The following is a 112,297-nucleotide window of genomic DNA, read 5'->3' as shown; positions in this document are numbered from 1 at the left end:
GCCCGTCACGGAGGCGCTCGACGAGCTGCGCAAGACCGCGGGCACCCACTTCGACCCCGTCATGGTCGCGGCCTTCATCCGCGTGCTCGACCGGGAGCCGTGGCAGCCGCCGCGCAAGGTCGAGGCGCCGCCGCCCGACGAGACCCCGATCAAGGACCACGACGACCCGACCATGCCCATCGAGGTCGTGACCGGGCAATGATCACCACGGAGCGCCCGAGGCGCGCAGAACGCTCTCTCAACACGGTCTTCCGCCGGCTCGACTCCGGCCAGCTGCTGCTCATCTGCGCGGCGGGGCTGGTCGCGATCGCGGGCGTCGCCCACACCGCGGCCGTCGGGCTCGACCGCACGGAGATCGCGGTCGGGTTCGGGGCGCTGATCGCGGTCGGCGAGCTGGCCAGGCTCACCATGCCGGGCAACCGGGAGGTCGCGCCCATCGGCGCCGCCGCCGCGCTGGGCTACACGCTGCTGCTCGACCTCAGCCAAAACCCGCTGCGCCACTCCGCCCTGCAGGTCGTCGCCGTGATCGCGGTCGGCATGGCGGCCGGCGCGCTCCCACACCTGGCGGTCGGCCGCCCGCCGCGGCTGGACGCGATGGCGCGGCGGCTGCTCACCGGCGCGTTGCTGGCCTTCGCGTTCCGGCCGCTGGCCGACCCGCTCTACCTGCTGACCAAGCCGCCGACCAGCACCTGGTGGCCGGCGCTCGCGGTGATGGTCACGCTCATCGCGATCACCCTCATGATCGACGTGCTGATCGCCGCGCTGCTGCGGGCCGAGCGGCTGCGCACCTCGTTCCGGGTGGCCGTGCGCGACGAGGTCAACATGGCCTTCCCACTGGGTGCCGCCGTGGCCTCGTCGGGCGTGCTGCTCGCGCTGGCCACGCACAGCATGGACCTGGTGGCACTGCTGGTGTTCGCGGCGCCGCTGCTGGTCACGCAGGTGGCCTTCCGGAAGTACGCCGGGATCCGCGCCACCTACCTGCAGACCGTACGCGCGCTGTCGCGGGTCACGGAGGTCGGCGGCTACGTCGAGCCCGGGCATTCGCGCCGGGTGAGCCGCCTGGCCGTGGCGATCGGCAGGGAGCTGGGCATGTCCGAGCCCGAGCTGCTCGAGCTGGAGTACGCCTCGCTGATGCACGACATCGGCCAGCTCTCGCTGCGCGACCCGATCCCCGGCGGCGCCACCGTCCTCACCGAGCCCGACCAGGCGCGGCGCATCGCCGAGCTGGGGGCCGAGGTGATCAGGCAGACCGGCGTGCTCGACCGGGTCGCCGACGTGGTGCGGCGCCAGTGCGATCCGATCACCGACGACCCGCCCCTGTCGAGCCGCATCATCAAGGTCGCCAACGCCTATGACGACCTGGTGGGGCCCTCGACCGACCGCGACCGCGCGGGGGCCGCGCTGGAGCGCATCCGGCTGGCTTCTGGCAGCGCGTACGATCCCCATGCGATCGAGGCGCTCACCCGGGTGATCGACCGCGGGCGCGTCTAGCCCGTACGAATTGTGGGGTTCCTACAGATCATGATCGCCGGATCGGTGGTTTAGAGGGAAAGGAGCCGCGGCGGTCGCGGCTTTAGTGTGGTCGGCGTGTTAACTGAGACGCTCGGACCCGTTCTGGTCGCCAATCGAGGGGAGATCGCGCGGCGGGTCATCCGCACGGTCCAGCGGCTGGGGCTGCGCGCCATCGCCGTTCACTCGGAGGCCGACGGCGACCTGCCGTTCGTGCGCGAGGCCGACGAAGCCGTGCTGATCGGCCCGGCCGACCCCGCGCAGAGCTACCTCGACGCCGGCAAGGTGCTGGAGGCGGCCCGCGCGACCGGTGCCAAGGCGATTCACCCCGGTTACGGGTTCCTCGCGGAGAACGCCGCGTTCGCCAGGGCCGTGATCGACGCCGGGCTGGTGTGGATCGGCCCCGCGCCCGAGGCCATCGACAGGATGGGCGACAAGATCAACGCCAGGAACCTCATGGAGAAGGCCGGCGTGCCGGTCGCCGCGGGCACCCGCGAGCCGGTCACCGACCTGTCGCTGGCGCTCAAGGCCGCCGACGCCATCGGCTACCCGGTCATGGTCAAGACGGCGGGCGGCGGCGGTGGCATCGGCATGAGCGTGGCCCACGACGACGAGGGCCTGGCCAAGGCGTTCGAGCAGGCGGCCAGGGCGGCCGCCAGGTTCTCGGGCGACGCGCTCGACGGGCCGGCCGTGCTGCTCGAGCGCTACATCGAGCGGGCCCGCCACGTCGAGGTGCAGATCCTCGGCCTGCCCGACGGCCGGGTCGTGGCGCTGGGCGAGCGCGACTGCTCCGTACAGCGCCGCCACCAGAAGGTCGTCGAGGAGTCGCCGTCCCCCGGCATCACCCCCGAACTGCGCGAGCGCATGCTGGCCGCGGCCGTGCGTGCCGGCGAGGCCGTCGGCTACCTCGGTGCGGGCACCGTCGAGTGCCTGGTCGACGCCGACGAGCAGGACTTCGTGTTCCTGGAGATGAACACCCGGCTGCAGGTGGAGCACCCGGTCACGGAGCTGGTCACCGGGCTCGACCTGGTCGAGCTGCAACTGCGGGTCGCGGCCGGCGAGAGCCCCGAGGTGCGGCCCGCGACCACCGGGCACGCGATCGAGTTCAGGGTCTACGCGGAGGACCCCCAGCGGTTCTTCCCCGGACCCGGCACGATCACCGCATGGGTGGAGCCGGACGGAGAGGGCGTACGCGTCGACTCCGGTTACGCGGCGGGCAACACGGTCACCCCGTTCTACGACCCGCTGATGGCCAAGCTCTGCGTCCACGGCGAGACGCGCGCCGACGCGCTGGAGAAGGCGCGCAAGGCGGTGGACGCGTTCGTCGTCGAAGGGCCCAAGAACAATCTGCCGTTCTGTGCGGAGCTGCTGGACAACGCGGAGTTTGTTACTGGTGTCTATGACACTGGTCTGGTTGGGCGGATGCGGGCCTAAGGTGAGTACATTGATTCCAGAGGGGAGTTCCGGTGGCTGAGGTACGCGCTGAGATGGTGGCGAACGTCTGGAAGGTCGTCGTCAAGGAGGGCGACACCGTCTCCGACGGCGACACGCTGGTCATCCTCGAGTCCATGAAGATGGAGATCCCGGTGCTCGCCGAGGACGAGGGCGTGGTGGCGCAGCTCAAGGTGGCCGAGGGCGACGTGATCCAGGAAGGCGACCTGATCGCCGTCATCGAGTAGCGCTGTGTTCATGGCCTCCACTCCGTGGAGGCGGGCTCGGTCGCTGGAGAGCCGCCGCCTTCCTTCGTCGCTCTGGTCGCTTCGCTCCTGCCGCTCCTCAGTCCAGGCGGCGGTGCGACCGAGCCAAGAACTTGGCGCGGTCGACGACGATGCGTTCGATGGTGCCGCGGCCCACGACGGCGTGTTTGTCGTGGGCCTCGAAGGCGAAGACCAGCCGCCGCCCGTCGACCTCGGTGAGCTCGACGCCGATCTGCACGTGCGTGCCGAGCGGGCTGGCGGCCAGGTGTTCGAGCTCGACTCTGGTGCCGACCGACGTCTCGCCCGGCGCGAGGTGCTTCTCCACGGCCTGTACGGTCGCCGCCTCGGCCAGCGCGAGCAGCCGCGGCGTGGCGAGCACCGGCACGTCCCCGCTGCCGAACTTCTTCGCGGTGTCCGACATCTCGACCATGATGAGCAACTGGGCGCGGAGACCCGGAGCGAGCGTCATGGGGTCAGCCTAAGGCGGGCCGCGCCCGGCGGCGGCGGTCGCACCTGTCTAATGGGTCAGCCGACTTCCCGGAAACGCGGACAAGTGCGGGCATAAGGCCCCAGGATAGGGTGTGTACGGCTTAAGACATTTGAGTGGCATGTGAGACAGGTGAGTCGTACACTCTCTGAGTTCCGTGACCACTGTGTGACCTGTCCGCGATGAAAGTTCGCTTTGTTGGAGAGCCGCGGGGTGCAAGAGGTTACAGGTGTAGGGGGGTAACGGGGGAGTCATGGTGGCCCAAGGAACGACGCTGGCGGGGCGGTATCGGCTGGACACCCGCATCGGCGCCGGCGGCATGGGCGAAGTGTGGCGCGGAGAGGACATCGTCCTGGCCCGCACCGTCGCCGTCAAGGTGCTGCTTCCCGGCCGTACGCAGGACCCCGGGTTCGTCGCTCGCTTTCAGGGGGAAGCGCGCGCGATGGCCACGATCAACCACGCCGGCGTCGTCGACGTGTACGACTACGGCGTCAGCGGCGACACCGTCTACCTGGTGATGAAGTTCGTCGACGGCGAGCCGCTCGACCGGCTGCTGGCCAGGCTGGGCAGGATCCCGCCGCAGGCGGCCATGGAGCTGATCGCGCAGGCCGCGTCGGCGCTGCAGGCCGTGCATGATCGGGGGATCGTGCACCGGGACGTCAAGCCGGGCAACCTGCTCGTGCAGCGCGACGGCACGCTGGTGCTGACCGACTTCGGCATCGCCCGCTCCGACCTGGCCAACCGGCTGACCGACGCCGGCATGGTGCTCGGCACGGCCGCCTACTGCGCCCCCGAGCAGGCCGAGGGCGCCCCTGTCACGCCCGCGGTCGACATTTACGCGCTCGGCGTGGTCGCGTACGAGTGCCTGGTGGGGCAGCGGCCGTTCGACGGCGACAGTGCGGTCACGATCGCGCTCAAGCACATCCGCGAGGCCCCGCCGCCGCTGCCCTCCGACATCCCCCAGGCCGTGCGCACGCTGGTCGAGGTCGCGCTGTCCAAGGACCCGGCCAGGCGCTTCCCGACCGCCAGGGCCATGAGCGAGGCGGCCAAGGCCATCGCGAGCGGGCAGACGCCCGCCCCGGCTCCCGAACAGCCGGTGTTGACCACCGGGGCCACCATGGCGCCGCCGGTGGACGCGTACCAGACGGGTGCCCATCAGGCGTGTCCCGCCGAAGAGACGACGACGATGGCCGACCGGCGCCCGGGCGGCCGCCGTGCGGCCAAGGCGCCGCGCAGGACCGGGCTCATCGCGGGCATCGCCGTCGCGGTGGTGCTCGGCGCCGGTGCCACCGCGGTCGCGCTGACGGGCATGACCACCGGCGACCCCACGCCGACGGCCACCGCCTCGTCGGCAGGGTCGGAGAGCACCCCCAAGCCCTCCAAGAGCAAGTCCCCGAAGCCCCCCGTGGAGGAGCCGACTCCGGACCCCGAGCCGACGACCGGAAGGCCGCGGCCCACGGACACCGAGCAGATCAGGCCGCCGACGAGGACGCCGACGAAGACGCCCTCCAGCACGCCGAGCGTCACCAAGACGCCGACCAAGACCCCCACGAGCACCCCGACGCCGACCGTCAAGAAGGCACGCGTGCCCAAGGTGGTCGGGCTGCCGTTCCTGAAGGCGCAGGAGATGGTCGAGGCGGCGGGCTTCGAGGAGATCATCCCCGACGACCGGACCTCCACCTCCAACGGCATGCGCTGTGGCAAGGTCAGCCAGACCGCGCCGGGCGGGGGGACGGTGCAGGACGTGACCAAGCCGGTCACGCTGGTCATCGTCGACGGCGTCTGCCCGGAGGACGCCACCGGCAGCCCCTCGCCCAGCGCCACGCCCAAGCCGTAGGTCTCACACCCCCGTGGTGTTGCGGGGGTAGGCGATCTGCGGGTCGGTGGCGATGTTCACGAGGTACGGGATGCCGGAGTCGAATGCCCTGCGCAGCGCCGGCCCGATCTCCGACGGCTTGGTGACCAGCTCGCCGCCTCCGCCCAGCGCGGTCACGACCTGGTCGTAGCGGCACTGCGGCTGGAGCTCGGCGGCCACGTCGTAGCCGTACAGGAGCTGCATGGGGTGCTTCTCCAGGCCCCAGATGCCGTTGTTGCCGCAGATCATGACGACGGGCAGCTTGTGGCGGACGAGGGTGTCGACGTCCATGAGCGAGAACCCGGCGGCGCCGTCGCCCAGCAGCAGCACCACCTGGGAGGACGGCCTGGCCAGGCGGGCGGCTACCGAGTAGCCCAGGCCGGTGCCGAGGCAGCCGTACGGGCCGGGGTCGAGCCAGTTGCCCGGCTGCTTCGGCTCGACGTACTTGCCCGCGTAGGAGACGAAGTCGCCGCCGTCGCCGATCACCACGGCGTCGTCGGCCAGGACCTTGCCCAGCTCGCCGTACACGCGCATGGGGTGGATCGGGTCGGAGTCGGAGGCCAGCAGCTCGGCGTCGCCCGCGACGGCCGCGGCGGCAGTGTCGGCCAGCCTCGACACCCAGGAGGCGTACGCGTCGGGTTTGACCCCGGCGTCGCCGCAGGCGGTGCCGAGGCTCCAGAGCACCACGGACAGGTCGCCCGCGGCGGACGCGGCCGGCTGCATGTGGGTGGCCAGCTGGGACGGCGCGTCGGCGATGTGCACGACGCGGGCCAGCGCGTCCTGGCTGCCGAACCAGCCGTACCCCAGGCGGAAGTCGAGCGGCGTGCCGATCACGATGACCAGGTCGGCCTGCTTGAACGCCAGGCTGCGGGCCCGCGTGACCAGCAGCTCGTGGCCCGAGGGCAGGATGCCGCGGCCCTGGCCGTTGGGGATGACCGGCAGCCGCCACGTCTCGGCGAAGTCGCGGGCGGCCTCCTCGGCCCGGTCCATCCACACGTCGGACCCGTAGACCAGCACGGGCCGCTCGGCCTCGGCCAGCAGCCGCGCGATGGCGGCCAGGTCGTCGGGGTCGGGCTCGAGCGGCGACGGCGTCTGCGTCCGCACCTCGTGCGCGCGGGAGGGGGAGAACAGGTGGTCCATGTAGAAGTCGAGGAAGACCGGGCCGCGATGGGGCGCGACCGCGGTACGGAAGGCCATCTCGACGTCCTGGCCGATGGACTCGGCGTCGGCCGCGGTGAACGACAGCTTGGTGATCGGCTTGAGCAGCGGCGGGTGGTCCAGCTCCTGGAGGGCGCCGCTGCCCCAGCGCGACTGGGGCGCCCTGCCGCCCATGACGACGACGGGGGAGCCGTTGAAGTGGGCGGTCGCGACGCCGCTGACGCCGTTGGTGATGCCGGGGCCCGCGGTCAGCACGGCCAGGCCCGGTTTTCTGGTCAGCCGGGCGGTCGCCTCGGCGGCGAAGACCGCGCTCTGCTCGTGGCGTACGTCGAGGATGCGCATGTCCTCGTGTACGGCGCCGTCGTAGAGGGGGAAGACGTGCCCTCCGGACAGCGTGAACATGGTCTCGACGCCGTAGGCCTTGGAAACGGCGACAGCGGCGTCACCGGCGTGCTTCGCAGACTCCATGCCGGGAACTTACCAACCAGTCACCAGAGTAAACAGATCTTAAGGATCTTCAGTCGCAGCAGACGGACACCCTGCCCTTCGGCGCCCTCACGACGATCTTCCGTGGTGACGAGGGGTCCTGATCAACGTCGATCTTGGTCTCGCCTCCCTCCGCCGTCACCTGGTAGACCGTCCTCGGGAGGTCCAGGCTGACGTTGCCCGCCGTCCGCACCACCGCGTTGACGGTCGTGGGGGCGCTGGCGAACGACAGGTCGACGTCCCCCGAGCCGATCTCCACGTCGGCCGCCTCGACGTCGAGATCCCTGGCATGGATGTTGCCCGTCCCGCTCCTGGCCCAGATGGTGCCGGAGAGGTTGTTGACCAGGAGGTCGCCGGCGACGGTGGACAGGCGCACCTTGCCGAACAGATCGTTCACGCTGAGCCGGCCGTTGCCCGTGCCGGCCTCGACGTCGGTCTCCGGCGGCACGTAGATCACGTAGTCGGCCCAGCAGACGGGACCGTTCGGCTGTTCCTCACCGGGGCAGACGGCGTCGAGCTGCAGGGTGCTGGAACGGACGTCCCAGTCCTCGGTGATGGTCGGCCGTTGCCTCGACCAGCGCAGGGACCTCGCGATGAGCAGCTCGCCCGCCTTGCCGGGCAGGACGGTCAGGTCGACCTGGGTGCCCTTGCCCGTCCTGATGCGTATGTTCTTGTGCTCGAAGGCGATGGACCTCTGCGTGTTCTCCTCCGGCAGCCTGGCTCGCGCGACCCCGCGCCAGAGCCCCACGGTGGAGAACAGCAGCGCGATCGCGGTCGCCACCGCGCCCGCCGCCAGCCAGGCGGCTCTCACGGCAGGCTCCTGATCTTGAGGAACTGCAGGACGGCGAGCACGCGCCGGTGGTCGCCTTCGGCCGGCGACAGGTCGAGCTTGGTGAAGATGTTGCCGATGTGCTTGCCGACCGCCCCCTCGCTGAGCACCAGGGCCTGGCCGATGCCGGCGTTGGAACGGCCCTCCGCCATCAGCTTGAGCACCTCGTGCTCCCTGGGCGTGAGCCGTTCGAGCGGGTCGCTGTTGCCGCGCAGCAGGAGCTGGGCCACGACCTCCGGGTCGAGCGCGGTGCCGCCGGCGGCCACCCTGCGCAGCGCGTCGATGAACTCCGCCACGTCCGCCACCCGGTCCTTGAGCAGGTAGCCGACCCCGCCCGTCGCGGCCGAGGCCAGGAGCTGGGCGGCGTAGCGCTCCTCGACGTACTGCGAGAGCACCAGGACGGCCAGGCCCGGCTGCTGGCGGCGCAGCACGAGCGCGGCGCGCAGGCCCTCGTCGGTGTGCGTGGGCGGCATCCTGACGTCCGTGATGACCAGCTCGGGCTTGTGCTCCGCGGCCGCCCGCAGCAGCCCCTCGGCCTCGTCGACCGCCGCCACCACCTCCATGCCGGAGGCGTCCAGGAGCCTGATCAGCCCTTCGCGCAGCAGTACGGAATCCTCCGCGAGCACTACTCGCACGGCAGGTCCACCTCGATCGTCGTAGGGCCGCCCAGCGGGCTGGACAGCCGGAGCGACCCGTCCACCGAGTCGATCCGCTGGGCCAGGCCACGCAGCCCCGTGCCGCCGTCAAGCCGGGCTCCGCCGCAGCCGTCGTCGTACACGAGCACATACAGGCGCTCGCGCTCGCGCCGCACGCTCACCTCGGCCCTGGTGGCCGCCGCGTGCTTGGCGATGTTGGTCAGTGCTTCGGACACGATGAAGAACGCCACCGCCTCGATGGTCGGAGTGGCACGCCGCTCGATGTCGACGCGGAGTTTCACGGGGAACGGCGCGCGGGCGGCCACGCCGGACAGCGCCGCGTCCAGGCCCTGGTCGTTCAGTACGGCCGGATGCAGGCCCCGTACGAAGTCGCGCAGCTCCTTGAGCGCCTGCTTGGCCTCCTCGTGCGCCTGCGCGATGGCCTCGCGCGCCGGTTCGGGCAGGTCGGTCAGGGTGGCCCTGGCCAGGCCGAGGTTCATGGCGAGGGAGACGAGCCGCTGCTGGGCGCCGTCGTGCAGGTCACGCTCGATCCTGCGGCGCTCGGCGTCGGCCGCGTCGATCACCCCGGCCCGGCTCTCCGTCAGCGTCTCGATCCGCTGGCCGAGCTCCGAACGGCTGGGCCCGAGCAGCGTACGCGCCACTGACAGGTCCAGCGCCGCCATGCCGCGCGCCAGCAGCGGCGCGAGCACCAGGAGCACGAGCCCGATCACCATGTAGATCGCCACGACCTTGCCGTCCCTGAGGTCGAACTCCTCGAACTCCATCGGCGGAGGCTGCAACCTCTGCGGCAGGAACGACAGCAGCCCCACGATCGCCCCTCCCCACGCCACCGCCACCAGGAACGCGCCCGCGAACCCCACGAACGGCGACAGCAGGTGGTAGCCGATCTGCCGCCACGTGGCCGGGCTGCGCCAGCTGCTCGGGGAGCGCACGGGCGGGATGTGCGCGCCCAGGAACGCCTCGAACCTGGACCGCTGCACCCTCGTGAACAGCGGCACTCTCCGCATCAGCAGGGGCGGCCACACGGCCAGGACGAGCGTCAGCCCGCCGAGCAGCACGGCGACCGGGAGACCGATCATCACGTGGGCCGTGTCGAGCCACGCCCGCACCGACCACGGACGGGGGACTTTCATGGCTCAACGGTATTGAGCAGCGGGTGAGACGCGAAATAGCCCTGGTGTGCTGATGAATGGTGGGGTTTTCCCCACCCTCAAAGCGCCGCCTTGAACCCGGCCGGATCGAAAGAGCCCCCCAACATCACACCCAGCCCTCTCCGTGCCACCTCGGCGAACTCCTCCCCGCCCATCCTCCCGGCCCCTTCGGGCAGCACCCCGGCCAGCGGTCGCGCGGCCAGCATCTCCAGGTCGCACACGCAACTCCGCTCGACGATCCCGGGCTCGTCGGGCCAGCTCCCGATGACGATCCCCGTCGGCTCGAGCCCCCGATTCGCCATCGCCTCCAGGGTGAGCGCGGTGTGGTTCACCGCCCCCCGCCCGGGCCGGACCACGACGAGCACCTGCGCGCTCAGGGACCGGGCAAGGTCCCCGATGGTCCCGCCGTCCTCGTCGAACCTCTCGAGCAGCCCCCCGGTCCCCTCCACGATCACCAGGCGGCTGCTCTCGGCCAGCTCCCGCACAAGCTGAGCGACCTCGGCCAGCGACACGGTCGGCACTCCGGCGAACCGGGCGGCAGCGGCGGGGGAGAGCGGCTCGGCGAACCGGCCAACCTCGAAGGTATTGGTGACGCCGGACAACCGGATCACATGGTCCAAGTCCCCGACCTCACCGGGCGCCATGCCGGTCTGAGCGGGTTTGACCACGGAGACGGAAGACCCGCGCCGCAACGCCAGCACCGCCAGCGCTGCGACCACCACGGTCTTGCCGACCGCCGCGTCCGTTCCTGTGACGACGAGAACGCTCACGTGACCAGCCTAGACGGGGTGCCCACTCAACCCAGGTTCTCATCGAGCCTCGCCGCGCAGGATCTGCTCGAAGGTGTGCCTGGCGACTGCGGTCAAGGTCCACGCGGTTTCGTGGACGGTCTGCTTTTCGCGATCGGTACGGCGGACGAACCCCTGGCCAGCGGCACTACACAGCTCGTATGTCGTCCCGCGGCATTCGCGGGTGTGCGACACCACGCGGATACGCGGTGCCCGGGGGGCCGGTTCGTACCAGGTCAATTCGAGGTGGCCCGGCAAGGGCGGGGCGACGTGCGGACCGTGGAAGTCGGGGATCTCGCGCGCCATGTCACCAGGTCCTTCCTTCGAAGACTTCGACGAGGTTCTTGAGCGCGAAGTCGACGCGGGACATGACGAGTTCGTGGATGTGATCCCCTCCTGGGGGCAGCCGGTATCCGTGCCTCTCGAGTACGGCCTGGATCTCTGCTGTCAGGCGAGGATCGAATCGCAGGTCTGTGGTTGTGTCAGCCATGGGCGAGACCTCCATTGTCCGATCAAGGACCTGTACGGGCGTGGCCCCGCTGATGTGGGCCCGACTCCGAGGACTGAGAGATGAAGGACATGGTAGCTCGGCTAGGCCGTGGCTGGCCATGGCCGGGCCTGCCTATCTCGGGATAATCCTGGCCGCCTAGCCTTCCAGTCGTGAGAATCGATCCGGACGGGCTGCGAGCGCCCTACCTCCAGCTCGCGGACGAGCTCCGCGCCCGTATCGAGGCGGGCGAGATCCCACCTGGCCGCAAGGTGCCGTCTCAGACGGAGTTGGAAGAGAAATCCGGCCTGTCCCGGAACACCGTGAAGAAGGCGCTCGACGTACTCAAGAACGAGGGCCTTTTGATCACCGCGCCTGGACGCGGGCTGTTCGTCGCTGACCGGCGCGACACCGAACCGGACTGACGCTGAGGACGCGCGGCCGTCAGGGAGTTAGGTCTCTGGTCGGCCCAAACCCAGTAGCTATGTCAGCGCTTGAGGCATTTACCTGCATTGCCCGTTGTGTTTAACTCCCGCCCTGTAACCCACACCCTCTGGGAGGAGACCCATGGGGGAGTTCGTTGGGATCGACCCCGGTAGAGCTGATCAGCTGATCCAGCAGATGGAGGCCAGCAAGAGAGTCCTAGGCAGCACGCGACCCGGACTTGAGGCGGCCATCGCCGAGGCGGGGGAGGCGTGGACCGGCTGGCAAGGGGCAACCGCCATGCACAGGTCCTGGGCGTTCTTCGACGAGAGCCAGCGAGACCTCAAATGGCGGATCGACACGATCCGGCGCATGGTTCCGAGTGGGGCAAAAGGTCTGGTGACCGCGTTCTTCGTCTTCGCCAATGAGCCCGAGGCCGCCCAGCGGGGAAAGGGCGATGCCGCGGCCATTGCCGAGGTACTCAAGCGGCACAACGTCGAGAACACAGTGGAGAGTTGGCGCAAGGTGGCCGACGCGCTGGCGGCCACCGGAGACAAGGTCGACGATCCCGCCTATGCCGCCGCTCTGCTGGAAGCTCTCGGTCCGGACGGGTTCCGGGCGGTGTTCATGCACTGGATGAAGGACAAGGGACCGGCTGCCATGCAGAAGGGCGTGCCGCCTGGCACCCTTGAGCAGGCCCAGGGAAGCCTCGGTCAGCTCGCCCGGGCCTACAGCAGTGCGGAAGGCGCCGGGCGGTTGGGTGAGGAATGGCGCGGGAAGCTGGTGGAAACGACTGAGCCCAGCGTTCTTGCCTCGCTGGTTGCGCTGGCCATGCAGTCTGACACGTTCCTCAACCAGGTGGCCACGCAGCTCCTGGGCCGCCCTCTTGGCGCCGAGTCCTCGGCGGGCCAGAAATGGAACTTGAACGCGCTGGTCGAAGCCTACGACGCCAACCCACAGGCGCTGCAAAGGCTGCTCGCTGAGAACAAGCAGGTGTCGGACTGGCTGCTGCACCCGGGGCGATTTCGTACTACCGGAATCTCCGGCTTCGAAGAGCGGCTTGCAGGCGTGCTGGACAAGGCTCTGAAACCAGGTGTCGGCGTCACCGACCTGCGCGACCGAGCGTGGCTCAACCTCATCAACAGTCTCGGCGCAGAGAACACTCCCTGGATCGGCGGGCAATGGGGAACCTTCAAGGACTCGCCGGTCGGCCGATCGCTGGCCGAGAATGTCAGCCCTTATCTCGACCAACTCGCCCGCGGCCAGGCCAAGCTCTCCTCACCGGATCTTGTCGCGCTGCATCCGGCTCCGCCCTGGGACAAGCTCGATCCAGGGGTGGCCTCTCGGTTTATGGGGGCGTTGATGCAGGACAAGGCTGCGGCGAGCACCCTGATGAAGGGGTCGCACGACTACACGGTTGGCTTGGACATTGGGCGTTTCCGGCCGTTCGGGGACGAGAGCACGCAGGCCGAGTACACCTCGCGGACCGCTTTGGCGGGCGGGTTGGCGAACCTGGTTGTGAGTGGGTCCACACATGCGGAGTGGAGCGACGACGAGTACGCGGAGTGGCTCGCGGACACCATGACGCTGCCCATCGACTGGCTTTCCAACAAGTACTGGTCGATCAACGATCCAACGACGGCAACGGCTCGGGACAAGGGTCTGGACGACACCAAGAACGTGTTCAAGGACATGATCACGGGTTACTTCGACGAAAAGACCCCCGAGAATGCGAGAAAAGTCGCCGACCAGGTCGCGACGCAGCAAGCTCGATTGGTATTCGAATCGCTAGAGCAGCATGGACAAAAGCCGCTGAGCATCTACCAGCAAGATGAGGTGCGAATGGCGTTTCGAGGCAGGCTCTATAACGCGCTAATCGACGCGCTAGAAAAGCGAGGCGGATGAGATGACAATACCGACGCAAGGCGAACTATTTCGGAAGGCTGCCGACAAGGAAATCCTTGCCGCCACCTTCACCCGCTACGCCGAGGACCTGGACGAGGTTTTCCGTGGAAATCTCGGGAATCCGCGGCACGTCGAGATGTTCTGGAATGGGCCTGCTGCGGATCGTTTCACAACTCAAGCCACGCAGCTGGTACGCGAGATCGGCCAACTTCGAGAGTCATGCGCGACAACGGCCGACCGCCTGCACAAACAGGCCGAACTGTTGCGTAGGGAAGCGGCTCAACTACCCAGTTGAACGCAGGATTTGGCTCCAGGGTCAGCCGCCGCGCTCGTAGCAACTCGTCTTTCCGACGATCATGATGTTGGGCTTCTGTCCGTTGCGTACGATCACCGAGAATATAAGTCCCGTCCGCGGGTTCTGTGACAACGTCACCCCCAGATTCTCGTCGCGAAGGTCCAATTCGTCGACGGTCTTGTAATAGCCCAAGCTCTCCAGCTTGCCCAGCATCAGGCCGGCAGAGTTACTCGGCGACTTCACGTCCAGTGGGGAATTGAAATCACCCTGTGCCCGGAAGAATCGCTGTACCTGACCCTGCAGGCATCCCACTTCGCTGTCTTTGTCTGCCCGGTCGGTCACGGTCACCGTTCCCATGGCAGCCAATTCGCGTGACGCCACCAATTTGTCGCCGTCGGTAATGAGCTGCTTCGTTGCCTCGTCCAGAGAAGGTTTCTCCCCTTCGGCTGAGCAGGCCGACATGACCGCGAGGCACGTAAGCAACGCAGCAACGGATACCGAACGGCCACGAAGTCGCACGCCCCGGACCATACCCAATCCTCGCCGTGTCGTATATGCGTTATACCGATTGCGGTTCAGTGCGTCAGACGGACGAGACTTGAGGCATTGGACACGAGTCGCTCCTCCCGGTCCGGCTGCAACAGCTGCCCGGCCATACGACCACGTGGACCCAACTGTCCACAGGCCGCTCCGCCCAGCCACCGGAACAACTCCGCCGACACGGCCGGGAGGTTCTACGGCCTGCGGAGGCGGGTGACGAACTTGTACCGGTCGCCGCGGTAGAGGGATTGGGCCCACTCGACGGGGTTGCCGTCGGCGTCGAAGGCGTGGCGGGTGAGGAGGAGCATGGGGAGTCCGACGTCGACGCCGAGGGCCTTGGCGTCGTACGGGGTGGCCAGGACGGTCTCGATGATCTCCTCGGCGTCCGTGAGCCGGACGTTGTAGGCGTTGTGCAGCGTTTCGTACAGGGACGCGTGCACCTCGAGTTCCCGCCGCAGCCGGGGGAAGCGGCGCGCGGACAGGTGGGTGGTGTCGATGGAGACCGGCTCGCCGTTGGCCAGCCGGAGGCGGTGGATGCGCAGCACGCGGCCGCCCGGGTTGATGGCCAGGCGCCTGGCCAGGGCCTCGTCGGCGGTGATGTAGCCGATCTCGAGTATTTTGGTGTCCGGCTCCAGGCCCGCCGTGCGCAGGTCGCCGATGTACGAGGTGAGCTGCAGCACCTGCGCCACCTTCGGCTGGGCCACGAAGGTGCCCTTGCCCTGGATGCGCAGCAGCCGGCCCTCCACCACGAGCTCGGTCAGCGCCTGCCGGACGGTGGTGCGGGAGGTCTCGAACCGTACGGCGAGCGTGCGCTCGGGCGGCAGCGCCGTCCCCGCGGGCAGGGTCTTCGTGAGCTCGAGCAGGCTGCGTTTGACGTCGTAGTACTTCGGTACGCGGGGGCTGTCGTCTGTCACGCTCTCACCTTCACTTCTGCCACGGCGGTGAAGGCGTGTCTGATCACCGCGAGATCATCGGAACTCACATCTGCCCGAGCGGTCAACCGCGGGCTGTGGCGGCCGACCGGCACCGGGCGGGCACGGTTGCCGGCGCGCACGGATCCGGGCAGCTCAGGCTGATTGTGAAGGATATCCACAGCGGCGTGCGCGATCGCAACCGAGGCCGGTCCTTGATCCGTGTCGCGGCGGAAGCACCTGCCCGTGTCGATCACCTCCGACTCGTCCCGTCTGCGGTTCGAGCAGCTCTCATGGTGTGACGGTTCTCACAATATGAGATTCCCGATATGTCGAGTTGGGTGCACGATGCCGTATCTGCCGTCACTGTGCGAATGAGCGGGTGTGCGGCCGTGCCGTGCGGAGTCCTGCCCGCGTATCCGGGCGCGCATTCAACCAGGGAGCCGGTTTGGTTGTTGCGGGGGAAAGCACGCATGATGCACCTGTGCCGACTCTCAGCGACCTCGTAGCCCGCCACACCGCCCTCGACGAGGCGGATCTCGACTGGCTGCACTCGCTGGTCTCCGACTGGCAGCTGCTGGCCGACCTGTCGTTCGCCGATCTCATCCTGTGGGCGCCGCTGCTGGGGGAGAGCGGCTGGATCGCGATCGCGCAGATGCGCCCGACCACCGGCCCCACGGTCTACCACGACGACATCGTCGGCAGCGTCGCCGCCAAGGGCGAGCGCCACCTCATCGACACCGCCTGGAACGAGCGGCGCATCTGCCGCGAGGGCGATCCCGACTGGTCGACGGGCGTCCCGGTGCGCGAGGAGACCATCCCCGTGCGGCGGACGGTCGAGGGCGGCGAGGGCCGGTTCCTGGCGGTGATCCAGCGCTCCACGAACCTCTCCTCCGCCCGCACCCCGTCGCGCCTGGAGCTGACCTACCTCCAGAGCGCCTCCGACCTGGCGCAGATGGTGGCCGAGGGCCGCTTCCCGTTCTCGGGCGAGGAGCCGATCCTGGTGCGCTCGCCGCGCGTCGGCGACGGCCTGCTGCGGCTCGACCGGGCCGGGCGCGTCACGTACGCCTCGCCGAACGCCCTGTCGGCCTACCGGCGGCTCGGCCTGCACGCCGACCTGGTCGGGGCCGAGCTGGGCCGGGTCACCGCGACGCTCTGCTACTCCGACGAGCCCATCAACGAAGATCTCATGATCGTGGCCAGCGGGCGCGCGGCCAAGGAGACCGAGGTCGAGTCCGGCGGCACGATCGTGCAGCTCAGGGCCATCCCGCTGATCGTCGGCGGCGGCCGCATCGGCGCGCTCGTGCTCATCAGGGACGTGACCGAGCTGCGGCGCCGCGAGCGCGAGCTGATGACCAAGGACGCCACGATCCGCGAGATCCACCACCGGGTGAAGAACAACCTGCAGACCGTGGCCGCGCTGCTGCGCCTGCAGGCCAGGCGGCTGCAGGTGCCCGAGGGCAGGGAGGCGCTTGAGGAGGCGGTGCGCCGGGTCGGGTCGATCGCGATCGTGCACGAGACCCTGTCTCACGCGCCGGAGGAGTTCGTGGACTTCGACGAGATCGCCGACCGCGTGTTCGCGATGGCGGGGGAGGTGTCGGCCGCGGAGGTGGCCGTCACGCCGCGGCGCGTCGGGGGCTTCGGCGTGCTGCCTTCGCTCATCGCCACGCCGCTGGCCATGGCGCTGACCGAGCTGTTGCAGAACGCGATGCAGCACGGGCGGCCCAAGCGGCTCGAAGTGGTGGTCGAGCCCACGCTCGATCGGCTGAACGTCACGGTGTGGGACGACGGCCGCGGGCTTCCGGCCGGCTTCGACCTCGACAGCTCCACCAGCCTGGGGCTGCAGATCGTCCGCACGCTGGTCGAGGGTGAGCTTTCCGGCAGGCTCTCGATCGAGCCGCGGCTCGAAGGGGGCACGGAGGTCACGCTGTCGATCCCGCTCCCGGCGGCCTGATCCCGGTTCGTACGCGTCCGTCGGGGTTCGACGGGAGTACGGGGGCTCGGCGCGTCGGGTGCGGGCATGTCGAACGGCGGCGGTGCGTCGGCCGGGGTGACGGCTTGGGCGGTGGCGCGTCCGGCGGGTGGCACGGCGGCCGGGCGGCGACGCATCGGGGCGGGGAGGTGCGGCGGCGCGCGAGCCGATCGGGGCTCGGGCGTCGCGGGGTCAGATGGTGGTGGAGATCAGATGACGGTGGCGGGTCAGGCGGTGAGGCGGGCGCGGTGGCGAGCGGTGCGGCGCTTGAGAGCGCGGCGCTCGTCCTCGCTGAGGCCGCCCCAGACGCCGGCGTCCTGCCCGGACTCCAGCGCCCACTTCAGGCAGGCTTCGACGGCCGAGCAGGAACGGCAGACCTGCTTGGCTTCTTCGATCTGCATGAGTGCCGGGCCGGTGTTGCCGATCGGGAAGAACAGCTCGGGGTCCACGTCACGGCAGGCAGCTCGGTGGCGCCAGTCCATGCGTCCACTCCTTAGTAGATGGAGCCTCTGGTCGGCTCCGTGCGGCTACTACTTTGTGAAGAGTTTCACTAACTCGCGCGAACAATTACCCGGACCTGTGTGGACCGGGATTGCCCGCTGACACTCGGAGAACCTTGGGGTTGTTAAAGGTCCTACGTTCCGACGTCAGTCTTGAGACTGTCAGCCACGCTGAGTGCACGCAAGAGGGTTGACGGGAAGTTTTGGGTGTTATGGCTGTCGGATGCGTCACACAATGACCGAATGTAACCATCTAGACCAAAACTTGTAACGCGTTCGGTGTAGACCGGAATGTCACGGTTTCGTATTCGCCCAGGTAGTCCCCGTCCAGCTGGAAGGCCACGGGGCGGTTCGCGGTGAGCGTGAACTCGGCCTCGTCGTGCAGCTGTACGAGGTTCCGGCCGCCCGGAAGGGCGTCACTCTCCGTGAGAATCTGTCGGATCAATGGCACGAGTGACATCGGTCCCATCCGGCGCAGCCCGAGAAGGTCGAGCCCGGTCTCGAAGCTCGCCCACGGGGTCGGGTGGACGGGCCTGCTGCCGACGTACGTCCATGGAGAGGTGTTGGAGATGATCGCCATGAACAGCCCGCGGGCCGTCGGTATCCCCGGACCTGTCAGGGTCATCGCTGGATGCCGCTTGTCCGTGGCCAGATAGTGCCGTAGAGCGGTGTTCACGTACCGTGTAGGCGTGGCCTTGCGGCCGCTGCCTCTGAGGCCTTCTACGGCCCGTACAACCTCTGCGTCGTATCCCATGCCCGAGCAGAAGGTGAAGTAGCGGCTCTGGCCTTCCCATAGGGCCTGCCCCAAACCCACGGTCCTGCGCCGGCCCTCCCTGAGCGCCTCAAGCACCGCCCCCGTGGACTCCACCGGGTCGTTCGGCAGCCCCAGCGCGCGGGCGAACACGTTCGCGCTGCCCCCGGGGATGACGACGAGCGCGGGCCGGCCCTCGCTGCCGGGCGGGACGTGGTCGCCGTTCACCGGGTTGAGCAGGCCGTTCACGGTCTCGTTGATCGTCCCGTCGCCGCCGAGCACCGCCACGACGTCGTACCCCTTGGACCGCGCGGTGGCGGCCAGCGCCGCGGCGTGCCCGCGGTAGCGGGTCTCCTCCACCGACAGCTCCACGGCCGCGCCGAGCGCGCGGATCAGCACGTCACGCGTACGGGCGTTCGTGGTGGTGGCCTTGGGGTTCACCAAGAGCATGGCGCGCATATCGCCAGCGTATCCGCTGGACTTGTGGGCGATATCGGCCGAACGTCCTATTTCTCGGACCGGGTGACCCGAGGGGTAGGGTACGGGCGTGAATCGTCGTCCGGTCACCCTCGTCATCGCCGCCGCCGTCGTCGCCCTGGAAGGCCTGGTGGCGCTCGGGCTCGGCATCTACGTGGCCGTGGAGACCCTGGTCAGCACCCCGGACAACCTGACCACCGCCGTCGCCGAGTCGGCGTTCGGCGTGCTGGTCGGAGCGGGGCTGCTCTGGGTGGCGTGGGGCGGGCTGTTCAAGATGGAGCGGTGGGGGCGGTCGCCCGGCGTCCTGACGCAGATCTTCATGGTGCCGATCTCCGTCACGCTCATCCAGTCAGGCCAGCCCCAGCTCGGGATCCCGCTGATCGTGATCGCGGTGGCGGGGTTGGCGACGCTGCTGGCGCCGCCCACCACGCACGCCCTCTACGGAGACGGCTAGTCTTCGGCGGTCAGACCCTCGCGCAGCTGCGCGAGGGTGCGGGCCAGCAGGCGCGAGACGTGCATCTGCGAGATGCCCAGCTCGGTGGCGATCTGCGACTGCGTCATGTTGCCGAAGAAGCGCAACAGCAGGATGCGCTTCTCCCGCGGCGGCAGCCGCTCGAGCAGCGGTTTGAGCGACTCGCGGTATTCGACGCCCTCGAGCGACTCGTCCACGATGCCGAGCGAGTCGGACACCGCGGGGGCGTCGTCGTCGCCGGAGTCGGGCGCGTCGAGCGACACGGTCGAGTAGGCGTTGGCCGACTCGAGGCCCTCGAGCACCTCCTCCTCGGTCATCTTCAGGTAGGAGGCCAGCTCGGCGACCGTCGGCGCGCGGCCCTCGCGTTGCGAGAGATCGCTTATCGCCTTGGTCAGCGAGAGCTTCAGCTCCTGCAGCCGACGCGGGACGCGGACCGCCCAGCCCTTGTCGCGGAAATGGCGCTTGATCTCGCCGACGATCGTGGGCGTGGCGTACGTGGAGAACTCCACGCCGCGGTTGAGGTCGAACCGGTCGATGGACTTGATCAGGCCGATGGTGGCGACCTGGGTCAGGTCGTCGAGCCACTCGCCCCTGTTCCGAAAGCGGCGGGCCAGGTATTCGACCAGGGGAAGGTGAAGCTCGACCAGCTCGTCTCTGATGCGCTGGCGGCGCGGCTCCTCGGGGCCCAGCTCGGCCAGCTCGGCGAAGAGCATGCGGGCACGCACCCGGTCGGGCACGGCGTGTTCGCTGGTGGCCATGGCTCCAGTCCTTTCCGTCACGCCGGCCTCGCTGCGCCTCGGCGCTTACGCAGGACGATAGCCATGCGATCTGGGGAGTCGGTCACCGCGTCGACGTCGTCGGCCAAGGCGGTCAACACCATCCAGGCGAAGTCGTCGCGTTTGGGCGCGGAGCTTCCGACCGTGGCCACTTCGACCCTGACCTGCATCTCATGCCCGGTCAGTTCGAACTCGGCGGTGAGGTCGGTGCCGGGCACCGCCTCGCTCAGCAGCATGGCGCACGCCTCGTCGACCGCGATCCGCAGATCCTCGATCTCGTCGAGCGTGAAGTCCAGCCGCGCCGCCAGCCCGGCGGTAGCCGTACGCAGCACAGACAGGTAGGCACTGGCGGCGGGGAGCCTGATGCTCACCACGTCGCGGATGCCGGCCACGCCCTCCGCGCGCGTCTCGGTTTCCTCGGTCACGTTCCTCCTCGCGATTCCGACGCCAACTGCAACTTACCGCCCCTGGGAGGTGCTTGGACGATTCAGACTCGCCATCAACGGAAAAGGCTCTGCACGGCCGCTGCCGCGCAGAGCCTTATGTGCCGTTTTAGGCGGCCTTGGTCTCCCAGAAGATCTTGGAGATCTCGTCGATCTTGCCCAGCAGGTCCTCGGCCTTGGAGACGTCGACCGTGCCCTTGGCGCCGGCGGCGCCCGCGAGCTTGGTGGCGTCCCAGAAGAGCTGGTGAAGCTGAGGGTACTGCTCCAGGTGCGGCGGCTTGAAGTAGTCGGTCCAGAGCACCCACAGGTGGTGCTTGACCAGCTCGGCCCGCTCCTCCTTGATGGTCAGCGCGCGGGCGCGGAAGACCGCGTCCTCGTTGGCCGCGTACTTTTCCATGATCGCCTTGACCGACTCGGCCTCGATGCGGGCCTGAGCGGGGTCGTAGACCCCGCAGGGCAGGTCGCAGTGTGCGGAAGCGACATGCTTGGGTCGTAGCAGTCGTGCGAGCATCAGAAAGTCCTTCCTTGATGCTGAATCAGCTTGGTCCACAACCGACCTTACTCGGGTCCGAACGCCTGCGGAGTAGGGGGTCACAGCCCATGAGAGTGCGTGTCGAGGGCGATTCGATGCGCCCCGCGCTGGTTCCCGGAGACTGGCTCCTCGTACGCCGGGGCGCCACCGTCCACCCGGGCGATCTCGTGGTGGCGAGGCTTCCCGGTGATCCCGACCAGCTCATCGTGAAACGGGCGCAGTGGCACGGACGGGACGGGTGGTGGCTGGAGAGCGACAACCAGCGGGCCAGCGGGCGGCGTGACAGCTGGGACTTCGGGCCGGTCCACGACATCGTTGGCCGGGTCGTGCTGCGTTACTGGCCCCTCCTGCGGCGGCGTCAAGAGCCGTTCCGCTGACGGGCGCGGAAGGCGGCGACGTTCGCGCGGCTGGCGCAGCGGGAGGAGCAGTAGCGGCGGGAACGGTTGGACGAGGTGTCCAGGAACGCCTTGCCGCAGCGCTGCTCCTGGCACCGGCCGAGCCGGTCCGCGCCCAGCTCCGCCACGACCGCGGCCAGGCCCATCACGGCGCAGGCGGCGGAGTCCTCGGCGAGGTGGAGGTGCCAGCCCGCGCCGTCGTGGTCGGTGAGCTGGGGGCGTACGGGATAGCGCACGAGCAAGGCGTTGAGCCGCGCCGCCACGGCCCGCTCGTCGTCGGCCCCGTCGAAGGCGGCGGCCAGCTCCTCGCGCAGCGGCCTCAGCTCCGGCGGCGGGTCCGGATCGTTGACCAGCCGGACGGCCCACTCGGCGTAAGAGGTGAGGTCCATGCGGGTGTATTACATCACGGGACCCCGCCGAACGCGGCCGGGTCTTCCGCCGCGGAGTGCGGTCAGGCGCGGCTGAGAAGGCGTTCCAGGGCCTGAGGGCACTGGGCGGGGCTTCAGGGCGGGGCGCTCCGTACCGGGCCTGGAAAGCCGGTATGGGCGGATGCGCCCCGCCGTGCTGCCGACCTACTCCTCGGGGTGCAGGACCCGGTGGAGGAACGTGCGCGTGCGCTCCTGCTGCGGGTCGCCGATCACCTGCGCCGGCTCGCCGTCCTCGACGATCACGCCGCCGTCCATGAACACCACCCGGTCGGCCACCTGCCGCGCGAACCCCATCTCATGGGTGACCACGAGCATGGTCATGCCCTCCTCCGCCAGCTTCCGCATGACGGTGAGCACGTCCCCCACCAGCTCGGGGTCGAGCGCGGAGGTGGGCTCGTCGAACAGCATCAGGTCCGGGTTCATGGCAAGCGCCCTGGCGATCGCCACCCGCTGCTGCTGACCGCCCGACAACTGCCCCGGGTAGGCGTCGCACTTGGCGCCGACACCCACCTTGTCCAGGTTCTCCCTGGCGACGATCTCGGCTTCCTTCTTGCCCCGCTTCAGCACCCGCTGCTGGGCGATCATCACGTTCTGCAGCGCGGTCATGTGCGGGAACAGGTTGAACTGCTGGAAGACCATGCCGATGCGGCGGCGTACGGCGTCGATGTCCACATCGGGGTCGGTGAGCTCGACGCCCTCCACGAACACCTTGCCCTTGGTGGGCACCTCCAGCAGGTTCACGCAGCGCAGCAGGGTGGACTTGCCGGAGCCCGACGGGCCGATGACGCAGACCACCTGGCCGGGATCGATGGTGAAGTCGATGCCCTTGAGCACCTCGTTGGCGCCGAAGTACTTGTGCAGGTTCCTGATCTCGACGGCGTGCGTCATCGCGCCCTCCCCGCTCGTGCCTCCAGCCGCCGCACCAGGTAGCCCAGCGGGATCGTGACGATGAGGTACGTCACGCCGGCGACCATGATGGGCGTGGCGTTGGACTGCTCGGAGGACAGGTCGTTGCCGAACTTGGCCAGCTCCACGTACTCGCCGGAGACCCCCAGGAAGAGGATCAGCGACGAGTCCTTGAGCAGCGCGATGAACTGGTTGGTGGTCGGCGGGATCACGATGCGGACCGCCTGCGGGATCACCACGGTGAACAGCGCCCTGCCCGCGGACATGCCGAGCGACCTGGCCGCCTCGGTCTGCCCCTTGGGCACGGCCTGCAGACCGGCGCGGAAGACCTCCGCCTGGTAGGCCGAGCCGACCAGGGTGAGTCCGAGGATGCCCTCGCCGTACTTGCCTCCCGGCACCTCGAACCCGGGGAGCGCGATGGGGAGGAAGAGGATCAGCAGGAAGATCAGCAGCGCGGGGAGCCCGCGGAAGATCTCGATGTACACGCCGGCGATCCAGCGGTACGGGCGGACCTGTGACAGCCGCATGAGCGCGAGAACGAGGCCGAACACGAAGGAGAAGAAGAAACCGCCCACCGAGTAGATGATCGTGTTCTTCAACGCGATCGTGAACAGCTCGGGGAAGGCCTTCTCCGCGATGTCGGGCCTCGCGAAGTTCTCCGCCAGGCTCGTCCAGTCCGCGTACAGGACGAGCGCGACGACCGCGACGACCAGGACGGCGTACTGGACGCCGCGGACGATGCGTTGTCTCTTCCGAGGGCTGAGCCTGGCGCGCGCAGGCTCAGCCGTCTTCGGCTGGTCGGCCATGGATCAGCCCAGCTCGCCGGGCTTCTTGCCGAACCACTTCACGTAGATCTTCTCGTAGGTGCCGTCTTGCTTGGCCTTGGCGATCTCTTCATTGATCGTCTTGAGCAGCACCGGGTCGGCGTTCTTCTTCAGGCCGAAGCCGTACTGCTCGCCGGTGTCCAGGCTGCCGATCAGCTCGAACTTCGCGGCGATCTCCGGCTTCTTCAGCCAGGTGAGCACCACGGGCAGGTCCTGGACGATCACGTCGGCCTGTCCGGCCTGCAGGGCCAGCAGCTCCTTGGCGGAGTCGGCGTACTCGGTCGGGTCGAAGCCCTGCTTCTTGACGTAGTCGAGGCCCGTCGTGCTGGCCTGGGCGCCCAGCTTGAGGTTCTTGGCCTTGACGTCGGCCAGCGACGTCGCCCCGGTGCCCTTCTTGGCGAGCAGGGCCTGGGTGGCGTCGAAGTATGGGTCGGAGAAGTCGATGTTCGCCTTGCGCTCCGGCGTGATCGTCATGCCGGCGGCGGCCAGGTCGCACTTCTTCGCCGCCATGGCGGCGCCGCTCTTGATCACGGCGAAGTCGATGTCCACGATCTCCTGGGTCACGCCCAGCTTCTTCGCGACAAGGTCGACCATGTCCACGTCGAACCCGACGATCTTGCCGCTCGCGTCCTTGAACTGGAACGGCTCATACGGGATGTTCGTGCAGACCGTGAGCTTGCCAGGCGTGACCAGCTGGACGCCGCCGGCTGCGGAGGCGCCGGCGCTGGTCGTGGCGGAGCTCGAGCTGTTGCCACCGCTCCCGCACGCGGTCAGCGCCAGTGCGGCGGTCAACGCGAGCACGCCGGCGGCATAGCCACGGCGGCCCTTGGGGCTGAGGGCCATGTACGGCCTCCTCAATGTGAAAAGCCAGGAAACTTGCGTTTTGTGCAGTTTAAATGGGGTTTTGCACCGGTCCGCCATCAGACCTTTAACGATGCGTCAACAGAACGGCGTCGGCGCTGACACCGACTCCATCTCACCATGTGGCACGATAGGGAGACGGGTGACCCCCGTACCCCTCTGAGACGACCGACGAGGGGATCCTGGCAGCTACCGAGGCCAGCCCGCTCGCGCTCGCCCGCCGAAGGTTTCTTCCGCTCCCGATGACTACAGGGGTCGCTGTGGCTGTCACGCCCGCTTCTGCTTCCGTTTCCGTCGAGAAACTCGATCTCGATCCGGCCTTCGCGCTGCACCGCGGAGGCAAGCTCGAGGTCCGCTCCACCGTTCCCGTCCGCGACGCGGACGACCTCTCGCTCGCCTACACGCCCGGCGTCGCCCGGGTCTGCACCGCCATCGCCGAGACGCCCGCGCTGGTCAACGACTACACCTGGGTCTCCAACGTGGTCGCCGTCGTCTCCGACGGCACCGCCGTGCTCGGCCTGGGCGACATCGGCCCCTCGGCCGCCATGCCGGTCATGGAGGGCAAGGCGCTGCTGTTCAAGCAGTTCGCGAACGTCGACGCCGTCCCCATCTGCCTCGACTGCACCGACGTCGACGCCCTCGTCGAGACCGTCGTGCGCCTCGCGCCGTCGTTCGGCGGCATCAACCTCGAGGACATCAGCGCCCCGCGCTGCTTCGAGGTCGAGGACCGGCTCCGCGAGCTGCTCGACATCCCCGTCTTCCACGACGACCAGCACGGCACCGCCATCGTGGTGCTCGCCGCGCTCCAGAACGCCGCCCGCCTGACCGGGCGCTCGCTCGGCGACCTGCGCGCCGTCGTGGCCGGCGCGGGCGCCTCCGGCGTCGCGGTCTCCCGCATCCTCCTGGAGGCGGGCATCGGCGACATCGCGGTGGCCGACTCCAAGGGCATGATCTACGCGGGCCGCGAGGGGCTCAACCCCGTCAAGGAGTCCCTCGCCCGCGACACCAACCGCGCCGGCCACACCGGCTCGACGGAGGACGCGCTGGCGGGCGCCGACGTGTTCGTCGGGCTGTCCGGGTCCACCGTGTCCGAGTCGGCCATCGCCTCCATGGCGCCCGACGCCATCGTCTTCGCTCTGTCCAACCCCACCCCCGAGGTCCACCCCGAGGTGGCCGCCCGGCACGCCAAGGTCGTGGCCACCGGCCGCTCCGACTTCCCCAACCAGATCAACAACGTGCTGGCCTTCCCCGGCGTCTTCAGGGGCGCCCTCGACGTGCGCGCGTCCGCCATCACCGAGAACATGAAGGTGGCCGCCGCCAACGCGCTGGCCGGCGTCGTCGGCGACGACCTCTCGCCGACGTACGTCATCCCGAGCCCGTTCGACGAGCGCGTCGCGCCCGCCGTGACCGCCGCGGTCGCGGCCCAGGCCCGCGCGGACGGCGTCGCCCGCGCCTGACCGCCTCGTACGGGGGCCTCCCGATTAGTTGACCCGGCCATGGGTAGGGGAGGCCCCCGTTTTCCTTTGAAGTGGGGGTTCCTTTGAGAACTGCCCTAAAACCTTTACCCAAGGTGCTATAACAGTAGCTCTCTGTAAGGTGTGGGCGCCCACTCCTGTGACGAGGAGAGCGATGGAACGCGAGCCGAACCGACTGCTGCAGCAGCTCATCGCGGAAGCGGGCTTCTCCCACAAGGGACTGGCCAGGTGCCTGAACGATTGGGGAGCCGCCCGTGGCACTCCGGGCCTCAAATACGACCACAGCTCCGTGTTGCGCTGGATCGGTGGTCAGAGGCCACGTGACCCGGTGCCCGCGCTGCTCGCGGAGATCTTCGCGATGCGGCTGGGCCGACCGGTTACCTCGGAGGATCTGGGCATGCCGGCGATCCTCACACCCCTCGATCTCGGGCAGGAGTTCACGCACACGTGGCAGGAGGGGGTCGCGACCGTGACGGCGCTATGGCGGGCCGACGTGGAGAGACGGAGGTTCCTGATCGACTCGACCTTCGCGATAGGAGCGGGCTCCGTGGGAGCCATCCGCTGGCTGACGTCCCCAGCCGGGGGACACCTGAGCGGCACGGGAGCGCGGCGGGTGGGCCGCGCCGACATCGCCGCCATCCATGAGGTCACCCGATCGTTCGGTGAGCTCGACAACCGTTTCGGCAGCGGCCGCGTCCGCTCGTCCGTGGTCAAATACCTCGACACCGCCGTCTCGCCGCTGCTCAAGGACGGCGTGTACGGCGAGTCCACCGGCCGCCAGCTGGCCGCCGCGGCCGCCGAGCTGACCCGCCTGGCCGGCTGGATGGCGTACGACATGGAGCAGCACGGTCTCGCCCAGCGCTACCTCATCCAGGCGCTCCGCCTGGCCAGGAGCGCCGACGACCACACCCTGGGCGGCGAGATCCTGGCCGGCATGGCCCACCAGGCCATCTACATGGGCCAGCCCTCCCACGCCCTCGACCTGGCCAGGTCCGCCCAGATGGCGGCCCGCCGCGCCGGCGTGCACACGCTCCTGGCCTCCGCGCACGTCCTGGAGGCCCACGCCCACGCCGGCCTGGGCGACGCCCGCTCCTGCGGGGTCTCCCTGCACGAGGCGGAGTCCGCCTTCGACGCCCGTAAGCCCGCCGACGAGCCCGTGTGGCTCAGCTACTTCGACGAGGCCTACCTGTCGGCGAAGTTCGCCCACTGCTTCCGCGACCTGGGGGAGGGAGAGCGGGCCGTGCGGCAGGCCCGGCGCTCGCTCGACATGGACTCCCGCTACGTCCGCGGGCGGATGTTCAACCTCTCGCTGCTGGCCGCCGGGCTGCTGCAGTGCGGGGAGCTGGAGGAGGCGTGTTCGACCGCGGGCACCGCTTTCGCGCTGGCGGGAGAGCTGCAGTCGTCCCGGTCGCGGTCGTACGCGGCCGATCTGCGGCGGCGGCTGGAGCCGTACAAGAACGAGCGGGTCGTGCTGGCGCTGCGCGAACGGACGCGAGAGCTCGCGCCGGTATGACGCGAAACGGCCCGGGCGCTCGTGTCGCGCCCGGGCCGTTCTCCTTCGTGCTGTCGTCTACTGGAGAAGCTCGCCGTTCGGGCCGACGATCTTCTTGGTCTCCGCGTAGTTGGCCTTGTTGTACACGTCGGCCACCTCACCGTCGAAGATCGCCGAGCTGATGTAGTCGACGCGGCCGTTGCCGTCGTTGTCGTGGAACAGGCTGGTCACGCCGTTGACGTAGCCGGTGCGCTTGTTGTTGTCGTACTTCATGAGCCACGGGCCGCCGTCGGCGCCGCCGGTCATGGAGCACTTGAGCAGCTGGTGCGTCTCGACCTTGAACGTGTTGACCTGGTAGCTCTTGGTGGCGGTCTTGCCGGAGCACCACTTCGGCGTCACGCCGGAGAACGGGCGGTCGCCGTCGGGGTGCGGGGCGGAGGGGTAGCCGAAGACGGTCACCGGCTGGCCGAGGGGCTGGTTCCAGGCCACACCCTGCCCACCGACGACGTCACCGAGCCGGCCCATGTCCTTGGCGATGCCGAGGATGTAGTGGTCACGGAAGTAGCGGATCGTCTTGCCGGTCTTGACCCACTGCTTGAGGTAGTAGTGGCTCTCGTACCAGGCGATCTCGGTACCGTTCTCGTTCTTGTCGACCTCGAGCCAGCCGAGGAACTTGCCGTCGGACTTCTCGGCCGCGAGCTTCTTGTAGGTCTCCAGGGAGATGGGAGTCCGCTCGACCTTCTCGTACTGCTCGCCGTTTCTGCGGTCGGCGGTGTCCTTGGGAGCGGCTTCGTAGGCGGCCTTGGTGACCTCGACCTTCGTCAGGGTCTTGGCTCCGGTGTAGTCGTGGCCCACCTTTTCAGGCGTGAGATCGAAGTCCTTGGACCAGTACGGCCCGAGGGGCCCGTACTTGGCGAAGTTGAGGTCGAACTCGTCCTTCTTGATCTCCTCGTGCTCGACCCACTTGTCACCGCCCCACTTGAGGAACTCGTTCCTGGTGACCTCCTTGCGAGCGGCCAGAGTGAAGCCGTTGTGCACCGCGACGAAGGCGAAGTCGCCGTCGTAGTCGTCGTACGTGTCGAGGTCATATGCCGTGAAGGCGTAAGCGCCCACGTAGACGCCCCAGGGGGCCTTGCCCTGGTAGTAGCCGGGCACGAAGATCCACTTGTCGTAGACGTCGTCCTTGCCGTTCGCGAAGACGCAGTGGCCCGCGGTGGCGACCAGGTTGCGGTTCCTGGACTGGATGGACGTCGCCGAGCACCAGCGGTAGTTGCCCGACTTGTCGAGGAAGAACACCTTGCCGACGGTCTTGGGCAGGTTGACGTTCTTGGACACCGTCGCTTTGGCGGTGGTGGTCGGGCCGGTCATGCCCGGCTTGCCGTCAGGGGCGCCGTTGCTGCCCGCCGACACCAGCTTGGAGACGTTCTTGACGTCCAGGTTGTACTGGGTGGCCTTGCGCAGGGCGGCTCCGTTGGAGTCGAGCCAGAAGTCCGCAGCACCGTACGCGTCGGCGGGCTTCGGCAGGAGATTGTCGGTGGCCCAGCTCGGTGCGGCGGTGGCTGGGACGGCGAGGGCGGCGGCGCTCAGGCAGGCGGCGGCTAGGGGGATGAGCAGGCGCTTCACGGGAGGCTCCACAGTTGTCAAAAATGGTGTAAAGACCCTATCGACCCTTTAGTCACTCTGGTAAGGGAAATTGCCAGATTTCTCAGCAAAAAGGCCGAAGGGCCCGGCAGGATGCCGGGCCCTTCGGTATTGCTAGAGAACGACGAACAAGTCTTCGTTCCGATCCGCAGCGAACTACGGGATGAGCTTGCCGCTCCACGCAGCCGCAGCGGCCTTGTAGACGACGTTGGTCTCACCGTCGAAGTAAGCCGAGGTGATCGTGTCGTAGCGCTTGTTGCCGTCGGTGTCCGCGATGAGGCTGGTGACACCGTTGACGTAGCCGAGACGCTTGGCGTTGCTGTACTTGTACAGCCAGGGGCCACCGTCGTAGCCAGCGGTCACGGTGCACTTCAGCGAGACCTGCTCCTCGACCTTCTTGGACGGGATGAGCAGAGCCTTGCTGGCGGTCTTGCCGTAGCACCACTTCGGCGTCACACCGGTGAACGGCTTGTTGCCGTCCAGGTGCGGGCCGTAGGGGTAGCCGAAGGTGCGGACGTACTTGCCGGCCGGCTGGTTCCACGCGAAGCCCTGGCCACCAACGTTGTCGCCGAGGCGACCAACGCTCTTGACCACGTTCTCGACGACGTAGTAGTCCTCGACCCAGTACTTCATCACAGCAGTGGTCTTGACCCACTTCTTGACGTAGTACTGCGTCTTGAACCACGCCGTCTTCGCGTCGTTGGTCCGCACGGTGCCGAGGAACTTGCCGTCACCCTTGGCGGCCACCAGAGCGTCGTAGGCCTCCTTGCTGATGGGGACCTCGGTGCTCAGACGCTCGAACTTGTCGCCGTTGTCGTAACCCGACTTGGCGGCCTTGTACGTCGCCTCGGTGACCTCGACGCCGGTCAGCTGAACGCCGTCGACGCCCTTGGAGATGTAGTCCTCGATCTTGGCCGCGGCGTCCTTCGGCATGGCGACCGTCTCGACCGAGGGGTCGGCCAGCTTGGACTTGAAGGGGCCCGCCTCGCCGTACTTGTCGAACCCAGCCGCGAACTCTTCCTTGGTGATGGGGGTTTCCTTGACGTAACCCTTGCCACCCTTGGCGATGTGCGCCTTGTACTCGCTCGGGGAGACCTTGGTCTCCTTGTTGAGCACGCCGCCGATGCCGTCGTAGACGGTGACGAAGGCGTAGTCGCGGTCGAAGTCCTCGTACACGTCGAAGTCGTAGTGGGTGAAGGCCTGCTTACCCACGTAGACGCCCCACGGAGCCTTGCCCTGGTAGTAACCGGGGACGAACACCCAGCGGGACACGACCTCGTCGTTGCCAGCGATGTCGTACACGCAGTGACCGGCCGTGGCGACCAGGTTGCGGTACTGCGACTGGATCGAGGTACCGGAGCACCAGTACAGCTTGCCGTCGCGGCCCTCGAAGAAAACCTTACCGATGGTCTTCGGCAGGTTCACGTTCTGAACCTTGACGGTGGCCTTCTTCTCCTCGCCGATGGGGGCGGTGGAACCCGGCTTGGTGTCCGAGGTATAGCCGCCACCGGAGGAGATCTTCGTAACCTCGAGCGCGTCGGGGTTGAAGGCAACGGCCTGCTTGAGGGCCGCGTAGTTGGACTTGGTCCAGAAGTCCAGGGTCTCGGCCGCCTTCTGCTGGCTCGCCAGCACGTCGGCAGAGACGGTGTCGTCAGCCTGAGCCGTGGTGGCCAGGCCGGCGGCCAGGAGGCCAGTGGCCAGAATGGCGCCACCGGCGGGGAGGAGGATGCGCTTCACGGTAACTCCTTGCGCTGTCGTGGAACGCCTCTTGCGTCCCATGCGTCAGTAAAGGGATAGCCAGGAACATACAGTGTGGATCTTGCTCGCGGGTAGCCGCTTTGACAGGAAAAGAGGCGACAAGCCGGGCGTGACCGTTCTGTGATGTTTAAACGGCTGATGCGCAGGAGTCGAGGAAAGCTCGCTTCGGGACCGTTTGCCCTGATCAACATAAGGTAGTTGTCAGTGTGGCTCGCGGGGCGCGAGCATCCCTTCGATCATGGTCGAAAGGATGATGTGATGCAGATCACATTGGATTGATGGCACCGTCTGAGCGTGCCGTGCGTCCAAACGCCCATCACTTTTGGCGGGAACGCGGAAGGGCCCGGCTTCCGCCGGGCCCTTCGCTGGTTTCGGTTATACGAACGGTCTACGACCGGTCGCTATCCGTCACCTTAGACAATCTTGCCGGACCACGAGGCCGCAGCGGCCTTGTAGACGACGTTGGTCTCACCGTCGAAGTACGGCGAGGAGATGTAGTCCACCCGGCCGTTGCCGTCCTGGTCGTTGAAGGTGCTCACGACACCGTTCAGGTAACCGAGACGCTTGCTGTTGCTGTACTTGTACAGCCACGGGCCACCGTCGGCGCCCTCGGTGAAGGCGCACTTGAGGGCCACGTGCTCCTCGATCTTCTTGGCAGCCGAACCGACCAGCTTCTTCGTGGTCTTGCCGTAGCACCACTTCGGAGTCACGCCGGTGTAGTTCTTGTTGCCGTCGGGGTGAGGAGCGGCCGGGTAGCCGAACACGCGGACGTACTTGCCGGTGGGCTGGTTCCAGGCGAAGCCCTGGCCACCCACGTTGTCGCCGAGACGACCGGCGTCCTTGGCGGCGATGTCCACGAGGTAGTAGTCCTCGACCCAGTACTTCACCTGAGCGGTGGTCTTGATCCACTTCTTGATGTAGTACTGCGTCTTGAACCACGCGGTCTCGGTGCCGGCCGAGTTCTTCACGACACGCAGGGTGCCGAGGAACTTGCCGTCACCCTTGGCCGCCACCAGGGAGTCGTAGGCCTCCTTGCTGATGGGGACCTCGGTGCTCAGGCGCTCGAACTTGGCGCCGTTGTCGAAACCGCTCGGAGCGGCGTCGTAGGCGCTCTTGGAGACCTCAGCACTCGTGAGCTGGATGCCCTTGGTGGGGCCCTCGCCCTTGATGTAGTCGTCGACGTTGGACGCCGTCACGTCGCTCGGCTTGGCAACGGTCTCGATCTTGGGGTCGACGACCTTCGACTTGTACGGACCAGACTCACCGTACTTGTCGAATCCGGCGTCGAACTCCTCCTTCGTGATCGTCGTTTCCTTGACGTAGCCGACGGCGCCCTTGGCGACGGCCGCCTTGTACTCGCTCGGCAGGACCTTGCTGGTCTTGCCGCTGAGCGACACGCCGTTGTACACGGTCACGAACGCGTAGTCGCGGTCGTAGTCCTCGTAGACGTCGAAGTCGTAGTGGGTGAAGGCCTGCTTACCCACGTAGATGCCCCAAGGGGACTTGCCCTGGTAGTAACCGGGGACGAAGACCCACTTGGACAGGACGTCCGAGTTGGTCGCCGTGTCGTACACGCAGTGACCGGCCGTGGCGACCAGGTTGCGGTACTGGGACTGGATCGAAGTGGCCGAGCACCACTTCTTCTCGCCCTTGCTGTTGACGAAGAACACCTTGCCGATGGTCTTCGGCATGTTGACGTTCTGGACCTTGACGGTCGTCTTCTTTTCCTGGCCGATCGGAGCCGTCGAGCCGGGCTTGGTGTCGGCGCTGTAGCCGCCCTTGCTCTGCAGCTTCGCGACGTCGCTCTTGTCCCAGTTGTTGGACTCCTTGGCGGCCCGGAGGGCGGCACCGTTGTTGTCGGCCCAGAACTCGGCAATGGCCTTGGCGTTCGCCGCACTCGTCGCCATCGGGTCAGATGCGACGTCGCTGTCGGCCTGGGCGGTGCCGGCCAGGCCGGCGGCCAGAAGGCCGGTAGCCACGATGGCACCACCGGCGGGGATGAGGATGCGCTTCAAGGGAACTGCTCCTTGCTCTGTCGTGGGTCGCAACATGCGTCCCATGCGTCAGTAAAGGGATAGCAAGGAACATAGCGTGGTGATCTCCGCAGGTGGAACCCGGTTTGGGTGATCCGGTAGCCATCCTTACCGCCGTTACCGTGCTGTTATCTGTCAGAGATCTTCGCGCGCGGTGATTGGATAGTTACGTTTTCGCTGGGTATGGCGGGGTTATTGCTGATGGGACCGGAGTGCCGTTAGAGGTTCGCCACGCACTGTAGTCGTAAAAACGTGACTTAGATCATAGGAACCGGATTGGCGCCTTATCCGTCTAACTCAGTCCAATCCTCACAGGTGATCTTCAGGTTCGGGTTGTAGGGGGCAAAAAGAGGCCGTCCTCGCCGGGAGGAGGGGCGGCGAGGACGGCTGTCGGGCGCCAGGCGTGGGGTCGTAGGGGAGACACCCCCGCGCCTGGCCTATTTGGACTGGGGCGCTCTGACGCACCTCAGTGTGCTGTGAAGGCGGACGAGGAGCTGGAGGGGTGCGCCTCGGCCGCCGGAGGAAGGGCGAACGGGTCGGGTGGGGCCCGATCGTGTTGGTTCGCCAAGTAGGTATGGCCAGGGGCTAGGTGTCCCTCTGCCGGATGACTGCCGCCAGGTGGGTGCGCAGGCTCAGCAGCACCGGATCGCGGGCGAGGGCTTCGTGCCGGGAGTGGTGGACGAGTGCGGGCCGTTGTGGCTGTGCGGGGCCGTCATCGGTCGTCGTGTCGTCCTGGGCGGTCTCGATCGCTCTCAGCAGTCGTCGCCAGGTGCCGTCGGCCGTCCAGTGGCGGTGGTGCCGGTAGATGGTCACCCAACAGCCGAATCGCCCGGGCAGATGGCGCCACCGGAGTCCGGTCCTGGCCTGGTAGAGCACCCCGTTGATCATCATCCGGTGCTCGTCCCACCGGTCTCCAAGCGTGTCGCCGGGGGGTAGCAGCGATGCCAGCCGTTCCCATTCGGCGTTCGTCAGATCGCCACGATGCATGTGCCCATCGTGACAAGGTAAACACTCTGTGTCAGCGAATCCAAAAAAGATCTTCGTCTTCGAAAGTACCCGTACAAAAGATGAGGCGAGGGCCTCGGGATGCCGAGACCCTCGCCTTTCCCCTGGAAGGGCTTACTTGTACAGCTCGCCGTTCGGGCCGACGATCTTGCCGGACCACACGTTCTTGGCCGCGTTGTACACCGCGGCCGTCTCGCCGTCGAAGTAAGGCGAGGTGATGTAGTCGACGCGGTCGTTGCCGTCCTGGTCGGCGAAGGTGCTCGTCACACCGTTCACGTAACCGAGGCGCTTGCCGTTGCTGTAGTTCTGGAGCCAGGGGCCGCCGTCGTAACCGGGGGTCACGGCGCACTTGAGGCCGATGTGCTCCTCGATCTTGAGCCAGGGGGCGCCGACCGCCTTGGCGGTGGTCGTGCCGTAGCAGCTCTTCGGCGTGACGCCGGTGTACACCTTGTTGCCGTCCGGGTGCGGAGCGGCCGGGTAGCCGAAGGCGCGGACCGGCTTGCCGGTGGGCTGGTTCCAGGAGAAGCCCTGACCGCCGACGTTGTCGCCGAGACGGCCGGCGTCCTTGGACAGCAGGATGTAGTAGTGGCCGCCCCACGCGCGCTTCGGACCGGTGAAGCTCTGGTAGTCCTTGCGGTCCACCTGCTTCACGCCGTTGAACTGGATGCCGTTGTAGACGGTCACGAACGCGTAGTCGCGGTCGTAGTCCTCGTACGTGTCGAAGTCGTAGTGGGTGAAGGCCTGCTTGCCCACGTAGATGCCCCACGGGGTCTTGCCCTGGTAGTAGCCGGGGACGAAGACCCAGTTGTCGAGGAGCGCCTTGTCGCTGTCCGTGTCGTAGACGCAGTGACCGGCCGTGGAGACCAGGTTGCGGTAGTTCGACTGGATGGAGGTGGCCGAGCACCAGCGGAACTTGCCGGAGCCGTCGACGAAGAAGACCTTGCCGATGGTCTTGGGGATGTTCACGTTCTGGGCCTTGGCGGTCGACTTCGTCTCGCCGGTCGGCGCCGTGGTGCCGGGCTTTCCGTCGGGGCTGTAGCCGCCCTTGGAGACGACCTTCCGGACGTCGTTCGCGTCCCAGGTGTACTGGGTCGCCTGGCGAAGCGCAGCCCCGTTGGAGGCGAGCCAGAAGGAGGCGACGGAGGCGGCCTCGGCGGTGTTGTTGGCCATCGGGTCGTGGGAGACGTCGCCGTCGGCCTGGGCCGTACCGGTCAGACCTACGGCGAGCAGGCCGGTCGCGAGGACGGCCCCGCCGACGGGCAGAAGGATTCGCTTCAAGGTAACTCCAGGTTGCGCTGACATGAGGCGCCTCGTGCACCTCCATAACTCAGCAAACGGACAGCCCGGAACTTACCGGTTTGACAATGGAAATGTGAATTACAGGTAGATCATGTCAACGCTCCCAGAGGGCGTCGTGACCTTGCCGAGACAAAGGATCCGCTGATCACCTGCAGTGACCGGATGGTTGCAGTGATTTAGGTCACATTTGACGGAGTGGTCTGCGCGGCGGCGCGTCGGTAGACCGCTCCGGTGACGGTGTCGAAGTAGGGGGACGACACCGCGTCGTACCAGCCCTTCGCGTCCCTGTTCCAGGTCAGGCTGTTGACGCCGTTCAGGTAGCCGTTCCAGCGCTCCTTGCTGAAGCCGATCAGCCACGGGCCGCCGCTCGCGCCCGGGCTGAAGTCGCAGTTGAGCAGCTGCACGCCCTTCTGCAGGTCGACGCTGACGGCGGAGGTCCAGCGGGTGGGGCCTTCCTCGCACATCTCCAGGCGCTTGCCGTCGAACGGGCGGGTGCCGTCGGGCTGCGCGCCCGCCGGGTAGCCGAACGCGGCCACCGTGTACGTGGTCGGCTTCTTGTTCAGCTCGATGCCCTGGCCGCCGACGTTGTCCTGGAGCCGGCCCACGTCCTTCATGACGTAGCGGCCGTCCTTGGCCTCCCACTTGAAGCCGCGGTGCACGGTCACGAACGCGTAGTCGAAGTCGTAGTCGCCCTTGCCCGACCAGTCCTCGTGCATGCTGATCGAGGAGCCCACGTAGATGCCGTCCGGCGTCTCGCCGTTGGGGCCGGGGTTGGGGACGAAGATCCAGTAGTCGGCCGGCCTGGCCTGCCTCGAGTCGTACGCGCAGTGCCCGGCCGTCGCGACGACGCTGCGGTTCTTGGCGGCGACCGCGCTGGCGGAGCACCAGTACTCCTTGTCCCCGAACCGGAAGAACACCTTGCCCATGGTCCTGGCGACCGAGCCCTTGCGCGGCAGCACGGGCGACACGGCCTGTGCGGCGACGGCCCGCGTGACGGTGGTCGTGACCTGCGTGGCGGGGTTGGAGGCTTGCGCGGAGGCCGACGGCGCCGGGGAGGCGGCCTGGGTGCCGGGCGTCGCGGGGCTGTAGCTGTCGGCCTTCTTGAGCTGGTCGGGTGTCCAGTAGTCGGCGACCCGCTTCACGTCCACCGCGGTCTTGGCCAGCGTGACGGCGAAGACCTTGCTGTCGAGCGCGGCGTTCGCGATCCCCGTGAAGGCAGGCGCCATCAGCAGCGCGCTGCTGAGCGCAGCCGCCACCAAGTGCCTGGCCCGGGGGATCATGAATTAGCCTTTCTTGGGGTCGTAAGGGTGGATTTTTCCAGATGTACTGGTGGTATTGCAGCCAGGATAGAGATTCGTTACCTGATCAAGGGTGCACAGTGCACTATAAGGACACCATCAGACAGATCTCTAAATGATCATTGGTAAGGGACGTTTCCGCAGGTCGGAGCGGGTGTAGGCGCTTGTTGAATTCCACTCATTCCGCGCCCCCTTCAGTGATGTACGCCTCAGGGGAAGACCCCGGTTCCCAGGGGAACCGGGGCCTCGGATGCCGCCTCGATCAGCGGAAGTTGCCGGTCCAGCGGTTGGCTGCGGCCTTGTAGACCTTGTACGTGTCGGTGTTGAAGTACGGGGACGAGATGTAGTCGTAGCGGTCGTTGGCGTCGGTGTCCCACGCGACGCTGTTGACGCCGACCAGGTAGCCGGTGCGCGACGCGCTCTTGTAGTTGTAGATGAACGGCCCGCCGCTCGCGCCGGCGGTGAAGGAACACCTGAAGCCGATGTGCTCCTGCAGGTTGTACTTCCTGGCCTCGGGCATCGGCCTGGTCTTGCCGTAGCAGAACTTCATCGTGCGGCCGGTGTACGGCTTGTCGCCGTCGGGGTGCTCGCCCGCCGGGTACCCGAACGAGAACACGTTCAGCTTCGTGCTCCTGTTCCAGGTGAAGCCCTGGCCGCCGACGTTGTCACCGAGACGGCCGACGTTCTTGACCGTCCACTGCCACTTACCGTTGACCCTCTCCCAGTTGACCTTGATGCCGTTGTAGACGTTGACGAACGCGTAGTCGAAGTCGTAGTCCTCCTTCACCACGAAGTCGTCGTGCGCGTTGAACGTCTTGGCGGCGTAAATGCCGTAGGGCGCCTTGCCCTCCCAGACATTGTTGCCGTCCCAGTACGACGGAATGAAGATCCAGTTGTCGTAGAAGGTGTTCTTGCTGGTGTCGTAGACGCAGTGGGCCGAGGTCGCCACGAGGTTGCGGTACTTGCCCTGGACGGAGCTGGCCGAGCAGTACCGCCAGCTCCTCGGGTCGCGCGGGTCGGCCTTGGGTAGTGTGAAGAACACGCGGCCGACCGTGTTGGGCAGATTGACGTGCTTGCTCTTCTTGGCCTTCGTCTTCTCCTCGCCGATCGGCGGGACGGATCCCGGAGGGCCGTCAGGTGCGTCGTTGCTGCCCTTGACGCCCTTGGAGGTCAGGTCGAGGCCGTCGTCGTAGTCGGTGGCCAGCTTGATGCGGTCGGGGGTCCAGAACTGGATCGCCTGCTCGGCGGGGGTGGCGGAGTTCTGGGACACGACGTCGGTGGGTGCTTGGGCGTTGGCCGGGGTGCCGCCGACCATGCCCGCGGCCAGCCCGACGGCCATCAGGCCGGCGAGCGGGAACGCGATGCGCCTTGCTCGGGAAAACATGGAGCTCCTCTCGGCTTTCGGCGGCCCAGAGCGGGGTACTGCGCCCCGGTGGGCCAGGAAAACGATCGGAACGTTAATGAATGGCGCAAGGGGGAGGCCATGAAACGACGCGAAAAAGCATGGCCCGGTTCCATTCCGTTATAGAAATAGCGAAACCGCATGTATTCGTAATTGGCATCCCCGCAGGTCGCGCCACCCGTTTTTTGTCTTGCGCAACAGCGGTAACAGGCATTATCAAATGCCACTTCTTATCAACCGAATCTTGTTCTGGTTAGATGGATTCATGGATCCACGCACCCCCTGTCTCATCGGCATCGCACAACGCACCATTCGCGAGCAGCCCGGCCCGGAACCACTCGATCTGTGGGAGGAGACGGCACGCGCGGCCGCCGAGGACGCCCGCCTCCCGGTCGAGCGGCTGGACTCGATCCAGATCGTCCACACCGACTCATGGCAGTACGACTCCCCGGTCGGCCGCCTCGCCGAGCGCCTCGGCGCGACGCCGCGCCACCGTGCGTACTCGAAGGTCAGCGGTACGGCGCCGCAGTTGCTCATCGGCGAGGCGGCGGCCAGGATCGCGGCGGGCGACCTCGACTCCGCGCTGGTCACGGGAGCTGAGGCGCTGGCGACGCGCAGGGCGTACCGGCGGGCGGGCGAGCACGTCCCGTGGAGCCACCCCGCCGTGCCCAAACCGCCGTACGGGTGGGAGCGCCCGCCGCACCCGTACGCCCTGGCCCACGGGCTCTTCCTGCCGGTACACACCTACGCGATCATGGAGACCGCGCGGCGGGCGGCGTCCGGGCTCACGATCGAGGAGGAGATGCGCGACAGGGGCCGGATGATGGCACCGATGACCGAGGTGGCCGCCGCGAACCCGTACGCCTGGCGCCGGACCGCCCGCACCCCCGACGAGCTCGCGAAGGGCGACCGCTTCGTCGGGTGGCCCTATACCAGGGACACGGTGGCCGTGCTGGAAGTGGATCAGGCGGCGGCCGTCATCCTGACCAGCTCGCGGCTGGCCGACCGGCTCGGGGTGCCTGCCGACCGACGGGTCTACCTGCGCGGGTGGGCGTACGGGGAGGACACCTGGGAGGTGGCCGCACGGCCCGAACTCGGGGTCTCCCGGGCCGTCGCGCACGTGGCGGAGGCGGCTTTCCGGCGGTCCGGGCTCGGGCTCGGCGACATGCACGCGCTCGACCTGTACAGCTGTTTCGCGGTGGCGCTGCGGCAGGCGTGCGACGCGATCGGGCTCGATCCCCTGGACCGCCGAGGGCTCACCGTCACCGGCGGGCTGCCGTACGCGGGCGGGCCGGCCAGCGACTACGTCCTGCACTCGACGGCGACCATGGCGGGGCTGCTGCGGGCCCAGTCGGGGCACGGGCTGGTGAGCGGGGTGGGGATGCATCTGACCAAGCACACGTACGCGGTGTGGTCCAGCGAGCCGGGAGGGCGGCTGGGGAGCGCGGCGCCGGTGTTCGTGGCCGAGGAGGTGCCGCTGGTGGGGGCCTGTTCGGGGGAGGGCGTGGTGGCGGGGTACACGGTGGCGCACGGGCCCGACGGCGCCGCCGAGCGGGGGGTGCTGGTGGTGGACGTGCCGGGTGGGCGGGCTTACGCGGTGGTGGAGGAGGCGGGGCTGCTGGCGGACGCGGAGTCGCGGGAGCTGGTGGGGCAGGTGGTGCGGGTCGCTTCTGACGGGAAGGTCAATGTGGCCACCTGGTGACTTAAAGTGGACGCAAAGCCTGTGACCGGATGACTACTGTCTGGAGTTGACATTTTTATGTCAGCGGCGGACGCTGGAGTCATGCGGAGGACAACGGTGCGCATCGACGAGACGCTCCTCAACGAGGCGAAGGCGTACGCGGCACGTAACGGACGCAGTCTCAACTCAGTGATGGAGGACGCCTTGAGGCAACTGCTCAACCGCTCCACGGAGGCCGCCGAACGGCCGCGGGTGGAGCTGATCACCTCTGGCAGCCGGCTCATGCCCGGGATCGATCTCACGCCGGAGTTCATCTACAGCCTGATCGAGCAGGACGACATCGAGCGCTACCTGAAGGTGCAGGCCGATGCTGCTCAGTGACATCAACGTCCTCGTCAATGCCTTCCGCAGGGAGGCCCCCGCTCACGTCGCCTGCCACAAGCTGGTCGAGGAGCTGATCAACGGCGACTCCGCCTACGCGGTCACCGACTATGTGATCAACGGGGTCATCCGGGTGCTCAGTGTCGCGGCGCTCCACGACCCCCCTCCGACGATGGAGGAGATCCTCGGGTTCGCCGACCAGGTGCGCAACCAGCCACACGCCGTGGTCCTCAACCCGGGCGAGCGGCACTGGGAGATCTTCACCAGACTCTGCCGTGAGGCGGACGCCCGAAGAAAGCTCATCCCCGACGCCTATCTCGCCGCACTCGCCATCGAGCACGGTTGTGAATTTGTGACCTGCGACAAGGATTTCGCCAGGTTCCAGGGCTTGCGCTGGCGGTCGCCGCTCAACTGAACTGGATGAAAGGGCGCAGGCCCGCACTACTCGGCTAGGAACGTCGTGGCTGACCGGTTCGACGTCATCGAGGTAGGCGAGCGCGGTCGCCGCCGGTGGGTCGGGCTGGTGGTGGTACTCGCGCTCCTGCTGATCCCTGTCGTCAGCCTGCTCATCAGCCGCGATCCCGAACCTGCGCCCCCGGCGGGGCCGACCACCGAGCCCATCAGGTCCCTCACCAAGATCGACAGTGCCCCCAACGTCCTCACCGTCCGGCCCGCGGCCAAGGGCGGTGACGAGGTCATGGAGGTGGTGTTCCCGCACGGGTTACGGGCCGAGGTGCGGTATCCGGCCGAGCTCGGTCTCGCCGCCATGGGGTCGCGGCCCTTCCAGGGGATCTGGATCGACGGGCAGTATCGGCAGTTGTCCGCCCCGTACAACGGTCAGTTCGAGGTGACCGTGGGTGGCCGGCCGATCAGGAACTACGCGCCCAACGTCACCCTCTGGCCCCGCCGGGCGGGCAGCGGTAACTACGGGCAGGTGCTGCTGTTCGAGTTCGGGCGGTGGCGGCTCGCGATGTACGACCGGGGGCAGGGGCTGACGTTCGACCAGCGGCTGGCCCTCGCGCGAGGGCTGAAGGGCAGGGAGACGAAGGACGGCTACCTCGTGCTGTCGGCCAGGGCACCCGCGCGGCTGGCCAGGCCGGGGGAGATGGTGCAGGGGGAGCCGATGGGGCCGCAGCTCTGGTTTGGCGGCGGCGCGGGGGAGATGGTCGCGCTGGTGCCCACGCCCGGCTGCAAGAAGAAGGCCGGGATGCCGGGCGTGATCAAGGGGCGCGGGCGGCCCGCCGACTCGGTGTGCAAGGGTGACGTGCTGGTCGCGGTCACGGGGCCACGGCCGTTCATGAAGGAGGCATTAGAGGGGATCCGGATCACGCTGAAGTAGGGTGCGGCCATGTTCGCCGTAACCGCCACACAGACCGACCCCGACAACCCACTCGCCGGGCTGACGCTCGGCGAGCGTCCGGAGCCGAAGGTTCCGGACGGATGGACGACCGTCTCCGTGCGCGCGGCCGCGCTCAACCACCACGACCTGTGGACGCTCAAGGGCGTCGGCATCAGACAGGACCGGCTGCCGATCGTGCTCGGCTGCGACGCCGCGGGCGTGGACGAGGACGGCAACGAGGTCATCGTGCACTCCGTGATCGGCACGGGCGCCGACGAGACGCTCGATCCCAAGCGCACGCTGCTGTCCGAGGTGCACGACGGCACCTTCGCCGAGCGGGTGGCCGTGCCGCGGCGCAACCTTGTGCCCAAGCCGGCAGGGCTCGGCTTCGAGCACGCCGCCTGCCTGCCCACGGCCTGGCTGACCGCGTACCGGATGCTGTTCGACAAGGCCGGGCTCGAGCCCGGCTCCACCGTGCTGGTGCAGGGCGCGGGCGGCGGCGTGGCCACCGCGCTGATCGCGCTCGGCCGGGCCGGCGGCTACCGGGTCTGGGCGACCAGCCGCTCCGAGGAGAAGCGCGAACGTGCCCTCGAACTCGGCGCCGACCAGGTGTTCGAGCCGGGCGCGCGGCTGCCCGAGCGGGTGGACGCGGTCATGGAGACCGTCGGTCAGGCCACCTGGGATCATTCGCTCAAGTCGCTCAAGCCGGGCGGGCGCATCGTCGTCAGCGGCGCCACCAGCGGCGCGGTCCCGCCCGCCGACCTGAACCGGGTCTTCTTCCTGCAGCTGTCCGTCATCGGCTCCACGATGGGCACGCGGGAACAGCTCCGCCGGCTGGCGGTCTTCCTGGAGCAGACCGGCGTACGGCCCGCCGTCGACAGGGTGCTGCCGCTGACGGAGGCGCAGGACGGGTTCGCGGCCATGGCCGAAGGGGAGATCTTCGGAAAGATCGTCTTTACCGTCTGAATAAGTAAAGGGTTACTTCCCGGCTTTCCGGGTGATACAAGCATGAGTGGGCTTGTCTCACCCGGGAGGCCGTCATGATGGAGGTTCAGCCCTTCGGTCCAGGTTCGATGCACTGGGACACCACCGGCGAATACCGCAATCTGCTCGTCGCCGGGAGCGCGCTGGTCATGCAGACCATGCACCCGGCCGTGGGCGCGGCCGTCGCCGAGCACTCCACGTACAAGGACGACCCGTGGGGGCGGCTCACCCGCACGCTCGTCTCGATCCAGAAATGGGTGTACGGCGGAGCGGACGGCCCGGCGGAGGGCGAGCGGCTCAGGAGGCTGCACCGGCAGATCAGCGGGGTGGACGAGCTCGGCCGGCCCTACCACGCGCTGAACGGCGAGGCGTGGGCGTGGGTGCACCTGTCGCTGTTCGAGCGCTTCATCGTTCTCAACCGCTATTTCGGCACCCCGTTCACCGTCGAGCAGGAGCGGCGGCTCTACGCCGAGTCGCGGCAGCTCGGCGCGATCCTGCGGGTGCCGGAGCGGGAGATGCCCGCGGACCTGGAGGCGTTCTGGCGGTACTTCGACGCGATGGTGGCAGACCGGCTGGAGGCGCACCCGACGGCGCTCGACGTGCTGTCGGTCCTGCGCGGCACGCCGGCGCCGCCCGGGTTGCCGAGGCCGCTGCGGCGGCTCTGGACACCTGTGGGGGTCGGATCGGGGGAGTTCAACTACTTCGTGACGGTCGGCACCCTGCCCCCCGCCGTACGGCGGAGGCTGGGGCTGTCGTGGACGGCGCGGGAGGAGCGGCGACTGCGGCACCTCGGGCATGCGGTGGCCGTGCTGACGCCGCGCCTGCCCGAACGCCTGCGGTACATGCCCATCGCCTACCACGCCCGCAAGGCCGCCCGCGCGCGCCGCCTGGAACGGCACCTCCGCTCGGCATGAACGGAGGTCAGCCTTCGAGGATCTCGCGCACGCGGCGGCGGGCCTCGTCGAGCACCGTACGCAGCTCCGCCAGCTTCTCCGGCGTCAGCCGGGACTCGGACGCCTCCTCGCGGGCCTCGGCGATGAAGTCGGCCAGCAGCTCGCCCAGCTCCGCGTCGAGGTCGGCGTGGCTGGTCGGCGAGCCTCCCAGCGTGGACCAGACCTCGGACCAGATCCTTCGCCACTCCCTGCTGAGCCGGTCGCCCTCGTCCTGCCAGTGGTAGGCGTGCTCCATCCACTGCCGCTTCTGCTGCTCCTTGAGCCGCCTGAAGTCCGCCTTCTGCTGCTCCTTGAGCCGCTGGGTGTCCTCCCTGGCCCCCGTGCGAACGTCCTTGGCCATCCGCGTGAGCTCCTCGCGCAGCGACTTGACCGTGTCGCGGACGTCCTCCTTGACCTCGCGGGCGATGTCGCGTACTGAGGCGGAGATCTCCTGCTCCAGGTCGTCGAGTTCGTCGAGCCGGGCGTTCAGCTCCTCGCGGCCCTTGTCGGTGATCGAGAACACCTTCTTGCCCTCGACCACCTCGTGCGTCACCAGACCCTCCTCCTCCAGGCGGGCCAGGCGCGGGTAGATCGTGCCGGGGGAGGGCGAGTAGACCCCGAGGAAGCGGTCCTGGAGCAGCCTGATGACCTCGTAGCCGTGACGCGGGCTCTCTTCCAGCAGCTTGAGCAGGTACAGCCGGAGCCGGCCGTGACCGAAGACAGGGCTCATTCCTTCTCCCCCTTGAGCAGCGCGACCTCGCCGGAGACCGTGATCGCCGACAGCGACGCCATACCGCCGCCCAGCCTGCCCGACATCGATTTCGTGCCGGGGCCGTTCGAGTTGAACAGTTCGTGGAACGTGCTGACCAGCCTGCCGGAGGTGGACCGCACGCTCACGTCCGCCTCCACGTTTTCCGGCAGCCTGACAAGGATGTCACCGGAAACGCTGTTGAGCGTCACATGGCCGGTCGGCCGAAGCGCCAGATCCGCCGTTATCCGGCCGGAGACGGTGTTGGCTTTGAGCCGGCGCGGGGTGCCGTCGGCCACGGTCAGGTCGCCCGAGACGCTCTTGAACGCCAGGTCGCCGTCCATCGCCCGGCTCTCCACGGGGCCCGAGACGGTCGTCGCGTTCACGTCGCCGCTGACGCCGTCGAGCACGATCTCCGCGGACACGCTCCTGACCTGCGTCATCCTCTCGAACCCGGCCACCACGGCGGGCGCGGAGACCACTCCGGCGTTGACGGTGCAGTTCTTGGGGACGGTGATCGTCAGGACCGTCCTGCGCCGGTCGCGCCGGAGCCAGCCGAGGAGGCCGTCCCAGGTGAGGTCCTTGTAGGTGATGGAGAGCTCCTTGGCGTCCTCGTCATACGTGACCAGCAGCGGGGACGCCGACTCGATCTCGGACACCTCGACTGTGGGTGGGCCGTCGCTGGCCAGCACGGCCAGGCGGCCGGCGACTATTCGCACATCGAGAGCGTCCACCTGGCCGAATGTCAGCTGTTCTGGGCCTTCGATCGTCCACTGCTGCATGTTCCCCCGCCCTTCTGGCGACACGTCCTCACTACCTAACACGATATGTCGCGTTTTCGAGAAACTCAAGATGTATCGCGTTGCGACACGTAGGTGCCGTACTCTCCGGCCGTACTTCGGCTGACGTCCCTTGGGGGAGGGGAAGCGCCGGACTGGGGTCCTTCCGGGCGAGGGCTACGGTACTTGCGGAGGAAGGGGGCGAGGGACGGCCGGGCCTCGGCTGAGGGCCCTCAAGGGGGCCCCCTTGCCGCCGTGTCTCGGGAAGGGGGCGCGGTGGGGCGGGGTCAGTCCTCGTCGTCGTCGAGCCGTGCCAGCCAGGTGGCCAGCCGCTCGATCGGGATCTCGAACTCCGGGTTGAGGTCGACGAACTCGCGCAGCCGCTCGCCGAGCCAGAGCAGGCTGACCTCCTCCTCGCCCCGCCGCTCGACCAGTTCCTCGATCCCCCGATCGGTGAAGTACATCTCTCTCAAGTCCTCCTGAAACGGCAGTGAGCCCCCAGCCGGGGCCGGGGGCTCACTCTGGTGTTGGATCAGCCGAACAGCTCGTGGAGGATCTCCTCGAGCTCGGTGTCGTGCGAGTTGTGCGAGCCCGTCGCCGGCGAGCTGTTGGGGCGGCGCGAGACGCGCCGCACCGGGCGGCCGCCCAGCGTCTGCGGGTCCTCGGCCAGCTTGAGCGCCAGGTACGGCCACGGCCCCATGTTGACCGGCTCGTCCTGCGCCCAGACCAGCTCCGCCTGCGACCCGTAGCGGGACAGCTCGGCGGCCAGCTCCTCACCCGGGAACGGGTAGAGGCGCTCGAGGCGGACGATCGCGACGTCGTCGCGGCCCTTCTTGTCGCGCTCGGCCGCCAGGTCGTAGTAGAGCTTGCCGGACGTGAGCACGACCCTGGTGACCTTGGACGCGTCCACGGTCGTGTCGCCCAGGACCGGCTGGAAGGTGCCCGTGGTGAAGTCGGACGCCTTGGACGTGGCCGCCTTGTGGCGCAGCAGCGACTTCGGCGTGAAGACCACCATCGGCTTGTGCCGCTGCGACTCCACCTGCCAGCGCAGCAGGTGGAAGTAGTTGGCCGGGGTCGAGGGCTGCGCGACCGTCATGTTGTCGAGCGCGCAGACCTGCAGGAACCGCTCGATGCGGGCCGAGGAGTGGTCGGGGCCCTGGCCCTCGAAGCCGTGCGGCAGCAGCAGCACGACCGAGGACTTCTGGCCCCACTTCTGCTCGCCCGACGAGATGAACTCGTCGATGATCGTCTGGGCACCGTTGACGAAGTCGCCGAACTGCGCCTCCCAGGCGACCAGGGCGTCCGGGCGGACGACGCTGTAGCCGTACTCGAAGCCGAGCGCCGCGAACTCGCTGAGCAGCGAGTCGTAGACGTAGAACTTCGTGGTGCCCTCGTTGAAGGTCTTGAGCGGCGTGTGGTCGGCGCCGGTCATCCGGTCCACCAGGACGGCGTGGCGCTGCGTGAACGTGCCGCGGCGCGAGTCCTGGCCGACCAGGCGCACCGGGTGTCCGTCGATCAGCAGCGCGCCGAAGGCGAGCGTCTCGCCCATCGCCCAGTCGATCGTGTCCGTCTCGACCATCTGGCCGCGGCGCTGCAGCACCGGCGCCAGGCGCGGGTGCGGCGTGAAGCCCTCGGGCAGGTTGAGCTGGGTGTCGACGATGCGCTTGAGCGTCTCGTCGCTGATCGCGGTCGGCGTGTCGTCGTGGGACCACTTGACGACCTCGGTCGGCGGCACCCGCATCGCGGCGGCCTCGGCGGGCTTCTTCACCGCCTCGCGGGTCTCGGTGAACGCCTGCTCCAGCTTGGCCTGGTAGTCGCGAAGCGCCTGCTCGGCCTCCTCGACCGTGATGTCGCCCCGGCCGATCAGCGCCTCGGTGTAGAGCTTGCGGGTCGAGCGCTTGGCGTCGATCAGGTCGTACATCAGCGGCTGGGTGAAGGCCGGGTTGTCGCCCTCGTTGTGGCCGCGGCGGCGGTAGCAGATGAGGTCGATGACGACGTCCTTGCGGAACGTCTGGCGGTATTCGTAGGCCAGCTGGCCCACGCGCACCACGGCCTCGGGGTCGTCGCCGTTGACGTGGAAGATCGGGGCCTGGATCATCCGGGCCACGTCGGTCGCGTAGACCGAGGACCTGGACGAGGCGGGCGAGGTGGTGAAGCCCACCTGGTTGTTGACCACCACGTGCACGGTGCCGCCGGTGCGGTAGCCGCGCAGCTGCGACAGGTTGAGCGTCTCGGCCACGACGCCCTGGCCGGCGAAGGCCGCGTCACCGTGGACAAGGACGGGCAGGACGGTGAAGCCCTCCTCGCCGCGCTCCAGGAGGTCCTGCTTGGCGCGGACGACGCCCTCGAGCACCGGGTCGACCGCCTCCAGGTGGGAGGGGTTGGCGACCACGGAGGAGGTGATGGTCTTGCCGCTCGGCGAGGTGAACGTGCCCGTCGCGCCGAGGTGGTACTTCACGTCGCCGGAGCCGTGCGCCGTGCGCGGGTCGATGTTGCCCTCGAACTCGCCGAAGATCTGCGCGTACGACTTGCCCACGATGTTGGCCAGCACGTTGAGGCGGCCGCGGTGGGCCATGCCGATGACGACCTCGTCGAGGCCCTCGTCGGCGGCGTCGCTGATCACCGAGTCGAGCAGCGGGATCAGGGACTCGCCGCCCTCCAGGGAGAAGCGCTTCTGGCCGACGAACTTCGTCTGCAGGAACGTCTCGAACGCCTCGGCGGTGTTGAGCCGGGACAGGATGTTGAGCTGCTCGGCCCGCTCGGGCGACTTGTGCGGCTTCTCCACCCGAGCCTGGATCCAGGCCCGCTCCTCGGGGTTCTGGATGTGCATGTACTCGATGCCGACCGTGCGGCAGTAGGAGTCGCGCAGCACGCCGAGGATCTCGCGGAGCTTCATCAGTGCGCGGCCGCCGAAACCGCCCGTGGCGAACTCGCGCTCCAGGTCCCACAGCGTCAGCCCGTGGGACTGGATGTCCAGGTCGGGGTGCTTGCGCTGCTTGTACTCGAGCGGGTCGGTCTCGGCCATCAGGTGGCCGCGCACGCGGTAGGCGTGGATCAGCTCGATCACGCGGGCGGACTTGGCCACGTCGTCGTCGTGGGAGGCCGAGATGTCCTGGACCCAGCGGACGGGCTCGTACGGGATCCGCAGCGCCTCGAAGATCTCGTCGTAGAAGCCGTCCTCGCCCAGCAGCAGCCGGTGGATCTGGCGCAGGAAGTCGCCCGACTGGGCGCCCTGGATGATCCGGTGGTCGTAGGTGCTGGTGAGCGTCATGACCTTGGAGACGGCCAGGCGCGAGAGCGTGTCGGGCGAGGCGCCCTGGTATTCGGCCGGGTATTCCATCGCGCCGACGCCGATGATCGTGCCCTGGCCGGGCATCAGGCGCGGCACGGAGTGGACGGTGCCGATCGTGCCGGGGTTGGTCAGCGAGATCGTGGTGCCGGCGAAGTCGTCGACGCCCAGCTTGCCCGCGCGGGCCTTGCGGACGACGTCTTCGTAGGCCATCCAGAACTGGCGGAAGTCCATCTCCTCGGCGCCCTTGATCGAGGGCACGAGCAGCTGGCGCTCGCCGTTGCTCTTCTGGACGTCGATCGCCAGGCCGAAGCCCACGTGCTCGGGCTTGATCAGCGTCGGCTTGCCGTCGACCTCCGTGTAGGAGAAGTTCATCTCCGGCATGGCCCTCAGGGCCTTGACGATCGCGAAACCGATCAGGTGGGTGAAGGACACCTTCCCGCCGCGACCCCGCTTGAGGTGATTGTTGATCACGATGCGGTTGTCGATCAGCAGCTTGGCCGGGATCGCGCGCACGCTGGTGGCCGTCGGGACCGTCAGTGACAGGTCCATGTTGGCGGCCGTGCGAGCGGCGGCGCCGCGCAGCTTGACCTCCTCGGCGCCCTTGGGCACCGGGGTGGCGGGCTGCTTCGGCTTCTCGGCAGCCGGGGGTGCCTTGGGCGGCGCCTGCGGGGGAGCGGGAGCGGTCACGGTGCCGTTCGCCACCTCCCTGACCGGCGCTGCCCGGCCCGTTCCGGAATCAGGGTTGTAGTCAGCGAAGAAGTTCCACCATGCCTTGTCGACAGACTCGGGATCTTGGAGGTACTTCTGGTACAGCTCGTCGACAAGCCACTCGTTCTGACCAAAGCTTGCCAGCGGGTTTGTCCGCGACGACTCAGACGACACGGCGGAAATCGCCCTCTTCCGCAGATCGGCGTTGATGTTAGAGAACCTGTCCAAGGCTACTCGCCCGGACCGGCAGCGCGCGCCGAAGGGGCCGTGCCGCCTCGAACGATCCTCTCAGGACAGTGCAAAGAGGTCACGCCCCCCTAGTCAATCCGGGTGGTGCCGCAATTATTACTCTTTGGTATCAACACCACGACGGGAGGTTTATTTCCCGCCGGACACCAATCTGCTAGCAATCCGCACCTCTGGTGACAACTCGGACAGGAGGTCCGCCAGCTCCTCGCCCGCCTCCTTGAGCTCCTCCAGCGACATCGGCTCGAGGCGTTCGAGAAGGAAGATCGCGTTGGTGGTCTCCTCGGTGAGCCGGGTGCGCACGACCTGACGCCAGTTCCACCTGCGGCAGGTGACGCCGACGTCGTCGCGCCAGATCACCTCGCCCGGCTCGGGCGTGCCGAGCGCCTCCTCGGACGCCTCGTCGCCGGTCGCCCGCAGCAGCCGGGCCGGGCCCGCGTAGTGGTCGAGGTCCTCGCCGCCGATCGGCAGCGCGTGCTTCACGCTGATCGAGTTGTACGCGTCCACGGCCCGGTTGATCTCCGGCAGCGGCATCCTGCGGGTCAGGGCGTCGACCGAGGGCCTGGTCCGCTGAGGTTTGGCGCCGAACGCCCGATAGGCGTCCTTCCAGGCGTCGATCTTGTCCGCCTGCACCTCGTACTCGGAGGCCGCCGCCAGCCATGCCCGGGACCGGTCGTCCGTGGGCCCGTTACGCAGGCCGTGCGCGGTCATGACCAGCACCGCGAAGTCGGGGCGCAGCGCGAAGACGGAGTCGTCCACCCAGATGTCGTCAAGCATCCCCACAGTCTAGGAGCGGCCGAGACCGCAAAAATCTCTTTGCAAAATTAGCTTTGCGGTTTACGGTGGAACGCATGAAGGAGCAGTACAGGATCAGCGACCCGCGGGTGCTCAAGGCGGTCTCCCACCCGCTGCGCGTGCGCCTGCTCGGCCTGCTGCGTTCCGACGGCCCCGCGACCGCGAGCGAGCTGGGGCGCAAGGTCGGCGAGAGCTCGGGCTCCACCAGCTACCACCTGCGGGAGCTGTTCAAGTACGGCTTCATCGAGGAGGACGACGACCGGCGCGACGGGCGCGAGCGCCGCTGGCGGGCCCGCCACAACTACACCTCGTGGGACGCCGGCGAGCTGTCCGTCACCGCAGAGGGCCGCGAGGCGGTCAGGATCATGCACCTGCGGCAGGCCGAGATGGTCCAGCGGCTGCTTGGGGAGTTCGACCCCGCCGATTGGTCGCGCGACTGGGGCGACGCGGCGGGGATGAGCGACCACATCATCTCGCTGCCGCCCGCCGGGGTGCGCGAGTTCAACGAGAAGGCCAAAGAACTGCTGCGCGACCTCGCCGCCAAATATGCCGGCGACCCCGAGGCCAGGCAGGTCAACGCCTGGCACGGCGCCGTACCGCGACCGAAGGAGAAGGAGCAGTGACCGCACGCTCGGCGTTACGCCGCTACATGCTCGTCAGTTTCCTGACCTGGCTGCCCCTGGGGCTCATGTTCGCCGCCCTGGTGCTGCTGATGACCGCGCGAGGGCTCAGCCTGGCGGAGGTGGGGCTGTCGGTGACGGTGTTCTCGGTCGTCACCGTCACCCTGGAGCTGCCGACCGGCGGTCTGGCCGACGTCCTCGGGCGGCGCGTGGTCCTGGCACTCTCCGCCGCGTTCACCGTGGCCGCGCTCGTGCTGCTCGCCGTCTCCACCACGTTCTGGATGTTCCTGGTCAGCGGTGTGCTCAAGGGCGTGGCCAGGGCGCTGTCCAGCGGCCCGGCCACCTCCTGGTACGTCGACACGCTCCACGGGATCGAGGGCCACGATGCCGACCTCAAGCCGGGGCTGGCCAGGGGCGGCGCGATGGAGTCCGTGGCGCTGTGCGTGGGCGTGCTGGCGGGCGGCGGCCTGCCGCTCCTGGTGCCGGCGCAGGTGGTCTTCCCGATGGCCGCGCCGCCGCTGGCCGGCGCGATGGCGGCGGTCGTGCTGCTGGTCGTGGTGGTGTTCGCGATGCCGGAGCCCGCGCACGCCCGCAGGTCGCTGGCGAGCGTGCTGCGCGAGGTCCCGGCCACGGTCGGGGCGGGCGTCCGGCTGGCGGCCGGCGCGCCCGTGCTGCGCCGCCTGATGGCCGCCGCGGCGGCCTCCGGCGTGATCCTGTTCAGCATCGAGCTGCTCACCCCCGGGCGGCTGGCCGAACTGGCCGGTACGGCCGAGCGGGGCAGCCTGGCCTACGCCGTGGTCGCGGCGCTCGGGTTCGCCAGCAGCGCGGCGGGCAGCGCGCTCGCACCCCGGGCGGCTCGGCTGGCCGGCGGATCGGCTGGGGGTGCGATCGCCGGCACCGTGCTGGCCGCGCTGTCCGTCGGGGCGCTCGCCGCGACCGCGGGGCTCGGCGGCCCGGCGGGGCTGGTGAGCGCCGGGCTGGCGTACATGACGCTCTTCGTGGGGCTCTCGGTGGCGAGCCTGCTCTGCCTGGAGATGACCCACAACGCGGTCAGCTCGGCCGAGCGCACCACCGTCACCTCGACGAGCTCGCTGTCGCTGCAGGCGGGCGGGGTGGTGGCCAACCTGGCGCTCGGCGCGCTGGCCGGGCAGGCGGGGACGGCCGTCGCGTGGGCCGGCGCCGCGCTGGTGGTGCTGGCCTCGGCCCTGCTGTTCGTACGGATGCCCGCGCCTACAGGCTCCAGTCGATCTCCGGCCCCACGGGCACGATCCCACTCGGGTTGATGTTGGTCTGGGTGACGTAGTAATGACGCTTGATCTGGTCGAAGTCGGTGGTCTCGCGGAAGGCCGGGATTGCGTGGAGGCGCCGTGCGTACGCCCACAGCGCCGGATAGTCGACCAGCCGCCGGACCGAGCACTTGAAGTGCGCGTAATAGACGGCGTCGAACCTGGCCAGGGTCGTGTACAGGCGCACGTCGCTGTCGGTGAGGACGTCGAAGAGGTGTTCGGACTCGGCCAGGCGCACCTCGAGGAGGTCGAGCGTGGTGAAGACCCGGGCCACGGCCTCCTCGTACACCTGCTGGTCACGGGAGAAGCCCGCCTCGTAGACCGCGTTGTTGAGGCCGTGGTAGAGGCGGTCGTTCATGATGTCGATGTCGGGACGAAGGCGTTCCGGATAGAGGTCGGGGGAGGTTCCCCATGACATTTCCAGATCGAGAGTGATCTGGGGGAAGTCGTTGGTGACGATCCGCTTGTCCTTGGCGTCCCAGATGCACGGCACGGTGTAGCGGCCCGTGTAGTCCGGGTCGGTCGCGTGGTAGAGCTCCGACAGATACTCGGGGTCGCCGTCCGGGACGCGCCAGCCCTTCTCGTCGCGGATGGGGTCGACGATCGTGACGTCCAGCACGTCCTCCAGGCCGAGCAGCGCCCGGACGATCAGCACGCGCTGCGCCCATGGACAGGCGTAGGAGGCGTAGAGGCGGTAGCGGCCCGGCTCGGGAGGGCCGAGGCGGTCGGTGAAGCGGTTCGGCTGCCGGACGAAGCGGCCATCTTCGGAGAGCTCGCGGCGCAGCTTCATGACCCCTAGTAGAACATGATTCGGACACAGAACTATATTCGGCATGTGTCGAAATTTGTGGTGACTCCCGCGAGCCTGGGGCAGCGGGAGGCGTGGGTGGGCGGGGCGATCCCCGAGGTCGAGCGGGTGCGTCCGGGGCTGTGGTCGGTCCCGGTGCCGATCCCCGTCAACCCCCTGCGGTATGTGCTGGTCTATGTCCTCGAACTGCCCGACGGCGTGGTGATCGTCGACGCCGGGTGGAACACCGACGAGGCGTACGACGCGCTCGTCGCGGGTCTCGGCGTGGCCGGGTACGCGATCACCGACGTCAAGGGCGTGCTCGTCACCCACATCCACCCCGACCACTACGGCCTGGCCGGGCGCATCCGCGAGACGTCGGGCGCCTGGATCGCCCTGCACCCGGCCGACGCCCGCCTGATCCGCGAACGCTACGACGACGAGGTCATCGACTCCCTCGTCGATCGGGAACGCGCGCTGCTGGCCCGCTGCGGCGTGCCGCCGCTGACGCTGGACGAGCTGGCCGGCGCGTCGATGATGATCAGGCACGTGGTCTCGATGGCCAAGCCTGACCGGCTGGTCGAGGACGGCGACGAGCTCGACCTGCCCGGCTGGGACCTGCGGGCGATCTGGACGCCCGGCCACTCGCCCGGCCATCTGTGCTTCGTCTCGCCCTCGCGCCGGCTGCTGTTCTCCGGGGACCACGTGCTGGCCAAGATCACGCCCATCGTGGCCGTCCATCCCCAGTCGAGCCCGAACCCGCTGGCCGACTACCTCGACGCGCTGGCCGCCGTGCGCAAGCTGGACGTGGAGGAGGTGCTGCCGGCCCACGAGTACCGCTTCCTGGAGCTGGCCGAGCGGGTGGACTACGTGATGGCCCACCACGACGCGCGGCTGGCGGAGATCGAGCAGGTCGTGAGTTCCCTGGACGGCGTCACGTGCTGGGACGTGGCCACCCGCCTGACGTGGTCGCGGCCGTGGGAGACCATCCCGCCGTTCATGCGGCGCTCGGCCAACAACGAGACGCTGGCCCACCTGGCGTGGCTGGCGGCCAGGGGAAGGGTACGCAGGGAACCCGGCGAACCCGACCTGTGGCGCCTGCCCTGACCCGGAGCGGCGAACGTTCAGGCCCGAGAGCGGTAGCTCGCGTGGCCAGCGAGGGCCAAGTGAGCGCGACCATTCAACGCGTTATCGTAGCTCGTAACAGAATGTTGTTCTCCTGCGTGGGAGGTTCGATGCTTCGGTTCGATGACAGGGTCGCGATCATCACGGGCGCCGGGCACGGTCTGGGCAGGTCGCACGCCCTCCTGCTGGCCGAGCGGGGTGCCAAGGTCGTCGTCAACGACCTCGGGGGCGCGCTCGACGGTACGGGCGCCTCCACGGGGCCGGCCGCCGACGTGGTCGAGCTCATCACGAAGAACGGCGGCCAGGCCGTCGCCAACGCCGACAACGTCGCCACGCCGGAGGGCGCCAGGGCCATCGTGCAGGCCGCCGTGGACGCGTTCGGCAAGGTGGACATCGTCGTCAACAACGCGGGCATCCTGCGCGACAAGTCGTTCGGGAAGATGACCGTCGAGGACTTCGACGGGGTGCTGGCCGTGCACGTACGCGGCTCGTACCTGGTCAGCCAGGCCGCGTACCCGCTGATGAAGGCGGCCGGCTACGGCCGCATCGTCAACACCTCCAGCCCGGCCGGCCTGTTCGGCAACTTCGGCCAGGCCAACTACTCCACCGCCAAGATGGGCCTGGTCGGGCTGACCAAGACGCTGGGCATCGAGGGCGCCCGCAACGGCATCAAGGCCAACGCCATCGCGCCCATCGCCTGGACCCGGATGACGGAGGCGCTGCTGCCGGCCGAGTTCGAGGCCAAGTTCACGCCGGAGCGGGTGAGCGCGCTGGTGGCGTACCTCGTGCACGAGACGTGCGAGGCGAGCGGCGAGGTGTTCAGCGTGGGCGGCGGCCGGGTGGCGCGGGTCTTCGTGGCCGAGGGGCCGGGCTGGAAGACCGACGACCTCACGCCGGAGACCGTCGCCGACAACTGGGAGGCCGTCATGGCCGAGCAGCCCTACGTGCTCACGGCCGCCGACTCGATGAAGGCGATGCTCTGACGCTTGCGGGTCCCCGCCGCCGGACACTCCACGTCGGCGGCGGGGATCACCCCGTCCAGCACGGGACGGCGGGGTCGCTCCTGGGATACTTCCGCCAGAGGGCGACGCTGACTCCGCCGTTCATCGAGGGACCTTAGCCGAAGTACCAAGTCGCAATGGATGGCTAAAAAGCCAGGAAAACCAGGCTTTGTTCGATCTTCGGCGGAAGTCGCCGTAGTTTTGTCGATACTCACTCTTGATTTGCCGCATCGGTGATCTTATTGTCGCGGCATGACCCCCCAGCCGGGCTCTGCCGGAGATGTGCTGACGTTGATCAGCGCAGGCTCGGCCACGACCCGTTCCGATCTAGCGAGGCTCACCGGCCTGGCCAGGTCCACGATCTCCCAGCGCGTGGACGCGCTGATCGAGCGCGGGCTGGTCGAGGAGACCGAGAGCGGTGAGTCCACCGGTGGCCGGCCGCCGCGCCAGCTGCGCCTGCACACCGAGGACCACGCCTTCGCGGGCGTCGACCTGGGTGCCACCCACTGCCGGGTCGCGTTGATGGACATCTCGGGCAACATGCTGGCCGAGTGCGAGGACTCGCTGCTGATCGGTGAGGGGCCGGAGAAAGTGCTCGCCCACGTGGACCAGCGCCTCGACCGGCTGCTCGGCGAGGCGGGGCGGCCGCGGTCGGCGCTGCGCGCCATCGGGGTCGGGGTGCCGGGGCCGGTGGAGTTCGCCACGGGGCGGCCGAACAACCCGCCGATCATGCCGGGCTGGAACGACTACCCCATCCCCGAATACTTCGAGGGCGTGTCGGTGCTGGTCGACAACGACGTCAACGTGATGGCGCTCGGCGAGCACCGTCACTCGTTCCCCGGTGCCGGCCACCTGCTGTTCGTCAAGGTCGGCACGGGCATCGGCTGCGGCATCATGGCCGAGGGCAAGCTTCACAGAGGCGCCCAGGGCTCGGCCGGCGACATCGGGCACATCCGGGTCAGCGGCCACGAGGACGCGGGCTGCCGGTGCGGCAACAGCGCCTGCCTGGAGGCCGTGGCCGGCGGCGCCGCCATCGCGCGGCGGCTGAGCGAGCTGGGCCTGCCGGCCGAGTCGGGAGCCGACGTCGTGGCGCTCGTACAGGCGGGCAACACCCAGGCGCTGCGGCTGGTCAGGGAGGCCGGCCGGCTCGTCGGCGAGGTGCTGGCCGGCCTGGTCAACTTCTTCAACCCCGAGGTCATCGTCATCGGCGGCGCGCTGTCACGGGTGCACGAGCACCTGCTGGCCGGGATCAGGGAGACGGTCTACCGCAGGTCGCTCCCGCTGGCCACGCACCACCTGTCGATCACGCCGAGCCGTACGGGCATCAACGCGGCCGCGCTCGGGGCGGGGATCCTCGCCATCGAGCACTACCTGTCGCCGGACAACATCAACCGGATCGTCAACGCCTGAAAGGGACCTCCCCGATGCTGGTCATGAAGGGCATCGTCAAGCAGTTCCCCGGGGTACGCGCGCTGGACGGGGTCAACCTGGACGTACGGGCGGGCGAGGTGCACTGCCTGCTCGGCCAGAACGGCGCCGGCAAGTCCACACTGATCAAGGTCCTGGCCGGGGTGCACCAGCCGGACGAGGGCACGATCCTGTTCAACGACCAGGAAGTGCGCCCGGGCAGCCCCATCGACGCCATCAGGCTCGGGTTCGCCACGATCTACCAGGAGCTCGACCTGGTCGACGGGCTCAGCGTGGCCGAGAACATCTTCCTCGGCCACGAGCACGCCCGCTTCGGCTTCGTCAACCGGGCGGCCGCCAGGCGCGCCGCCCGCGAGGTGCTCGAACGGCTCGGCCACGGGGAGATCCGCGTGTCGGCCGAGGTGGGACGGCTGTCGCCGGCGGCCAAGCAGGTGGTGTCCATGGCCAGGGCGCTCTCCCACGACGCCCGCCTGATCATCATGGACGAGCCGTCCGCCGCCCTCGCCCACGACGAGGTCGCGAACCTCTTCCGCATCATCCGCGAGCTGACCGCCCAGGGCGTGGCCGTCGTCTACATCTCGCACCGCCTGGAGGAGATCCGCGAGATCGGCGACAGGGTCACCGTGCTGAAGGACGGCCGCACGGTCGCCGTCGGCCTGTCCGCGCGTGACACCCCCACCGGGGAGATCGTCTCGCTCATGACCGGCAGGAACGTCGAGTACGTCTTCCCGCCCCGGGCCGGCCGCTCGCCGGGCGAGGAGGTGCTCAAGGTCGAGAACCTGTCCTCGCCGGGCGTCTTCTCGGGCGTGTCGTTCTCCGTGCGGGCGGGCGAGATCGTCGGGCTGGCCGGGCTCGTGGGCTCGGGCCGTTCGGAGATCCTGGAGGCCGTGTACGGCGCCCGCCCCGCCTCGGGTCGCGTCCTGCTCGCCGGATCCCCCGTGCGCCGCAGCGTCGTCGGCACCGTCAGGCGCGGCATGGGCCTGGCCCCGGAGGAACGCAAGGCCCAGGCACTCCTCCTCGACCAGAGCGTCACCGCCAACATCACGCTGGGCAGCCTGCCGGGGTTCGCCAGGTTCGGCTGGATCGACCGCAAGCGGGAGCGGGCCGAGGCCAAACGTCTGTCGGAAATGCTGGACATCAGGCCACCCGACCCCGAACGTCCGATCAGGACCCTGTCCGGCGGCAACCAGCAGAAGGCCGTGCTCGCCCGCTGGCTGCTCGGCGGCCGCAAGCTGCTCCTGCTCGACGAGCCGACCAGAGGCGTGGACGTGGGCGCCAGGGCCGAACTGTACGCGGTGATCCGCGACCTGGCCGAGCAGGGGATCGGCGTGCTGCTGGTCTCCAGCGAGGTGCCCGAGGTGCTCGGCCTGGCCGACCGGGTGCTCGTGTTACGCGAGGGCACGGTCATCCACGAGGGCGACGCCGCAGGTCTGGACGAGCACCGCGTACTCGACATGATCATGAATGGGAGGGCGGCGTGATGAGCGAGCCCACAACGGACCGGTCGCCGGCGGGAGTGGGGGCGGCCCCGTCGCCGGGCAGCTTGCGCTCCAGTTTCGGAGAAATGCGACATCTCGGGCTGCTGGCGGCCCTGGCGCTGCTGATCGTCGTCGGCCTGGTCACCAGACCCGAGAACTTCGCCACCACCTCCAACCTCGTCAGCATCCTCTCCCTGGCCGCCACGATCGGCGTGATCACGGTCGGGGCCACGTTCGTGATCATCGGCGGCGGCATCGACCTGTCGGTCGGCGCGGTCATGGCGCTGGCCTCGGTCTGGGCCACGACGCTGGCCACGCAGTCGTACGGGCCGGTGGTCATGGCGATCTGCGCCATCCTCGTCGGCACCGGGGCGGGGCTGGTCAACGGGTTACTCATCGCCTACGGGCGACTGGTGCCGTTCATCGCGACGCTGGCCATGCTCGTCGCCGCCCGAGGGCTGGCGCAGCGCATGTCCGACCGGAAGACGCAGCTCATCCAGTCCGACAACTCCGCCCTCGTGGACCTGTCGACCACGCGGCTGCTCGGCATCCCGCTGCTGGTCTACATCTTCGCCCTGGTCGTCGTGCTCGGGTGGATCGTGCTCAACCGCACGACGTTCGGGCGGCGGACGTACGCGGTCGGGGGCAACCCCGAGGCGGCCAGGCTCGCCGGGATCGACGTGCGCAGGCACACGATGCTGCTCTACGCCCTGTCGGGGCTCTGCTGCGGCATCGCCGCGATCCTCATCATGGCGCGTACGACGACGGGCTCGTCCACCCACGGCGACCTGTACGAACTCGACGCCATCGCCGCCGTGATCATCGGCGGCACACTGCTCACCGGGGGCCGGGGCACGATCGTGGGCTCGATCCTGGGCCTGCTGATCTTCACCCTCATCACGAACCTGTTCATTCTCAACGGGCTCAACACCAGCGACCAGCTGATCGCCAAGGGCCTGATCATCGTCGTCGCCGTCCTTCTCCAGCGGCGGAACTTGAAGGAGAGAGCACCATGAGTGAGAACGTCGCCCGCAGGGGATTCCTCGTCGGCGGAGCCGTACTCTTAGCGGCGGGCTGCACCAGCAACGAGCCCGCGGCCGCGCCCAGCAGCGCGGCCCCCGCGCCCGCCCCGGCGGCCAGCGGCAACGACCAGCCGGGTGACAAGGTCACGATCGGGTTCTCGGCGCCCGCCGCCGACCACGGCTGGATCGCGGCCATCGCCAGGAACGCCGAGAGCGCCGCGAAGCAGTACTCCGACGTCGACTTCAAGCCCGTCGAGCCGACGAACGACATCAACCAGCAGATCTCCGCGGTCGAGTCGCTCATCGCGGCCAAGGTGAGCGCGCTGGTCATCCTGCCCAACGACGGCCAGCAGCTGAACCAGGTCGCGCTGCAGGCGACCCAGGCGGGGATCCCGGTCATCAACCTCGACCGCGTCTTCCCCGACAAGCTGGCCTATCGCACGTGGATCGGCGGCGACAACTACGGCATGGGCGTCGCGGCCGGGCACTACATCGGCAAGCAGCTCAAGGACAAGGGCGTCGCCAACCCCGTCATCGTCGAGATCCAGGGCATCGCCACGCTGCCCCTGACGCAGGACCGCAGCAAGGGCTTCGCCGACGCGCTGAAGACGTACGGGTTCAGCGTCACGGCCAAGCAGGACGCCAAGTTCACGGTCGAGACCGGCAACCAGGTGGCCACGTCGCTGCTCCAGGCGCACAAGAAGATCGACGCGCTCTGGAACCACGACGACGACCAGGGCGTCGGCGTGCTGGCCGCGATCAAGGAGGCCAACCGGAACGAGTTCGTCATGGTCGGCGGCGCCGGATCGCTGAACGCGATGAAGGAGATCCAGTCGGGTACGTCGGTGTTGAAGGCCACCGTCACCTACAGCCCGACGATGGCCTCCTCGGCGATCAAACTCGCACGTCTGATCGCGCAGGGGAAGGGCATGAGTGATCTGGTGGAGAACCAGGTTCCACAGTCAATCACTCTCGCATCCGAGACCATCACCAAGGACAACGTCGAGAAGTACCTGGCGCTCGGCTTCGAATCCTGATCGGGGGTTGCATGTCAGACAAGACCACCATCGGCGTGGGCATGATCGGCTATGCCTTTATGGGCCGTGTCCACTCCCAGGCCTGGCGCAGCGTCTCGGCCTTCTTCGACCTGCCTTTGGTGCCTCGCATGGCGGTGCTCGGCGGCAGGTCGAAGGAGAGCACCGAGGCGGCTGCCGCACAGCTCGGCTGGGCCGACGTCGAGACGGACTGGAGAGAGCTGATCCAGCGCGACGACGTGCAGATCGTCGACATCTGCACGCCCGGCGACTCGCACGCCGAGATCGCCATCGCCGCGCTGCAGGCGGGCAAGCACGTGATCTGCGAGAAACCGCTGGCCAACACCGTCGAAGAGGCCGAGGCCATGGTCCGGGCCGCGCAGGCGGCGCCGTCCTCGGTCAAGAGCATGGTGGCCTTCAACTACCGGCGGGTGCCCGCGATCGCGCTGGCCCGCCGGTACGTCGAGGAGGGCCGGATCGGCGAGGTCAGGCACGTACGGGCCGCGTACCTGCAGGACTGGATCGTCGATCCGGAGTTCCCGCTGGTCTGGCGACTGCAGAAGGACAAGGCGGGCGCGGGCGCGCTGGGCGACATCGGCTCGCACATCGTGGACGCGGCCCAGTTCATCACGGGTCAGCAGCTGGTGGGCGTCTCCGCGCTGACGGAGACGTTCATCAAGGAACGGCCCGTCGCCGCGGCGTCCGCGGGTCTGGCGGCCACCGGCACCGGCGCCATGGGCCAGGTGACCGTGGACGACGCCGCCCTGTTCATCGGCCGGCTCTCGGGCGGAGGGCTGGCCTCGTTCGAGGCCACCCGCTTCGCCTTCGGCCGCAAGAACGCGATGCGCATCGAGATCAACGGCTCGCTCGGCAGCCTGGCGTTCGACTTCGAGGCCATGAACGAGCTGTGGTTCAGCTCCGGAGGCGGCGGCTTCGAGCGGATCCTGGTCACCGAACCCGACCACCCCTACGTGGGCGCCTGGTGGCCGCCCGGGCACGGTCTCGGCTACGAGCACACCTTCACCCACGAGATCAACGACTTCCTGGAGGCGATCGCCACCGGAGCCGACCCGTCGCCGTCGTTCGCCGACGGGCTGCGGGTGCAGCGGGTGCTGGAGGCGGTCGAGCGCAGCGCGGCTGAGGGCAGCCGCTACATGAACGTGGAGGACTGACACATGCGACCTGTCACCCTGTTCACGGGGCAGTGGGCCGACCTGCCGTTCGAGGAGGTGTGCAGGCTGGCGGCCGAATGGGGCTACGACGGCCTCGAGATCGCCTGCTCGGGCGACCACTTCGACGTGGCCCAGGCCGTGGCGGACCCGTCGTACGTGGAGCAGAAGCACGCCCAGCTCGACAAGCACGGCCTCAAGGTCTGGACCATCTCCAACCACCTCGTCGGCCAGGCGGTGTGCGACCTCATCGACGAGCGCCACAAGTCCATCCTCCCCGCCCGCATCTGGGGCTCCGGCGACCCCGAGTCGGTACGCCAGGCGGCGGCGGAGGACATGAAGAACACGGCCCGCGCGGCCGCCCTGCTGGGCGTGAACACGGTGGTCGGCTTCACCGGGTCGTCGATCTGGCACACGGTCGCCATGTTCCCGCCGGTGCCGGCGTCGATGGTGGACGCCGGATACCAGGACTTCGCCGACCGCTGGAACCCGATCCTCGACGTCTTCGACGAGGTCGGAGTGCGCTTCGCGCACGAGGTCCACCCGAGTGAGATCGCGTACGACTACTACACCACCGTGCGCACCCTGGAGGCGATCGGCCACCGCCCCGCCTTCGGCCTGAACTGGGACCCGTCCCACATGGTCTGGCAGGACCTGGACCCGGTCGGGTTCATCCTGGACTTCAAGGACCGGATCTACCACGTCGACTGCAAGGACACGCGCATGCGCGTGGGCGACGGCCGCAAGGGCCGCCTGTCCTCGCACCTGGCGTGGGCGGACATGCGCCGCGGCTGGGACTTCGTCTCGACGGGGCGCGGCGACGTGCCCTGGGAGGACTGCTTCCGGGCGCTGAACTCGATCGGGTACGACGGGCCCATTTCGATCGAGTGGGAGGACGCGGGGATGGACCGGCTGGATGGGGCTAGGGAGGCGCTCGCATACATCCGCAAGCTCAACTCCATCACCCCGCCGACGGCCGCCTTCGACGCCGCCTTCTCGACGACGTAAGGGCTTTCACGAGGGGGGTGCTGCGCTCCTCGGGATTCCCGACAGCGCCTCCCCTCGGACCCCTCCCCTCGCCGGCGCCCGCCCGTTGCCCGGTTACCGGCTTGGCCTGCTGGAGCCCGCCCCGAGCGGTCCTCGCTGTCGCTCGGGCTGCGTCTGATGGGCTTGAGGCTCCGTCCCAAGCCCCGAGGCGAGAGACTCCCGCCCCTCGCGCACCCCGGCGTCGGCCGAGGGCGAAGTGGTCCCAGATACTATGTGGGAAGGCCGCTTATCCTTTCACCGCGACCGCCGCGATGAAAGGATACGGATTATCCTTTCATCGCGGCTGGCAGCGTGTAAGGATAATCGCCGTGGCGACGTACCTTGAGGCTTCATGGCCTGCGGCATGGGATGCCCCGGGCAAGCGAGACCGGCGCGGGGGCGTCTATCGCCCGTACCTGCCGGATCCTCTGATAGGCCGGAGCATCATCGTGTCCCCGGACATCGCGCAGGACGCCGCCAAAGCTGAAGGGCTCGTTCAACGACTCGTCACCCACTCTGCCGGTCATGGTGTGGATGGTCTTGCGCGCTTTCTGCTCCGATCTGAAGCGATCGCCTCGTCACGCATAGAGGGTCTCCAGACCTCGCCGCAGCAGGTCGCTCTCGCAGAACTGGCTGCTCACGAGACAGGGGTGTCAAGGGGATTTACGGCGACGGCGGCTCTGGTGGCCAACAACGTGACGGCGTTGCGGCGGGCGGTTACCGAGCTTGTCGGTGTCGAGGCGGTTTCCACGGCTGACATCGTCGCTCTGCATACCGCGTTGCTGCCCGACGAGAAACACCACGGCTTGCGGGAGGTGCAGAACTGGGTGGGCGGTGGGGATTGGCATCCGCTCGACGCTGAGTTCGTTCCTCCACCTCCTGAGCATGTCCGGCCGTTGATGGACGATCTTGTCTCGTACATGAACACGGCGGAGCACGCACCTCTGATTCAGGCGGCGCTGGCACATGCGCAGTTCGAGACAATCCACCCCTTCACGGATGGAAACGGCAGGGTCGGTCGAGCGCTGGTGCACACCGTTCTCGCTCGGCGCGGTCTCACGCCCCATGCGATCCTTCCGATTAGTCTCGTGCTGCTCACGCGGTCGGATGCGTACATTGACGGTCTCACGGCGTACAGGTACGCAGGGGACCCTCATTCGGCGGAGTCCCAGCAGGGTTCCAATACGTGGTTGCGGGTCTTTCTCGCGGCCGCTGCCACTGCTGTCGAGCAGGCGGAAAGGTTTGCTGACGAACTCGACGAACTGCACAGCGAATGGCTGGAAAGACACCGTCGCTACCGGGAATCTCAGGGCTTGCGGGCATCCCCCAGGGCTGATTCGGCCGTCGCTCGCCTGCTGAATCTCCTGCCCGCGGTGCCACTCGTGACCGCTCGTACAGTGCAGTGCCTGCTCTCGGTCACGCATCCCGCCGCGCGGCAAGCCTTGGAAGAGCTGGCGGGGGCCGGCATTCTGCACCCCAAGCAGGTCGAGAGGAACACCAGAGGGTATCTCGCCCGCGAGATCTTCGATCTGCTGACGCTGACCGAGCGCCGCCTGGCGAGCACTCGGTGGGACACTCGTGAGTCACCGCCTGGACGAATCGTGCCTGCCCGCCCGCAGCGCTGAGCGCCTCAACGGGGGCCGTACAGCCGGATGTCGAGGTCCAGGTCGCCCAGCTTCTCCCGGATGAGTGCCCGCACCTCCGGCCAGGCGAGCCCGCCGTGCCCGCAGCCCAGGGGTGGGATCGCGACACTCCCGAGGCGCAGTTCGACCAGCAGTCGCGCCAGGTCGTCCAGCCCTGAGGCGATGTCCGGCAGCTTGGACTTCTGGCGCCAGTGGCGTTTGGTCGGGAAGTTGAGCACCCACCGATCGCCGCCGCCGAGCCGTACGGGGAGGACGTGCCCGATCCGCATGCGGCCGTCGGCGCACGCCTGCGCGTACGCGGCGAACATCTCGGGGAACGCCTGCTTGAACTCCAGGGCGATCCCCTTGCCCATCACCCCTACGGTGTTGACCGCGTTGACGAGGGCTTGCGCGTCGTCTTGGAGCAGGTCGCCGGTGGTTTCCGTGATCAAGGAAGCTCTCCCGCAGCTCGAGGTGTCCGAACACCAGAACTAGCAGGCGACCCCGACAAGGCTTGGCATGAGTCGCGTAAGCCCACCGTCGTCCTCAGGCCGGTCGGCGCAGCGCCGGCTCGACCGCGCGCACCATGGACATGACGCGCTCGACGACCTCCTGCTTCTCGCCCACAGGCGCCGCATACTCGATCACGTCCCAGGCCGTGGCCTCGCCGACCGTGTGGAGCAGCGTCCACGCCGCCAGGTAGACGGATGCCAGGCAGCCGCCCGCGGTCGCGATCGCGCCCTCCGCATGGAACGGCGCGTCCAGCACTCTTCGACCCAGGGCCGCGTGACGGTGTCGGTGCAGGCGGTTCGCCCGAGGGTCTCGCCGTTGACATATTGACCTCGGGTCATTATTAATGACCTAAGGTCAATAACAAGGGAGCGCAGATGCCCAACGCAACAGACAGCGAGACGTCCGGTCTCCACCTGGTCAGCAAGCTGCTCGACCCCGCGTCGCGGCCGGACCCGTACCCGATCTACGCCGACTTCCGCGCCCGCGGCCCGCTATGGATCGAGGAGATGTCCTCGCTGGTGGTGACGGGTTACCGCGACTGCGAGACGCTGCTGCGCGACCCGCGGCTCAGCGCCGAGCGGTGGCGGTTCTTCCAGGCCGATGGGGCAGCCGACCCGTACCCCCCGGACGCTCCCTCCTCGGTCCGGCGGCCGTGGTTCCTCTCCCTGGACCCTCCGGACCACACCCGGCTGCGGCGCCTGGTCAGCAGCGCGTTCACCGCCCGTACCGTCGCCCGGATGGAGGACTCCGTCACGCGGCTGGTCGACGAGTTCCTCGACCGCGCGGCCGAGGGGGAGACGTTCGACGTGGTGTCCGGCCTCGCCTACTCGCTGCCGGTGACGGTCATCTGCCGGATGCTTGGCGTCCCGCAGGCTGACGAGCGGCTGTTCCACGGGTGGTCCGCCCGGCTCACCCGGCTGCTCGACGGGTTCTCCAACCCCGACGACGGGAACGAGGACAATCCGGAGTGGGTGCGTGGCATGGTCGACATGCACCTGTACGTCAACGAGCTCGTCGCCGAACGGCGCCGGAGCCCGCGCCGGGACGACCTGATCTCCGAGCTGCTCGCCGCAGAGGACGGCGGTGACGTGCTCAGCCATGACGAGCTGGTCTCCACGATCGTGCTGCTGCTGGTGGCGGGGCACGAGACGACGGTCAACCTGATCGCCAACGGCGTGCTCGCCCTGCTGCGGCACCCCGGCCACCTCGCCGCCCTGCGCGCCGACCCCGGCACGGCGGCCGCGGTCGTCGAGGAGACCCTGCGCTACGACTCGCCCGTCCAGCTCACCGCCCGGGTCGCCCGCGAGGACCTGCTCGTCGGGACGGCGAAGGCGCCCGCGGGCAGCCTGATCATCCTGCTGCTGGCCGCGGCTCACCGGGACCCTGAGGCGAACCCGGACCCGGACCGGTTCGACCCGGCCCGCGAGCAGGTGCGGCATCTGGGCTTCAGCTTCGGCCCGCACTTCTGCCTCGGCGCGCCGCTGGCCAGGCTCGAAGGCCGGGTGGCGCTGGCCGCGTTCGCCCGGCGCGTCCGGGAGCCCGAGCTGGTCGCCGACCCGCCGCCGTACCGGGAGCACGTCAACCTCCGCGGCGTCAGCGAGCTCCTCATCTCCCATGCGGGAGTGACGAGATGACGGGCTCGTACGACCTCTGAGGCGGCCCGCACGGTCGGCTAACCTGATGCGATGGTGACCTCCAGGAGCCGGCGCCGCCTTTCCCCTGAGGCCAGGCGCAGCGAACTCATCGACGCCGCCATCCGGCTCCTGGACTCCGGGCAGGACGTGACCAACTGGGTCCGAGCCGTCACCGCCGAAGCCGACGCCGCCAAGGGCACTTTCTACGTCTACTTCTCCTCCTGGGAGGAGATGATCGCCGCGGTACGGGACCGCGTGCTCCAGGGCTATGTGGACCGGTTCAACCGGCTCGCCGAATCCACCGAGCCGATCGACTGGTGGGCCACCCTCGACGCCGAATGCGCGGCGGCCGTCGATGTCATCGCCCGGCCCGGCGGGCTCCACACCGCCGTCTTCCACTCCCACCCCGGGCCCGCGTCCGCGGACGAAGGGCGGCGGGACACCATCGCCGCCATCGCCAAGGCGCTGCAGCGGGGCATGGACGACGGCGCGTTCCGCCAGGTGGACCCGCATATCGCGGCCACGCTGCTGTTCACCGTCCTGCACGGCGCCGCGGACGCGATCGCCGCGGGGGAGCAGCTGCAGCCCTGGCTGGCGGCCGTGCGCGACCTCACCCGCCACTGGCTCGCACCACCGCCGAAGGAGTGAGAGGGGCGGACGCGGCGGCCCCCCTCACTCGGAACGGCGGAACAGCGGAACAGCGGAACAGGGTCAGTCCATGACGACGATCTGGCGGAGGACCTCGCCGCCCCGCAACGCCGCCACCGCGTCGTTCAGGTCAGACAGGCGGATGCGGGCGCTGATCATCGACTCCAGGTCCAGCTTGCCAGCCTTGTGGAGCTTGGCGAAGTAGGGGAAGGCATGGCGCACGTCCGCCTCCCCGTACAGGCTGGACAGCAGGTTCTTGCCCTCGAACAGCAGGCTGAACGCCGAGATCGACACCATGTCGTCCACCGCGCCCGCCCCGACCACGATGACGTCGCCGCCCTGCCGGGTGATCTGCCAGGCGCTCTGGATGGTGGCCGCCTTGCCGACCACCTCGAAGCCGTAGTCGAAGCCGGTGCCGGCGGTGAGCTCGTTCAGGGCGTCGGGGACCTGCTCCGGGGTGACGGCGTGCGTGGCGCCGACCTTCTTGGCCAGCTCGTGCTTGGACTCCAGCGGGTCGACCGCGAGGATCGTCCGGGCGCCGGAGAGGCGGGCGCCCTGGATGACCGACAGGCCGACGCCGCCGCAGCCGATCACCGCGACCGTGGAGCCGGGGCGGACCTTCGCGGTGTTGATCGCGGCGCCCACGCCGGTCGTGATGCCGCAGCCGATCAGGGCCGCCGCCTCCCACGACACGTCCTCGTCGATCTTGATCGCGCCCTGCCACGGCACGACGATCTCCTCGGCCCAGGTGCCGCACCCGGCCATCCCGTACGCCGTCGCCCCGTCGCCGCCGAACCGGAAGTTGCCCTTGCTGAACGCCTCGACCACGTACTTGATGCACAGGTACGGCTGGCCGCCCAGGCACAGGTCGCACTCCTGGCAGCCGGGACGCCAGTTGATGACCACGTGGTCGCCCGGCTTGAGCGAGGTGACGTGCTCGCCAACCTCGACCACCTCACCCGCGCCCTCGTGCCCGAGCACCAGCGGCACGGGCTGCGGCAGTACGCCGGTCATGGCCGACAGGTCCGAGTGGCAGACGCCCGTAGCCTTGATCCGTACGCGTACGTCCGCCGGCCCGACGGGGGCCAGGGTGACGTCGTCGCGGATGTCCAGCTTGTCGTTGCCTACGGCGTGCAGGATCGCGGCGCGCATGGGGTTCCTCCTCCGGCTGGTGCCTAGCGGGGCTATTCCTCTAGGGAAAGGGCGGCTTTGGGGCAGGACCTGACGGCGTGGCGGACGCGGTCCCGCATCTCGGGGGGTGGTTCTGGCAGCAGGATGTGGAGCTGGTCGTCGTCGTCCACCTCGAACACCTCCGGCGCGAGCCCCATGCACACGGCGTTGGCCTCGCAGACCAGCTCGTCCAGCTTGACTCTCATGCGAGCCTCCTGTGATCCCATGAGACCACTTTGGTGTACTCCACGACGTACGCAACTCGCTTGCGCCCGGTCTGCTCCACGTACGGGCGCAGCAGTTCGTCCGGTACGCCCGGAGTCATCCGCCGGGCGACCATCATCCCGATGTCCATGACGCGGTCGCGGTCGTCCACCCGTTCGGCGTTCCCGTACACCAGGACGCCCCGGAGCTCGGAGTAGTCCTCGCCCGTCTCGATCAGGCAGCTCACCCGGGGGTCACGGGCAAGATTGTGGGCCTTCTGGGCTTTGGCGTAGGTCCAGAAGGTGATGCGTCCCTTGTCGAGCCCATAGAACATCGTCACCAGATGGGGGGTGCCGTCCGCGTTGATGGTGGCCAGCTGCAGCTTGCGCGAGCTCTCCAGGAAGGCGGTGACGTCGTCGTCCGACATGGCGATGCGAGCGCGCTGATTCACGTTGTAAGTAGAACAGGTTTCAGAACGGGCCTGCAAGGGTCCCCTGGAATGTTGTTCGGTTCGGCTAGGCTGCATCCCCATGACGATGCCGTCAGAGCTGCTCTACGCAGCTAAGCACGCCAAGGGATTCATGCCGCACAACGAGGGTCTGGCCCTGTACGAGGCCGCCTGCCAGTACGGGAAGCTGGGCCCCGTCTGCGAGATCGGCACGTACTGCGGGAAGTCGGCCGTCTATCTCGGCGCGGCGGCCAGGCAGGCCGGGTCGGTGGTCGTCACCGTGGACCACCACCGGGGCTCCGAGGAGATCCAGCCCGGGTGGGCCCATCACGACCCGACGCTGGTGGACCCCCGGTTCGGGAAGATGGACTCGCTGCCGACGTTCAGGTCCACGATCGCGGCCGCCGGGCTCGAGGACGAGGTGATCGCGATCGTCGGCCGGTCGGAGCGGGTCGCCGCCCTCTGGAGGACGCCTCTGGGGATGTTGTTCATCGACGGCGGGCACTCCGAGGAGCCGGTGACCCGCGACTACGAGGGCTGGGCGCCGCACGTCATGGAGGGCGGGGCGCTCGTCTTCCACGACATCTACCCCGACCCGGCCGACGGCGGGCAGGCGCCGTACCGGATCTACCAGCGGGCGGTGCGGTCGGGCGCCTTCACCGAGGTGTCGGTGGAGGGCTCGCTCCGCGTGCTGGAGCGCGTCGGCCCCGGAATCTAGTCAGCTGCGGTGGCGCTGGCTCCAGGACCGGCGGGTCTGGGTCTGCCAGCGCTGGAAGTCCTCGTGCGTGTGCGCCTCGTGCCCGAGCAGGAGGAGCGCCTGGTCGGTCCACGAGGCGGCCTCCTCCGGTTCGGCCCCGGCCAGGATCGGCACGGCCTGCGCCGCGTGGTCCGGCAGCGTGCCTGACCGCAGCCGGGCGGCGACGGCGAACGCGCACCCCTGGGCCAGCTGGGCGCGGAACCCGTCGGCTCCAGCGTGCTCGGTCAGCCACCACAGCTCGTCGGTCTCGGCCCCGCCCGTGTACGTCGCCGCGAACCCGATCCCGCTCCACAGGTCGCCCCGCCGTCCCGCCGGATATCCACCGATCCTGGCGGCGACGTCGTCGGGCGAGGCGCTGTCGTGGTACCAGAGCAGCCGCCCCAGCCCCTGGTCGAACACCGCGCAGTGCGCCCTGGTCAGCAGGTCGGGCATCGTGCGCTCGCCCACCATGCGGTCGGCCCTGACCAGGCTCCACTGGAACCCGAACCCGTCCACGGCCAGCCAGCGCAGCAGCGGATGGGCGCGCCGCGCGCCCCACAGGGGCCGCAGCCGCAGCAGGGCGTAGCCGCGACCGGCGCCGACGTAGGCGGCGTGGCGATGATGCTGGGCGGGGCCGGTGAGTAGCTCGTGAAGGCGCCGGCCCCGCGTCAGCGTGAGCAGGTCGAGCACGGTGCAGGCGGCGGCCGCCCCTTCGTAGCCGAAGGGCCGCTGCTCCGCCGATATTTCCTCGACCTTCTCGATCTCCCGGGACATCACCGCGTTGAAGCCGAAAACATACGACCTCTCGGCGTCGGTGAAGACCGCTCGGGAAGCTCCTCCTCTGAGCCGGAATCGTCGCCGGCCCAGATCGGACTCCAGCGGATCCTTGACCAGGAACCTCCGCAGCCCCCTCGCCCGGGACAGTGTCGGCTCGGTCCTGACCTGATCCAAGAACGAAGTTGTGCCCGTGTCGCCCACGCTTCCCCCGAAGACGCCTCGTACGAGTCACTCCGAAGCTAGTAAGCCCATTGCGCCGATCATCGGCGGCGCACCGGATTCCGGGGGCAAAGAACCCGCAAAAGCGCTTGTGCGGGGGCGGGGTCAGAGGTCGTCTCGGCGTACCAGGCCCGTGCCGGCGGCGCAGCCGCAGGTCTCCGGGTCGGACACCGACGTCCCCACGATGTCCCGGAACAGCCCGGACCCCGGCGTCAGCTTCAGCAGCGCGTCGGCGGCGAGCACGACGGCGGCGGCCGTGTAGCCGGATCGTTCGTGGGGGAAGTGCTTGCGGTTCGCGAACTGCCAGCCCGTCCAGTACGAGCCGTCCTCGTGCCGCAGATGCTGCACGTCCGTGAACAGCGTGGTCGCCTGCCCCCGCTCTCCCAGCGCGTCGAGCGCCAGCACCAGCTCGCACGTCTCCGCCCCCGTCACCCACGGCTGGTCGGACACGCACCGGATCCCGAGCCCCGGCACCACGAACGTGGCCCACTCGCGCTCCAGCAGCTCGAACGCCTGCTGCCCGCGCACCGCGCCGCCGAGCACCGGGTAGTACCAGTCCATGGAGAAGCGGCTCTTGTCCGCGAACGCCTCGGGATGCGCCGCCAGCACGTGCGCCAGCCGGTCGGCGGCCAGCTCCCAGTGCGGCTGCGGGTCGCCCAGGTGGTCCGCGAGCAGCACGCCGCAGCGCAGCCCCTGGTGGATGGAGGAGCACCCGGTCAGCAGCGCGAGCGTCGAGGCGACGCCGTGCGCGTCGCGCTCCCAGACGATCTCGCCCCGCTCGGTCTGCAGCCCCGCCACGTAGTCGAGCGCGGCCTTGACCATGGGCCAGTGCTCCTCGGTGAACGCCTGGTCGCCGGTCACGAGGTGGTGGTGCCAGAGCCCGGCGGCGACGTAGGCGGCGTGGTTGCTCTCGCCGCCCTGCTCCGTGGGCACGCCGTCGACCAGCTTCATCGGCCAGGAGCCGTCGGGGCGCTGGTGGCGGGCCAGCCACGCGTAGCCGCGCCGTACCGGCTCGGCGAGTCCGGCGATGGACATGGCCATCAGGCACTCGACGTGGTTCCACGCGTCGACGTGGCCTTCCGGCCACGGCACGCCGCCGTCGCCCTGCTGGATCGCCGCGATGCTCTCGGCCGTCCGCACGACCTCCGCGTGGGAGATCATGGCTTCCTGACGTAGAGGACCACGCTCTTGCCGATGATGGGGTTGAGCACGGCTTCGGCGATCCTGGTGGCGGCCGGGCGCTTCATGATGTCCCAGACCAGCAGCTCGTGGTACGCCTTGGCGAGCGGGTGGTCGTCGTTGCCCACGCCGACGGCGCATTTGATCCACCAGTACGGCGCGTGCAGGCCGTGGGCGTGGTGGTGGGGGCCGATCTCGAACCCGATGGACTTCAGCTTGGCCGACAGCTCAGCCAACGTATAAATCCGGACATGTCCCCCGGGGGCCGTGTGGTAGGCCTCGTCCAGCGCCCAGCAGATCCGTTCCGGCAGGAAGCTCGGAACGGTCACGGCCGCCGTGCCGCCCGGCTTGAGCACGCGGAAGAGCTCGCGCATGGCCGCCATGTCGTCCGGGATGTGCTCCAGCACCTCGGCCGCGATGACCCGGTCGAAGCTGCCGTCCTCGAACGGCATGTCCAGCGCCGTACCCTGGACGATCTGCCCGCTCGCCCCCGGCGGCACCTCGCCCGCCTTGTCCATCGCCGCGAACATGGCCGCCACGCCGTCCAGCTCCGCCTGGTCCATGTCGAACGCGATCACGTCCGCCCCCCGGCGCAGCGCCTCGAAGGCGTGCCTGCCGCCGCCGCAGCCCAGGTCGAGCAGGCGCACGCCGGGGCCGACGGGAAGCCGGGCGAAGTCGACGGTCAGCACTGGTCAGCCTCTCCTTTTGTGGTTCTCGATGGCCTCGAGGTACGCCTCGACGGTCCTCTTGGCCACGACGTGCCAGGTGTAGCGCTCCATGACGCGGTCGTATCCGGCCTTGCCCACGCGTTCGCGCTCCTCGGGGGAGTCGTGCAGGCGGCGCAGCACCGCGGCCAGCTCCTCGGGGTCGCCCGGGGCCACCTGGATGGCGGCGTCGCCCACGACCTCGGGCAGCGCCCCCGTACGGCTGGCCACCAGCGGCGTGCCGCAGGCCATGTGCTCGACGGCGGGCAGCGAGAAGCCCTCATAGAGGGAGGGGACGACCGAGATCTCCGAGGTGGCGATCAGCTCGCCCAGTTCGTCGTCGGAGATGCCGTGGACGAAACGCACCCGGTCTTCCAGCGACAGCTCCTGGACGAGCTGCTCGGTCGGGCCGCCGGGGGTGGGGCGGCTGACGACGGTGAGGTGCACGTCGCGCTCGGTGGCCAGCTTCGCGACCGCCCGCAGCAGCGTCGCGACGCCCTTCATGGGCGAGTCCGCGCTGGCCACTGCCACGATCGAGCCCTTGCGCTTGGGCTTGTCCGGGCGCGGGTGGAAATAGCGGGTGTCGACGCCGAGGGGGATCAGGCGCATGTTCGCCTGGGGGACGTTGAAGTCGCGGTGGATGTCGGCCAGCGACGACTCGCTGACGGTCAGGATCGGGCTCAGCCGGGGCGCGACGCGCGACTGCATCTTCACGAACCCGTACCAGCGGCGCAGGCTCAGCCGCTTCCCACCGGTGGCGGCCTCGAGCTCGATGCGGCGGTCGACGCTGATCGGGTGGTGGATGGTGCCGACCACGGGGAACATCCGCTGGATGCCCAGCAGGCCGTATCCGAGGGTCTGGTTGTCCTGCACGACGTCGAAGTCACCGATGCGCTTCTTCAGCTCGCGGTAGGCCCGCAGCGTGAACGTCAGCGGCTCGGGGAACCCCGCCGTCCACATCGTCCCGACCTCGAGCCAGTCGATCCAGTCGCGGTATTCGTGCAGCTTGGGCGTTCTGAACGGGTCCTCGTCGCGGTAGAGATCGAGGCTGGGGACCTCGCGCAGGATGACGCCCTCGTCCAGCTCGGGATAGGGCTGGCCGGAGAACACCTCGACGTGGTGCCCTAAGGCGACCAGCTCGCGGCTGAGGTGGCGAAGGTAGACGCCCTGACCGCCACAGGTGGGCTTGCTGCGGTAGGACAACAACGCGACTCGCAGCTTTCGCTCCCGCCGGGCTGGCTCTTCCACGACACCCCTTTCTCCGCCGGTAGGGCCCTTGAGACGGGCGTGTACCGTGAAGATGACCTTAGTCCGAGAAGGCTACCATTCGGTAGGTCGGGTGGAATTGTTCACAATTACGGTTAAACGTCGTGCGAACTGCGACGTTGCCGTGACCGAGCGTGGTTCGGTGGAACGGGTTCTAGGTGGCTTGGTGCCCTATCTGGGTGCTTAGCTGTACATTCCGTCCCAAACAGATTGCTATACGCGATAGCTGGAGGACCCTTGGCCAGGCGAGCTCTGATCACCGGCATCACCGGCCAGGACGGTTCTTACTTGGCGGAGCACCTGCTCGAGCAGGGGTACGAGGTGTGGGGGCTGGCCCGTGGGCAGGCGAACCCTCGTGTGTCCAGGATGCGCAAGCTGCTCTCGGATGTGCAGGTGGTGCGGGGGGATCTGCTGGACCAGGGGTCCCTGATCTCGGCGGTGGAACGCGTTCGGCCCGACGAGGTGTACAACCTCGGGGCGATCTCGTTCGTGCCGATGTCGTGGGAGCAGGCGGAGCTCACGGCCGAGGTGACCGGGATGGGCGTGCTGCGCATGCTGGAGGCGATCCGGGTGTGCTCGGGGGTGTCGCGGGGCTCGGGCGCCTCCCGACAGATCCGCTTTTATCAGGCTTCATCCTCTGAGATGTTCGGACAGGTCAGCGAGACGCCGCAGAACGAGCGGACCGCCTTCCACCCGCGCTCGCCGTACGGGGTGGCCAAGGCGTACGGGCACTTCCTCACGCAGAACTACCGCGAGTCGTACGGGATGTTCGCCGTGTCCGGGATCCTGTTCAACCACGAGTCGCCGCGCCGGGGGGCCGAGTTCGTCACCAGGAAGGTGTCACTGGGGGTGGCCCGGATCAAGCTGGGGCTGGCCAGCGAGCTGCGGCTGGGGAACCTGGAGGCGCGGCGGGACTGGGGGTTCGCCGGCGACTACGTGAAGGCGATGCACCTGATGCTGCAGGCCGCCAATCCCGAGGACTACGTCATCGGGACGGGGCGGATGAAGTCGGTCAGGGAGCTGGTGGAGGCGGCGTTCACGGCCGCGGGGCTGGACTGGGAGCGGTACGTGGTGACGGACCAGACGCTGCACCGGCCGGCCGAGGTGGACCTGTTGTGCGCGGACCCGAAGAAGGCGCGGGCGCAGCTGGGGTGGGAGCCGAGCGTGTCGTTCGACGACCTGGTGGCGATGATGGTCGAGTCGGATCTGCGGCTGCTCTCGGACGGAGGTGATCCCGACCAGGACAGCTCCTGGCCGTGACGTCCGTTCTTCACGGCGGGCCTGTGATGGCCTGGCGGTAGGTGCCCGGGGTCAGACCGAAGTAGCGGGTGAACCAGCGGGTCAGGTGGCTCTGGTCGGCGAAGCCCGTCGCGGTGGCCGCCTCGCTGATCGCCGTGCCGCCGGCGATCAGCGTACGGGCCGCTCTGAGCCTTAGCTGTCGCTGGTAGTCGCTGGGGGACAGCCCGTACTCCGAGTGGAACGCCCGGTAGACCGCGTAGCGGCTGGTGCCCGTGGCCCTCGCCAGGTCGTCGCTCGTGAGATCGTCTCTGAGGCGGTCGTGGAGGAGCTGCCTGGCCTGCCGCGCGACCCTCGCCGACCTTCCGGCCCTGCCGTCCGGGCGGATCGGGGTCGTGGCCGCCCGCCGTACGATCGCCGCGACCGTGGCCGTGAGCAGCTCGTCGCGCCGCAGGGCCGTCGCGTCGGCGCTCAGGAGCGCCGTGTGCAGGGAGCGCAGCGCGCCCGCCAGGACGGGATCCTCGACCACGGGCGCGGCGAACAGGGGCAGGCCCAGGCGGCGGCCCGTCGCGTCCGTCAGGGCGTTCGTCACGAGCTCGGGACCGATGTGGACGATCCGGTACGTGAAGCCGTGCGCGTTCGTGGCGTGGCCATCGTGGGGGTCCTCCGGGTTGAACGCCATGACCATGCCCGCCGAGCTCGTGTGGGCCGAGCCGCGGCAGGTGAACGACTGCGCACCGGTCTCGGTGACCCCGAACGAGTAGGTCTCGTGGCTGTGCCGGTGGTACACGTGCCGCTCGAAGTGGGCATGCATGGCCTCCACCGGCCGGTCGGGCGACCGCCAGTATCGGGACCAGTCATGCGCCATCCATCCATTGTCCCTACGGCCATTGACAAACCAAATTTTTACGTAAAGGATTGTTTTTGCGATGAGAGAGGTCCTGTACCTGGAAGAGATCGAGCAGGCCGAGGCCCTGCTCAAGCCGCAGCGCGTGGAAGTGCTGCGGCAGCTGGCCGAGCCGCGTACGTGCTCGGAGGTCGCCGAACGGCTCGGCCAGACGCCGCAGCGGGTCTACTACCACGTCAAACGGCTGGTCGAGGCGGGTCTCGTGGACCTCGTGTCCGAGCGCAAGGTGCGCGGGATCCACGAGGGCATCTACCAGGCCGGTGCGCGCTCGTACTGGCTGTCACCCCGGCTGGTGGGCCGCATCGGGCTGCGCAAGGCGCGTGACGAGCTGAGCCTCGGTTACCTGCTGGATCTCATGGAGGAGGTCCAGTCGGACATCGCGGCGCTCGACAGGAGCGCGCCAGAGCTGCCGTCGATCGGGTTGTCGGGGGAGATCCGCGTGCGTCCCGAACAGCGTCAGGAGTTCCTGAACGATCTGCAGACGATGCTGCAGGGGCTGTTCGCGCGGTACGGCGGGGCGGAAGGGGACGCGTTCAAGCTCGCCGTCGCCTGCTATCCGAACGCCACCACCGAAACCCCCGCAGACCACCCCGAGCCCGGCGCCGGCGGCCCGACGGACCAGCCATCAACCGACTAACCCCGAACTCGCCAAAAGGAGAAGATGACGATGACCGAGCCCATGACGCTTCGTGCCCGCATCCACGCGCCCGTCAAGGACGTGCGCCACGCGCTCACCGACCCGGCCGCGCTGCGGATCTGGCTGGCCGAGCAGGCCGAGGTGGAGCTGCCCGACCGGTTCGGGTTCTGGGGGCGTACCACGCCTGAGGGGGACGCGCCGCACCAGCGGCTGCTGCACGCGGACGAGCGCACGGTGCGCTTCGCGTGGATGCTGGACGGCGAGGAGACGACCACCGAGTTAAGGCTGGAGGAGGACGGGGACGCGACGATCCTGACGTTGTCGCAGACGCACTTCGACTTCCAGGATGTGATCACGGGCAAGAGCATCCGGGGCGTGCTGGAGACGTACTGGTGCCTGTCCATCGCCAACCTGGCCGAGCACCTCGAAGGGCGCGAGCTCACACCCAAGATCGACTTCTGCTCCGTGGACCTGCGTGCCCAGGTCACCATCGACGCCTCGCCGGAGAAGGTGTTCGAGTCGCTGATCGACTCGGAGGCGGTGACGCGGTGGTTCGGGTTCCCGATCGAGATCGAGCCGTACGTGGGCGGGCGCTTCGCGATGGGCGGCCTGGCCAACGACCCCAACCCGGCCAAGGTGCTGGAGCTCGAGCCCGGCAGCAAGTTCTCCCTGGACTGGGGCGCCCCGGGAGTCGGCACGTGGGAGCTGGAGGGCTCCGGCGGGCAGACGCGGCTGACGCTGGTGCAGAGCGGGTTCGACACGGCGCGTCCGCCGTACGCGGCGTGGGGCGGGATCCTGTCGGGCATCGCGGAGCTGCGGCGCTACCACGAGGTGCCGGACTGGCAGCCGGTCTTCATGAGCTGACGCTTCCGCACCAGCGTTCAAGACAGGTGAGGGCGGGACGTGGAGACTTGTGGCCATGCGTTTCGACACCAAGATCGGCATCGTGGTCCGCGCGGATCTGGCCGCATGGCAGAAGCTCAACGTCACCGCCTTCCTGTCCAGCGCGGTGGCGGGCGGGGTGCCGGGGCTCATGGGGGAGCCGTACGAGGACGGGTCCGGCAATTCGTACCTGCCGATGCTGCGCCAGCCCGTACTCGTCTACACGGCCGACTTGGAGGGGCTCCGGGGCGTCCGGGAGAAGGCGGTGGGGCGGGGGATGGATGTGGCCGTCTACATCGAGGAGATGTTCAAGACGGGGCACGACGCGGACAACCGGGCGGCTGTGCGGGCGGTGGAGGCCGGCGAACTGGCGCTGGTGGGGGTGGCGGTTCATGGGGGGAAGAACGGCGTGGACAAGGTCCTGAAGGGCCTCTCCCTACACCCCTGACCCCACCTCCACCACAACTCCCAGGCCACCGCCACTCCCGCTCTCCACAGCCCAGCCCTCACCGACACAGCGCCACGCGCTCCGGCAACACCCCCGCCCCCCTCCACCACAACTCCCAGGCCACTGGCACTCCCGCTCTCCACAGCCCCAGCCCTCGCCGACACAGCGCCACGCGCTCCCGCAACACCCCACCCCCTCCCCTCAACCCTGCCGCACTACATCGGCCCTTCCCCGGCGGTCCCGGCTCTTCCCTGGCCGTCCGGCTCTTCCCCGCCCGTCTGTTCCCGCGCCTGGCCCTTCCCGCGTCCGTCTCATCCCCCGCCGGCCCTTCCCCGGCCCAGCCCTTCCCCGCGCCTGGCCCTTCCCCGGCCCGGCTCTTCCCAGCCCGACTCCTCCTGGCCGGACACCCGTAACGGGCCACCTCTGGCCGGCACCTCCTGGATCGGCGCCTCCAGGTCCGGGCACCTCGTGCCGGGGCACGCCCTGCCCGGGCACCTCCCCGCCGGGCATCTCCCTGCGGGGCACCTCGTTACCGGGCACCTCGTTACCGAGTACCTCGGCCGGGTGCTCCTGGTCCGGCATTGCTTGACCGAACCGGGCACTCCTTGGACCCGACCCCGTGATCGGGCGTCGGGCACCCTCGGCCCGGCGGCGCCTGCCGAACCGCGCGGGCGCCTGCCGCACCGCAGCGGCGCCTACCACCGCGGGGATGGCGGCACCGGGTGCCATCCCACGGCGCTGATGGCCGTCCCGGACCCTGTGGATAACCTCACCCCATCCACAGAACCCCATTCGGCCACCCGCCACCGAGCCCCGCCATAGCACCCTGGGCGCCATGCACCGCCGACACCACCCCACCCCTCTCTCCACGCCCAGCGGCCCTCCAGCACCCGCGGCACTCCCTCCCGGAGCTGTAGCCCCCAAAAGAGAAGCACCGACACCCGAGGCAGCACCCCCAACAGAGCCACCTCCAACCCAGGAAAAGACCGATCGCGCGCTCCCAAAGACGCAGACGCCACCCACCCCACCATCGCTCGCCGAACGGACCGCCCGCATCACCCGAGCGATCCCCCAGGCCGTCGTCTGCCGCCAGACCGCCGCCCACCTCTGGGGCCTGAACGTCCTGTACACCCCAGAAGCCGACTGGCCCATAGAACTGACCGCCCCAGGCCACCTGGCTCTCCCAGGCTGCGTCACCTACCCGGCACCGCTCCCACCCGAAGACATCACCATGCACAAGGGAGTCCGCCTCACCACCATGGAACGCACAGCCCTCGACTGCGCCCGCTGGCTGCCCCGCATGGAGGCGGTGGCGATCCTCGACCAGTTCGCACGCCGGGGCATCGATCTCGAAGCTCTATGGCACCGCCCGCTCAACTCCTGGCGCCTACGCGACACCCTCGGCCTCGCCGACAGAGGCGCAGCCTCACCCAGGGAGAGCTGGCTCCGGGTCATCCTCGTGGAAGGCGGCCTCCCCAGACCCACCACCCAGATCCGGGTCGAACTGGACGACGACCGATTCGCGTACCTCGACCTGGGCTGGGAGGAGTTCAAGGTCGCAGTCGAGTACGACGGCCAGGAGCATCACACCTCACCAGCCGACCAGCAACGCGACGCGGACCGCCGCGAGGAGCTTCGCCGCCGCGGCTGGCGTGTGATCGCCGTCCGCCGAGACGTCATCCCCGGCCAGATCGCCGACCTCCTCCATCACGTGGCCAACGCCCTGATCGAATGCGGCTGGCAGCCCGGCCCGGAGCGCACCAACCACATCCTCCGCCGCATCCGAGCCGCCCGCCGCCGCTCCCGCTTCCGATTAATCACCCACCACCACTCCAACCCACCACGCCGGATGCCGGTTGGTCGCCCGTCTCGTACGTTGCCCAGGCGCCCCGCGCCGGGTTGATGGCCGGGCGCCGTGCCCAAACGTCAGCCGGGCGTCACGCTGCAGTGTCGGCCGGGTGTCACGCCGCAGTGTCGGCCGGGTGTCACGCCGCAGGGTCGACCAGGCGTCACGCCGCAGTGTCGGCTGGGCGTCACGCCAAGCGTCACGTTGTGGCGTCGGCCGTATGTCATGCCGGAGCCCTGGTCGGGCGTTCGCCGCGGAACGTCGGCTGAGCCGGGATGACCGGCAATAAGCCGTTGTGGTGAGTAGTGACAAGGGTGGAGCGGATTGCCTGCGGTTGGCTGCCGCCAGGGGTCAGCCGACCGCGACAGGAAGTTCCTTGATGCCGTTGATGAAGTTCGAGCGAAGCCGGCGCGGAGGCCCTGTCTGGCGAAGCTTGGGGCGTCGGCGGGCCAGTTGTTCGAAGAGGACCCGGAGTTCGAGCTTGGCCAGGTGGTTGCCCAGGCAGAAGTGGGCGCCGCCGCCACCGAAGCCGATGTGCGGGTTCGGGTCACGGGTGATGTCGAAGACCTCGGGGTCGGAGAAGACCGAGGGGTCGCGGTTGGCGGCGGCGTAGAAGACCACGACCTTGTCGTCGGCCTTGATCTCCTGCCCGCCCAGCACCTGGTCGGTGGTGGAGGTGCGGCGGAAGAGGTTGACCGGGGAGACCCAGCGCACGATTTCGTCGGCTGCGGTCTTGGCGAGGGTGGGGTCGGCGACCAGGCGGGCCCACTGGTCCGGGTGCTCGAAGAGGGTGAGCATGCCGCCGGAGGCCGCGTTGCGGGTCGTCTCGTTGCCGGCGACCGCCAAGAGGAGGATGAACAGGTTGAACTCGTCCTGGTCGAGCGTCTCGCCGTGCTCGTTGGGCTGGAGGAGCTTGGTGACGATGTCGTTCTTCGGGGTGCCCTTGCGCCGTGTCGCGAGTTCGTTGGCGTAGGCGTAGACCTCCATGGCGGCGGCCGAGCCCACCTCGGGAGTTTCCGAGTAGTCCGGATCCTGGCTGCCGATCATCCGGTTGGACCAGGTGAAGAGCTTGTCGCGGTCGGCCACGGGCGCGCCGAGCAATTCGCAGATCACGTACAGGGGAAGAGGCGCGGCGACTTCGGTGACGAAGTCGATCTCGCCGGTGCACTTGTCTAAGAGGTCGTCGCAGATGTCGCGGATGTGGTCTTCGAGGGCACCGATCGTGCGCGGAGTGAAGCCGCGGTTGACCAGGGAACGCCGTCTCGTGTGCTCGGGCGGGTCCTGGTTGAGCATCATGTGGCGCTGGAGATCGATCTGTTCCTGGGTCAGCTCTTCGAACAGGGCGAGCTTCTTGTACGAGGAGAACCGGTCGGAGTGCCGCGATACATGGACAACGTCCTCGTATCGGGTGACGGCCCAGAATCCGGGCTCGCCCTCGTGCCAGTGGACGGGCGAGTTCGCGCGGAGCCAGGCGAGCTGCTCGTGTGGTGGTCCGGTGGTTGCGTAAATGTCCCTGTCGACGAGGTTGATGTGCACCAGATTCACCCTCTTGATCAAGCGCTTGGTTACATGCTACTTGAAACGTGTTCTATTACGTCCCTGTACGACCGTCAAGGGGCAATGTAGTGGCGAAATGGCTCCACAAGGAGTCCACCGACGTCGGGCATTCGTCGGGCGATGCGGCTTGCACCAGGTCCCTGCGGTGTCTGACGACGACGGCCTGACTAGGTGGCGGGGAACGCTTGAGTCGCCGCCGGTCTCTGCGCGAGTCATCGACCGTCTGAGTGTGAGTCATCGACCGTCTGCGTGTGAGTTATTGCCCGTCTGTGTGTGAGCCCTCGGCCACCCGTGTACGAGCCTCGGCTGGTTTTAGCGCGCGACACGGCCTCCCCGTGTGCTCGATATGGTCGGCTCGCCGCCCGATATGGCTGGCCTGGCGTGTGCCACACGGTCGGCCTGCGTGCCTGATACGGCTAGCTGCGTGCTGGGTGTGGCCGGTGTGCGTGCCGAACGGGTCATGCGCCTGCGCGACGCTGCCGGCCTGCGTGCCAGCTAAGTCGGCTCGTGTGCCCGATAGGTCGACCGTGTGGCTAATTCGGCTGGGTGCGGCAGGCCTGTGTGCCGGAGACGGTCGGTGTGTCTGCGTGAGACGGTCCCTCCGTGCCCGATGGGGGGCAGCCCGCACACTCGGTACGGGCGGCCTGCGTGTTGGGTGTGGTCCCGCCTACTCGGCCCCGCGCCGTCCCGTTGGGGCATCGCCTCGTGTCCCCCCGTCAAGGCATGGCCTCCTGCCAGGGTCTCGCGCTGCGTCGCTCTGTCCGGGTCTCCGCTCGTGCCGCCCCGTTAGGGTCTCGCCCTGCGTTACCCCGTCAGGCTCTCGCTCCGGCGCCGTCCCGGCCAGGGTCTCGCCCTGCGTCGCTCCGTCCGGGTCTCCGCTCGTGCCGCCCCGTCAGGGTCTCGCCCTGCGTCACCCCGTCAGGGTCTCGCGCTGCGCCGTCCCGGCCAGGATTTCGCTTTGCGCCGCCCGTCAGGGGCTCGTTCTGCATTGCCCCGTCCGGGTCTCCGGTCGTGTCGTCCCGTCAGGGGCTCGCTCTGAGTTGCCCCGGCAGGACCTCGGGCTGAGTTGTGGTGGGGGGCGAGGCCCTTGCTTGGTTGCTGGTCGTGGGGGGCGTTGGCGGGGGCGGATGCTTGCGGTCAGCGGTGGACGTGGTGAGAAGGAGGGGTGGGCTTGGGGGTGGGTTTACCTCCGATGTATTTGGGGGCGTTAATTCGTGTATGTGAATGCAGCCATCGGAGCGGTAAAGTCGCTTCACAGGCGTTGGCCATCCCTAGGGGGTGTCTTTCGAGGTCACGGATCGGATGTATCCGTCTTGTCGCCCTTGACACACTCTGCCCGATCGCACGAGCATCGTGAATCGAGACATCCGATGTATATGTGAAGGATGCGGTGTGAAGCTGCTGCGAGTAGGACCTGTCGGCCAGGAACGTCCGGTGGTCATGGATGACGCCGGTGACCTGCGCGACATCGGAGAGCCCGAGATCGACGGGGCTTTCCTCGCTTCCGGGGGAGTGGCGCGCGTCCGGGACACGCTCGAGCGCGGTGCCCTGCCCGTCGTCGACGCCGAAGGGCTGCGGATCGGCGCACCGATCGCTCGTCCAGGAAAGATCGTTTGCATCGGCCTGAACTACAGCGACCACGCCGCCGAGTCCGGGCAGGATGTGCCGGCCGAGCCGGTCGTGTTCATGAAGGCCGCGAACACCATGGTCGGCCCGTACGACGAGGTGCTCGTGCCCAGGGGGAGTGTGAAGACCGACTGGGAGGTGGAGTTGGCCGTCGTGATCGGCCAGGAGGCCCGCTACCTGGGCAGCCGGGAGGAGGCGCTCGGCGTGATCGCCGGGTACGCGATCTCCAACGACGTCTCCGAACGCGAGTTCCAGCTCGAACGCGGTGGGCAGTGGGACAAGGGCAAGTCGTGCGAGACGTTCAACCCGCTCGGCCCGTGGCTGGTGACGGCGGACGAGGTGGGCGACCCGCAGAGCCTGCCGCTGCGCCTCTGGGTGAACGGTGAGCTGCGCCAGGACGGCGACACCAAAAACATGATCTTCGATGTGGCCGAGATCGTGCGCTACCTGAGCCAGTTCATGGTCCTGGAGCCGGGTGACGTGATCAATACGGGTACGCCGGCCGGCGTGGCGATGGGCATGCCGGGGCAGCCGTACCTGCGTGAAGGTGACGTGATGGAGCTGGAGATCGAAGGGCTCGGGCGGCAGCGCCAGACGGTGGGGCAGGCATGACGACTCCTGGCGCGTACCGGATCGTCGGGATGGAGACGCACGACGTGCGGTTCCCGACCTCGCGCGAGCTCGACGGCTCGGACGCGATGAATCCGGATCCCGACTACTCCGCGGCTTATGTGGTGCTCACGACCGATGACGGGTTCGAGGGGCACGGGTTCGCCTTCACGATCGGGCGAGGCAACGACATCCAGACCACGGCCATCAGCGCGCTCGAGCCGTACGTGATCGGCAAGGACGTCGAGGACCTCGGCGCGCTCTACAAGGACATGGTCAACGACTCGCAGCTGCGCTGGCTGGGGCCGGAGAAGGGCGTCATGCACATGGCGATCTCCGCCGTGGTCAACGCCCTGTGGGACCTCAAGGCCAAGCGGGCGGGCAAGCCGTTGTGGCGGTTGCTGTCCGAGATGTCCCCAGAAGAGATCGTCGACCTCATCGACTTCCGCTACCTGAGCGACGCGCTGACGCCGCAAGAGGCCCTCCAGATCCTGCGGAGCCAGGAGGCGGGCAAGGAGGAGCGGATCAGCCGGCTCGTCGAGGTCGGCTACCCCGCCTACACCACCTCCCCAGGATGGCTCGGGTACGGCGACGACAAGCTGCGCAGGCTCTGCAAGGAGGCCCTGGAGCAGGGCTTCAAGCAGATCAAGCTCAAGGTCGGCGCCGACCTCGAGGACGACCGGCGCAGGTTCAGGGTCGCCCGCGAGGTCTGCGGCCCCGACTTCCCGATCGCCATCGACGCCAACCAGCGCTGGGACGTCGGATCGGCCATCGAGTGGATCAACGCGCTGGGCGAGTTCCACCCCCACTGGGTCGAGGAGCCGACCAGCCCCGACGACGTGCTCGGCCACGCCGCCATCGCCAGGGGCATCGACCCCATCCCCGTGGCCACCGGCGAGCATGTCCAGAACCGCATCGTGTTCAAGCAGCTCCTGCAGGCCGACGCCATCTCCTACCTGCAGATCGACTCGGCCAGAGTCGGCGGCGTCAACGAGAACCTGGCGATCCTGCTGCTCGCGGCCAAGTTCGGCGTGCCGGTGTGTCCCCACGCGGGCGGCGTCGGGCTGTGCGAGCTGGTGCAGCACCTGTCGATGTTCGACTACGTCGCGATCACCGGCTCCATGGACAACCGCGTGATCGAGTACGTCGACCACCTCCACGAGCACTTCGTGGACCCCGTGGTCATCCGCAACGGTCGTTACGTCGCACCGTCCGCGCCCGGCTTCAGCGCGGAGATGCATGCAGTGTCGATCGCCGCCCATACATTCCCCGGCGGCGAGGTCTGGAGGGACGCGTGAGCCTGAAAGCGATCGTGACCGGAGGCGGCTCCGGCATCGGGCTGGCCGTGGCCACCCTGCTCGCCAAGCGCGGCATGGAGGTCGCCTGCTTCGACATCAACCCGCCCGGCGAGCCGTTCATCGGGATCAAGGTCGATGTCACGAACGACGCGGAGGTACGGGCGGCGGTGGCGGAGGCCGCCGACCGGCTGGGCGGCATCGACGTGCTCGTCAACAACGCGGGCATCGGCGCCCAGGGCACCATCGAGGACAACCCGGACAGCGAGTGGCAGAAAGTGTTCGACGTCAACGTGCTCGGCATGGTCCGGGTCGCACGGGCGGCGCTGCCGTACCTCAGGCAGTCCGAGCACGCCTCGATCGTCAACACGTGCTCGATCGCGGCCACCGCGGGCCTGCCGCAGCGCGCGCTCTACAGCGCGACCAAGGGCGCGGTGCTCTCGCTGACCCTCGCGATGGCCGCGGACCACATCCGTGAGGGCATTCGCGTCAACTGCGTCAACCCCGGCACCGCGGACACCCCGTGGGTCGCGAGGCTGCTCGACCAGGCCGACGACCCCGAGGGTGAGCGGGCCGCACTGAACGCCAGGCAGCCGATGGGCCGCCTGGTCAGCGCGGAGGAGGTCGCCGCGGCGATCGCCTATCTCGCCAGTCCCGAAGCCGGTGCCACCACCGGGACCGCGCTCGCGGTCGACGGGGGCATGCAAGGGCTCCGGCTCAGGACGTCCAACTAAGGAAGGTACCCCCCATGAAGTTCGGATCGGCGGTCGCGGCGGCGGCCCTCGTGGCGGTCGTCACCGCGTGTGGCTCGGGCACGACAACAACCGGAGAAGGGGGCGGCGGCGGAAAGGTCGGCATCGACCACCCGCGGGCCGACTCCAACTTCTGGAACTCCTACATCAAGTACGTCCCGCAGATGGCCGGCGAGTACAAGGTGGACCTCATGCCGGCCACCAACTCGCAGAACGACGTCTCCAAGCTGGTCAACAACGTGCAGGCGCTGGTCGGTCAGGGCGCCAAGGCGATCATCATGGCCCCGCAGGACACCGGTGCCATCGCCAACACGCTGCAGCAGCTGGAGAACAAGAAGATCCCCGTCGTGAGCGTCGACACCCGTCCGGACAAGGGAAAGGTCTACATGGTCGTACGCGCCGACAACCGCGCGTACGGGACCAAGGCCTGCGAGTTCCTCGGTGAGAAGCTGGGGGGCAAGGGCAAGGTCGTGCAGCTCCAGGGCGCGCTCAGCTCCGTCAACGGCCGTGACAGGTCGGAAGCGTTCCTGGAGTGCATGAAGTCCAAGTTCCCCGGCATCACCGTGTTCAGCGAGCCCACGGAGTGGGAGGGCACCAAGGCCGCGTCCATGCTGCAGACCCGCCTGGAGCAGAATCCCGACATCAAGGGCATCTACATGCACGCCGGCGGCGTGCACCTGGCGCCGACGCTGCAGGTGCTGAAGCAGAAGAGCCTGCTCGTCCCGCCGAGCGACCCCAAGCACGTCTTCGTGGTGTCGAACGACGGCATCCCGGAGGAGCTCGAGGCGATCCGCAAGGGCGACATCGACGCCACGGTGTCGCAGCCGGCCGACCTGTATGCCAGGTACGCGGTGTTCTACGCCAAGGCCGCGCTGGAGGGCAAGACGTTCAAGGCCGGCCCGACCGACCACGACAGCAACATCATCCAGCTCCCGAACGGCCTGGAGGACCAGCTCCCCGCGCCGCTCGTGACGAAGGACAACGTGGACGACAAGAGCCTTTGGGGTAATCAGATCAAGTGATGAAAAATCACGTTGAAGCCCGAAACATCGTCAAGCGTTTCGGCCCCACCGTCGCGCTGAACGGCGCGGGGATCGCGATCGCCGAGGGCGAGACCCATGCGCTCGTCGGCAGGAACGGCGCGGGCAAGTCCACCCTCGTGTCGATCCTCACCGGGCTCCAGCCGGCCGATGAGGGCGAGGTGCTGTTCTCGGAAGAGGCGGCGCCCGCCCTCGCCGACCGCGATGCCTGGCGGCAGCGCGTCGCCTGCGTCTACCAGAAGTCCACGATCATCCCCGCGCTGACGGTCGCCGAGAACCTCTTCCTCAACCGCCAGTCGGCCAAAGGCGCCAGGATCAACTGGCGCGCGCTGCGGGCCAGGGCGCGCGAGCTGCTGGACACGTACGAGGTGGACGTCGACGCGCAGGCGCTGGCCGGTGACCTGACCGTCGAGCAGCGCCAGCTCGTCGAGATCGCCCGGGCGCTGTCGTTCGGGGCGAGGTTCATCATCCTCGACGAGCCGACCGCCCGGCTCGACGGCCCGGCCATCGAGCGGCTGTTCGCGCGCATGCGCTCGCTGCGCGAGCAGGGCGTCACGATGATGTACATCTCCCACCACCTCGACGAGGTCTACGAGATCTGCCAGAGCGTCACGGTCTTCCGCGACGCGCGGCACATCGTGACCAGGCCCGTCGCCGACCTCCCCCACGACGAGCTGGTCGCCGCGATGACGGGGGAGGCCACGACGGCGTACGAGTCCCGCTCCCGCACGCCCGGCGACCGGGTCGTGCTGTCGGGCGAGGGCCTCTCGCTCGGTGGCCGCTACGCAAATATCGATATTTCCGTTAAATCGGGCGAGGTCGTCGGCCTGGCCGGCTCCGCGAGCAGCGGCAAGGTCGGCCTGGCCGAGACCCTCGTCGGGCTCCGCAAGGCCGACTCCGGCACGGTCACGGTCAACGGCACCCGGGTCAAACCGGGCGACGTGCCCGCCGCCATGCAGGCGGGCCTCGGGTTCGTGCCGGAGGACCGCCACCACGAGGGCTTCGTCCCGCTGCTCTCGGTGGGGGAGAACGCCACGTTCCCGGTCGCCCGCAAGCTGGGCCGGTACGGGATCGTGTCGCCGACCCGCATGCGTGCCAAGGCCAACGAGATGATCAAGGATCTTGACATCAAGACGGAAGGCCCCGATCAGCCGGTCGGCGACCTGTCCGGAGGGAACGCGCAGAAGGTCGTGTTCGCGCGGGCCCTCGTGGACGACCCGACGGTGCTGGTCGTGATCAACCCGACGGCCGGCGTCGACGTCAAGGCCAAGCAGGCCCTGCTGGGCGCCGTCGAGGACGCGGTCGAGCGGGGCGCGGGCGCCGTCGTGGTCTCCGACGAGCTCGACGATCTGCGGATCTGCGACAGGGTGCTGGTGATGTTCCACGGCAGGGTCGTCAAGGACGTGCCGCGTGGCTGGACGGACCACGAGCTCGTGGCCGTGATGGAGGGCATAGAAGATTGACCACTATGACTGCGCCGGCCCCACGGGTGCGCCTGGCCAGGTTCCGTGACCTGACGCTGGTGCCGGTGATCGTGATCCTGCTCGTCGTGGGCGCGTTCCTCGACCCGACCTTCCTGACCCCGGGCAACCTCACGAACGTGCTCCAGCAGCAGGCGGCGATCTCGCTCGTCGTGCTGGCGGAGGCGATGATCCTCATCGCCGGCAAGTTCGACCTGTCGCTGGAGTCGACGGTCGGCACCGCGCCGGCCATCGCGGTGATGCTGGTGATCCCGGCGGCCGCGGGCGGGTTCGGCCTCGGGCTGCCCGGCGCGCTGGTGATCCCGCTGGCCCTGCTGATCGGCGCGGCCATCGGGGCGTTCAACGGTTTCCTGATCATCAGGTTCCAGCTGTCGGCGTTCATCGTGACGCTGGCCATGCTGATCATCGTGCACGGCCTCCTGCAGGGGCCGACCGAGGGCAAGACGCTGTTCCAGCTCCCCGACTCGATCCTCTACCTGGGCAGCGCCATATGGCTCGGCCTGCCGGCGGCCATCTGGATCGCCGGTGTGCTGTTCGCCGCGGGCATCTTCGGCCTGGGCTACCTGCGGCTCGGCCGCGCGCTCTACGCGATCGGCGGCAACACCGACGCCGCCCGCGCCGCCGGCATCCGGGTGGATCGGGTGCTGTACGGGGTGTTCATTCTGGGCGGGACGCTCGCGGCGCTCGCCGGGATCCTGGAGACCGGCCGCCTCGGGGCGATCGGCAACAACCAGGGCGTCGGGTGGATCTTCATGGTGTTCGCGGCGGCGGTCATCGGCGGCGTGAGCATGGACGGCGGCAAGGGCACGATCCTGGGCGCGCTCACCGGCGTGCTGGTGATCGGCCTGGTGCAGAACATCCTGACGCTCATCGGCGTCTCAGGCTTCTGGCAGCCGGTGATCTATGGCGGGATCATCCTCATCGCGTTGATGATCAGCCGGATCGCGGGCGGAAAGGCACAGGATTGAACGGGATCGACGAACCTCCGGCCGCACCGGACGGCGTCGGCGACGCACCGGACGGGTCTCCGACCGGGCGTGACGGTGGCGCGCCGGACGGGTCTCCGACCGGGCGTGACGGTGGTGCGATGAACGGTCGTGAGGGTGATATGCCAGCCGGGAGCGGCGGGTCCTGGGTCGGGCGTGACGGCGGCGGGGTTGAGGTGTCGCGGCACGGCTTCGGTGGGGCGCCGATCGGCAACCTGTTCCACGGCGTGTCGGAGGAGCAGGCGCGTGCCACGGTCGACGCGGCGTGGGACGCCGGTGTGCGCCTGTTCGACACCGCGCCCCACTACGGGCTCGGCCTGTCGGAGCGCCGCCTCGGCGCCGCGCTCAAGGACCGCTCGGGTTACGTGCTGTCCACCAAGGTCGGCCGCCTGCTGGTGCCCGCCTCATCGTCGTCGGGCGGCCGCGACGAGCAGGGCTTCGACGTGTCCGCCGATCTCCAGCGGGTGTGGGACTTCTCCGGCGACGGCGTACGCAGATCCCTGGAGGAGTCCCTGGGACGGCTGGGGCTCCCTGCCGTCGACATCGCGCTCATCCACGACCCGGACGACCACATGGAACAGGCGCTGGCGGAGGCGTACCCGGCGCTGGCCGAGCTGCGGGCGCAGGGCGTGGTGAAGGCCATCGGCGTCGGGATGAACCAGTGGCAGGCGCCGCTGCGCTTCGTCCAGGAGACCTCCATCGACGTCGTGATGCTCGCGGGCCGCTACACCCTGCTCGACCAGTCGGGCCTGCCGCTCCTGGAGGAGTGCGCGCGTCGCGGGGTCAGGGTGCTGGCGGCGGGCGTCTTCAACAGCGGGATCCTGGCCACCCCGCGGCCGACCGGCACGTACAACTACGAGCCCGCCCCGGCGTCGGTGGTCGAGAGGGCGACGAGGATCGCGGAGATCTGCGAACACCACGATGTCACGCTGCCCCAGGCGGCCATGGCCTTCCCCCTCCGCCACCCGGCCGTCGCCTCGGTCGTCCTGGGCGCCCGCTCGCCCGAGGAGATCACCGCGAACGCCGCCCTGCTGTCCCGCCCGGTCCCGGAGGCGATGTGGGACGAGCTGATGTCAGAGGGGCTACTGCCCAAGGAGTGACGGCGCGGGGCTCAGCGCGCATCCCCTGATCGGGGTGGCGAGCGCTCAGGAGGGGATGTACAGCCAGGACTTCGAGGGTCCGGGCTCGTACGTCGAGTCGAGGCGTTTGGCCACGATCCCGGGCAGGCCCTGTTCGCGGGCGGCCTGGCGGACCGGGCCCGCCTCGCCCGGCCACGACGGAGCGGTCTGCCAGTGGGCTCCCGCCAGCTCCAGCGCGTCCAACGCCGCCCGCCGCTCCGTGTAAGGCTCGTCCACCAGGGAGCGGCCGTCGTCGTACAGCAGGTCGTAGAAGACCAGGATCTCGGCGCCCCCGAGCGTGGCCACCTCTCCGTCCAGCATCGCCGTGCGGCTGCCGAACGACTCCGCGAGCCCCCGCAACCACGGGTGCTCCCGCGCGGCCGTCGTGCGCCCGCCCTCGATGGGGACGAGCAGGCGGCGGCCACCCCACGCGAACTCGAAGGCGTAGGCCGAGACGTCCTTCGGGGGCTTGGCGCGTTCGGTCGGGAGCATGGGGTCGGGTGGCGGGAACGGGTCGCGGGCCCGGGCGTCCATGCGGTGGATCATCCAGTTCTGGCCTCGGGTCCGGAACAGGACGAACCGCCCCGAGGCCCGCTCTCCGTGCAGGACGAACTTGACCTCGCGATCCGACCACTTCTCGGTCTCGTACGTGCCGGTGTCCCAGACGGTCATCGTGCCGCCGCCGTACTCGCCCTTGGGGATCTCGCCGTGGAACGTGAGGTACTCCATCGGGTGGTCCTCGGTGTGCACGGCCAGGTGGTTGGTGTCGGGGTCGGCGGGCAGGCCCTTGGGGACGGCCCAGGACACGAGGACGCCGTCGCGCTCGAGCCGCAGGTCCCAGTGGAGGGAGCGGGCGTGGTGCTCCTGGATGACGAACGCGTTGCCGTCCTCGGAGGGGGGCGGCGAGGCGGGGATGGGCTCGGGGGTGCGGCTGGCGTCGCGTTTACTCCGGTATCGCTCCAGTTTGTCGGCCACGACAGGGGTACTACCCGCCCGCACTCTCCCAGACCACCAGCAAGCCACGGCCGGCCAAGCGCGACTTCGGCCACACCCAGCGCCGTGCGGCTGTGCCGTGGCGCGCTCCGTTGTGGTGCTGGGCTCCGTCGTGCCGGCTGGGCTGAGGCGTGCCATACCGCGTCACGCCGTGCTGGGTGCTGCCGTGCCGTGAGGGGCTTGCTGGGCGTGCTGGGCTGCTCTGCTCTGTGCCGTGCCGGGTGTACTCAGGCGCCTGGACGCGCCGGGCGTTGTGTTGGGGTGGGTTCAGGGGGAGTGCTGGAGGTTCTGGGTGCCGATGACCTTGAGGAGCCGGAGTGCCTCGTACGACGGCGACCCCGGTGCCGCGGTGTAGAGGACGATCCACTGGTCGCCCTCGGGCACGTGGAGCGTCTCGCAGTCGAGCTCCAGCCACCCCACGGCCGGATGGTTGATCCGCTTGCGGCCGGACCTGCGGACGGTGACGTCGTGCCCGGCCCACAGCTCCGCGAACTCGGCGCTGCCGGCCAGCAGCCGGTCGACGAGGCGGCGGATGCCGGGGTCGTCCGGGTAGCGGGCGGCGGCGGCCCGCAGGTCGGCCACCGACTCCCTGGCGAACCGCCACGCGCCGTCGGGGTCGTGGCGGTCCCGGGCCCGAGGGTCGGTGAAGTAGCGCCAGATGAGGTTGCGTTCGCCGGGCGGCAGCACGGAGAAGTCCGTGAGCAGAGCGGCGGCGAGGGGGTTCCAGGCCAGCACGTCGTACTTGGCGTCCAAGACGAGCGCCGGGGTGTCGTCCAGCCGGTCGAGCAGGTGCAGGACGCCGGGCCTGACGTCCTGAGCCGGGCCGGGAGGCGGTCCGGGCGGCTCGCCGGCCAGGTAGTACAGGTGGGAGCGCTCGTCGTCCGTCAGGCGCAGCGCCCTGGCGATCGCGCCGAGCATCTGCCGCGACGGCCGCGGTCCGCGTGCCTGTTCCAGGCGGGCGTAGTAGTCGACGGACATGCCGGCCAGCCGGGCGACCTCCTCCCGCCGCAGCCCGGGCGTGCGGCGGCGCTTGCCGCCTTCCAAGCCCACGTCGGACGGCCGCACCAGTTCGCGGCGGCTGCGCAGGAAGCCTGCCAGGCCGGCCCTGTTGATCCGGTCCATGGCTCCAGCATGCCTGGCCGGCGCCGCCGTAACCAGGGACCGTCGATCCGGGGCTCAGCGGGTCTCTCCCGTTCGTACGCGGGCCCGCTCAGCCTGAGGGCATGAACATCGCACTCATCACCGGTGCCAACAAGGGCATCGGGTACGCCACCGCCCGCGTACTGGCCAAGTCCGGATATGTCGTCCTTGTTGGGGCCCGCGACCCCGAGCGGGGCAAGAAGGCCGCCGAGGAACTGGCGGCGGAGGGGCTCGACGCCCGGTTCGTTCGCCTGGACGTGACCGACCCGGACACCGTGGAGGCGGCCGCCGCTCACGTCGAGTGGGAGTTCGGCCACCTGGACCTGCTGATCAACAACGCCGCGATCACCCGTGACCGGGAGCGCGCGCCGAGCCGGCTCCCGGTCGCCGCCCTGCGCGAGGTCTACGAGACGAACGTGATCGGCGTCGTCGCCGTGACCAACGCCATGCTCCCGCTCCTGCGCAAATCGGAGGCTGGCCGCGTGGTGAACGTCTCCAGCGGCCTGGGCACGTTCGCGTTCCTGGCCGACGAGGAGTCAGAGTGGCGCCCGTACGCGACCCTGCTCGGCTACAACTCCTCCAAGGCCGCGCTGAACGCCGTCACCCTGATCTACGCCGAGGAGCTGCGCGACACGCCGATCAAGGTCTATGCGGTCTCGCCCGGCTTCTGCGCCACCGACCTCAACGGCTTCCGCGGGCTGCTGACCGCGGACGAGGGCGGCGAGCACGTGGCCCGCCAGGCCACCCTGCCCGACGCCCCGACCGGCGTCTTCCTCAGCGAGCAGGGCGGCACCTACCCCTGGTGACGGGGTCAGTCGAGGTCGAGCGCCTTGCGCAGCCACGACTCCACGCCCGCCACGTGCACGGTCGCCCAGGACCGGGCCACGTCGGCCTGGCGGGCGGCGATGGCCTCGTAGATCGCGGTGTGCTGCTCCCGCGTCTTCTGCATCGCCCCCTCCTGGGTGAGCCCGCGCCAGATCCTGGCACGAGTGGTCGGACCTGACAGGCTCTCGATGAACGAGCAGAGCACGCTGTTTCCCGAACCCCGCGCGATCCGCTGGTGGAACTGGAGGTCGTTGGCCACCAGCTCCTCGACCGTCGGCTCGTCGGGCAGGGACTCCAGGATCACGCGCAGCTCTTCGACCTCGGCGTCGGTCATCAGCTCGGTCGCCATCGCCGTCGCGGCCGGCTCCAGGATGCGCCTGACCTCGAAGAACTGGATCACCGTGTCGTCGCGGTGCAGGTCGAGCACGAACGACATGGTGTCCAGCAGCAGCCGCGGCTCCAGGCTGGTCACGTACGTGCCGTCGCCCTGACGTACGTCGAGCACGTTGATCAGGGACAGGGCGCGCACGGCCTCGCGCAACGAGTTGCGTGACAGGCCGAGCCGCTCGGCGAGGTCGGCCTCCTTGGGCAGCCGGTCGCCGGGGACCAGCTCGCCCGAGAGGATCATCTGTTTGATCTTGTCGATGGCCGCGTCGGTGACCGCCACGCTTCTCTCCCTAGACATCGGATGTCTAGGAGTCTAGAGCCTGGAAGCGGACCGGATCGACACCGGGGACCCGGCGAACTTCGCCCCTGGCCTCCAGGGCGCGCAGATGCGCCGCGGCCTCCCCGGCCGCCATGCCTCTCAGCGCTGGGGACAGGTCGTCCCAGGGCCTGTTCCACGTCATCATCGCGGCGACCTCCCAGATGGTCAGCGGTTCCGGCCGCTGGGCCAGGAGGGCGCGCAGCCGTACGAGCTTCTCATCGTGATGGTGGCGGATCTCGACGGCTCGCGCGGCCACATCAGGAAATATCCATTCGTGTGCGGGCAATGCGTCGAGGGGTCCCAGCTCGGCGACCCGGTCCAAGGAGTCCAGGAAGTCACCCAAGGGATCGACATCGTCCCGGTCATACGGATAAATCCCGACGTGGGGGGTGATGTCGGGGAGGACGTGGTCGCCGGTGAACAGCCGGTCGGCGTCCTCCAGATGCAGGCAGATGTGCCCGGGAGTGTGGCCGGGCGTGTGAACGGCCCGGAGTTTGCGTCCGGGCAGGTCCACCAGGTCCCCGTCACGTAACCGGCGGTCGGGCAGCGCCGGCGGGGTCGGGCGGCTCACCGCCTGCCGCACCTCGCCCGGATCGGCCCCGGCCCGCCTGAGCATGTCGGACTGGAAGCTCTCGTGCTCCTCGGCCGCGTAGTCGTGCATGAGCCTGACCAGCGCCGCGTCGTCCTCGTGCATCGCGATCCACGCGCCGGACGCGTCCTTGACCTGTCCCGCGAGCCCGGCGTGGTCGGGATGGAAATGGGTGACGACCACCCGGCTCACCGTGCTCACGTCGATCCCGAGCGCGGCGAGGCCGCCGCTGAGCGCGTCCCAGGCGTCCGGATGGTTCCAGCCGGCGTCGACCAGCACCGGACCCCTAGGGGATTCGAGGGCGTAGACGAGCGTGTAGCCGAGCGGGTTGCCCGGGATCGGCACCGGCACGCTCCACACCCCGCCGCCGAGATCCTGCGGCCGCTGCTCCGCGTACGGCCTGCGTCTGCTCTTCATGCGCCCCCCGATCGGGTAATGAGTGTCGCGATCACCGGTCGGCCACGCCCTCAGCCGGCCCGCTCGAGAATGGTGGCCGTGGCCAGCGCCCCGCCGGCGCACATCGTGACCAGCGCGGTCGACGAGTCCGACCGCTCCAGCTCGTGCAGCGCCGTGGTGATCAGCCGCGCGCCCGTGGCGCCGACCGGATGGCCGAGCGCGATCGCGCCGCCGTTGACGTTGACGCGGTCGAAGTCGGGCTCGTGCACGCCCGCCCACGACAGCACCACCGATGCGAACGCCTCATTCACCTCGAACCTGTCGATGTCGCCGATCGTCATCCCGGCCGCCGCCAGCACCTTGGCCGTCGCCTCCACGGGCCCGTCCAGGTGATAGTACGGCTCCGCGCCGACGAGCGCCTGCGCCAGGATCCGCGCCCTGGGCCGCAGCCCGTGCCTGGCGGCCGCCTCCTCGCTCATCACCAGCACCGCCGCGGCGCCGTCGGAGATCTGCGACGAGGTGCCCGCGGTGTGGAGGGCGCCCTCGGCGACGGGCTTGAGGTTGGCCAGGGTCTCGACCGTGGTCTCGCGTAAGCCCTGGTCCCTGCGGACGTCCCCGACGGGCACGATCTCGCGCTCGAACCGCCCGTCGGCCCACGCCTTGGCCGCCAGCCGCTGGGAGCGCGCCCCGAGCCAGTCGAGCCGCTCGCGCGTCAGCCCGCGCCGCCGCGCGATCCGCTCGGCCGCGGTGAACTGGTCGGGCAGGTCGATGCTCCAGTCGTCCGGCTTGGCCGTGGCGGGCCGCACGTTGCTGCCGAGGGGCGCCCGGCTCATCACCTCGACGCCGCACCCGACGCCGGCCTCGATCACGCCCGCGCGCACCATCGCCGCCGCGAGGTGCACCGCCTGCTGCGACGAACCGCACTGCGCGTCCACCGTCGTCACCCCGGCCCGGTACGGCAGCCCGGCATAGAGCCACGAGTAGCGCCCGACGTGCCCGCCCTGCTCGCCCGCCTGCGTCACGCACCCGGCGAACACCTGCTCGACGGCCGCCGGATCAAGCCCCGACCGCTCGACGAGGCCGTTCAGCGCGGTTGCCAGAACCTGTTGCGGTTTGAGCCCGGCCAGCCAGCCTGCTCGCTTGCCGATGGGAGTGCGTACGGCCTCGACGATCACAGGTGTGCCCACAGTCGCCTCCAGAATGATGCTCTGGCGAGACTGTAACGCGTTCTACTTTGCCGTGGAACCCTCCAGCGTCGACGGCAGCCCGAACGTCTCGAACAGGCTCTCCTCGAAGAACATGCCGACGTGCCCGATCTGCTCCCCTGCGAACGTCAGCACCATGATCGCGAACTGCCCGTAGACGCCGTTCTCGCGGTAGTACACCGCGAACGCCGGCTGCCCGTTGGCCGCGATCGGGACCAGCTTGAGGTCGCCGGGGCGCTCGGCCGGGCACTGCGTCCTGGTGAGCTCCATGATCGCCTCGGGCCCCTGGTACCAGCCGACGTAGGGCGGCATCTCCCAGACCGCGTCCTTGGTGAACAGGTCCACCAGGCTGTCGACGTCGTAGTTCTCGAACGCCGCGACATAGCGGTCGAGCTGGGCCCGCTGCTCGGCCGACAGCGGCTCGACCGGGTCGTCGATGCTCGGCTGCACCTCGTTGAGCTGGGCGCGGGCCCGCTGGAGGATGCTGTTGACGGCCGCGGTGGACGTCTCGAGCGCCTCGGCCACCTCGGCGGCCTTCCACTTGAGCACGTCACGCAGCACCAGCACCGCCCGCTGTCGCGGCGGCAGGTGCTGCAGCGCGGCGATCAGGGCGAGCCTGATGCTCTCGCGGGCGGTCACGATCGCGGCGGGGTCGTCGCCGCCGACGCCCGCGAGAGCGTCGGGCACGGGCTCCAGCCACGGCACCTCGTGGTCCGACACCAGGGGAGCGGTCGGCTCGGTGCTGGGGGCGCCGAGACCGGTGGGCAGCGGCCGCCTGCTCCGGCTGTCGAGCGCGGTCAGGCAGGCGCTGGTGGCGATGCGATAGAGCCACGTGCGCAACGAGGAGCGCCCCTCGAAGCCCTCATAGCCCCGCCAGGCGCGCAGATACGTCTCCTGGACGAGGTCCTCGGCGTCGTGCACCGAGCCCATCATCCGGTAGCAGTGCGCCAGCAGCTCGCGCCGCATCGGGTCAGCCTGTCGGAGGAACTCCTCGTTCGTCGGCTTGTCGGTCATACCTCCCTGTATAGACGCCGCCACTGACAGACTGGCGACTTTTGACCGCGATTAAGGCCAACCATTTACGGACCCAAAGAAATGACCATGAATCAGTGGGGGACGGTGAGAACGATCTTGCCGCTGACCCGGTTCGTCTCGCCGAGTTCGTGGGCCTTGGCGGCCTCCGCCAGCGGCAGGGCGGCGGCGATCTCCACGCGCAGCCTCCCCGCCTCGACCAGGGCCGCGAGCGCGCGCATCGCGGCGTGGTCGGGCTCCACCAGCATGGCCTCCGAGCGGATGCCCAGCTCGGCGGCCTGTCGGTGAAGGTCGGAGTCGAGCTCCCGGAGCACCAGCGAGACGATCGTGCCGCCCTTGCGCAGGGTGCGCAGCGAACGCGGCCCGTAGTCGCCGCCGATGGTCTCGAGCACCACGTCCACGTCCCGCACGACCTCGGCGAAGTCCTCGTTCCGGTAGTCGACCAGCTCGTCGGCGCCCAGGCCGCGGAGGAACTCGTGCTTGGCCGCGCTGGCCGTCCCGATCACGTACGCGCCGCGCGCCTTGGCGATCTGCACCGCCAGGTGCCCCACCCCGCCCGCGGCGGCGTGAACCAGCACGCGCTGGCCGCCCTTCAGCCCGGCGACGTCCACGAGCGCCTGATACGCGGTCAGCCCCGCGAGCGGGATCCCGGCCGCCTGGACATGGTCGACGGCGGCGGGCTTGCGCACGAAGTGGCGGGACGGCGCGGTGACGTACTCGGCGAAGGCGCCGTGCGCGTCCGGATATTTGAGCATGCCGAACACCTCGTCGCCCGGCTTGTAGAGCGCCTGCCCGACGCCCGACTCCTCGACCACGCCCGAGACGTCGTAACCGAGCACGAACGGCAGCTCGTCGCGCAGGAATCCGCCGCCCGCGCGGGTCTTCCAGTCGGTCGGGTTCAGCCCGGCCGCCTCCACCCGCACCAGCACCTCGGTCGGGCCGGGGACGGGCCGGTCGAGCTCCACCGTCTTCAGAACCTCAGGGCCGCCCAGGACGTCCTGGCTGATCGCTTTCATCTTCATGAGTCCCAGCCTGCTGGTTCCGGGGCCGAGCCCGCGAGTGGCCCAAAGGCCATGATGTGTAAAAATCGGGCCATGCATCGCGTTGCCGTCCTCGCCGTCGACGGGGTCATCCCGTTCGAGCTGAGCGTGCCGTCCAGGATCTTCCTCGTCGCGCAGGGGCCCGGCGGCGAGCCGCTCTACGACGTGGTCACCTGCACGGTCGACGGCCGTCCCGTCGCCACGGCCGCCGACTACTCCATCGCCGTCGAGCACGACGCGAGCGTGCTGGCGAGCGCCGACACGGTGGTGGTACCCGCCGCCGAGTGGTACTCCGGGCTCACGGGTGCGGAGTCGTTGCCCGCCGGGCTGGCCGCGGCGCTGGCCCGGATCCGCCCCGGCACCCGGGTCGTCTCGATCTGCATCGGCACGTACGTGCTGGCGGCGGCCGGGCTGCTCGACGGCCGTCCGGCGACCACGCACTGGCGGCACGCCGAGCGGTTCGCCGCCGCGTTCCCGAAGGTGCGGCTGGACGCGGACGTGCTGTTCGTGGACGACGGCGATGTGCTCACCTCGGCCGGCGCCTCGGCCGGGGTGGACCTCTGCCTCCACCTCGTCCGCCGCGACCACGGCAGCCGGGTCGCCAACCAGGTGGCCAGGGCGTGCGTGGTGCCGCCGTGGCGGGACGGCGGGCAGGCGCAGTACGTCGAGCACCCGGTGCCCGAGCCGTCCAGCGTCGGCACCGCCCCGACCCGGGCCTGGGCCATGGAACGGCTGGGCACGCCGCTCCGGCTGGACGACCTGGCCGATCATGCGGGGATGAGCAGGCGGACGTTCACCCGGCACTTCCGGCAGGAGGTGGGGCTGAGCCCGGGTCAGTGGCTGACGCAGCAGCGGATCGCGCTGGCCAGGCACCTGCTGGAGAGCACCGACCTGCCGGTGGACCGCATCGCGGACCGCGCCGGCTTCGGGACGGCGGCCTCGTTCCGGCAGCATCTGCAGGCGGCGGTGGGGGTGCCGCCGCACGCTTATCGGCGCACGTTCCACATGAGGTGATGGGCCCACGGACACCACTTAGGCGGCCCACTGTGCGCGCCGTAGCGGCGGCACGCCACTGAAGGGTCAGCGGCCGTTTCCTGGAAGGTGGTCAGCCGAAGTGCGGCGGGTGGCCTGCCCGTGCGCAGCCGTAACGTGTGGGGTTATATGTCGGCGAGCAGCCGGGCGGCGGCGGTTTCGATACGGCGCTGGATCTGGTCATAGGTGCGGCGGCCGCGGAGCATCTCGAGGAGTTCCTGCACCCACACGCTGGCCAGCGACCCCGCGAGGTCGGCCTGCTCCTCGGTGGCGTCCTCGAGGGTCAGGCCGTCGGCCGAGACCCGCAGCAGCAGCCCCGTGATGCGCTCCCCGAACGGCGTCTGCACCTCCGCCATGATCAGCGAGCGGATGAGCGCGTCGGCCAGCTCCGGCTCGCGCATCAGCCCGCGGGTCGCCCGCATGAGCACGTCCACTGCGCGGCTCGACGGCGTGGTGGCCCCGGGCGGGCGCCGCTCGATGCTGCTCTCGAGGAGGTCGATCTCCTCGCCCACCACCGCCACCACCAGGTCCATCTTGGACGGGAAGTAGCGATAGAGCGTGCCAAGTGCCACGCCCGCGCGCTCGGCCACCGTGCGCATCTGCATGGCTTCGACCCCGCCGCGCGAGGCCAGCGCGGCGGCGGCTTGGACGATGCGCTTGCGGCGTTGGTGCTGGCTACGCGTACGGACGCTGTGCCCGCCAGGCGTGGGGTGGCTCTCCATGGTCCCCTCGGTGTCGCTGGAGGGCGCGGCGGTCGTCGCGTGCGTGGTACGCATAAGAACACGTTATCTGATTTCTCGATGACGCGGCTTGTTACTCGCGGGTCACAAAGAAGCCCTATAGGCCCATGTCTGTGGCGTTACAGCCGTATGTCGCGAGTTATCAGGATAGGTGGGTACTGGACAGATATTAGAATCTGTTCTAGTTTGCGATTCGGCTGACCGAGCGCTTGGTGGAGGCTCCGGATGGCGGCGAACACGCTGGCGGCCCTGCTCCGAGCACGGGCCCACGACGATCGACCTGGGCTGATGTTCGAGGACACGACGTGGTCGTGGCGCGAGCACGTGGCGGCCTGCCACGCCGCCGGGGCCTGGCTGTCCGGGCGCGGCACGGGGTTGCATGTGGGGGTGCTCAGCGAGAACGTTCCAGAGCTGGTGTTCCTCGTGGGCGGGGCGGCGCTGTCCGGTCACGTGGTCGTCGCGCTGAACCCGACGCGGTCGGTCGACGAGCTGATCCGCGACGCCCGCGCCACGGACGTGGACCTGCTCCTGGCGGACGCCCCGTACGCGGGGCTGGCCGGGCCGCTGTCCGAGGCGCTGGGGGTGGAGGCGCTGCCCCTGTCAGACGTCATGTCCCCAGGGGACGTCGCGTTCGGCGAGGATGCCGCGCCCGACGACCTCGTGATGCTGATCTTCACCTCGGGCACCTCCGGCCGGCCCCGCGCCGTGCGCATCACGCAGCGCAAGATGGCCCTCCCCGGGCTGAGCCTGGCGGCGCTGCTCACCCCGTCCGACGTCGTGTACTGCTCGATGCCGCTGTTCCACTCGGGCGCGCTGATGGCCGCCTACGCCCCGGCCGTGGCGTCGGGGGCGGCGCTGGCGCTGCGGCGGCGGTTCTCGGCGTCGGGGCTGCTGCCCGACATCAGACGGTACGGCGGCACGTACCTGCACTACGTGGGCAAAGCGCTCTCCTACGTCCTGGCCACCCCCGAAAGCCCCGACGACGCCGACAACCCGCTCAGGATCGCGTTCGGGAACGAGGGCAGCGCGGTGGCGACGAGGAGGTTCGGGGAGCGGTTCGGGTGCCGGGTGATCGACGCCTTCGGCTCCACGGAGACGGCCATCTCGCTCACCCCCGACCCGTCCGGGCCGCCGGGATGCCTGGGGCGGCTGCCCGAGGGCGTTCGGATCCTCGACCCCTTCACCGGCCGTCCCTGCCCGCCGGGCCGCATCGAGGACGGCCGCCTGCTCAACCCGGACGAGGCCGTCGGCGAACTGGTCAACGTGCGCGGGCTGGGGCTGTTCGACGGCTACTACAACGACCCCGAGGCGGACGCCGAGCGGATCAGGGACGGCGCTTTCTGGTCGGGCGACCTGGCGTACGCGGACGGGGACGGTTACGTGTTCTTCGCGGGGCGCGGCACCGAACGCCTGCGCGTGGACGGCGAGAACCTGGCGGTCGCGCCCATCGAGGCGGCGCTGAGGGAGTTCGCGGGGGTGGTCGAGGCGGCCGTCTACCCGGTGCCCGACCCGGCGGCGGGCGACCAGGTCATGGCGGCGCTGGTGCTGGAGGGGGGCTTCGACCCGGCGGCGTTCACGGCGTTCCTGGCGGCGCGCCGCGATCTGGGCGCCAAGTCCTTACCCCGATATATCCGCCTTTCTGATCACTTGCCCCAGACGCCTTCCCACAAGGTCATCAAGCGGGTCCTCGCCCGCGAGGGCTGGCGCACCGCCGACCCGGTCTGGTGGCGGTCGGACTCCGGGCTCCGGCCGCTGACCGAGTCGGACGTCAAGGGGATCGAGGAGGAGTTCGTACGGCACGGCAGGCAACACCTCTTGGAGACGTGAATGGACTTCAACCTGGACGAAACCCAGCAGGACCTGCGGAAGCTGGCGGCCGAGGTGCTGGCCAGGGAAGGGGACGAGGAGCGGCTGCGGCAGGCCGGGCTCATGAGCGTGTGCGTGCCGGAGGAGGCCGGGGGAGCCGGGCTCGGGCCGGTGGAGATGGCCGTGGTGCTGCGGGAGGTGGGCGCGCGGGCAGCACCGGTGCCCGCGCTGCCCACGCTGGTGAGCACGCTGACCTTGGCCCGCTATGGCACCCTTGACCAGCAACGCCGCCAGGGCGGGACGACCCTCGCGCTCCGCGAGCCCGGCGGAGCCCTGGCCGACCCGCCTTCGACGGCCGCCCGGGACGTGAGCGGCGGCTGGGCGCTGACCGGGCGCAAGGTCGCGGTGCCGTACCCCGGCGACACGGTGCTCGTCACCGCCGACGAGGGCCTGTTCCTGGTGGAATCGCCGGCCACGACCCCCGAGTACACCTCCACCGGCGAACCAGCCGCCACGATCGTGCTCGACGGAACCCCGGCCGAGCGGGTCGCGGGGGCCGACGCGGTCACCGGGGCCCGGCGGCTGTTCATGGCGGCCGTGGCGGCCCAGGCCAGCGGCGTGCTGGCGGGCGCGCTGGAGCTGACCACCGACTACATCAGGACGAGGAAGCAGTTCGGCCGGGCGCTGGCCGAGTTCCAGGCCGTGACCATGCAGATCGCCGACGTCTACATCGCGGCACGGGCCCTGGACGTGGCCATGTGGTCGGCGGCCTGGCGCCTGGCCGAGGACCTGCCGGCCGACGAGGACCTGGCGCTGGCCGCGTACCACGTCAGCGAGGCCTGCAAAGCCCTCTACACCTGCCAGCACCTGCACGGCGGCCTCGGGCTGGACGTCACGTACCCGCTGCACCGCTATTTCGCGCAGGCCAAGCACCTGTCCCACCTGCTCGGCGGCGCCGACGCCCAGCTCGACCTGATCGGAGCGCTCCTCTGATGCTGATCGACCTGACCCCAGCCCAGCGCGCCCTGCGGGACGAGCTGCGCGAGTACTTCCAGGGCTGCCTGACCGACGAGGACCGCAGGAAGATCGCCGAAGATCCGTTCGGCGGGGCGTACATGGAGCACTGCCGACGCCTCGGCCGCGACGGCAAGCTCGGCCTCGGCTGGCCCAAAGAGTACGGGGGAGGCGGCTACGGCCCCCTGGAGCAGCAGATCTTCGCCAACGAGATAGCCCGGGCGGGCGTTCCTTACCCGATCATCACGCTGCAGACCGTGGGGCCCACGCTCATGCAGTACGGCACCCAGGAGCAGAAGGACCTCTTCCTGCCGCGCATCCTCGCCGGCGAGTGCCACTTCGCCATCGGCTACAGCGAGCCCGAGGCCGGCACCGACCTGGCCTCCCTGCGCACCACGGCGGTGCTCGACGGCGACCACTACGTCGTCAACGGCCAGAAGGTCTTCACCAGCGGCGCGCACTACGCCCAGTACATCTGGCTGGCCGCCCGCACGAACCCCGAGGCCAAGAAGCACAAGGGCATCACCATGATGATCGCCTCCACGGACGACCCCGGCTTCTCCTGGACGCCGATCGTCACCATGGACGGCCGCCACCACACGAACGCGACCTACTACAGCGACGTACGCGTGCCCGTGGACATGGTGGTCGGCGAGGTGGACCGGGGCTGGGACCTGATCGTCAACCAGCTCAACCACGAACGCGTCACCCTCGGCCCGGCCGGGAACCTCGGCCAGACCTACGACCGCTTCCTCGCCTGGGCCCGCCGCACCGGGGTGGCGGACAATCCGGACGTACGGCGGGCGCTGGCCAGGGTGTGGGGCTACTTCCGCACCAACGAGCTCCTGAACTGGCAGGTCGCCGCGAACATGGACCTCGGCTGGCTCGGCGCCCCCGACGCCTCGGCCACCAAGATCTACGGCTCCGAGCGCATGCAGGAGATCGGCAGGATCGTCGGCGACATCCTGGCCAGGTACGGGGACCCGTCGGATCCGGAGACGGCCGAGCTGCTCGAACGCACCGATCACGGGGTGAAGGGGGCGGTGGTGCTGACGTTCGGCGGCGGGGTGAACGAGGTGCAGCGGGAGCTGATCGCCATGCTCGGCCTGAACCTGCCGAGGCCGCCGCGATGACCCCTCCCTCGAAGACTCCTTCCCCGACGACTCCTTCCCCGACGACTCCTTCCCCGACGACTCCTTCCCCGACGACTCCTCCCCTGAACGACGAGGAGCTGCACGAGCTCGCGGGCAAGCAGGCGGCGCTGGGGGAGGTACGCGGGACCCCGGCGCAGGACCCGGTGAACGGCCCCATGATCCGGCACTGGCTGGACGCCATGGGCGACGAGAACCCGGCGTACCTGGAGAAAGGGGTCGCTCCGCCCGCGATGGCCCAGGTGTGGACGATGCCGGGCGTGCGGCGGTCGGCGAAGGACCGTTCGCCGGTGGACGACATGATCGCCGCGCTCGACGCGAGCGGCTACACGGGCGTGGTGGCGACGAACTGCGAGCAGACCTACCACCGGTACGCGCGGGTCGACGAGCGGCTCACCCCGGCCACGCGGTTCGCGGAGCTGGCCGGGCCCAAGCGGACGGCGCTGGGGGTGGGGTTCTTCGCCACCTGGAAGGTCACCTGGTACGCCGAGGACGACGAGCCGGTCGCCGAAATGCTCTTCCGAGTCCTGAAATTTCGCCCACGCACCAAGGCGGCCCCCGCCGCCGACCGGCCGGCGTACCCGCTCCAACCGGCGATCAACCAGGACACCGCGTTCTTCTGGGAAGGCGTACGGCAAGGGGAGTTGCGGATCCAGACCTGCGCCGACTGCGGCCATCACCGCCACCCGCCCGGCCCCCTGTGCCCGCACTGCCGCTCGGCCAACAGCTCCCACCTGGTCGCGAGCGGCCAGGGAACCCTCTACAGCTACGTCGTGCACCATCACCCGCCGGTGCCGGGCCGGGAGACGCCGTTCGTCGTCGGCGTGGTGGAGCTGCCCGAGGGGGTGCGGATCGTCGGCAATGTCGTGGACTGCCCGATCGAGGAGGTGGCCGTCGGCATGCCGTTGCGCGTGACGTACCGGCCGATGGACGACCAGCTCATCCTCCCGATGTGGGCACCGAGGGAGGAGGCGTGATGGGCACCGAGATCGGGTCCGCGCTGCCGGAGCTGGCTATCGACCTCACCCCCACCTTCGTCGTCTCCACGGCCCTGGCCACGATGGACTTCACGCCGGTGCACCACGACGTCGAAAAGGCCCGCGCCCAGGGTTCGAAGGACATCTTCCTCAACATCCTGACCACCATGGGCCTGGTAGAGCGCTATGTCACCGACTGGGCCGGGCCCGAAGCCGTCATCGAGCGCGTCGCCGTCAAGCTGGGCGTCCCGGCGTACGCGGGGGACCGGCTGTGCTTCAACGGGACGGTCGTGTCGCGCGAGGACGGCCGGTTCACGGTCGAGGTACGCGGCAAGGTGAGCCTGGGCGACCACGCCACCGGGACCGTCACCTTCGCCCTGGCCGAGGAGGGAAAGCCGTGTTGAGCGGGCGTACTGCCGTCGCGGGCATCGGTGCCACCGAGTTCAGCAAGGAGTCGGGGCGTTCGGAGCTGCGGCTGGCCGCGGAGGCCGTACTGGCGGCGCTGGACGACGCCGGGCTCTCACCCGGCGACGTGGACGGCATGGTGACCTACACCCAGGACTCCAACCAGGAGATCGCCGTCGCCAGGGAGACGGGGATCGGGGACCTGACGTTCTTCTCGCGGGTCGAGTACGGCGGCGGCGCGGCCTGCGGGACCGTGGCGCACGCGGCCATGGCCGTGGCCACGGGGATGGCGCGGACGGTCGTCTGCTACCGCGCCTTCAACGAACGCTCCGGCCGCCGCTTCGGCCAGCCGAACAGCCGCCTGACCGGCGAGCCCACCTCTCAGGGGCTGGAGATGAGCTGGCACGTGCCGTACGGGCTGATGACGCCGGCGGCATGGGTGGCGATGTTCGCCCGCCGGTACATGCACACGTACGGCGCGGCCTCGGAGGACTTCGGCCGGGTGGCGGTGGCCATGCGCCGCCACGCCGCCACCAACCCCGCCGCCTGGTTCTATCAACGCCCCATCACGCTGGAGGAGCACCAGGCGTCCAGGTGGATCGTCGAGCCGCTGCACCTGCTCGACTGCTGCCAGGAGAGCGACGGAGGCGTGGCCCTGGTGGTCACCTCGGCCGAACGGGCCCGAGACCTCCGCAGATCCCCCGCCCTGATCACGGCCGCGGCCCAGGGCGCGGGTTCGGGCCAGATGATGATGACCAGCTACTACCGCGACGACATGACCGGCCTCCCCGAGATCGCCGTGGTAGCCCGCCAGCTCTGGGACATGTCCGGTTTATCGCCAAAAGACATCCAGACCGCAATCCTGTACGACCACTTCACCCCGTTCGTCCTGGCCCAACTGGAAGAACTCGGCTTCTGCGCCCGCGGCGAGGCCCCGGACTTCCTCCGGGACGGAACCATCGAACTGGACGGCCGCCTGCCCGTGAACCCCCACGGGGGCCAGCTGGGGGAGGCCTACATCCACGGCATGAACGGGATCGCGGAAGCCGTCCGCCAGATCCGCGGCACAGCCGCCAACCAACTCCCAGCCGTCCGAAACGTCCTGGTAACCGCAGGAACCGGCGTACCAACCAGCGGCCTGATCCTCTCCTCGGACTCGTAGGTGGGCCTACGCTCGCCCACCCGTTGCCCATCTGGGTGGTCAGCCTGCTGGACCCCGCCCCGAGCAAAAGGTCTTCGCGGGGAGGCGCTTCGCGCTCGGGGCTCAGGCGCTTCTTATTGAGGCGCCTTGCGGCGCAACCCCCGCGCCTTCGGCGCCGTCGCCCACCCGTTGCCCGATTACCGGTCTGGCCTGCTGGAGCCCACCCCGAAACCCCCGCTCGCTCCGCTCGCCAGACGCCCCCACCCGTTGACCGGCGAGGCGGTGGGCCGACTGACGCCCACCCCGGACCGGCACGTCCAGCATGTCGATTGCCCGACTGTCCAGGCTGTCCTCGTCTCCCATGAGAACAAGACCGGTGACCCGTACCGAATGCCGACATCTTGACTCAGCGGCGGGGTCTGGCCGCGAATACCGCTTCTGCGGCATGCCGAACCATTCGTTGTCGACCGCCGCACCGCTCAGCCGGCTGGCCAGGCCGTACTCCGGCAGCCGAAGAGTGGTCTATCCCCGCAGAGTGCACTGCGGCGCTCTTCGTAGGCGAGCCGATCCGTGCTTCACGTGCAGACTCGCGAGCAGGACGAGCCCCTGTCTTTCGACGACCTATGTCAACCGCTCAGTTCGCCTTGCCATTCATAATCTTTTCCCATAGTTCTTCGGCCTTCGGGATCCAGATCCGGGTGGCTTTCAAGGACGCTGAGGCCGGACCCGAGCCTGCTTGTCTTCCGCACCCACGCGAGTCCACCAGCGGCGCAGAACTCGTAGACGCATGGCGCGCACTCACATGTGTGCCGTAGCACCCGCACCCGGGCGAAGCGCCGGACCGGCTTACGCCAATCGACAGATTCTGCGTCGGACCTGGGTGAGACGTGAGGGCCATGAAAATCAGGGAGATTCATCGCGGCTTGATGCCTGCTTCACGATCGCCGGCGAGAGTGAGGTGGTTGGCCTTCACACTGCTGCTCAGGTTCTTGGTGTTGTTGCCGTTCAGAACGTCTGATGGATGGTCGGCTCTCAAGGTGAGTACCTCGGCCCACACCAAGTTCCACCGCATAGGCACGGGCCGTGTCCCCCATCGGATCGACGTCTGCTGGACCAGCCACAGCCCTCGCCCGCAGCAGTCGCCCTCGGAGGACTTTCGCGGCTTCGGGACGGTTGACGCTCCTTCGTCAATCACTTCGATCCTGGCCAGATCATCACAGACCTCGTAGATGGTCACCGTAACCAGGCCTCCCGATCGTCCAGAGCCGGTGTGCAGGATGGCGTTTCCCACCAACTCGCTCGTGACGAGCTGGGCGCCATCCATATCCTGGTGTCCCGCCGTCGTCAGGGCATCTACCACCCAGCGGCGAGCCAGCGACACCGAACGCGCCATGCCCGGAAGGATTATCTTCGCCAAGGCCTGATCGTTCATCGCGCAACCTCCCACACTCGTTCGGGCGCGTACTCGTCAAGCGCGTCCACCCACCGATCGCGACCCCGCCCCCACGTGAAGACCCACCGCTCCCCCTGTAGCGCAGCCCGGACGAGCAGCGGTCCCGACCCTCGCCAGATCGAGATGCACGGCTCTGCGCGTCGCGGTAACTGGACCGAAACGGCCAGGCCCCGCACCCTCAGAGCCCAGGCCAGCCGAGTCAGGTAGAGGAACTGCTCATGCTCACGGCTAGGCCGCGGTGAGTCTGATCGTGTCCGGTCGTCTTGCCGTTGTCTGCGTCGCATGGATCGAACCGTCCTCCGAGTAGCAGAACTGAACGGAAATCCTTCTGTACGTAGTTCAGTGAGTCGGATCTGTACGCGTATCGCCCCGGCGGATGGCTTATCGGCGATGTATATGCAGGTCGCAGGGCGCTGAGGATGCCTTCGCTGTCTACAGATTGTGCATGGATGACAACTCTCTGCGCTAGCGGCTTGTCAGAGTGAACTAAGTACAGATTGAAGAGTCGAGATCAATCCGGGAGACTTGGCCCGTACATGGGAGGCGAGATGACAGCTCAGCGCAGTCCGTCAGCACGCCAGCGGCGACTTGCCGCCATCTTGCGCAGCCTGCGCAAAGAGAAAGGTATGTCCCGCGAGGCAGTCGCGGACCGGTTGGGATGTTCCCCGCCGACGATCACGCGCATGGAAGCTGCCCAGACCAGTGCTCGCGTCGCCGACGTGACCATGATGCTGGAGATCTACGAGGTGCCGGAACATACAAAGGAGGTTCTTCTCCAGTTGGCCCGCGATGCACGGAAACGTGGCTGGTGGGACAAGATGTCCGACACCATTCCCGAATACTTCCAGAGCTATGTGGGTCTCGAAGAGGACGCATCGTCCATCTCCGGCTATGAGAGCGAGTACGTCCCCGGCCTCTTCCAGACGGAGGAGTACGCGCGCGCCATCATGAGCGCTGAGCCGATCCTGCCCTCGGAAGAGCAGTTGACCCGCAGCATCTCCATCCGAATGAAGCGGCAGGAACGTCTGACATCTGCGCAGCCACCCGAGACATGGATGGTGCTGAATGAAGCGGTGATCCGGCGAAGCGTGGGGCGCGAGGGTGTCATGCGCCGCCAACTGCAGCACCTCCATGAACTGTCGCTGCAGGACGCCATCAACATCCAGATACTCGGCTTCGACAGCGGAGCCCATCCGGCCATGAACGGCGGGTTCAGCATCCTGCAGTTCCCTAAGCTATCGGATCCCGACCTTGTGTATCTTGAGTACTGGAGGGGCAGTATCTACCTAGAAGCCCCCGATGACGTAGATGCCTACAATCGTCTATTTGATCACCTTCGCGCACGAGCCATCGGCCCCGATCAGACTCGGCGCTTGATCGAGCAGGTAGTAGGAGGAACGCGGTGAACCACGGAAAAGATGACGATCCGACGCAGCAGGACCGTATGACGTGGCGTAAGTCAAGCTTTTCCAACGGGACTGGCGGAAATTGCGTCGAAGTAGCACTTTTGGAGGCGGGCCGCGATGGGGTCGAATATCAGGAGCTGGGCGCCGAGCACAAGGCGGGCCTCGGGCCTTTGATCGCGATACGCGACTCCAAGAACCCGGACGGCCCCAAGCTGTACTTCACTCGTAGCGAGTTCGCAGCCTTCCGCTATGCCATTATGGCGGGGGAATTCGAGGATTTGGGATAAACTATCTCATTTCTCAGGCAACTGCCACTTCATCGATCTGATCGGCGTATCCCCTTTCCGGCGGAACGCCACCTCTCCTGGGTGTTCGATCTTCCGCGCGCGTTGCGATGCCTATAGGGCGCTGTGTGCCCCCGCGCCGGGCGCGGCCGAGTCGAGGGTTCGGATGTGCGGGAGTGAGAAGATCAAGGTAGATCACTTCCGGCAGCCACCGCAGCTGACGGAAGCTCGCCTCGAAGGCCGAATGTCGGACGAACAAGTCTCTCAATTCGCTGTGGGCCTCTTACCGGATTCAGCCCTTGCGTCTCCAGAGCTTGCCAGTCGCCAGGTCGAGGTAGTAGACGCGCTCGCTCATGGCGCTGCGGACCAGGAAGGGCCCCTCCTTCGACCAGCCGAGCCCGACGTCGAGGAAGTCATCGCCGGGCAACGCGGGAACGACGCTGGACAAACGCTTCCCCCTTCCTGTGTCGAAGGTTTCGACACGTGTCTTGCCTCGGATGATCACTAGACGACTTCCGTCCTGCTTGAGGTTGTACGTGTCATCGGGGACATCCTTGGCGGCCTTCTTGAAGGGGAGGCTCATGCGGATCTTTCCCTGATGGTCGAGCACGAGCACCCGAGAAGCCGTTGTGGCCACGATGCCGCTGCTGTTTAGGTCATGGACCTGTTGAGCGCCGGGGATCGACAGCGTGGTCCAGGTCCTGGTGTCGGTGATCTGCGCGTCGTCCCTGGCCAGGGCGATATACCTGTTCTGGTTCTCGAATGTGGGCGTGGGCACTGCGGTGTCGGGCAGGCTGCCGGTGAGGGGGTGGATCCCCTTGGCGACCTGATACATCATGCGGCGACTGTGTCTGTCCAGATAGACGAGGGCCTTCTTGTCGGGCCTGCGCACGAACGGCCCTGGCTGGGGCGCGCCGCCTTTCCTGACGACGTATGGCGCGGCCTGCGGGAACGGCTGCCCGTTCACGAGCCACGACCGGCAGGGGTCGTCCATCTCGTCGGTCCACGCGCAGGTGGGCCGCTTGTAGGTGTTCACCTTCGTGAACTCAGCCATTTGCGCGGGAAATGACCTGGGCATCGAGTATTCGGGCGGTTCGCGCCGTGGTGGTTGCCCGGGGGTGAGCAATGCGCTCGACAGCACGATTGCGGTGCCCGCCAGGTAAAGAGTGCGTGCCGACCATCGGGCGATGGCCAGTTCTGCCTGAGCTCTGTCGTCCGGCGTCTCGGGTATCGGTCTGGTGGTCAGTTTCCGAGCGGCAAGCGTTACGGCTCCCGCTATGACAATCACGATGACGGCACGGGCCAGACGCGTCGGCGTGGCACCTTGGGTCTCCAACAGATAGCCGCTTGCCACAATGGCGACCGCCGAACCGAGCAGCCACGCCCGGTGATAGACCCTCGCCTCGTCGTGAGCCTGGAACGCCCGGGCGGGCAGTCGTACATCGCGGAAGACCGAAACGGCACACCAGCCCAGGACCAAATAGAACGGGTCGTTGGTGAAGCAGGCCAAAGGAGCGGCGAGGGTGACGGCAATGAGTCGCCGCCGGCGAAGGCCGGCGAAGTGATCGATGATCTGGCGGGCGTTGGGCGTTGTGACGGAAAGGCCCGTTAGTGCGGCGAACCTGGTGAGCCGTTCCTGTGTGACCGGCGTGGCTGCCGCCAGCACGGTCGCGGCGGCAACCACCCAGCAGATCATCGGAGGTGTCGTCACGAGAGGCTAGCTTATATGGTTCTATATCGTGAATTCAGATGACATATGGCAGCAATTCGGCGTCGCCACATGGCGCGCGCAGCGGGTACGATTGCGGCGAATGGTGTCCGGTTTTGTGGCTCTTGCTGCTGTTGTAGGGTTTTTGTGGTGGTTGAGGGAGGCGCCTCCGCAGGTCCGATGGAGTCTCGACAGTTTCTTCCTTGGCGCTGACGTGGATGAAAATGGCGTCCTGTCCACCAGGGTGTATATCGAAGTTGAAAACGAAGGTCTGGCTGCCTTCACTCTCACCGGTATCTCGGCAGAAATGCCGGGCCTCCGCCTGCTGCCTGCTGACGATGCGCAGGACGAACGTTCCACGGTCACCGTGGAACGTGGTGGCTTGAAGACCGTGGCGAGGCGCATCGTCATCACCGACTGCGCAGCGGTGCCACGCGAGCCCCAGCCGGTTCGCTTCACCTACAGAACCTGGATGGGCTCAGGGTCGGCGGAAGTGATATGGGACTCATGGCGACTGGAAGGACCCGAAGGAGACCTCCCGGTCGCCTGGCAGCGAGCTCTCGCCAGCCACGTCTGCAACGAAGCGGTGAGCGGGGAATGGCTCTGACAGCCGGCTCATCCACGGCCAATGACAAGCCCGGAAGGTAGTGCCGCATGCTGCCCGTCACGAAGATCGCCACCGGTTTCGTCGTCGCCTTCGGCGCCCTCCGTTTCAACGGCTTCGACCTGCTGTTCGACCCCGTCGGATGGGCATTGTGCGCGTCCGGCCTGCTTCAACTGCAGCGATCCGCCGACGACCATTTCGGCAGGGCCGGCTTCTTTGCCGTCGCCATGGCCTGCATTTCGTTGGTCGCCACAATCTGGTTCGGGGCGAGCCATGACCAGGCGGGCTCTTTCATCGCGCACGTGATCGGCATCGCCCACACGGCCGGGGCCTTGATCGCCACCTGGCTCTCTGTCGACGCCGTCATCAGACAGATCCGTCCCTCCGGGGACCTCTCCAGGGCCGCGCTTCTCGACGTGTTGCGCTGGACGGTAGCCGGCCTGGGAGCGCTCAGCGCGCTGGCTGGTTACGGCTACGCCGACCTGGGTACTGTCGTGCTCATTGCCTGGTTCGCAGCCATCCTGGCCCTGATCGTCATGCTCTACCGCTCGGCCTCCCTGCCGTGCCTTGCCCCACCACGCGGACCTGTGGCGAACCCCTTGCCGCCGGGTGGCTTGGACTGACAGCGTCGCGGGTCCGCTGCCGACACGCAGTGGTCACCTGGACCGAGACGCCTTGGGCCCGCCCGCCGACCGGCGAGGCGGTGGGCCGACTGATGCCCACCCCGGACCGGAGTTCCGCAGGGCATGCCGTTGACGCCGAACTCGCGCCCGATCATCGGTTCGCCTGCTGGATCGGGCCCATCGAACCCGCTTCACGGCCACCGCGGTCCGTACCCGCCCCCGACACCGGCGCGGAGGCGGCCGCTTCCATCTCTGCGAGTACCACCCGCCTGCTCAGCTTGCGTCTGTGTGAATACCCAGCGCAACCAGCAGGCGCCATACGTCGGTGGACGGGTCACGCTGAAGGACGGGGCAGGTCAGGGCGTGACCGGAGCGGGCCGCCCACTCCTGGGGGGACTGTGGTTCGGCAGCGCGGTCAATCGGCTCGCTCTTCGCATGAGCAGGCTTGCACACCCCATGGGAGCAGGAGACCACCAAGCGCCGAGCATGCGCCACCGCATCGCCCTCCCGTCCCTTCAAGGCATCGCGTCGCGGACCCCTGATGCTCTTGTCGCTCCTTTTGTCGTAGTTCTTGAAGGCGTCCGCGCCCTTGGCCTGTCGCAGCTTCTCGATCACTGAGGTTCCCCCAGTTCTCCGGACACTTGACCTGAGGTCACCCTTGATCATCAGGAAGGATGTCCTTCATGCCCGCACCTCACCCTCCCGAGTT

At 68.6% G+C, this 112,297-nt stretch carries 112 protein-coding genes (1 of these 112 cut by a window edge); 57 read left to right on the top strand and 55 right to left on the bottom strand.

What is annotated here, in order from left to right; all coding sequences use genetic code 11:
- The 4 genes from ACIBI9_RS51260 to ACIBI9_RS51245 form a co-directional block, all read left to right on the top strand.
- On the top strand, window positions 1–202 hold the end of the coding sequence (locus tag ACIBI9_RS51260) for an HD-GYP domain-containing protein (protein WP_397234485.1). The gene continues 1,148 nt to the left of window position 1, outside the view; the window shows 202 of its 1,350 coding nt (coding positions 1,149–1,350); the start codon falls outside the window, past its left edge; it ends in the stop codon at window positions 200–202.
- A complete protein-coding gene (locus tag ACIBI9_RS51255) occupies window positions 199–1,491 on the top strand; it encodes an HD-GYP domain-containing protein (RefSeq protein ID WP_397234483.1) in 1,293 nt (430 codons plus the stop codon). Before ACIBI9_RS51260 ends, ACIBI9_RS51255 begins: the two co-directional genes overlap by 4 nt.
- Window positions 1,492–1,587: 96 nt before the next feature.
- Window positions 1,588–2,943: an acetyl/propionyl/methylcrotonyl-CoA carboxylase subunit alpha gene (locus tag ACIBI9_RS51250; protein WP_397234481.1), complete on the top strand. Its 1,356-nt coding sequence runs from the start codon at window positions 1,588–1,590 to the stop codon at window positions 2,941–2,943.
- A 32-nt stretch (window positions 2,944–2,975) separates the two neighbouring features.
- Window positions 2,976–3,188, top strand: coding sequence for a biotin/lipoyl-binding carrier protein (locus ACIBI9_RS51245; protein ID WP_379522368.1), 213 nt, complete (start codon window positions 2,976–2,978; stop codon window positions 3,186–3,188).
- A 97-nt stretch (window positions 3,189–3,285) separates the two neighbouring features.
- Here the strand turns inward: ACIBI9_RS51245 and ACIBI9_RS51240 are convergent, their stop codons facing one another.
- Window positions 3,286–3,675, bottom strand: a complete 390-nt coding sequence (locus ACIBI9_RS51240; RefSeq protein WP_397234479.1) for a thioesterase family protein — start codon at window positions 3,673–3,675, stop codon at window positions 3,286–3,288.
- A 271-nt stretch (window positions 3,676–3,946) separates the two neighbouring features.
- Between ACIBI9_RS51240 and ACIBI9_RS51235 the strand changes: the two genes are divergently transcribed.
- On the top strand, window positions 3,947–5,530 hold the full coding sequence (locus ACIBI9_RS51235) for a serine/threonine protein kinase (RefSeq protein WP_397234477.1): 1,584 nt from the start codon (window positions 3,947–3,949) through the stop codon (window positions 5,528–5,530).
- Between the two features lie 3 nt (window positions 5,531–5,533).
- Here ACIBI9_RS51235 and ACIBI9_RS51230 read toward each other — a convergent pair whose 3' ends face one another.
- From ACIBI9_RS51230 to ACIBI9_RS51200, 7 genes are all read right to left on the bottom strand, one after another.
- Entirely contained in the window at window positions 5,534–7,174 is a 1,641-nt protein-coding gene (locus ACIBI9_RS51230) for an acetolactate synthase (protein WP_397234475.1), read from the bottom strand.
- A 49-nt stretch (window positions 7,175–7,223) separates the two neighbouring features.
- Window positions 7,224–8,003 (bottom strand): DUF4097 family beta strand repeat-containing protein, encoded by a 780-nt coding sequence (locus tag ACIBI9_RS51225; protein ID WP_397234473.1) that lies wholly within the window; start codon window positions 8,001–8,003, stop codon window positions 7,224–7,226.
- Window positions 8,000–8,656, bottom strand: a complete 657-nt coding sequence (locus tag ACIBI9_RS51220) for a response regulator (RefSeq protein WP_397234471.1) — start codon at window positions 8,654–8,656, stop codon at window positions 8,000–8,002. Before ACIBI9_RS51220 ends, ACIBI9_RS51225 begins: the two co-directional genes overlap by 4 nt.
- Window positions 8,647–9,810 (bottom strand): histidine kinase, encoded by a 1,164-nt coding sequence (locus ACIBI9_RS51215; protein WP_397234469.1) that lies wholly within the window; start codon window positions 9,808–9,810, stop codon window positions 8,647–8,649. The genes ACIBI9_RS51220 and ACIBI9_RS51215 overlap by 10 nt, the downstream gene beginning before the upstream one ends.
- A 77-nt stretch (window positions 9,811–9,887) precedes the next feature.
- Window positions 9,888–10,598, bottom strand: coding sequence for a dethiobiotin synthase (gene bioD, locus ACIBI9_RS51210; protein WP_397234467.1), 711 nt, complete (start codon window positions 10,596–10,598; stop codon window positions 9,888–9,890).
- 39 nt (window positions 10,599–10,637) lie between these two features.
- A complete protein-coding gene (locus tag ACIBI9_RS51205) occupies window positions 10,638–10,922 on the bottom strand; it encodes a hypothetical protein (RefSeq protein WP_397234465.1) in 285 nt (94 codons plus the stop codon).
- A 1-nt stretch (window position 10,923) separates the two neighbouring features.
- A complete protein-coding gene (locus tag ACIBI9_RS51200) occupies window positions 10,924–11,106 on the bottom strand; it encodes a hypothetical protein (RefSeq protein ID WP_397234463.1) in 183 nt (60 codons plus the stop codon).
- Between the two features lie 170 nt (window positions 11,107–11,276).
- On the opposite strand from ACIBI9_RS51200, the gene ACIBI9_RS51195 reads away from it, so the two are divergent.
- From ACIBI9_RS51195 to ACIBI9_RS51185, 3 genes are all read left to right on the top strand, one after another.
- Window positions 11,277–11,528: a GntR family transcriptional regulator gene (locus ACIBI9_RS51195; RefSeq protein ID WP_397234461.1), complete on the top strand. Its 252-nt coding sequence runs from the start codon at window positions 11,277–11,279 to the stop codon at window positions 11,526–11,528.
- A gap of 142 nt (window positions 11,529–11,670) precedes the next feature.
- Complete coding sequence (locus tag ACIBI9_RS51190) at window positions 11,671–13,431, top strand: hypothetical protein (RefSeq protein WP_397234459.1); 1,761 nt, start codon at window positions 11,671–11,673, stop codon at window positions 13,429–13,431.
- A 1-nt stretch (window position 13,432) separates the two neighbouring features.
- Window positions 13,433–13,726 carry a hypothetical protein gene (locus tag ACIBI9_RS51185; RefSeq protein WP_397234457.1) on the top strand — a complete coding sequence of 98 codons (294 nt, stop codon included), beginning with the start codon at window positions 13,433–13,435 and terminating at the stop codon, window positions 13,724–13,726.
- Window positions 13,727–13,747: 21 nt separating this feature from the next.
- Here the strand turns inward: ACIBI9_RS51185 and ACIBI9_RS51180 are convergent, their stop codons facing one another.
- From ACIBI9_RS51180 to ACIBI9_RS51170, 3 genes are all read right to left on the bottom strand, one after another.
- On the bottom strand, window positions 13,748–14,245 hold the full coding sequence (locus ACIBI9_RS51180; RefSeq protein ID WP_397234455.1) for a hypothetical protein: 498 nt from the start codon (window positions 14,243–14,245) through the stop codon (window positions 13,748–13,750).
- Window positions 14,246–14,460: 215 nt separating this feature from the next.
- On the bottom strand, window positions 14,461–15,180 hold the full coding sequence (locus ACIBI9_RS51175; protein ID WP_397234453.1) for a GntR family transcriptional regulator: 720 nt from the start codon (window positions 15,178–15,180) through the stop codon (window positions 14,461–14,463).
- Window positions 15,177–15,434, bottom strand: a complete 258-nt coding sequence (locus ACIBI9_RS51170; protein ID WP_397234451.1) for a hypothetical protein — start codon at window positions 15,432–15,434, stop codon at window positions 15,177–15,179. Before ACIBI9_RS51170 ends, ACIBI9_RS51175 begins: the two co-directional genes overlap by 4 nt.
- 227 nt (window positions 15,435–15,661) lie before the next feature.
- Between ACIBI9_RS51170 and ACIBI9_RS51165 the strand changes: the two genes are divergently transcribed.
- Window positions 15,662–17,131, top strand: coding sequence for a histidine kinase N-terminal domain-containing protein (locus ACIBI9_RS51165; protein WP_397234449.1), 1,470 nt, complete (start codon window positions 15,662–15,664; stop codon window positions 17,129–17,131).
- Window positions 17,132–17,376: 245 nt separating this feature from the next.
- On the opposite strand, the gene ACIBI9_RS51160 is transcribed toward ACIBI9_RS51165, so the two are convergent.
- Complete coding sequence (locus ACIBI9_RS51160; RefSeq protein WP_185068358.1) at window positions 17,377–17,631, bottom strand: WhiB family transcriptional regulator; 255 nt, start codon at window positions 17,629–17,631, stop codon at window positions 17,377–17,379.
- 271 nt (window positions 17,632–17,902) lie between these two features.
- Entirely contained in the window at window positions 17,903–18,859 is a 957-nt protein-coding gene (locus ACIBI9_RS51155) for a diacylglycerol/lipid kinase family protein (protein ID WP_397234447.1), read from the bottom strand.
- 88 nt (window positions 18,860–18,947) lie between these two features.
- On the opposite strand from ACIBI9_RS51155, the gene ACIBI9_RS51150 reads away from it, so the two are divergent.
- The gene (locus ACIBI9_RS51150; protein ID WP_397234445.1) at window positions 18,948–19,331 is read left to right on the top strand and encodes a hypothetical protein; all 384 of its coding nucleotides are present in this window, start codon (window positions 18,948–18,950) and stop codon (window positions 19,329–19,331) included.
- Here the strand turns inward: ACIBI9_RS51150 and ACIBI9_RS51145 are convergent.
- From ACIBI9_RS51145 to sodN, 3 genes are all read right to left on the bottom strand, one after another.
- Window positions 19,328–20,107 (bottom strand): RNA polymerase sigma factor SigF, encoded by a 780-nt coding sequence (locus ACIBI9_RS51145; RefSeq protein ID WP_176573444.1) that lies wholly within the window; start codon window positions 20,105–20,107, stop codon window positions 19,328–19,330. The two genes, ACIBI9_RS51150 and ACIBI9_RS51145, sit on opposite strands and share 4 nt — an antisense overlap.
- 17 nt (window positions 20,108–20,124) lie before the next feature.
- The gene (locus ACIBI9_RS51140) at window positions 20,125–20,550 is read right to left on the bottom strand and encodes an anti-sigma factor (protein ID WP_127936220.1); all 426 of its coding nucleotides are present in this window, start codon (window positions 20,548–20,550) and stop codon (window positions 20,125–20,127) included.
- A gap of 127 nt (window positions 20,551–20,677) precedes the next feature.
- The gene (gene sodN, locus ACIBI9_RS51135; protein ID WP_221519206.1) at window positions 20,678–21,079 is read right to left on the bottom strand and encodes a superoxide dismutase, Ni; all 402 of its coding nucleotides are present in this window, start codon (window positions 21,077–21,079) and stop codon (window positions 20,678–20,680) included.
- A 17-nt stretch (window positions 21,080–21,096) separates the two neighbouring features.
- On the opposite strand from sodN, the gene ACIBI9_RS51130 reads away from it, so the two are divergent.
- A complete protein-coding gene (locus ACIBI9_RS51130; protein ID WP_397234442.1) occupies window positions 21,097–21,477 on the top strand; it encodes a S24 family peptidase in 381 nt (126 codons plus the stop codon).
- Here ACIBI9_RS51130 and ACIBI9_RS51125 read toward each other — a convergent pair.
- The 4 genes from ACIBI9_RS51125 to ACIBI9_RS51110 form a co-directional block, all read right to left on the bottom strand.
- On the bottom strand, window positions 21,459–21,884 hold the full coding sequence (locus ACIBI9_RS51125) for a CGNR zinc finger domain-containing protein (RefSeq protein WP_397234440.1): 426 nt from the start codon (window positions 21,882–21,884) through the stop codon (window positions 21,459–21,461). The two genes, ACIBI9_RS51130 and ACIBI9_RS51125, sit on opposite strands and share 19 nt — an antisense overlap.
- A gap of 183 nt (window positions 21,885–22,067) precedes the next feature.
- Window positions 22,068–22,811: an amino acid ABC transporter ATP-binding protein gene (locus ACIBI9_RS51120; protein WP_397234438.1), complete on the bottom strand. Its 744-nt coding sequence runs from the start codon at window positions 22,809–22,811 to the stop codon at window positions 22,068–22,070.
- A complete protein-coding gene (locus ACIBI9_RS51115) occupies window positions 22,808–23,635 on the bottom strand; it encodes an amino acid ABC transporter permease (protein ID WP_397234436.1) in 828 nt (275 codons plus the stop codon). Before ACIBI9_RS51115 ends, ACIBI9_RS51120 begins: the two co-directional genes overlap by 4 nt.
- Before the next feature lie 3 nt (window positions 23,636–23,638).
- A complete protein-coding gene (locus ACIBI9_RS51110; protein ID WP_397234434.1) occupies window positions 23,639–24,496 on the bottom strand; it encodes an ABC transporter substrate-binding protein in 858 nt (285 codons plus the stop codon).
- A 260-nt stretch (window positions 24,497–24,756) separates the two neighbouring features.
- Here ACIBI9_RS51110 and ACIBI9_RS51105 point away from each other — a divergent pair, with 260 nt between their 5' ends.
- Both ACIBI9_RS51105 and ACIBI9_RS51100 read left to right on the top strand, forming a co-directional pair.
- Window positions 24,757–25,971 (top strand): NADP-dependent malic enzyme, encoded by a 1,215-nt coding sequence (locus ACIBI9_RS51105; RefSeq protein ID WP_397234432.1) that lies wholly within the window; start codon window positions 24,757–24,759, stop codon window positions 25,969–25,971.
- Window positions 25,972–26,143: 172 nt separating this feature from the next.
- On the top strand, window positions 26,144–27,502 hold the full coding sequence (locus tag ACIBI9_RS51100) for a hypothetical protein (protein ID WP_397234430.1): 1,359 nt from the start codon (window positions 26,144–26,146) through the stop codon (window positions 27,500–27,502).
- Window positions 27,503–27,559: 57 nt separating this feature from the next.
- On the opposite strand, the gene ACIBI9_RS51095 is transcribed toward ACIBI9_RS51100, so the two are convergent.
- From ACIBI9_RS51095 to ACIBI9_RS51065, 7 genes are all read right to left on the bottom strand, one after another.
- Window positions 27,560–29,104, bottom strand: coding sequence for a trypsin-like serine peptidase (locus ACIBI9_RS51095; RefSeq protein ID WP_397234428.1), 1,545 nt, complete (start codon window positions 29,102–29,104; stop codon window positions 27,560–27,562).
- Window positions 29,105–29,278: 174 nt separating this feature from the next.
- On the bottom strand, window positions 29,279–30,859 hold the full coding sequence (locus ACIBI9_RS51090) for a trypsin-like serine peptidase (RefSeq protein WP_397234426.1): 1,581 nt from the start codon (window positions 30,857–30,859) through the stop codon (window positions 29,279–29,281).
- Window positions 30,860–31,293: 434 nt separating this feature from the next.
- Window positions 31,294–32,895, bottom strand: coding sequence for a trypsin-like serine peptidase (locus ACIBI9_RS51085; RefSeq protein WP_397234424.1), 1,602 nt, complete (start codon window positions 32,893–32,895; stop codon window positions 31,294–31,296).
- A gap of 603 nt (window positions 32,896–33,498) precedes the next feature.
- A complete protein-coding gene (locus ACIBI9_RS51080) occupies window positions 33,499–33,900 on the bottom strand; it encodes a transposase (protein WP_397234422.1) in 402 nt (133 codons plus the stop codon).
- A gap of 132 nt (window positions 33,901–34,032) precedes the next feature.
- The gene (locus tag ACIBI9_RS51075) at window positions 34,033–35,196 is read right to left on the bottom strand and encodes a trypsin-like serine peptidase (RefSeq protein ID WP_397234420.1); all 1,164 of its coding nucleotides are present in this window, start codon (window positions 35,194–35,196) and stop codon (window positions 34,033–34,035) included.
- A gap of 197 nt (window positions 35,197–35,393) precedes the next feature.
- A complete protein-coding gene (locus ACIBI9_RS51070) occupies window positions 35,394–36,497 on the bottom strand; it encodes a trypsin-like serine peptidase (RefSeq protein WP_397234418.1) in 1,104 nt (367 codons plus the stop codon).
- Between the two features lie 280 nt (window positions 36,498–36,777).
- Window positions 36,778–37,899, bottom strand: a complete 1,122-nt coding sequence (locus ACIBI9_RS51065; protein WP_397234416.1) for a trypsin-like serine peptidase — start codon at window positions 37,897–37,899, stop codon at window positions 36,778–36,780.
- A 283-nt stretch (window positions 37,900–38,182) separates the two neighbouring features.
- On the opposite strand from ACIBI9_RS51065, the gene ACIBI9_RS51060 reads away from it, so the two are divergent.
- The 6 genes from ACIBI9_RS51060 (at window position 38,183) to ACIBI9_RS51035 (ending at window position 43,216) form a co-directional block, all read left to right on the top strand.
- Window positions 38,183–39,619, top strand: coding sequence for an acetyl-CoA synthetase (locus ACIBI9_RS51060; protein ID WP_397234414.1), 1,437 nt, complete (start codon window positions 38,183–38,185; stop codon window positions 39,617–39,619).
- A gap of 96 nt (window positions 39,620–39,715) precedes the next feature.
- Window positions 39,716–39,979 (top strand): hypothetical protein, encoded by a 264-nt coding sequence (locus ACIBI9_RS51055; protein ID WP_397234412.1) that lies wholly within the window; start codon window positions 39,716–39,718, stop codon window positions 39,977–39,979.
- A complete protein-coding gene (locus ACIBI9_RS51050; protein ID WP_394503521.1) occupies window positions 39,966–40,394 on the top strand; it encodes a type II toxin-antitoxin system VapC family toxin in 429 nt (142 codons plus the stop codon). The genes ACIBI9_RS51055 and ACIBI9_RS51050 overlap by 14 nt, the downstream gene beginning before the upstream one ends.
- A 45-nt stretch (window positions 40,395–40,439) precedes the next feature.
- Window positions 40,440–41,318, top strand: a complete 879-nt coding sequence (locus ACIBI9_RS51045; protein ID WP_397234410.1) for a hypothetical protein — start codon at window positions 40,440–40,442, stop codon at window positions 41,316–41,318.
- Window positions 41,319–41,327: 9 nt separating this feature from the next.
- Window positions 41,328–42,284 carry a zinc-binding dehydrogenase gene (locus tag ACIBI9_RS51040; protein ID WP_397234408.1) on the top strand — a complete coding sequence of 319 codons (957 nt, stop codon included), beginning with the start codon at window positions 41,328–41,330 and terminating at the stop codon, window positions 42,282–42,284.
- A 74-nt stretch (window positions 42,285–42,358) separates the two neighbouring features.
- Entirely contained in the window at window positions 42,359–43,216 is an 858-nt protein-coding gene (locus ACIBI9_RS51035) for an oxygenase MpaB family protein (protein ID WP_397234406.1), read from the top strand.
- A gap of 7 nt (window positions 43,217–43,223) precedes the next feature.
- Here the strand turns inward: ACIBI9_RS51035 and ACIBI9_RS51030 are convergent, their stop codons facing one another.
- From ACIBI9_RS51030 to ACIBI9_RS51010, 5 genes are all read right to left on the bottom strand, one after another.
- Entirely contained in the window at window positions 43,224–43,964 is a 741-nt protein-coding gene (locus tag ACIBI9_RS51030) for a helix-turn-helix transcriptional regulator (RefSeq protein ID WP_397234404.1), read from the bottom strand.
- Window positions 43,961–44,716 (bottom strand): DUF4097 family beta strand repeat-containing protein, encoded by a 756-nt coding sequence (locus ACIBI9_RS51025; protein ID WP_397234402.1) that lies wholly within the window; start codon window positions 44,714–44,716, stop codon window positions 43,961–43,963. The genes ACIBI9_RS51030 and ACIBI9_RS51025 overlap by 4 nt, the downstream gene beginning before the upstream one ends.
- Window positions 44,717–45,048: 332 nt before the next feature.
- A complete protein-coding gene (locus ACIBI9_RS51020; protein ID WP_397234400.1) occupies window positions 45,049–45,225 on the bottom strand; it encodes a DUF6104 family protein in 177 nt (58 codons plus the stop codon).
- A gap of 68 nt (window positions 45,226–45,293) precedes the next feature.
- Window positions 45,294–48,935, bottom strand: a complete 3,642-nt coding sequence (locus ACIBI9_RS51015) for a multifunctional oxoglutarate decarboxylase/oxoglutarate dehydrogenase thiamine pyrophosphate-binding subunit/dihydrolipoyllysine-residue succinyltransferase subunit (protein ID WP_397234398.1) — start codon at window positions 48,933–48,935, stop codon at window positions 45,294–45,296.
- A gap of 204 nt (window positions 48,936–49,139) precedes the next feature.
- Window positions 49,140–49,784 carry a B3/4 domain-containing protein gene (locus tag ACIBI9_RS51010; protein WP_397234396.1) on the bottom strand — a complete coding sequence of 215 codons (645 nt, stop codon included), beginning with the start codon at window positions 49,782–49,784 and terminating at the stop codon, window positions 49,140–49,142.
- 74 nt (window positions 49,785–49,858) lie between these two features.
- Between ACIBI9_RS51010 and ACIBI9_RS51005 the strand changes: the two genes are divergently transcribed.
- Both ACIBI9_RS51005 and ACIBI9_RS51000 read left to right on the top strand, forming a co-directional pair.
- On the top strand, window positions 49,859–50,425 hold the full coding sequence (locus ACIBI9_RS51005) for a helix-turn-helix domain-containing protein (RefSeq protein WP_397234394.1): 567 nt from the start codon (window positions 49,859–49,861) through the stop codon (window positions 50,423–50,425).
- Complete coding sequence (locus tag ACIBI9_RS51000) at window positions 50,422–51,705, top strand: MFS transporter (protein WP_397234393.1); 1,284 nt, start codon at window positions 50,422–50,424, stop codon at window positions 51,703–51,705. The genes ACIBI9_RS51005 and ACIBI9_RS51000 overlap by 4 nt, the downstream gene beginning before the upstream one ends.
- On the opposite strand, the gene ACIBI9_RS50995 is transcribed toward ACIBI9_RS51000, so the two are convergent.
- The gene (locus ACIBI9_RS50995) at window positions 51,653–52,498 is read right to left on the bottom strand and encodes a glutathione S-transferase family protein (protein WP_397234391.1); all 846 of its coding nucleotides are present in this window, start codon (window positions 52,496–52,498) and stop codon (window positions 51,653–51,655) included. The genes ACIBI9_RS51000 and ACIBI9_RS50995 overlap by 53 nt on opposite strands.
- A gap of 45 nt (window positions 52,499–52,543) precedes the next feature.
- On the opposite strand from ACIBI9_RS50995, the gene ACIBI9_RS50990 reads away from it, so the two are divergent.
- From ACIBI9_RS50990 to ACIBI9_RS50950, 9 genes are all read left to right on the top strand, one after another.
- Complete coding sequence (locus ACIBI9_RS50990) at window positions 52,544–53,602, top strand: MBL fold metallo-hydrolase (protein ID WP_397234389.1); 1,059 nt, start codon at window positions 52,544–52,546, stop codon at window positions 53,600–53,602.
- Window positions 53,603–53,730: 128 nt separating this feature from the next.
- Entirely contained in the window at window positions 53,731–54,603 is an 873-nt protein-coding gene (locus tag ACIBI9_RS50985) for an SDR family oxidoreductase (RefSeq protein WP_397234387.1), read from the top strand.
- 270 nt (window positions 54,604–54,873) lie between these two features.
- On the top strand, window positions 54,874–56,031 hold the full coding sequence (locus ACIBI9_RS50980; RefSeq protein WP_397234385.1) for an ROK family transcriptional regulator: 1,158 nt from the start codon (window positions 54,874–54,876) through the stop codon (window positions 56,029–56,031).
- A 14-nt stretch (window positions 56,032–56,045) separates the two neighbouring features.
- Window positions 56,046–57,530, top strand: coding sequence for a sugar ABC transporter ATP-binding protein (locus ACIBI9_RS50975; RefSeq protein ID WP_397234383.1), 1,485 nt, complete (start codon window positions 56,046–56,048; stop codon window positions 57,528–57,530).
- An 83-nt stretch (window positions 57,531–57,613) separates the two neighbouring features.
- Window positions 57,614–58,543: an ABC transporter permease gene (locus ACIBI9_RS50970; RefSeq protein WP_397234382.1), complete on the top strand. Its 930-nt coding sequence runs from the start codon at window positions 57,614–57,616 to the stop codon at window positions 58,541–58,543.
- Window positions 58,540–59,586 (top strand): ABC transporter substrate-binding protein, encoded by a 1,047-nt coding sequence (locus ACIBI9_RS50965; RefSeq protein ID WP_397234380.1) that lies wholly within the window; start codon window positions 58,540–58,542, stop codon window positions 59,584–59,586. Before ACIBI9_RS50970 ends, ACIBI9_RS50965 begins: the two co-directional genes overlap by 4 nt.
- An 11-nt stretch (window positions 59,587–59,597) precedes the next feature.
- Window positions 59,598–60,755 carry a Gfo/Idh/MocA family protein gene (locus ACIBI9_RS50960; RefSeq protein ID WP_397234378.1) on the top strand — a complete coding sequence of 386 codons (1,158 nt, stop codon included), beginning with the start codon at window positions 59,598–59,600 and terminating at the stop codon, window positions 60,753–60,755.
- Window positions 60,756–60,758: 3 nt separating this feature from the next.
- Entirely contained in the window at window positions 60,759–61,760 is a 1,002-nt protein-coding gene (locus tag ACIBI9_RS50955; protein ID WP_397234376.1) for a sugar phosphate isomerase/epimerase family protein, read from the top strand.
- 347 nt (window positions 61,761–62,107) lie between these two features.
- The gene (locus ACIBI9_RS50950) at window positions 62,108–63,403 is read left to right on the top strand and encodes a Fic family protein (protein WP_397234374.1); all 1,296 of its coding nucleotides are present in this window, start codon (window positions 62,108–62,110) and stop codon (window positions 63,401–63,403) included.
- A 5-nt stretch (window positions 63,404–63,408) separates the two neighbouring features.
- Here the strand turns inward: ACIBI9_RS50950 and ACIBI9_RS50945 are convergent, their stop codons facing one another.
- Window positions 63,409–63,852 carry a macro domain-containing protein gene (locus tag ACIBI9_RS50945; RefSeq protein WP_397234372.1) on the bottom strand — a complete coding sequence of 148 codons (444 nt, stop codon included), beginning with the start codon at window positions 63,850–63,852 and terminating at the stop codon, window positions 63,409–63,411.
- Between the two features lie 94 nt (window positions 63,853–63,946).
- Window positions 63,947–64,168: a hypothetical protein gene (locus ACIBI9_RS50940; RefSeq protein ID WP_397234370.1), complete on the bottom strand. Its 222-nt coding sequence runs from the start codon at window positions 64,166–64,168 to the stop codon at window positions 63,947–63,949.
- A 119-nt stretch (window positions 64,169–64,287) separates the two neighbouring features.
- Between ACIBI9_RS50940 and ACIBI9_RS50935 the strand changes: the two genes are divergently transcribed.
- Both ACIBI9_RS50935 and ACIBI9_RS50930 read left to right on the top strand, forming a co-directional pair.
- Entirely contained in the window at window positions 64,288–65,547 is a 1,260-nt protein-coding gene (locus ACIBI9_RS50935; RefSeq protein ID WP_397234368.1) for a cytochrome P450, read from the top strand.
- A 51-nt stretch (window positions 65,548–65,598) separates the two neighbouring features.
- Window positions 65,599–66,195: a TetR/AcrR family transcriptional regulator gene (locus ACIBI9_RS50930; protein WP_397234366.1), complete on the top strand. Its 597-nt coding sequence runs from the start codon at window positions 65,599–65,601 to the stop codon at window positions 66,193–66,195.
- 63 nt (window positions 66,196–66,258) lie between these two features.
- Here ACIBI9_RS50930 and ACIBI9_RS50925 read toward each other — a convergent pair whose 3' ends face one another.
- Genes ACIBI9_RS50925 through ACIBI9_RS50915 form a run of 3 tightly spaced genes read right to left on the bottom strand, consistent with a single transcriptional unit; the run spans window position 66,259 to window position 68,020 of the window.
- Entirely contained in the window at window positions 66,259–67,347 is a 1,089-nt protein-coding gene (locus ACIBI9_RS50925) for a Zn-dependent alcohol dehydrogenase (RefSeq protein ID WP_397234365.1), read from the bottom strand.
- 32 nt (window positions 67,348–67,379) lie between these two features.
- Window positions 67,380–67,571, bottom strand: a complete 192-nt coding sequence (locus ACIBI9_RS50920) for a ferredoxin (protein WP_397234363.1) — start codon at window positions 67,569–67,571, stop codon at window positions 67,380–67,382.
- A complete protein-coding gene (locus ACIBI9_RS50915) occupies window positions 67,568–68,020 on the bottom strand; it encodes a pyridoxamine 5'-phosphate oxidase family protein (protein WP_397234361.1) in 453 nt (150 codons plus the stop codon). Before ACIBI9_RS50915 ends, ACIBI9_RS50920 begins: the two co-directional genes overlap by 4 nt.
- A gap of 85 nt (window positions 68,021–68,105) precedes the next feature.
- Between ACIBI9_RS50915 and ACIBI9_RS50910 the strand changes: the two genes are divergently transcribed.
- On the top strand, window positions 68,106–68,735 hold the full coding sequence (locus ACIBI9_RS50910; protein WP_397234522.1) for a class I SAM-dependent methyltransferase: 630 nt from the start codon (window positions 68,106–68,108) through the stop codon (window positions 68,733–68,735).
- On the opposite strand, the gene ACIBI9_RS50905 is transcribed toward ACIBI9_RS50910, so the two are convergent.
- The 4 genes from ACIBI9_RS50905 to ACIBI9_RS50890 form a co-directional block, all read right to left on the bottom strand.
- Window positions 68,736–69,704, bottom strand: coding sequence for a DUF1702 family protein (locus ACIBI9_RS50905; RefSeq protein ID WP_397234359.1), 969 nt, complete (start codon window positions 69,702–69,704; stop codon window positions 68,736–68,738).
- A 150-nt stretch (window positions 69,705–69,854) separates the two neighbouring features.
- The gene (locus tag ACIBI9_RS50900; protein ID WP_397234357.1) at window positions 69,855–70,910 is read right to left on the bottom strand and encodes a prenyltransferase; all 1,056 of its coding nucleotides are present in this window, start codon (window positions 70,908–70,910) and stop codon (window positions 69,855–69,857) included.
- Complete coding sequence (locus ACIBI9_RS50895) at window positions 70,907–71,617, bottom strand: methyltransferase domain-containing protein (protein ID WP_350729374.1); 711 nt, start codon at window positions 71,615–71,617, stop codon at window positions 70,907–70,909. Before ACIBI9_RS50895 ends, ACIBI9_RS50900 begins: the two co-directional genes overlap by 4 nt.
- Before the next feature lie 3 nt (window positions 71,618–71,620).
- Complete coding sequence (locus ACIBI9_RS50890; protein WP_397234355.1) at window positions 71,621–72,880, bottom strand: glycosyltransferase family 4 protein; 1,260 nt, start codon at window positions 72,878–72,880, stop codon at window positions 71,621–71,623.
- 255 nt (window positions 72,881–73,135) lie between these two features.
- On the opposite strand from ACIBI9_RS50890, the gene ACIBI9_RS50885 reads away from it, so the two are divergent.
- A complete protein-coding gene (locus ACIBI9_RS50885; RefSeq protein ID WP_397234353.1) occupies window positions 73,136–74,158 on the top strand; it encodes a GDP-mannose 4,6-dehydratase in 1,023 nt (340 codons plus the stop codon).
- 10 nt (window positions 74,159–74,168) lie between these two features.
- Here ACIBI9_RS50885 and ACIBI9_RS50880 read toward each other — a convergent pair whose 3' ends face one another.
- Window positions 74,169–75,002 (bottom strand): AraC family transcriptional regulator, encoded by an 834-nt coding sequence (locus ACIBI9_RS50880; protein ID WP_397234351.1) that lies wholly within the window; start codon window positions 75,000–75,002, stop codon window positions 74,169–74,171.
- Between the two features lie 61 nt (window positions 75,003–75,063).
- On the opposite strand from ACIBI9_RS50880, the gene ACIBI9_RS50875 reads away from it, so the two are divergent.
- The 4 genes from ACIBI9_RS50875 to ACIBI9_RS50860 all read left to right on the top strand — a co-directional run bounded on the left by ACIBI9_RS50875 (window position 75,064) and on the right by ACIBI9_RS50860 (window position 78,911).
- On the top strand, window positions 75,064–75,678 hold the full coding sequence (locus tag ACIBI9_RS50875; protein WP_397234349.1) for a helix-turn-helix domain-containing protein: 615 nt from the start codon (window positions 75,064–75,066) through the stop codon (window positions 75,676–75,678).
- 30 nt (window positions 75,679–75,708) lie between these two features.
- Window positions 75,709–76,542 (top strand): SRPBCC domain-containing protein, encoded by an 834-nt coding sequence (locus ACIBI9_RS50870; RefSeq protein ID WP_397234347.1) that lies wholly within the window; start codon window positions 75,709–75,711, stop codon window positions 76,540–76,542.
- Window positions 76,543–76,597: 55 nt separating this feature from the next.
- Window positions 76,598–77,008: a DUF2000 family protein gene (locus tag ACIBI9_RS50865; protein ID WP_397234345.1), complete on the top strand. Its 411-nt coding sequence runs from the start codon at window positions 76,598–76,600 to the stop codon at window positions 77,006–77,008.
- A 1,258-nt stretch (window positions 77,009–78,266) separates the two neighbouring features.
- Window positions 78,267–78,911 (top strand): DUF559 domain-containing protein, encoded by a 645-nt coding sequence (locus ACIBI9_RS50860; protein WP_397234343.1) that lies wholly within the window; start codon window positions 78,267–78,269, stop codon window positions 78,909–78,911.
- Between the two features lie 294 nt (window positions 78,912–79,205).
- Here the strand turns inward: ACIBI9_RS50860 and ACIBI9_RS50855 are convergent, their stop codons facing one another.
- Entirely contained in the window at window positions 79,206–80,399 is a 1,194-nt protein-coding gene (locus ACIBI9_RS50855; RefSeq protein ID WP_397234341.1) for a cytochrome P450, read from the bottom strand.
- A gap of 1,404 nt (window positions 80,400–81,803) precedes the next feature.
- Here ACIBI9_RS50855 and ACIBI9_RS50850 point away from each other — a divergent pair.
- The 7 genes from ACIBI9_RS50850 (at window position 81,804) to ACIBI9_RS50820 (ending at window position 89,300) form a co-directional block, all read left to right on the top strand.
- Window positions 81,804–82,649, top strand: a complete 846-nt coding sequence (locus ACIBI9_RS50850; RefSeq protein ID WP_397234339.1) for a fumarylacetoacetate hydrolase family protein — start codon at window positions 81,804–81,806, stop codon at window positions 82,647–82,649.
- On the top strand, window positions 82,646–83,944 hold the full coding sequence (locus tag ACIBI9_RS50845; protein WP_397234337.1) for an L-fuconate dehydratase: 1,299 nt from the start codon (window positions 82,646–82,648) through the stop codon (window positions 83,942–83,944). Before ACIBI9_RS50850 ends, ACIBI9_RS50845 begins: the two co-directional genes overlap by 4 nt.
- Window positions 83,941–84,675, top strand: coding sequence for an SDR family NAD(P)-dependent oxidoreductase (locus tag ACIBI9_RS50840; protein ID WP_397234335.1), 735 nt, complete (start codon window positions 83,941–83,943; stop codon window positions 84,673–84,675). Before ACIBI9_RS50845 ends, ACIBI9_RS50840 begins: the two co-directional genes overlap by 4 nt.
- A 14-nt stretch (window positions 84,676–84,689) precedes the next feature.
- Window positions 84,690–85,715, top strand: coding sequence for a sugar ABC transporter substrate-binding protein (locus ACIBI9_RS50835; RefSeq protein WP_397234333.1), 1,026 nt, complete (start codon window positions 84,690–84,692; stop codon window positions 85,713–85,715).
- A complete protein-coding gene (locus tag ACIBI9_RS50830; RefSeq protein ID WP_397234331.1) occupies window positions 85,715–87,196 on the top strand; it encodes a sugar ABC transporter ATP-binding protein in 1,482 nt (493 codons plus the stop codon). The genes ACIBI9_RS50835 and ACIBI9_RS50830 overlap by 1 nt, the downstream gene beginning before the upstream one ends.
- Window positions 87,197–87,201: 5 nt before the next feature.
- Entirely contained in the window at window positions 87,202–88,182 is a 981-nt protein-coding gene (locus tag ACIBI9_RS50825) for an ABC transporter permease (protein WP_397234329.1), read from the top strand.
- 140 nt (window positions 88,183–88,322) lie between these two features.
- Complete coding sequence (locus ACIBI9_RS50820; protein ID WP_397234327.1) at window positions 88,323–89,300, top strand: aldo/keto reductase; 978 nt, start codon at window positions 88,323–88,325, stop codon at window positions 89,298–89,300.
- A gap of 45 nt (window positions 89,301–89,345) precedes the next feature.
- On the opposite strand, the gene ACIBI9_RS50815 is transcribed toward ACIBI9_RS50820, so the two are convergent.
- Both ACIBI9_RS50815 and ACIBI9_RS50810 read right to left on the bottom strand, forming a co-directional pair.
- Complete coding sequence (locus tag ACIBI9_RS50815) at window positions 89,346–90,293, bottom strand: DNA polymerase ligase N-terminal domain-containing protein (protein ID WP_397234325.1); 948 nt, start codon at window positions 90,291–90,293, stop codon at window positions 89,346–89,348.
- A 285-nt stretch (window positions 90,294–90,578) separates the two neighbouring features.
- On the bottom strand, window positions 90,579–91,433 hold the full coding sequence (locus ACIBI9_RS50810; RefSeq protein ID WP_397234323.1) for a helix-turn-helix transcriptional regulator: 855 nt from the start codon (window positions 91,431–91,433) through the stop codon (window positions 90,579–90,581).
- A gap of 101 nt (window positions 91,434–91,534) precedes the next feature.
- Here ACIBI9_RS50810 and ACIBI9_RS50805 point away from each other — a divergent pair, with 101 nt between their 5' ends.
- On the top strand, window positions 91,535–92,257 hold the full coding sequence (locus ACIBI9_RS50805; RefSeq protein WP_397234321.1) for an SDR family oxidoreductase: 723 nt from the start codon (window positions 91,535–91,537) through the stop codon (window positions 92,255–92,257).
- Between the two features lie 5 nt (window positions 92,258–92,262).
- Here the strand turns inward: ACIBI9_RS50805 and ACIBI9_RS50800 are convergent, their stop codons facing one another.
- The 5 genes from ACIBI9_RS50800 to ACIBI9_RS50780 form a co-directional block, all read right to left on the bottom strand.
- A complete protein-coding gene (locus ACIBI9_RS50800) occupies window positions 92,263–92,943 on the bottom strand; it encodes a FadR/GntR family transcriptional regulator (protein WP_397234319.1) in 681 nt (226 codons plus the stop codon).
- Window positions 92,944–92,968: 25 nt separating this feature from the next.
- Window positions 92,969–93,988, bottom strand: coding sequence for an MBL fold metallo-hydrolase (locus ACIBI9_RS50795; protein WP_397234317.1), 1,020 nt, complete (start codon window positions 93,986–93,988; stop codon window positions 92,969–92,971).
- A gap of 50 nt (window positions 93,989–94,038) precedes the next feature.
- Window positions 94,039–95,154, bottom strand: coding sequence for a steroid 3-ketoacyl-CoA thiolase (locus ACIBI9_RS50790; RefSeq protein ID WP_397234315.1), 1,116 nt, complete (start codon window positions 95,152–95,154; stop codon window positions 94,039–94,041).
- A 42-nt stretch (window positions 95,155–95,196) separates the two neighbouring features.
- Complete coding sequence (locus ACIBI9_RS50785; RefSeq protein WP_397234313.1) at window positions 95,197–96,186, bottom strand: sigma-70 family RNA polymerase sigma factor; 990 nt, start codon at window positions 96,184–96,186, stop codon at window positions 95,197–95,199.
- A 92-nt stretch (window positions 96,187–96,278) separates the two neighbouring features.
- A complete protein-coding gene (locus ACIBI9_RS50780; RefSeq protein WP_397234520.1) occupies window positions 96,279–97,220 on the bottom strand; it encodes an NADP-dependent oxidoreductase in 942 nt (313 codons plus the stop codon).
- Between the two features lie 78 nt (window positions 97,221–97,298).
- Between ACIBI9_RS50780 and ACIBI9_RS50775 the strand changes: the two genes are divergently transcribed.
- Entirely contained in the window at window positions 97,299–98,258 is a 960-nt protein-coding gene (locus tag ACIBI9_RS50775) for a GlxA family transcriptional regulator (protein WP_397234311.1), read from the top strand.
- 143 nt (window positions 98,259–98,401) lie between these two features.
- Here the strand turns inward: ACIBI9_RS50775 and ACIBI9_RS50770 are convergent, their stop codons facing one another.
- Window positions 98,402–98,998 carry a TetR family transcriptional regulator gene (locus ACIBI9_RS50770; RefSeq protein ID WP_394503541.1) on the bottom strand — a complete coding sequence of 199 codons (597 nt, stop codon included), beginning with the start codon at window positions 98,996–98,998 and terminating at the stop codon, window positions 98,402–98,404.
- 243 nt (window positions 98,999–99,241) lie between these two features.
- Here ACIBI9_RS50770 and ACIBI9_RS50765 point away from each other — a divergent pair, with 243 nt between their 5' ends.
- The 6 genes from ACIBI9_RS50765 to ACIBI9_RS50740 are packed head-to-tail and all read left to right on the top strand — an operon-like array spanning window position 99,242 to window position 105,531.
- Window positions 99,242–100,843: an AMP-binding protein gene (locus ACIBI9_RS50765; RefSeq protein ID WP_397234309.1), complete on the top strand. Its 1,602-nt coding sequence runs from the start codon at window positions 99,242–99,244 to the stop codon at window positions 100,841–100,843.
- Window positions 100,844–101,815, top strand: coding sequence for an acyl-CoA dehydrogenase family protein (locus ACIBI9_RS50760; RefSeq protein WP_397234307.1), 972 nt, complete (start codon window positions 100,844–100,846; stop codon window positions 101,813–101,815). It abuts the gene before it with no gap.
- Window positions 101,815–102,969 (top strand): acyl-CoA dehydrogenase family protein, encoded by a 1,155-nt coding sequence (locus tag ACIBI9_RS50755; protein ID WP_397234305.1) that lies wholly within the window; start codon window positions 101,815–101,817, stop codon window positions 102,967–102,969. Before ACIBI9_RS50760 ends, ACIBI9_RS50755 begins: the two co-directional genes overlap by 1 nt.
- Window positions 102,966–103,964 (top strand): bifunctional MaoC family dehydratase N-terminal/OB-fold nucleic acid binding domain-containing protein, encoded by a 999-nt coding sequence (locus ACIBI9_RS50750; protein WP_397234303.1) that lies wholly within the window; start codon window positions 102,966–102,968, stop codon window positions 103,962–103,964. The genes ACIBI9_RS50755 and ACIBI9_RS50750 overlap by 4 nt, the downstream gene beginning before the upstream one ends.
- Window positions 103,964–104,368, top strand: coding sequence for a MaoC family dehydratase (locus tag ACIBI9_RS50745; protein ID WP_397234301.1), 405 nt, complete (start codon window positions 103,964–103,966; stop codon window positions 104,366–104,368). Before ACIBI9_RS50750 ends, ACIBI9_RS50745 begins: the two co-directional genes overlap by 1 nt.
- Window positions 104,365–105,531, top strand: a complete 1,167-nt coding sequence (locus tag ACIBI9_RS50740; RefSeq protein WP_397234299.1) for a lipid-transfer protein — start codon at window positions 104,365–104,367, stop codon at window positions 105,529–105,531. The genes ACIBI9_RS50745 and ACIBI9_RS50740 overlap by 4 nt, the downstream gene beginning before the upstream one ends.
- A gap of 892 nt (window positions 105,532–106,423) precedes the next feature.
- Here ACIBI9_RS50740 and ACIBI9_RS50735 read toward each other — a convergent pair.
- A complete protein-coding gene (locus tag ACIBI9_RS50735) occupies window positions 106,424–106,942 on the bottom strand; it encodes an ATP-binding protein (RefSeq protein ID WP_397234297.1) in 519 nt (172 codons plus the stop codon).
- Between the two features lie 557 nt (window positions 106,943–107,499).
- On the opposite strand from ACIBI9_RS50735, the gene ACIBI9_RS50730 reads away from it, so the two are divergent.
- Both ACIBI9_RS50730 and ACIBI9_RS50725 read left to right on the top strand, forming a co-directional pair.
- Window positions 107,500–108,369 (top strand): helix-turn-helix domain-containing protein, encoded by an 870-nt coding sequence (locus ACIBI9_RS50730; RefSeq protein WP_397234295.1) that lies wholly within the window; start codon window positions 107,500–107,502, stop codon window positions 108,367–108,369.
- On the top strand, window positions 108,366–108,656 hold the full coding sequence (locus tag ACIBI9_RS50725; protein WP_397234293.1) for a DUF397 domain-containing protein: 291 nt from the start codon (window positions 108,366–108,368) through the stop codon (window positions 108,654–108,656). Before ACIBI9_RS50730 ends, ACIBI9_RS50725 begins: the two co-directional genes overlap by 4 nt.
- A gap of 289 nt (window positions 108,657–108,945) precedes the next feature.
- Here the strand turns inward: ACIBI9_RS50725 and ACIBI9_RS50720 are convergent, their stop codons facing one another.
- Window positions 108,946–110,364, bottom strand: coding sequence for a hypothetical protein (locus ACIBI9_RS50720; protein ID WP_397234291.1), 1,419 nt, complete (start codon window positions 110,362–110,364; stop codon window positions 108,946–108,948).
- 28 nt (window positions 110,365–110,392) lie between these two features.
- Between ACIBI9_RS50720 and ACIBI9_RS50715 the strand changes: the two genes are divergently transcribed.
- The gene (locus tag ACIBI9_RS50715; RefSeq protein ID WP_397234289.1) at window positions 110,393–110,968 is read left to right on the top strand and encodes a hypothetical protein; all 576 of its coding nucleotides are present in this window, start codon (window positions 110,393–110,395) and stop codon (window positions 110,966–110,968) included.
- 47 nt (window positions 110,969–111,015) lie between these two features.
- Window positions 111,016–111,588, top strand: a complete 573-nt coding sequence (locus ACIBI9_RS50710; protein ID WP_397234287.1) for a hypothetical protein — start codon at window positions 111,016–111,018, stop codon at window positions 111,586–111,588.
- 273 nt (window positions 111,589–111,861) lie between these two features.
- On the opposite strand, the gene ACIBI9_RS50705 is transcribed toward ACIBI9_RS50710, so the two are convergent.
- Window positions 111,862–112,203 carry a hypothetical protein gene (locus ACIBI9_RS50705; RefSeq protein WP_397234285.1) on the bottom strand — a complete coding sequence of 114 codons (342 nt, stop codon included), beginning with the start codon at window positions 112,201–112,203 and terminating at the stop codon, window positions 111,862–111,864.
- Window positions 112,204–112,297 lie beyond the last annotated feature (94 nt).

The sequence above is a fragment of the Nonomuraea sp. NPDC050451 genome (assembly GCF_044458585.1).
This window is presented reverse-complemented; position numbering and strand designations above follow the sequence as displayed.

Excerpts from the sequence above, each read along its gene's own strand:
- ACIBI9_RS51255 (WP_397234483.1), top strand. The coding sequence starts at position 199 with ATGATCACCACGGAGCGCCCGAGGCGCGCAGAACGCTCTCTCAACACG.
- ACIBI9_RS51145 (WP_176573444.1), bottom strand. The coding sequence starts at position 20,107 with ATGGCCACCAGCGAACACGCCGTGCCCGACCGGGTGCGTGCCCGCATG.
- ACIBI9_RS50880 (WP_397234351.1), bottom strand. The coding sequence starts at position 75,002 with ATGGCGCATGACTGGTCCCGATACTGGCGGTCGCCCGACCGGCCGGTG.
- ACIBI9_RS51215 (WP_397234469.1), bottom strand. The coding sequence starts at position 9,810 with ATGAAAGTCCCCCGTCCGTGGTCGGTGCGGGCGTGGCTCGACACGGCC.
- ACIBI9_RS50925 (WP_397234365.1), bottom strand. The coding sequence starts at position 67,347 with ATGCGCGCCGCGATCCTGCACGCCGTAGGCAACGACAAGCTGGACATC.
- ACIBI9_RS50745 (WP_397234301.1), top strand. The coding sequence starts at position 103,964 with ATGGGCACCGAGATCGGGTCCGCGCTGCCGGAGCTGGCTATCGACCTC.
- ACIBI9_RS51080 (WP_397234422.1), bottom strand. The coding sequence starts at position 33,900 with ATGCATCGTGGCGATCTGACGAACGCCGAATGGGAACGGCTGGCATCG.
- ACIBI9_RS51120 (WP_397234438.1), bottom strand. The coding sequence starts at position 22,811 with ATGACGCACGCCGTCGAGATCAGGAACCTGCACAAGTACTTCGGCGCC.
- ACIBI9_RS50955 (WP_397234376.1), top strand. The coding sequence starts at position 60,759 with ATGCGACCTGTCACCCTGTTCACGGGGCAGTGGGCCGACCTGCCGTTC.
- ACIBI9_RS50810 (WP_397234323.1), bottom strand. The coding sequence starts at position 91,433 with ATGGACCGGATCAACAGGGCCGGCCTGGCAGGCTTCCTGCGCAGCCGC.
- ACIBI9_RS50865 (WP_397234345.1), top strand. The coding sequence starts at position 76,598 with ATGCGTTTCGACACCAAGATCGGCATCGTGGTCCGCGCGGATCTGGCC.
- ACIBI9_RS51040 (WP_397234408.1), top strand. The coding sequence starts at position 41,328 with ATGTTCGCCGTAACCGCCACACAGACCGACCCCGACAACCCACTCGCC.
- ACIBI9_RS50860 (WP_397234343.1), top strand. The coding sequence starts at position 78,267 with ATGGAACGCACAGCCCTCGACTGCGCCCGCTGGCTGCCCCGCATGGAG.
- ACIBI9_RS50780 (WP_397234520.1), bottom strand. The coding sequence starts at position 97,220 with ATGAAAGCGATCAGCCAGGACGTCCTGGGCGGCCCTGAGGTTCTGAAG.
- ACIBI9_RS51060 (WP_397234414.1), top strand. The coding sequence starts at position 38,183 with ATGGATCCACGCACCCCCTGTCTCATCGGCATCGCACAACGCACCATT.
- ACIBI9_RS51010 (WP_397234396.1), bottom strand. The coding sequence starts at position 49,784 with ATGCTTGACGACATCTGGGTGGACGACTCCGTCTTCGCGCTGCGCCCC.
- ACIBI9_RS50960 (WP_397234378.1), top strand. The coding sequence starts at position 59,598 with ATGTCAGACAAGACCACCATCGGCGTGGGCATGATCGGCTATGCCTTT.
- ACIBI9_RS51155 (WP_397234447.1), bottom strand. The coding sequence starts at position 18,859 with ATGCGCGCCATGCTCTTGGTGAACCCCAAGGCCACCACCACGAACGCC.
- ACIBI9_RS50795 (WP_397234317.1), bottom strand. The coding sequence starts at position 93,988 with ATGAAGAGCAGACGCAGGCCGTACGCGGAGCAGCGGCCGCAGGATCTC.
- ACIBI9_RS50970 (WP_397234382.1), top strand. The coding sequence starts at position 57,614 with ATGCGACATCTCGGGCTGCTGGCGGCCCTGGCGCTGCTGATCGTCGTC.
- ACIBI9_RS50825 (WP_397234329.1), top strand. The coding sequence starts at position 87,202 with ATGACTGCGCCGGCCCCACGGGTGCGCCTGGCCAGGTTCCGTGACCTG.
- ACIBI9_RS51190 (WP_397234459.1), top strand. The coding sequence starts at position 11,671 with ATGGGGGAGTTCGTTGGGATCGACCCCGGTAGAGCTGATCAGCTGATC.
- ACIBI9_RS51065 (WP_397234416.1), bottom strand. The coding sequence starts at position 37,899 with ATGTTTTCCCGAGCAAGGCGCATCGCGTTCCCGCTCGCCGGCCTGATG.
- ACIBI9_RS50845 (WP_397234337.1), top strand. The coding sequence starts at position 82,646 with ATGACGACTCCTGGCGCGTACCGGATCGTCGGGATGGAGACGCACGAC.
- ACIBI9_RS50785 (WP_397234313.1), bottom strand. The coding sequence starts at position 96,186 with ATGACCGACAAGCCGACGAACGAGGAGTTCCTCCGACAGGCTGACCCG.
- ACIBI9_RS50920 (WP_397234363.1), bottom strand. The coding sequence starts at position 67,571 with ATGAGAGTCAAGCTGGACGAGCTGGTCTGCGAGGCCAACGCCGTGTGC.
- ACIBI9_RS50755 (WP_397234305.1), top strand. The coding sequence starts at position 101,815 with ATGCTGATCGACCTGACCCCAGCCCAGCGCGCCCTGCGGGACGAGCTG.
- ACIBI9_RS51070 (WP_397234418.1), bottom strand. The coding sequence starts at position 36,497 with ATGATCCCCCGGGCCAGGCACTTGGTGGCGGCTGCGCTCAGCAGCGCG.
- ACIBI9_RS50770 (WP_394503541.1), bottom strand. The coding sequence starts at position 98,998 with ATGGAGAGCCACCCCACGCCTGGCGGGCACAGCGTCCGTACGCGTAGC.
- ACIBI9_RS51030 (WP_397234404.1), bottom strand. The coding sequence starts at position 43,964 with ATGAGCCCTGTCTTCGGTCACGGCCGGCTCCGGCTGTACCTGCTCAAG.
- ACIBI9_RS50730 (WP_397234295.1), top strand. The coding sequence starts at position 107,500 with ATGGGAGGCGAGATGACAGCTCAGCGCAGTCCGTCAGCACGCCAGCGG.
- ACIBI9_RS50820 (WP_397234327.1), top strand. The coding sequence starts at position 88,323 with ATGCCAGCCGGGAGCGGCGGGTCCTGGGTCGGGCGTGACGGCGGCGGG.
- ACIBI9_RS50710 (WP_397234287.1), top strand. The coding sequence starts at position 111,016 with ATGCTGCCCGTCACGAAGATCGCCACCGGTTTCGTCGTCGCCTTCGGC.
- ACIBI9_RS50975 (WP_397234383.1), top strand. The coding sequence starts at position 56,046 with ATGCTGGTCATGAAGGGCATCGTCAAGCAGTTCCCCGGGGTACGCGCG.
- ACIBI9_RS50805 (WP_397234321.1), top strand. The coding sequence starts at position 91,535 with ATGAACATCGCACTCATCACCGGTGCCAACAAGGGCATCGGGTACGCC.
- ACIBI9_RS50835 (WP_397234333.1), top strand. The coding sequence starts at position 84,690 with ATGAAGTTCGGATCGGCGGTCGCGGCGGCGGCCCTCGTGGCGGTCGTC.
- ACIBI9_RS50985 (WP_397234387.1), top strand. The coding sequence starts at position 53,731 with ATGCTTCGGTTCGATGACAGGGTCGCGATCATCACGGGCGCCGGGCAC.
- ACIBI9_RS50980 (WP_397234385.1), top strand. The coding sequence starts at position 54,874 with ATGACCCCCCAGCCGGGCTCTGCCGGAGATGTGCTGACGTTGATCAGC.
- ACIBI9_RS51105 (WP_397234432.1), top strand. The coding sequence starts at position 24,757 with ATGACTACAGGGGTCGCTGTGGCTGTCACGCCCGCTTCTGCTTCCGTT.
- ACIBI9_RS50875 (WP_397234349.1), top strand. The coding sequence starts at position 75,064 with ATGAGAGAGGTCCTGTACCTGGAAGAGATCGAGCAGGCCGAGGCCCTG.
- ACIBI9_RS50935 (WP_397234368.1), top strand. The coding sequence starts at position 64,288 with ATGCCCAACGCAACAGACAGCGAGACGTCCGGTCTCCACCTGGTCAGC.
- sodN (WP_221519206.1), bottom strand. The coding sequence starts at position 21,079 with ATGCTCGCACGACTGCTACGACCCAAGCATGTCGCTTCCGCACACTGC.
- ACIBI9_RS50760 (WP_397234307.1), top strand. The coding sequence starts at position 100,844 with ATGGACTTCAACCTGGACGAAACCCAGCAGGACCTGCGGAAGCTGGCG.
- ACIBI9_RS50750 (WP_397234303.1), top strand. The coding sequence starts at position 102,966 with ATGACCCCTCCCTCGAAGACTCCTTCCCCGACGACTCCTTCCCCGACG.
- ACIBI9_RS51160 (WP_185068358.1), bottom strand. The coding sequence starts at position 17,631 with ATGGACTGGCGCCACCGAGCTGCCTGCCGTGACGTGGACCCCGAGCTG.
- ACIBI9_RS51020 (WP_397234400.1), bottom strand. The coding sequence starts at position 45,225 with ATGTACTTCACCGATCGGGGGATCGAGGAACTGGTCGAGCGGCGGGGC.
- ACIBI9_RS50735 (WP_397234297.1), bottom strand. The coding sequence starts at position 106,942 with ATGAACGATCAGGCCTTGGCGAAGATAATCCTTCCGGGCATGGCGCGT.
- ACIBI9_RS51005 (WP_397234394.1), top strand. The coding sequence starts at position 49,859 with ATGAAGGAGCAGTACAGGATCAGCGACCCGCGGGTGCTCAAGGCGGTC.
- ACIBI9_RS50965 (WP_397234380.1), top strand. The coding sequence starts at position 58,540 with ATGAGTGAGAACGTCGCCCGCAGGGGATTCCTCGTCGGCGGAGCCGTA.
- ACIBI9_RS51200 (WP_397234463.1), bottom strand. The coding sequence starts at position 11,106 with ATGGCTGACACAACCACAGACCTGCGATTCGATCCTCGCCTGACAGCA.
- ACIBI9_RS51235 (WP_397234477.1), top strand. The coding sequence starts at position 3,947 with ATGGTGGCCCAAGGAACGACGCTGGCGGGGCGGTATCGGCTGGACACC.
- ACIBI9_RS51050 (WP_394503521.1), top strand. The coding sequence starts at position 39,966 with ATGCTGCTCAGTGACATCAACGTCCTCGTCAATGCCTTCCGCAGGGAG.
- ACIBI9_RS51230 (WP_397234475.1), bottom strand. The coding sequence starts at position 7,174 with ATGGAGTCTGCGAAGCACGCCGGTGACGCCGCTGTCGCCGTTTCCAAG.
- ACIBI9_RS50765 (WP_397234309.1), top strand. The coding sequence starts at position 99,242 with ATGGCGGCGAACACGCTGGCGGCCCTGCTCCGAGCACGGGCCCACGAC.
- ACIBI9_RS50870 (WP_397234347.1), top strand. The coding sequence starts at position 75,709 with ATGACCGAGCCCATGACGCTTCGTGCCCGCATCCACGCGCCCGTCAAG.
- ACIBI9_RS50910 (WP_397234522.1), top strand. The coding sequence starts at position 68,106 with ATGCCGTCAGAGCTGCTCTACGCAGCTAAGCACGCCAAGGGATTCATG.
- ACIBI9_RS50775 (WP_397234311.1), top strand. The coding sequence starts at position 97,299 with ATGCATCGCGTTGCCGTCCTCGCCGTCGACGGGGTCATCCCGTTCGAG.
- ACIBI9_RS51205 (WP_397234465.1), bottom strand. The coding sequence starts at position 10,922 with ATGGCGCGCGAGATCCCCGACTTCCACGGTCCGCACGTCGCCCCGCCC.
- ACIBI9_RS51185 (WP_397234457.1), top strand. The coding sequence starts at position 13,433 with ATGACAATACCGACGCAAGGCGAACTATTTCGGAAGGCTGCCGACAAG.
- ACIBI9_RS51125 (WP_397234440.1), bottom strand. The coding sequence starts at position 21,884 with ATGGACCTCACCTCTTACGCCGAGTGGGCCGTCCGGCTGGTCAACGAT.
- ACIBI9_RS51110 (WP_397234434.1), bottom strand. The coding sequence starts at position 24,496 with ATGGCCCTCAGCCCCAAGGGCCGCCGTGGCTATGCCGCCGGCGTGCTC.
- ACIBI9_RS50930 (WP_397234366.1), top strand. The coding sequence starts at position 65,599 with ATGGTGACCTCCAGGAGCCGGCGCCGCCTTTCCCCTGAGGCCAGGCGC.
- ACIBI9_RS51100 (WP_397234430.1), top strand. The coding sequence starts at position 26,144 with ATGGAACGCGAGCCGAACCGACTGCTGCAGCAGCTCATCGCGGAAGCG.
- ACIBI9_RS51035 (WP_397234406.1), top strand. The coding sequence starts at position 42,359 with ATGATGGAGGTTCAGCCCTTCGGTCCAGGTTCGATGCACTGGGACACC.
- ACIBI9_RS51115 (WP_397234436.1), bottom strand. The coding sequence starts at position 23,635 with ATGGCCGACCAGCCGAAGACGGCTGAGCCTGCGCGCGCCAGGCTCAGC.
- ACIBI9_RS51130 (WP_397234442.1), top strand. The coding sequence starts at position 21,097 with ATGCTGAATCAGCTTGGTCCACAACCGACCTTACTCGGGTCCGAACGC.
- ACIBI9_RS51240 (WP_397234479.1), bottom strand. The coding sequence starts at position 3,675 with ATGACGCTCGCTCCGGGTCTCCGCGCCCAGTTGCTCATCATGGTCGAG.
- ACIBI9_RS50995 (WP_397234391.1), bottom strand. The coding sequence starts at position 52,498 with ATGAAGCTGCGCCGCGAGCTCTCCGAAGATGGCCGCTTCGTCCGGCAG.
- ACIBI9_RS50900 (WP_397234357.1), bottom strand. The coding sequence starts at position 70,910 with ATGATCTCCCACGCGGAGGTCGTGCGGACGGCCGAGAGCATCGCGGCG.
- ACIBI9_RS50830 (WP_397234331.1), top strand. The coding sequence starts at position 85,715 with ATGAAAAATCACGTTGAAGCCCGAAACATCGTCAAGCGTTTCGGCCCC.